The organism is Oceanibacterium hippocampi (assembly GCF_900172325.1).
GTDB classification, from domain to species: domain Bacteria; phylum Pseudomonadota; class Alphaproteobacteria; order Sneathiellales; family Sneathiellaceae; genus Oceanibacterium; species Oceanibacterium hippocampi.
In genome coordinates, this window is the sequence record NZ_FWFR01000001.1 from 168,993 (window position 1) to 282,144 (window position 113,152).

The 113,152-nt window shown below is 65.6% G+C and carries 111 protein-coding genes and 2 tRNA genes (2 of these 113 only partly in view); 42 read left to right on the top strand and 71 right to left on the bottom strand.

Going from position 1 to position 113,152, the window contains the following annotated elements; genetic code table 11:
• The 3 genes from OCH7691_RS00730 to OCH7691_RS00740 form a co-directional block, all read left to right on the top strand.
• Positions 1-5: the 3' end of an invasion associated locus B family protein gene (locus OCH7691_RS00730; RefSeq protein ID WP_085881517.1), read on the top strand. It extends 547 nt beyond the left edge of the window; only the last 5 of its 552 coding nucleotides appear in the window; its start codon lies beyond the left edge, outside the window; it ends in the stop codon at positions 3-5.
• Between the two features lie 28 nt (positions 6-33).
• Positions 34-1,185 (top strand): dual-specificity RNA methyltransferase RlmN, encoded by a 1,152-nt coding sequence (gene rlmN, locus OCH7691_RS00735; protein WP_085881518.1) that lies wholly within the window; start codon positions 34-36, stop codon positions 1,183-1,185.
• 118 nt (positions 1,186-1,303) lie between these two features.
• Positions 1,304-2,512, top strand: coding sequence for an argininosuccinate synthase (locus OCH7691_RS00740; protein ID WP_085881519.1), 1,209 nt, complete (start codon positions 1,304-1,306; stop codon positions 2,510-2,512).
• 33 nt (positions 2,513-2,545) lie between these two features.
• Here the strand turns inward: OCH7691_RS00740 and OCH7691_RS00745 are convergent, their stop codons facing one another.
• Genes OCH7691_RS00745 through OCH7691_RS00760 form a run of 4 tightly spaced genes read right to left on the bottom strand, consistent with a single transcriptional unit; the run spans position 2,546 to position 4,664 of the window.
• A complete protein-coding gene (locus OCH7691_RS00745) occupies positions 2,546-3,049 on the bottom strand; it encodes a hypothetical protein (RefSeq protein WP_085881520.1) in 504 nt (167 codons plus the stop codon).
• A 54-nt stretch (positions 3,050-3,103) separates the two neighbouring features.
• Positions 3,104-4,009 carry a bifunctional methylenetetrahydrofolate dehydrogenase/methenyltetrahydrofolate cyclohydrolase FolD gene (folD, locus tag OCH7691_RS00750; protein ID WP_085881521.1) on the bottom strand — a complete coding sequence of 302 codons (906 nt, stop codon included), beginning with the start codon at positions 4,007-4,009 and terminating at the stop codon, positions 3,104-3,106.
• A gap of 51 nt (positions 4,010-4,060) precedes the next feature.
• Positions 4,061-4,393, bottom strand: coding sequence for a DUF167 family protein (locus OCH7691_RS00755; protein WP_139839469.1), 333 nt, complete (start codon positions 4,391-4,393; stop codon positions 4,061-4,063).
• Entirely contained in the window at positions 4,386-4,664 is a 279-nt protein-coding gene (locus OCH7691_RS00760; protein ID WP_085881522.1) for a YggT family protein, read from the bottom strand. Before OCH7691_RS00760 ends, OCH7691_RS00755 begins: the two co-directional genes overlap by 8 nt.
• A 160-nt stretch (positions 4,665-4,824) precedes the next feature.
• On the opposite strand from OCH7691_RS00760, the gene OCH7691_RS00765 reads away from it, so the two are divergent.
• From OCH7691_RS00765 to OCH7691_RS00780, 4 genes are all read left to right on the top strand, one after another.
• A tRNA-Ala gene (locus OCH7691_RS00765) sits at positions 4,825-4,900 on the top strand.
• A gap of 232 nt (positions 4,901-5,132) precedes the next feature.
• Complete coding sequence (locus tag OCH7691_RS00770; protein ID WP_085881523.1) at positions 5,133-5,603, top strand: hypothetical protein; 471 nt, start codon at positions 5,133-5,135, stop codon at positions 5,601-5,603.
• Positions 5,604-5,890: 287 nt separating this feature from the next.
• Positions 5,891-6,055 (top strand): hypothetical protein, encoded by a 165-nt coding sequence (locus OCH7691_RS23145; protein ID WP_176244878.1) that lies wholly within the window; start codon positions 5,891-5,893, stop codon positions 6,053-6,055.
• Positions 6,056-6,186: 131 nt separating this feature from the next.
• Entirely contained in the window at positions 6,187-6,540 is a 354-nt protein-coding gene (locus tag OCH7691_RS00780) for a DOPA 4,5-dioxygenase family protein (protein WP_085881525.1), read from the top strand.
• 136 nt (positions 6,541-6,676) lie between these two features.
• Here the strand turns inward: OCH7691_RS00780 and OCH7691_RS00785 are convergent, their stop codons facing one another.
• Both OCH7691_RS00785 and OCH7691_RS00790 read right to left on the bottom strand, forming a co-directional pair.
• Positions 6,677-7,003, bottom strand: a complete 327-nt coding sequence (locus OCH7691_RS00785) for a GcrA family cell cycle regulator (RefSeq protein ID WP_085881526.1) — start codon at positions 7,001-7,003, stop codon at positions 6,677-6,679.
• Positions 7,004-7,190: 187 nt separating this feature from the next.
• Positions 7,191-8,444: a PQQ-dependent sugar dehydrogenase gene (locus OCH7691_RS00790; protein WP_176244879.1), complete on the bottom strand. Its 1,254-nt coding sequence runs from the start codon at positions 8,442-8,444 to the stop codon at positions 7,191-7,193.
• A gap of 213 nt (positions 8,445-8,657) precedes the next feature.
• Here OCH7691_RS00790 and OCH7691_RS00795 point away from each other — a divergent pair, with 213 nt between their 5' ends.
• The 3 genes from OCH7691_RS00795 to OCH7691_RS00805 are packed head-to-tail and all read left to right on the top strand — an operon-like array spanning position 8,658 to position 11,242.
• The gene (locus OCH7691_RS00795; RefSeq protein ID WP_085881528.1) at positions 8,658-9,647 is read left to right on the top strand and encodes a zinc-dependent alcohol dehydrogenase family protein; all 990 of its coding nucleotides are present in this window, start codon (positions 8,658-8,660) and stop codon (positions 9,645-9,647) included.
• 26 nt (positions 9,648-9,673) lie between these two features.
• Positions 9,674-10,435: an SDR family oxidoreductase gene (locus tag OCH7691_RS00800; protein ID WP_085881529.1), complete on the top strand. Its 762-nt coding sequence runs from the start codon at positions 9,674-9,676 to the stop codon at positions 10,433-10,435.
• Positions 10,436-10,480: 45 nt separating this feature from the next.
• Positions 10,481-11,242 (top strand): glutamine amidotransferase-related protein, encoded by a 762-nt coding sequence (locus OCH7691_RS00805; protein ID WP_085881530.1) that lies wholly within the window; start codon positions 10,481-10,483, stop codon positions 11,240-11,242.
• A 6-nt stretch (positions 11,243-11,248) separates the two neighbouring features.
• On the opposite strand, the gene OCH7691_RS00810 is transcribed toward OCH7691_RS00805, so the two are convergent.
• The 3 genes from OCH7691_RS00810 to OCH7691_RS22815 form a co-directional block, all read right to left on the bottom strand.
• On the bottom strand, positions 11,249-12,436 hold the full coding sequence (locus tag OCH7691_RS00810) for a CaiB/BaiF CoA transferase family protein (protein WP_085881531.1): 1,188 nt from the start codon (positions 12,434-12,436) through the stop codon (positions 11,249-11,251).
• A 147-nt stretch (positions 12,437-12,583) separates the two neighbouring features.
• Positions 12,584-13,897 (bottom strand): FecR family protein, encoded by a 1,314-nt coding sequence (locus tag OCH7691_RS00815; RefSeq protein ID WP_176244880.1) that lies wholly within the window; start codon positions 13,895-13,897, stop codon positions 12,584-12,586.
• A 10-nt stretch (positions 13,898-13,907) separates the two neighbouring features.
• Positions 13,908-15,188, bottom strand: coding sequence for a tetratricopeptide repeat protein (locus OCH7691_RS22815; protein WP_139839470.1), 1,281 nt, complete (start codon positions 15,186-15,188; stop codon positions 13,908-13,910).
• Positions 15,189-15,479: 291 nt separating this feature from the next.
• Between OCH7691_RS22815 and OCH7691_RS00820 the strand changes: the two genes are divergently transcribed.
• Complete coding sequence (locus OCH7691_RS00820; protein ID WP_085881533.1) at positions 15,480-17,672, top strand: two-component system sensor histidine kinase NtrB; 2,193 nt, start codon at positions 15,480-15,482, stop codon at positions 17,670-17,672.
• 52 nt (positions 17,673-17,724) lie between these two features.
• On the opposite strand, the gene OCH7691_RS00825 is transcribed toward OCH7691_RS00820, so the two are convergent.
• The 3 genes from OCH7691_RS00825 to OCH7691_RS00835 all read right to left on the bottom strand — a co-directional run bounded on the left by OCH7691_RS00825 (position 17,725) and on the right by OCH7691_RS00835 (position 21,481).
• Positions 17,725-19,143 carry a hypothetical protein gene (locus OCH7691_RS00825; protein WP_139839471.1) on the bottom strand — a complete coding sequence of 473 codons (1,419 nt, stop codon included), beginning with the start codon at positions 19,141-19,143 and terminating at the stop codon, positions 17,725-17,727.
• A 150-nt stretch (positions 19,144-19,293) separates the two neighbouring features.
• Positions 19,294-20,679 (bottom strand): hypothetical protein, encoded by a 1,386-nt coding sequence (locus OCH7691_RS00830; RefSeq protein ID WP_139839472.1) that lies wholly within the window; start codon positions 20,677-20,679, stop codon positions 19,294-19,296.
• Positions 20,680-20,761: 82 nt separating this feature from the next.
• The gene (locus OCH7691_RS00835) at positions 20,762-21,481 is read right to left on the bottom strand and encodes a DNA-3-methyladenine glycosylase I (RefSeq protein WP_217807729.1); all 720 of its coding nucleotides are present in this window, start codon (positions 21,479-21,481) and stop codon (positions 20,762-20,764) included.
• Positions 21,482-21,670: 189 nt separating this feature from the next.
• Here OCH7691_RS00835 and OCH7691_RS00840 point away from each other — a divergent pair, with 189 nt between their 5' ends.
• A complete protein-coding gene (locus tag OCH7691_RS00840; protein WP_085881537.1) occupies positions 21,671-22,315 on the top strand; it encodes an MBL fold metallo-hydrolase in 645 nt (214 codons plus the stop codon).
• A 7-nt stretch (positions 22,316-22,322) separates the two neighbouring features.
• Here OCH7691_RS00840 and OCH7691_RS00845 read toward each other — a convergent pair whose 3' ends face one another.
• The 3 genes from OCH7691_RS00845 to OCH7691_RS00855 form a co-directional block, all read right to left on the bottom strand.
• Positions 22,323-23,681 carry an MBL fold metallo-hydrolase RNA specificity domain-containing protein gene (locus OCH7691_RS00845; protein ID WP_085883422.1) on the bottom strand — a complete coding sequence of 453 codons (1,359 nt, stop codon included), beginning with the start codon at positions 23,679-23,681 and terminating at the stop codon, positions 22,323-22,325.
• Between the two features lie 26 nt (positions 23,682-23,707).
• Positions 23,708-24,334: a LysE family translocator gene (locus OCH7691_RS00850; RefSeq protein WP_085881538.1), complete on the bottom strand. Its 627-nt coding sequence runs from the start codon at positions 24,332-24,334 to the stop codon at positions 23,708-23,710.
• Between the two features lie 199 nt (positions 24,335-24,533).
• Positions 24,534-24,740, bottom strand: a complete 207-nt coding sequence (locus tag OCH7691_RS00855) for a cold-shock protein (protein WP_085881539.1) — start codon at positions 24,738-24,740, stop codon at positions 24,534-24,536.
• Positions 24,741-25,364: 624 nt separating this feature from the next.
• Here OCH7691_RS00855 and gdhA point away from each other — a divergent pair.
• Entirely contained in the window at positions 25,365-26,720 is a 1,356-nt protein-coding gene (gene gdhA / locus OCH7691_RS00860) for an NADP-specific glutamate dehydrogenase (protein ID WP_085881540.1), read from the top strand.
• Between the two features lie 68 nt (positions 26,721-26,788).
• Here gdhA and OCH7691_RS00865 read toward each other — a convergent pair whose 3' ends face one another.
• Positions 26,789-28,711, bottom strand: a complete 1,923-nt coding sequence (locus OCH7691_RS00865) for a flavin-containing monooxygenase (RefSeq protein ID WP_085881541.1) — start codon at positions 28,709-28,711, stop codon at positions 26,789-26,791.
• Positions 28,712-28,864: 153 nt separating this feature from the next.
• Here OCH7691_RS00865 and OCH7691_RS00870 point away from each other — a divergent pair, with 153 nt between their 5' ends.
• Entirely contained in the window at positions 28,865-30,418 is a 1,554-nt protein-coding gene (locus tag OCH7691_RS00870; RefSeq protein WP_085881542.1) for a long-chain-fatty-acid--CoA ligase, read from the top strand.
• Positions 30,419-30,469: 51 nt separating this feature from the next.
• Here the strand turns inward: OCH7691_RS00870 and OCH7691_RS00875 are convergent, their stop codons facing one another.
• From OCH7691_RS00875 to OCH7691_RS00920, 10 genes are all read right to left on the bottom strand, one after another.
• The gene (locus OCH7691_RS00875) at positions 30,470-31,111 is read right to left on the bottom strand and encodes a hypothetical protein (RefSeq protein WP_139839473.1); all 642 of its coding nucleotides are present in this window, start codon (positions 31,109-31,111) and stop codon (positions 30,470-30,472) included.
• A 171-nt stretch (positions 31,112-31,282) separates the two neighbouring features.
• On the bottom strand, positions 31,283-33,103 hold the full coding sequence (locus tag OCH7691_RS00880) for an acyclic terpene utilization AtuA family protein (protein WP_085881544.1): 1,821 nt from the start codon (positions 33,101-33,103) through the stop codon (positions 31,283-31,285).
• Between the two features lie 18 nt (positions 33,104-33,121).
• The gene (locus OCH7691_RS00885; protein WP_085881545.1) at positions 33,122-33,922 is read right to left on the bottom strand and encodes an enoyl-CoA hydratase/isomerase family protein; all 801 of its coding nucleotides are present in this window, start codon (positions 33,920-33,922) and stop codon (positions 33,122-33,124) included.
• A 50-nt stretch (positions 33,923-33,972) separates the two neighbouring features.
• Positions 33,973-34,725 carry an SDR family NAD(P)-dependent oxidoreductase gene (locus tag OCH7691_RS00890; protein WP_085881546.1) on the bottom strand — a complete coding sequence of 251 codons (753 nt, stop codon included), beginning with the start codon at positions 34,723-34,725 and terminating at the stop codon, positions 33,973-33,975.
• Positions 34,722-35,459, bottom strand: coding sequence for an SDR family NAD(P)-dependent oxidoreductase (locus OCH7691_RS00895; RefSeq protein ID WP_085881547.1), 738 nt, complete (start codon positions 35,457-35,459; stop codon positions 34,722-34,724). The genes OCH7691_RS00890 and OCH7691_RS00895 overlap by 4 nt, the downstream gene beginning before the upstream one ends.
• Before the next feature lie 26 nt (positions 35,460-35,485).
• Positions 35,486-36,247: a VOC family protein gene (locus tag OCH7691_RS00900; protein ID WP_176244882.1), complete on the bottom strand. Its 762-nt coding sequence runs from the start codon at positions 36,245-36,247 to the stop codon at positions 35,486-35,488.
• 96 nt (positions 36,248-36,343) lie between these two features.
• A complete protein-coding gene (locus OCH7691_RS00905) occupies positions 36,344-36,700 on the bottom strand; it encodes a TraR/DksA family transcriptional regulator (RefSeq protein ID WP_085881549.1) in 357 nt (118 codons plus the stop codon).
• A 47-nt stretch (positions 36,701-36,747) separates the two neighbouring features.
• Positions 36,748-37,983 carry a hypothetical protein gene (locus tag OCH7691_RS00910; RefSeq protein WP_085881550.1) on the bottom strand — a complete coding sequence of 412 codons (1,236 nt, stop codon included), beginning with the start codon at positions 37,981-37,983 and terminating at the stop codon, positions 36,748-36,750.
• A gap of 125 nt (positions 37,984-38,108) precedes the next feature.
• Complete coding sequence (locus OCH7691_RS00915; RefSeq protein WP_085881551.1) at positions 38,109-38,531, bottom strand: CopD family protein; 423 nt, start codon at positions 38,529-38,531, stop codon at positions 38,109-38,111.
• A gap of 18 nt (positions 38,532-38,549) precedes the next feature.
• Entirely contained in the window at positions 38,550-39,743 is a 1,194-nt protein-coding gene (locus tag OCH7691_RS00920) for a potassium/proton antiporter (RefSeq protein ID WP_085881552.1), read from the bottom strand.
• Between the two features lie 124 nt (positions 39,744-39,867).
• Here OCH7691_RS00920 and OCH7691_RS22820 point away from each other — a divergent pair, with 124 nt between their 5' ends.
• Positions 39,868-40,092 (top strand): hypothetical protein, encoded by a 225-nt coding sequence (locus OCH7691_RS22820; protein WP_139839474.1) that lies wholly within the window; start codon positions 39,868-39,870, stop codon positions 40,090-40,092.
• A gap of 109 nt (positions 40,093-40,201) precedes the next feature.
• Here the strand turns inward: OCH7691_RS22820 and OCH7691_RS00925 are convergent, their stop codons facing one another.
• Entirely contained in the window at positions 40,202-40,648 is a 447-nt protein-coding gene (locus OCH7691_RS00925; protein ID WP_085881553.1) for a MarR family winged helix-turn-helix transcriptional regulator, read from the bottom strand.
• A gap of 140 nt (positions 40,649-40,788) precedes the next feature.
• Between OCH7691_RS00925 and OCH7691_RS00930 the strand changes: the two genes are divergently transcribed.
• From OCH7691_RS00930 to OCH7691_RS00940, 3 genes are all read left to right on the top strand, one after another.
• Positions 40,789-41,445 carry a glutathione S-transferase family protein gene (locus OCH7691_RS00930; RefSeq protein ID WP_085881554.1) on the top strand — a complete coding sequence of 219 codons (657 nt, stop codon included), beginning with the start codon at positions 40,789-40,791 and terminating at the stop codon, positions 41,443-41,445.
• A 220-nt stretch (positions 41,446-41,665) separates the two neighbouring features.
• A complete protein-coding gene (locus OCH7691_RS00935; RefSeq protein ID WP_085881555.1) occupies positions 41,666-42,238 on the top strand; it encodes a TRAP transporter small permease subunit in 573 nt (190 codons plus the stop codon).
• Complete coding sequence (locus OCH7691_RS00940; RefSeq protein ID WP_085881556.1) at positions 42,238-43,629, top strand: TRAP transporter large permease; 1,392 nt, start codon at positions 42,238-42,240, stop codon at positions 43,627-43,629. The genes OCH7691_RS00935 and OCH7691_RS00940 overlap by 1 nt, the downstream gene beginning before the upstream one ends.
• A 70-nt stretch (positions 43,630-43,699) precedes the next feature.
• Here the strand turns inward: OCH7691_RS00940 and OCH7691_RS00945 are convergent, their stop codons facing one another.
• The 13 genes from OCH7691_RS00945 to OCH7691_RS01005 all read right to left on the bottom strand — a co-directional run bounded on the left by OCH7691_RS00945 (position 43,700) and on the right by OCH7691_RS01005 (position 56,545).
• A complete protein-coding gene (locus OCH7691_RS00945; RefSeq protein WP_085881557.1) occupies positions 43,700-44,794 on the bottom strand; it encodes a TRAP transporter substrate-binding protein in 1,095 nt (364 codons plus the stop codon).
• 356 nt (positions 44,795-45,150) lie between these two features.
• A complete protein-coding gene (locus tag OCH7691_RS00950) occupies positions 45,151-46,392 on the bottom strand; it encodes an NAD(P)/FAD-dependent oxidoreductase (RefSeq protein WP_176244883.1) in 1,242 nt (413 codons plus the stop codon).
• Positions 46,393-46,465: 73 nt separating this feature from the next.
• On the bottom strand, positions 46,466-46,771 hold the full coding sequence (locus OCH7691_RS00955) for a non-heme iron oxygenase ferredoxin subunit (protein ID WP_085883423.1): 306 nt from the start codon (positions 46,769-46,771) through the stop codon (positions 46,466-46,468).
• 94 nt (positions 46,772-46,865) lie between these two features.
• Positions 46,866-47,786 carry a 4-hydroxy-tetrahydrodipicolinate synthase gene (gene dapA, locus OCH7691_RS00960; protein WP_085881559.1) on the bottom strand — a complete coding sequence of 307 codons (921 nt, stop codon included), beginning with the start codon at positions 47,784-47,786 and terminating at the stop codon, positions 46,866-46,868.
• Between the two features lie 121 nt (positions 47,787-47,907).
• Positions 47,908-48,390 (bottom strand): carboxymuconolactone decarboxylase family protein, encoded by a 483-nt coding sequence (locus tag OCH7691_RS00965; RefSeq protein ID WP_176244884.1) that lies wholly within the window; start codon positions 48,388-48,390, stop codon positions 47,908-47,910.
• A 114-nt stretch (positions 48,391-48,504) separates the two neighbouring features.
• Positions 48,505-49,803 (bottom strand): TRAP transporter large permease, encoded by a 1,299-nt coding sequence (locus OCH7691_RS00970; RefSeq protein WP_085881561.1) that lies wholly within the window; start codon positions 49,801-49,803, stop codon positions 48,505-48,507.
• A 3-nt stretch (positions 49,804-49,806) separates the two neighbouring features.
• On the bottom strand, positions 49,807-50,313 hold the full coding sequence (locus tag OCH7691_RS00975; RefSeq protein ID WP_085881562.1) for a TRAP transporter small permease: 507 nt from the start codon (positions 50,311-50,313) through the stop codon (positions 49,807-49,809).
• An 82-nt stretch (positions 50,314-50,395) separates the two neighbouring features.
• Positions 50,396-51,565, bottom strand: a complete 1,170-nt coding sequence (locus OCH7691_RS00980; protein WP_139839475.1) for a TRAP transporter substrate-binding protein — start codon at positions 51,563-51,565, stop codon at positions 50,396-50,398.
• Between the two features lie 127 nt (positions 51,566-51,692).
• Positions 51,693-52,931: an aromatic ring-hydroxylating dioxygenase subunit alpha gene (locus OCH7691_RS00985; RefSeq protein WP_085881564.1), complete on the bottom strand. Its 1,239-nt coding sequence runs from the start codon at positions 52,929-52,931 to the stop codon at positions 51,693-51,695.
• A gap of 47 nt (positions 52,932-52,978) precedes the next feature.
• Complete coding sequence (locus OCH7691_RS00990) at positions 52,979-53,503, bottom strand: aromatic-ring-hydroxylating dioxygenase subunit beta (protein ID WP_085883424.1); 525 nt, start codon at positions 53,501-53,503, stop codon at positions 52,979-52,981.
• A gap of 21 nt (positions 53,504-53,524) precedes the next feature.
• Positions 53,525-54,628: a cupin domain-containing protein gene (locus tag OCH7691_RS00995; RefSeq protein WP_085881565.1), complete on the bottom strand. Its 1,104-nt coding sequence runs from the start codon at positions 54,626-54,628 to the stop codon at positions 53,525-53,527.
• Between the two features lie 23 nt (positions 54,629-54,651).
• Positions 54,652-55,671 carry an ornithine cyclodeaminase family protein gene (locus OCH7691_RS01000; protein ID WP_085881566.1) on the bottom strand — a complete coding sequence of 340 codons (1,020 nt, stop codon included), beginning with the start codon at positions 55,669-55,671 and terminating at the stop codon, positions 54,652-54,654.
• Positions 55,672-55,723: 52 nt separating this feature from the next.
• The gene (locus OCH7691_RS01005; protein WP_085881567.1) at positions 55,724-56,545 is read right to left on the bottom strand and encodes a fumarylacetoacetate hydrolase family protein; all 822 of its coding nucleotides are present in this window, start codon (positions 56,543-56,545) and stop codon (positions 55,724-55,726) included.
• A gap of 132 nt (positions 56,546-56,677) precedes the next feature.
• Here OCH7691_RS01005 and OCH7691_RS01010 point away from each other — a divergent pair, with 132 nt between their 5' ends.
• The gene (locus tag OCH7691_RS01010) at positions 56,678-57,598 is read left to right on the top strand and encodes a LysR family transcriptional regulator (RefSeq protein WP_085881568.1); all 921 of its coding nucleotides are present in this window, start codon (positions 56,678-56,680) and stop codon (positions 57,596-57,598) included.
• A gap of 70 nt (positions 57,599-57,668) precedes the next feature.
• On the opposite strand, the gene OCH7691_RS01015 is transcribed toward OCH7691_RS01010, so the two are convergent.
• Positions 57,669-58,361: a DUF899 domain-containing protein gene (locus OCH7691_RS01015; protein WP_085881569.1), complete on the bottom strand. Its 693-nt coding sequence runs from the start codon at positions 58,359-58,361 to the stop codon at positions 57,669-57,671.
• A 2-nt stretch (positions 58,362-58,363) separates the two neighbouring features.
• A complete protein-coding gene (locus OCH7691_RS01020; protein WP_085881570.1) occupies positions 58,364-58,666 on the bottom strand; it encodes a hypothetical protein in 303 nt (100 codons plus the stop codon).
• Positions 58,667-58,772: 106 nt separating this feature from the next.
• Here OCH7691_RS01020 and OCH7691_RS01025 point away from each other — a divergent pair, with 106 nt between their 5' ends.
• Positions 58,773-59,993, top strand: coding sequence for a helix-turn-helix domain-containing protein (locus OCH7691_RS01025; protein ID WP_085881571.1), 1,221 nt, complete (start codon positions 58,773-58,775; stop codon positions 59,991-59,993).
• Between the two features lie 9 nt (positions 59,994-60,002).
• Complete coding sequence (locus OCH7691_RS01030) at positions 60,003-60,656, top strand: Vgb family protein (RefSeq protein ID WP_085881572.1); 654 nt, start codon at positions 60,003-60,005, stop codon at positions 60,654-60,656.
• A 42-nt stretch (positions 60,657-60,698) separates the two neighbouring features.
• Here the strand turns inward: OCH7691_RS01030 and OCH7691_RS01035 are convergent, their stop codons facing one another.
• The 4 genes from OCH7691_RS01035 to OCH7691_RS01050 all read right to left on the bottom strand — a co-directional run bounded on the left by OCH7691_RS01035 (position 60,699) and on the right by OCH7691_RS01050 (position 63,609).
• Entirely contained in the window at positions 60,699-61,529 is an 831-nt protein-coding gene (locus tag OCH7691_RS01035; RefSeq protein ID WP_085881573.1) for a protein NO VEIN domain-containing protein, read from the bottom strand.
• A gap of 86 nt (positions 61,530-61,615) precedes the next feature.
• Entirely contained in the window at positions 61,616-62,128 is a 513-nt protein-coding gene (locus tag OCH7691_RS01040; protein ID WP_085881574.1) for a P-loop nucleotide/nucleoside kinase family protein, read from the bottom strand.
• Positions 62,129-62,197: 69 nt separating this feature from the next.
• Positions 62,198-63,298: a hypothetical protein gene (locus OCH7691_RS01045; protein WP_139839476.1), complete on the bottom strand. Its 1,101-nt coding sequence runs from the start codon at positions 63,296-63,298 to the stop codon at positions 62,198-62,200.
• 222 nt (positions 63,299-63,520) lie between these two features.
• Positions 63,521-63,609 (bottom strand) — tRNA-Ser (locus tag OCH7691_RS01050).
• Positions 63,610-63,802: 193 nt separating this feature from the next.
• Between OCH7691_RS01050 and rplU the strand changes: the two genes are divergently transcribed.
• The 14 genes from rplU (at position 63,803) to OCH7691_RS01120 (ending at position 77,802) form a co-directional block, all read left to right on the top strand.
• Positions 63,803-64,216, top strand: a complete 414-nt coding sequence (rplU, locus tag OCH7691_RS01055) for a 50S ribosomal protein L21 (RefSeq protein ID WP_085881576.1) — start codon at positions 63,803-63,805, stop codon at positions 64,214-64,216.
• A gap of 6 nt (positions 64,217-64,222) precedes the next feature.
• Positions 64,223-64,480: a 50S ribosomal protein L27 gene (gene rpmA / locus OCH7691_RS01060; RefSeq protein WP_085881577.1), complete on the top strand. Its 258-nt coding sequence runs from the start codon at positions 64,223-64,225 to the stop codon at positions 64,478-64,480.
• A 90-nt stretch (positions 64,481-64,570) separates the two neighbouring features.
• Positions 64,571-65,683 carry a GTPase ObgE gene (obgE, locus tag OCH7691_RS01065; protein WP_085881578.1) on the top strand — a complete coding sequence of 371 codons (1,113 nt, stop codon included), beginning with the start codon at positions 64,571-64,573 and terminating at the stop codon, positions 65,681-65,683.
• Positions 65,680-66,795, top strand: coding sequence for a glutamate 5-kinase (gene proB, locus OCH7691_RS01070; protein ID WP_139839477.1), 1,116 nt, complete (start codon positions 65,680-65,682; stop codon positions 66,793-66,795). The genes obgE and proB overlap by 4 nt, the downstream gene beginning before the upstream one ends.
• Before the next feature lie 67 nt (positions 66,796-66,862).
• Positions 66,863-68,104, top strand: a complete 1,242-nt coding sequence (locus tag OCH7691_RS01075; RefSeq protein ID WP_370853098.1) for a glutamate-5-semialdehyde dehydrogenase — start codon at positions 66,863-66,865, stop codon at positions 68,102-68,104.
• 22 nt (positions 68,105-68,126) lie between these two features.
• Positions 68,127-68,822 carry a nicotinate-nucleotide adenylyltransferase gene (locus OCH7691_RS01080; protein ID WP_370853096.1) on the top strand — a complete coding sequence of 232 codons (696 nt, stop codon included), beginning with the start codon at positions 68,127-68,129 and terminating at the stop codon, positions 68,820-68,822.
• Positions 68,823-68,835: 13 nt separating this feature from the next.
• The gene (rsfS, locus tag OCH7691_RS01085) at positions 68,836-69,234 is read left to right on the top strand and encodes a ribosome silencing factor (RefSeq protein ID WP_176245003.1); all 399 of its coding nucleotides are present in this window, start codon (positions 68,836-68,838) and stop codon (positions 69,232-69,234) included.
• A gap of 46 nt (positions 69,235-69,280) precedes the next feature.
• Complete coding sequence (locus OCH7691_RS01090; RefSeq protein ID WP_085881581.1) at positions 69,281-69,742, top strand: 23S rRNA (pseudouridine(1915)-N(3))-methyltransferase RlmH; 462 nt, start codon at positions 69,281-69,283, stop codon at positions 69,740-69,742.
• A gap of 58 nt (positions 69,743-69,800) precedes the next feature.
• The gene (gene gpmI, locus OCH7691_RS01095) at positions 69,801-71,411 is read left to right on the top strand and encodes a 2,3-bisphosphoglycerate-independent phosphoglycerate mutase (protein WP_085881582.1); all 1,611 of its coding nucleotides are present in this window, start codon (positions 69,801-69,803) and stop codon (positions 71,409-71,411) included.
• A 112-nt stretch (positions 71,412-71,523) separates the two neighbouring features.
• Positions 71,524-72,732, top strand: coding sequence for a murein hydrolase activator EnvC family protein (locus OCH7691_RS01100; protein WP_176244885.1), 1,209 nt, complete (start codon positions 71,524-71,526; stop codon positions 72,730-72,732).
• On the top strand, positions 72,732-74,027 hold the full coding sequence (locus tag OCH7691_RS01105) for a S41 family peptidase (RefSeq protein ID WP_085881584.1): 1,296 nt from the start codon (positions 72,732-72,734) through the stop codon (positions 74,025-74,027). Before OCH7691_RS01100 ends, OCH7691_RS01105 begins: the two co-directional genes overlap by 1 nt.
• Positions 74,028-74,058: 31 nt before the next feature.
• Positions 74,059-75,552: a divergent polysaccharide deacetylase family protein gene (locus OCH7691_RS23710; protein ID WP_085881585.1), complete on the top strand. Its 1,494-nt coding sequence runs from the start codon at positions 74,059-74,061 to the stop codon at positions 75,550-75,552.
• A gap of 4 nt (positions 75,553-75,556) precedes the next feature.
• Positions 75,557-76,072: an RNA pyrophosphohydrolase gene (locus OCH7691_RS01115; RefSeq protein WP_085881586.1), complete on the top strand. Its 516-nt coding sequence runs from the start codon at positions 75,557-75,559 to the stop codon at positions 76,070-76,072.
• 275 nt (positions 76,073-76,347) lie between these two features.
• The gene (locus OCH7691_RS01120) at positions 76,348-77,802 is read left to right on the top strand and encodes a class I SAM-dependent methyltransferase (RefSeq protein WP_085881587.1); all 1,455 of its coding nucleotides are present in this window, start codon (positions 76,348-76,350) and stop codon (positions 77,800-77,802) included.
• Between the two features lie 9 nt (positions 77,803-77,811).
• On the opposite strand, the gene OCH7691_RS01125 is transcribed toward OCH7691_RS01120, so the two are convergent.
• Positions 77,812-79,260, bottom strand: coding sequence for a sensor histidine kinase (locus tag OCH7691_RS01125; protein WP_085881588.1), 1,449 nt, complete (start codon positions 79,258-79,260; stop codon positions 77,812-77,814).
• A gap of 138 nt (positions 79,261-79,398) precedes the next feature.
• Between OCH7691_RS01125 and OCH7691_RS01130 the strand changes: the two genes are divergently transcribed.
• Positions 79,399-80,157 (top strand): alpha/beta hydrolase, encoded by a 759-nt coding sequence (locus OCH7691_RS01130; RefSeq protein ID WP_085881589.1) that lies wholly within the window; start codon positions 79,399-79,401, stop codon positions 80,155-80,157.
• 15 nt (positions 80,158-80,172) lie between these two features.
• Here the strand turns inward: OCH7691_RS01130 and OCH7691_RS01135 are convergent, their stop codons facing one another.
• From OCH7691_RS01135 to OCH7691_RS01175, 9 genes are all read right to left on the bottom strand, one after another.
• Positions 80,173-80,994 carry a ferritin-like domain-containing protein gene (locus tag OCH7691_RS01135; RefSeq protein WP_085881590.1) on the bottom strand — a complete coding sequence of 274 codons (822 nt, stop codon included), beginning with the start codon at positions 80,992-80,994 and terminating at the stop codon, positions 80,173-80,175.
• 130 nt (positions 80,995-81,124) lie between these two features.
• The gene (atpC, locus tag OCH7691_RS01140) at positions 81,125-81,529 is read right to left on the bottom strand and encodes an ATP synthase F1 subunit epsilon (RefSeq protein WP_085881591.1); all 405 of its coding nucleotides are present in this window, start codon (positions 81,527-81,529) and stop codon (positions 81,125-81,127) included.
• 27 nt (positions 81,530-81,556) lie between these two features.
• A complete protein-coding gene (atpD, locus tag OCH7691_RS01145) occupies positions 81,557-82,978 on the bottom strand; it encodes a F0F1 ATP synthase subunit beta (protein ID WP_085881592.1) in 1,422 nt (473 codons plus the stop codon).
• A 54-nt stretch (positions 82,979-83,032) separates the two neighbouring features.
• Positions 83,033-83,920, bottom strand: coding sequence for a F0F1 ATP synthase subunit gamma (locus OCH7691_RS01150; protein ID WP_085881593.1), 888 nt, complete (start codon positions 83,918-83,920; stop codon positions 83,033-83,035).
• Between the two features lie 38 nt (positions 83,921-83,958).
• Complete coding sequence (gene atpA / locus OCH7691_RS01155; RefSeq protein WP_085881594.1) at positions 83,959-85,488, bottom strand: F0F1 ATP synthase subunit alpha; 1,530 nt, start codon at positions 85,486-85,488, stop codon at positions 83,959-83,961.
• The gene (locus OCH7691_RS01160) at positions 85,488-86,048 is read right to left on the bottom strand and encodes a F0F1 ATP synthase subunit delta (protein ID WP_085881595.1); all 561 of its coding nucleotides are present in this window, start codon (positions 86,046-86,048) and stop codon (positions 85,488-85,490) included. Before OCH7691_RS01160 ends, atpA begins: the two co-directional genes overlap by 1 nt.
• 240 nt (positions 86,049-86,288) lie before the next feature.
• Complete coding sequence (locus tag OCH7691_RS01165) at positions 86,289-88,496, bottom strand: primosomal protein N' (RefSeq protein WP_085881596.1); 2,208 nt, start codon at positions 88,494-88,496, stop codon at positions 86,289-86,291.
• Between the two features lie 59 nt (positions 88,497-88,555).
• Positions 88,556-89,200, bottom strand: a complete 645-nt coding sequence (locus OCH7691_RS01170; protein WP_085881597.1) for an alanyl-tRNA editing protein — start codon at positions 89,198-89,200, stop codon at positions 88,556-88,558.
• Positions 89,201-89,279: 79 nt separating this feature from the next.
• Entirely contained in the window at positions 89,280-89,714 is a 435-nt protein-coding gene (locus OCH7691_RS01175; RefSeq protein WP_139839479.1) for a hypothetical protein, read from the bottom strand.
• Between the two features lie 171 nt (positions 89,715-89,885).
• Between OCH7691_RS01175 and fsa the strand changes: the two genes are divergently transcribed.
• From fsa to OCH7691_RS01190, 3 genes are read left to right on the top strand one after another with little or no spacing between them, the layout of a single operon-like run.
• Positions 89,886-90,554, top strand: coding sequence for a fructose-6-phosphate aldolase (gene fsa, locus OCH7691_RS01180; protein ID WP_085881599.1), 669 nt, complete (start codon positions 89,886-89,888; stop codon positions 90,552-90,554).
• A complete protein-coding gene (locus OCH7691_RS01185; protein WP_085881600.1) occupies positions 90,551-91,279 on the top strand; it encodes a DUF484 family protein in 729 nt (242 codons plus the stop codon). Before fsa ends, OCH7691_RS01185 begins: the two co-directional genes overlap by 4 nt.
• Positions 91,255-92,205: a tyrosine recombinase XerC gene (locus OCH7691_RS01190; protein WP_085881601.1), complete on the top strand. Its 951-nt coding sequence runs from the start codon at positions 91,255-91,257 to the stop codon at positions 92,203-92,205. Before OCH7691_RS01185 ends, OCH7691_RS01190 begins: the two co-directional genes overlap by 25 nt.
• Here OCH7691_RS01190 and OCH7691_RS01195 read toward each other — a convergent pair.
• The 7 genes from OCH7691_RS01195 to mdh form a co-directional block, all read right to left on the bottom strand.
• Complete coding sequence (locus OCH7691_RS01195) at positions 92,202-93,401, bottom strand: MFS transporter (protein WP_085881602.1); 1,200 nt, start codon at positions 93,399-93,401, stop codon at positions 92,202-92,204. The two genes, OCH7691_RS01190 and OCH7691_RS01195, sit on opposite strands and share 4 nt — an antisense overlap.
• 56 nt (positions 93,402-93,457) lie before the next feature.
• Positions 93,458-94,861 carry a dihydrolipoyl dehydrogenase gene (lpdA, locus tag OCH7691_RS01200; protein WP_085881603.1) on the bottom strand — a complete coding sequence of 468 codons (1,404 nt, stop codon included), beginning with the start codon at positions 94,859-94,861 and terminating at the stop codon, positions 93,458-93,460.
• A 28-nt stretch (positions 94,862-94,889) separates the two neighbouring features.
• The gene (gene odhB, locus OCH7691_RS01205; RefSeq protein WP_085881604.1) at positions 94,890-96,143 is read right to left on the bottom strand and encodes a 2-oxoglutarate dehydrogenase complex dihydrolipoyllysine-residue succinyltransferase; all 1,254 of its coding nucleotides are present in this window, start codon (positions 96,141-96,143) and stop codon (positions 94,890-94,892) included.
• A gap of 1 nt (position 96,144) precedes the next feature.
• Entirely contained in the window at positions 96,145-99,039 is a 2,895-nt protein-coding gene (locus tag OCH7691_RS01210) for a 2-oxoglutarate dehydrogenase E1 component (protein WP_085881605.1), read from the bottom strand.
• Positions 99,040-99,106: 67 nt separating this feature from the next.
• Positions 99,107-99,982 carry a succinate--CoA ligase subunit alpha gene (gene sucD / locus OCH7691_RS01215; RefSeq protein ID WP_085881606.1) on the bottom strand — a complete coding sequence of 292 codons (876 nt, stop codon included), beginning with the start codon at positions 99,980-99,982 and terminating at the stop codon, positions 99,107-99,109.
• The gene (sucC, locus tag OCH7691_RS01220) at positions 99,982-101,157 is read right to left on the bottom strand and encodes an ADP-forming succinate--CoA ligase subunit beta (protein WP_085881607.1); all 1,176 of its coding nucleotides are present in this window, start codon (positions 101,155-101,157) and stop codon (positions 99,982-99,984) included. The genes sucD and sucC overlap by 1 nt, the downstream gene beginning before the upstream one ends.
• Positions 101,158-101,323: 166 nt before the next feature.
• Positions 101,324-102,289 carry a malate dehydrogenase gene (gene mdh, locus OCH7691_RS01225; protein WP_085881608.1) on the bottom strand — a complete coding sequence of 322 codons (966 nt, stop codon included), beginning with the start codon at positions 102,287-102,289 and terminating at the stop codon, positions 101,324-101,326.
• 307 nt (positions 102,290-102,596) lie between these two features.
• Between mdh and OCH7691_RS01230 the strand changes: the two genes are divergently transcribed.
• Together OCH7691_RS01230 and zapE are read left to right on the top strand one after the other, a co-directional pair.
• Positions 102,597-104,090 (top strand): CoA-acylating methylmalonate-semialdehyde dehydrogenase, encoded by a 1,494-nt coding sequence (locus OCH7691_RS01230; protein ID WP_085881609.1) that lies wholly within the window; start codon positions 102,597-102,599, stop codon positions 104,088-104,090.
• A 90-nt stretch (positions 104,091-104,180) separates the two neighbouring features.
• Complete coding sequence (gene zapE, locus OCH7691_RS01235; protein WP_085881610.1) at positions 104,181-105,344, top strand: cell division protein ZapE; 1,164 nt, start codon at positions 104,181-104,183, stop codon at positions 105,342-105,344.
• A gap of 9 nt (positions 105,345-105,353) precedes the next feature.
• On the opposite strand, the gene OCH7691_RS01240 is transcribed toward zapE, so the two are convergent.
• The 7 genes from OCH7691_RS01240 to OCH7691_RS01270 form a co-directional block, all read right to left on the bottom strand.
• The gene (locus OCH7691_RS01240) at positions 105,354-105,980 is read right to left on the bottom strand and encodes an FMN-binding negative transcriptional regulator (protein ID WP_085881611.1); all 627 of its coding nucleotides are present in this window, start codon (positions 105,978-105,980) and stop codon (positions 105,354-105,356) included.
• A 74-nt stretch (positions 105,981-106,054) separates the two neighbouring features.
• Positions 106,055-106,834, bottom strand: coding sequence for a succinate dehydrogenase iron-sulfur subunit (locus OCH7691_RS01245; RefSeq protein WP_085881612.1), 780 nt, complete (start codon positions 106,832-106,834; stop codon positions 106,055-106,057).
• A gap of 16 nt (positions 106,835-106,850) precedes the next feature.
• Positions 106,851-108,641, bottom strand: coding sequence for a succinate dehydrogenase flavoprotein subunit (gene sdhA, locus OCH7691_RS01250; protein WP_085881613.1), 1,791 nt, complete (start codon positions 108,639-108,641; stop codon positions 106,851-106,853).
• A gap of 5 nt (positions 108,642-108,646) precedes the next feature.
• On the bottom strand, positions 108,647-109,027 hold the full coding sequence (gene sdhD / locus OCH7691_RS01255) for a succinate dehydrogenase, hydrophobic membrane anchor protein (RefSeq protein ID WP_085881614.1): 381 nt from the start codon (positions 109,025-109,027) through the stop codon (positions 108,647-108,649).
• 3 nt (positions 109,028-109,030) lie between these two features.
• Positions 109,031-109,420, bottom strand: a complete 390-nt coding sequence (gene sdhC / locus OCH7691_RS01260) for a succinate dehydrogenase, cytochrome b556 subunit (RefSeq protein ID WP_085881615.1) — start codon at positions 109,418-109,420, stop codon at positions 109,031-109,033.
• A gap of 117 nt (positions 109,421-109,537) precedes the next feature.
• Positions 109,538-110,596: a MaoC family dehydratase gene (locus tag OCH7691_RS01265; RefSeq protein ID WP_085881616.1), complete on the bottom strand. Its 1,059-nt coding sequence runs from the start codon at positions 110,594-110,596 to the stop codon at positions 109,538-109,540.
• 1 nt (position 110,597) lies between these two features.
• Entirely contained in the window at positions 110,598-111,482 is an 885-nt protein-coding gene (locus tag OCH7691_RS01270; RefSeq protein ID WP_085881617.1) for an HpcH/HpaI aldolase/citrate lyase family protein, read from the bottom strand.
• Between the two features lie 113 nt (positions 111,483-111,595).
• Here OCH7691_RS01270 and pdxY point away from each other — a divergent pair, with 113 nt between their 5' ends.
• Positions 111,596-112,447 carry a pyridoxal kinase gene (gene pdxY / locus OCH7691_RS01275; protein WP_176244886.1) on the top strand — a complete coding sequence of 284 codons (852 nt, stop codon included), beginning with the start codon at positions 111,596-111,598 and terminating at the stop codon, positions 112,445-112,447.
• 4 nt (positions 112,448-112,451) lie between these two features.
• Here the strand turns inward: pdxY and OCH7691_RS01280 are convergent, their stop codons facing one another.
• Positions 112,452-113,152, bottom strand: the 3' portion of a protein-coding gene (locus OCH7691_RS01280) for an aspartate-semialdehyde dehydrogenase (RefSeq protein WP_085881619.1). The gene runs 322 nt beyond the window's last position; only the last 701 of its 1,023 coding nucleotides appear in the window; its start codon lies beyond the right edge, outside the window — the gene reads right to left on this strand; its stop codon occupies positions 112,452-112,454.

A 113,152-nucleotide genomic window follows, 5' to 3' on the forward strand; every position in this document is an offset into this window, starting at 1 on the left:
GCTAGGCGGCAGCCGTTTGGAAAGGCCAGGCACATGACCATCGTGCCGGAATACCGTGCAACTGGGCGCGTCGAGCGCCCCGTCGACGGGAAGATTAATCTCGTCGGCCTGACCCGGGAGGAGATCGCCGAGGCGCTGGTCGCAATCGGTGAACCCGCCCGCGCGACCCGCATGCGCGCGAACCAGCTCTGGCACTGGATCTATTTCCGGGGCGTGCGGGACTTCGCGCTCATGAGCACGATCTCGAAGACCCTGCAGGCGCGGCTTGCCGAGCATTTCGTCGTTGCCCGGCCCGAAATCACCTCGGCGCAGCTTTCCAGCGACGGCACGCGGAAATGGCTTGTCCGGTTTCCCGACCGCCAGGAAGTCGAATGCGTCCATATCCCGGAGGAGGATCGCGGCGCCCTCTGCGTCTCGAGCCAGGTCGGCTGCACGCTGACCTGCACCTTCTGCCATACCGGCACCCAGAAGCTGGTGCGCAACCTGACGCCGGCCGAGATCGTCTCGCAGATGATGGTCGCCCGCGACGCGATCGGCGAATGGCCGTCGCCGACCGGCGAGCGCATGATCTCCAACATCGTGATGATGGGGATGGGCGAGCCGCTGCTCAATTACGAGAATGTCGCCAAGGCGCTGAAGATCGTCATGGACGGCGAGGGTATCGCGCTCTCGAAGCGGCGAATCACGCTCTCGACGTCCGGTGTCGTGCCGATGATCGAACGCTGCGGCGCCGAGCTCGGCGTCAACCTGGCGATTTCGCTGCACGCGGTGAACGACGAGCTTCGCGATGTCCTGGTGCCGATCAACAGGCGCTATCCGATCAAGGAACTGCTGCAGGCCTGCCGCGACTACCCGGCCGCCAACAACGCCCGGCGGATCACCTTCGAGTATGTCATGCTGCGCGACGTCAACGACAGCCCGGCGGACGCCCGCGCGCTCGTCCGCCTGCTCGACGGCCTGCCGGCCAAGGTCAACCTGATCCCGTTCAATCCGTGGCCCGGCGCCCCGTACGATACCTCGACCCACGCCGCCACCAAGCGCTTCGCCGATATCGTCCTCGACGCCGGTTACTCCTCGCCGGTCCGGGTGCCGCGCGGCCGCGACATCATGGCCGCCTGTGGCCAGCTCAAGTCGGCGAGCGAGAAGGAACGGGTGAGCAAACGACTGGCGCTCGCCGAAGGCTGACCCCCGAACCGCCGAGAATCGCGGCCATCTCGGCAATTGCACCCGAGGCCGCTTGCCCTATACTCCGCGCCCGTCTCCGGCGTCATCCGGATGGGAAAGCTGAACGAAAGCCTGTTTCATGAGCGCTCAGATCAAGAAAGTCGTGCTCGCCTATTCCGGCGGCCTGGACACCTCCGTCATCCTGAAGTGGCTTCGCCAGACCTATGACTGCGAAGTCGTCACCTTCACCGCCGACCTCGGCCAGGGCGAGGAGATCGAACCGGCCCGCGCCAAGGCCGAGATGCTGGGCGTGAAGGAGATCTTCATCGAGGATCTGCGCGAGGAGTTCGTCCGCGATTTCGTCTTCCCGATGTTCCGCGCCAACGCCCTCTACGAGGGGGTCTACCTGCTCGGCACCTCGATCGCCCGGCCGCTGATTTCCAAGCGCCAGATCGAGATCGCCAGGGCGGTCGGCGCGGACGCCGTCGCCCATGGCGCGACCGGAAAGGGCAACGACCAGGTCCGCTTCGAACTCAGCTACTATGCGCTCAATCCGGACATCAAGGTGATCGCGCCCTGGCGGGAGTGGGACCTGAATTCCCGCACCAAGCTGATCCGCTTCGCCGAGGAGCACCAGATCCCGATCCCCCGCGACAAGCGTGGCGAGGCACCGTTCTCGGTCGACGCCAACCTTCTGCACATCTCGGCCGAGGGCAAGGCGCTCGAGGATCCCTGGGAGGAGGCCGGCGAGTACGTCTATTCGCGCACCGTGGCGCCGGAGGACGCGCCGGACAAGCCGCGCTATGTCGAGATCGATTTCGAGAAGGGTGACCCGGTCGCCGTCGACGGCGAGCGGCTGAGCCCGGCGGCGCTGCTCACCCGGCTCAACGAGCTCGGCGGGGCGAACGGCATCGGCCGGCTCGACCTGGTGGAGAACCGCTTCGTCGGCATGAAGAGCCGCGGTATCTACGAGACCCCGGGCGGCACGGTACTGATCGCTGCCCATCGCGGGATCGAGAGCATCACGCTGGACCGCGGCGCTATGCATCTGAAGGATGAACTGATGCCGCGCTACGCGGAGCTGATCTATTTCGGCTTCTGGTTCTCGCCCGAGCGCGAGATGCTGCAGGCGCTGATCGACAAGAGCCAGGAGAATGTCACCGGCACGGTCCGGCTCAAGCTCTACAAGGGCTCGGTCAGCGTCGTCGGCCGCAAGAGCCCGCAATCGCTCTATTCGCTCGACCATGTGACGTTCGAGGAAGACACCGTCTACGATCAGCGCGACGCGGCCGGCTTCATCAAGCTGAACGCGCTCCGCCTGCGCCTGCTCAACCGCCAGCGCGGCTGATCGGCAGCACCGGCACATCCGCGCGGCGCCGGTTCAGGGATCGGCGTTGCCGGACGGCTTTCGTCCCCGGACGAGACGGCGATAGGCGCTGACGAAGCCGCCAACGTCGCCGGCGCCTGCCCGCGTGTTGTAATGGAGTTTCCAGTAATGGCCCAGCGCCTCGGCGTCGTCCGCCGCCGGCAGCGGCTCGGCGACGCGGAAGTAGTGCACCCGGCACATCGCGGTCGCGTAGGCGAGGTTCCAGATCAGCTGCAGATGGCGTTCCGGTGACGGGCCCTCGCCGACAAGGAAGCCCCGGACCATCGAGCGGAGCCTCGAGCGATAGGCGAGAAAGCGGTCCCAGATATCGCGCTCGGTCGTCGGCTCCATCTGGTAGAGGCCGAGTGCCGGCCCGCCGTTCAGCTGCCGGAGATAGCGAAAGCGACTTTCGACCGCAGCGGTGCCAAGCAGGAGATTCTGCGCGGCCGGGCTGTTGAGGCCAAGCGCGGTCAGCACCGGGACAACGACACTGCTGCGAAACTGGTCGACATCAAGCATCCGTTTGCCCTCTCTCGAGACGTCCGGATAAATGCCCGCCCGCGCGGGACGTCGTCAGACCTCCGGCGGAGCCAAGCCGGCCTGCCGGCATGCGGCGGTTACCGTGTTGACGAGCAGGCAGGCGATCGTCATCAGGCCGACGCCGCCCGGCACCGGCGTGATCGCGCCGGCGACCTTCGCCGCCTCGGCGAAACAGACATCGCCGACCAGGCGGTTCTTGCCGTTCTCGCCCGGGATCCGGTTGATACCGACATCGATCACGGTCGCACCCGGCTTCACCCAGTCGCCTCGGACCATCTCCGGGCGGCCGACCGCGACCACCAGGATATCGGCACGCCGGCATTCCTCGGCAAGCTCCCGGGTGCGCGAGTGGGCCACCGTGACCGTGCAGTTCTCGGCCAGAAGGAGCTGGGCCATCGGCTTGCCGACGAGCAGCGAGCGGCCGAGCACCAGTGCCCGCTTGCCGGTGAGGTCGCCGAGCCGGTCCTTCAGCAGCATGAGGCAGCCGAGCGGCGTGCAGGGCACCATGCCGTCCTCGCCGGCGACGAGACGGCCGGCATTGACGACGCTCAGCCCGTCGACATCCTTGACCGGATCGATGCAGGCCAGCACCCGCTGCTCGTCGATATGGCCGGGCAGCGGCATCTGCACGAGGATGCCATGTATGCCCGGATCGGCATTCAGTGTCTCGACAGCGGCGATCAGGTCCGCCTCTGGCGTGTCCGCCGGCAGGCGGATCTCTTCCGACCGCATGCCAGCCTCGCGCGTCAGTTTACCCTTGTTGCGGACATAGACCTGGCTGGCCGGGTCCTCGCCGACCAGCACGACGGCCAGGCCGGGGGTCAGGCCCTGCGGCTTGAGGGCCGCGACCTGCGCGGCGACGCGCGCCCTGATGCCGGCGGCGAACGCCTTGCAGTCGATGACGTTGTCCGCCGGGGCGGTTGCTTTCGCTTCGCTCATATCGCTCGGTTCCGCTTCGTTCTGTCGGCCCACTCGGGCTCCCGCCGGGGCTCAGTCGCCCTGGGCGCGGAGCCAGTCTCTCAGCCGCGGGGCGAGCGTGGCGGGCTCGCCGGCGACATGAAGTGTCTTGTTTCGGTCCCTGGCGCCGGCAACCAGTGTGATCTCGCCTTGCGGCATCCGCCACTGGCGCGCGAGAAAGCGGATCAGCGCCGCGTTCGCCTTGCCCTTTTCGGGCACCGCCTTGACCCGCAGCTTCAGCCGTCGCCCGCCCTCGCCGTCATCGACGATGCCGTCGACCGCGTCGCGACCGCCCTTCGGTATCAGCCGGATCGCGAGCCCGATACCGTCAGGCAGCGTGAAAAACGGCCCCTTCGCGTCAGACAAGATACTCGAACATGAGATTGCGCACGAAGATCAACCCGAGGATCAGGATGATCGGTGAGATGTCGATGCCGCCCAGGTTGGGAAGGATGCCCCGGATCGGCCGCAGCACCGGTTCGGTCACGCGATAGAGGAAATCGCCGATCACGTAGACGATCCGGTTCTGGGTGTTGACCACGTTGAAAGCGACCAGCCAGCTGAGGATCGCGGACCCGATCAGCATCCAGATATAGATCGTGATAATCGTGTCCACGAGCTGGAGAAAAGCAATCATCGGCCACCCCGTCCTGTCGAATTCGGCCTAGATGTAGTCGTCCACCGGCCGAAGGGCAAGCACCGGATCGCCGCGCCGGACGGCCGGAAAGCCGCTTGACAGGCAGCGACGCCGATCCCTATATGATCGCCGCACGGCCCGCCTCAACGGGTCGTCCTGTGGGGCCGTAGCTCAGTTGGGAGAGCGCGACGTTCGCAATGTCGAGGTCAGGGGTTCGATTCCCCTCGGCTCCACCAATTTCCCCCTTCCCGGATCCTGATGCCGCGCAGACGGATTTCCGTACGCCGGATCCCGTCCGGCCGGATGCCGTGACGTTGCTGCCGGTATTCCGCGTGGCCAGGCCGGTCAGCGTCATTCCATGCCGAATCCCTGATTTTCTGACGTCAATTTGATGGAACTTGAGCATTTGAAGTAACCTGCCGCCACCCCACGTCTTCTCCTCGCGCCATTCAGGGAGGAGAAGACACGGTGGGGCTATCCAGTTTCGATTTCGCCGGCACGGGCGCATACAGGTACCTGCTCGTCCTGCTGGCGGCGGGCGGGATCGGTGAAGTCGTCCTCGAACTGCTCTCCTGGTGGGTCGCCCCGACCGTTCTCGGAATGGCCATGCGCCCGGACATCCTGGTCAGCGCGCTCGCCCACGTCCAGTTCGGGCTGGAGATCCCGGTGAAGCTCGCGGTAAGCATCCACTTGGCGCTCGGACTGCTCGGCTTTCCCCTGCTCTTCGCGCTCGTCAGAGCCGTTTCTGGCGCCCGCTCGAGCGTGGCGCCCGCGCTCGTCACCGGCGTCGCCCTATGGGCGATCGCCCAGGCAATCCTGGCGCCGCTCGCGGGGCGCCCCTTCATGCTCGGCTTCGGTCCCTATACTTGGGCGTCCCTGGTCGTTCACGTGGTCTACATGCTTGTCGTCGCACGCACGGTGGACGTCCTGAGACGATAAGCCGGCCCGGGTGTGACGGCCCTCACGGTCCGGTTCGCAGGGCCTTTCGCGTTGGCAATCCGTCCCTATCTATGGGCCTGTGACGGATGGGAACCGGAAGACGGTCGCGAACGACCGCCGGAACCGGAACGCCCGAGGACAATGGGCCGGTCGGTCACGTCCGAATCACCAAGGATTCACGGGCCGTGGCGACAATGGTCGGCGATGTCCGCCAGAACCCCAACCGGGGGAGGCGGATAGCCCGCCACCAGGGTCGCGAATGCGCCGAAGAGAAGGAGACGCGAACGATGTCGATCAGTAATGACCTCCGCACCCTGCTCCTTGCCATCGCGCTGGCGGCCGTCGCCGCCTTCACGATCTTCGATGAAAGCGCCGATTACAGGCTGCCCAAGGGCGAAGCCGTCAGCCTCGACAGGCCCGCGGCCGCCGTCGCGCCGTCACCGAACGCCTGATCGTCGGTCGCGGACCCACCGATATCGATTGTTGCCCCCGCGGCACCGCTCCGTCGCCGCCGATCCGCTTGCCAAGAGCCGTGCCGATGGCCGATGGTCAGGATCGGAGCGACACTGACGCGGGGCGCGGAATGCGCGACATTGGCGAGATCACGGGCTATCACGCCCATATCTATTACGAAGCGGAGACGCGGGCGGGCGCTGCCGCCCTGCGGCGCGCCATCATCGAAGCCTTCCCGGTCGCGCTCGGTCGCTGGCGCGAAAGCCCGGTCGGGCCGCATGCGCGCGCGATGTACCAGGTTGCCTTCACGCCGGACCTGTTTCACCGCTTCGTCCCATGGCTGATGCTGAACCGGGGCCCGCTGGCGATCCTGGTGCATCCGGAAACCGGCGACGATGTGGCCGATCACAGCAACAATGCCCTCTGGCTCGGCGAGAAGCTGCCTGTCGACCTGAATTTCCTGCGGCGCGTCGCCAACGGCTGAGCATCGCCCGGTCGATGACTTGCCCGTCTGGCCGTGAAATCCTCGCCGGAAACGCGAACGGGCCGGTATGGCATGTCGCCACCCGACCCGTCTTCATCTGTTGCCGGCCGCCATCCGACGGCCCTCGCCGGCCCGTTCAGGCCGCGGCGCTGTCCCGGTTCTGGTAAGCCAGATTGCAGTGATGCACGCAATAGGGCTTTCCTGCCGCCGCCTCCTTGTTGCAGAAGCGGAAGTCCGGTTCACCGGGATGGCCGATCGGCCACTGACAGGGCCGCTTTGCCGACGGCTCCGCCCGAACCGACGCAGGCTTGGCCTCACCCTTGGCTGACAGGTTCAGCCGGTTGGCCTTTCCGATCACCGCGTTACGGGTCACGCCGCCCAGCGCTTCGGCGATATCCGCCGCTGTCTTGCCGTTTCCCCAAAGCTCTTTCAGCAGTTCGACGCGTTCCTCGGTCCAAGTCATTCCCGTGCCCAAATCCCAGCTTGCAGTTCAATATCCAGTACGGCGGCGCCCATACCGCGCAAGATATACGCCGCACACCACGTTTTCACAGTTCGTCCCCGAAGCTTTGTATACTCCGCCAAACGGCGTAAAAGCTCAACCTGAAATCAAGCCCGCGACACCTTTGGAGAGGCCCCCGGGCCAGTGGTCACTCGCCGCGCCAGGCGATCCGCCAGACCGTCCCACCGGTGTCGTCAGCCACCAGAAGCGCACCGTCCGCGGCCACGGCGAGCCCCGCCGGGCGCCCCCAGACGCGCGCCCGGTCGCCGTCGCCGAGTCGGAATCCCAACGCGAAATCAACGTAATGTCCGAGCGGGCGGCCGTCCCGGAACGGCACCCTGACGATCTTGTAGCCGGTCGGTCGGGCGGCATTCCACGACCCGCGCAGCGCCACGAAGGCATCGCCGCGATAGTCGGGTGGAAACAGGCTGCCATCGTAGAACGCGAGGCCGATCGGCGCCGAATGGGCCTGGAAAAGAACGTCAGGGCGAACCGTCGCCGCGACCTTCTCCGGCGCACGATCGCCGTAGTCCGGATCGGGAATGCCGCCGGCATAGGCATAGGGCCAGCCGAAGAACTCGTCCTGCCGGATACGCGTCAGGAAGTCGGGCACGAGATCGTCGCCATAGCCGTCACGTTCGTTCACGACGACATAGACGTCGCCGGTGTCGGGGTGGCGGGCGATCCCGACCGGATTGCGCAAACCGTCGGCGAATGTCCGCTGACCGTCGCCGCCCGCATCGAAATGCTGGACGCTGGCGCGAACCGGGTCCTCCTCGCCGACATTGCCGCGACTGCCGACGGTGACGAGAAAGCCACCGCCGTCCGCGTCGAACAGGAGATTCCGCGTCCAGTGGCCGCGTCCATCGCCGAGCGCGCCGTCGCCGGTCACCGGCTCAGGCGAGCCTGACACCGCGTCGTCGCCCGGCGCATAGCGCATCCGCACGATCCGCCGCGGCTCGCCGACATAGAGCCAGCCGTCGCGCCACGCCATGCCATGCGGGCGATCCAGCCCGTCCGCGATGATCCGGCGAACCTCGGCCTTGCCGTCACCATCGCCGTCACGAAGCAGCGTGATCCGCGACGCCTTCGGTTCCGAGACGAGCACGTCGCCGTTGTCGAGAACCAGGAACCAGCGCGGATGCTCCAGCCGATCGGCGAAGATCGACGCCGTGAAGCCTGCCGGAACCGTGAGCCCGGCGAAAGTCGGGCGGGCGACCCGCGCCGGCGAATTGGCGACGCTCTCGCTCGCGAACGGCGCCGGCAGTTGCTCGGGCAGGATCAGATGCCGGACGCCAACCGCCTCGACCTGGTCGTCTGCCGCCACCGCGAGGCCCGGCACGGTCCAGGAAACCGTTGCCAGCGCCAGCAGCGCGAAGATCCCCGGCCATCGTCTGTCCATCGCTGCCTCTCCTTCCGCTTTCTGCCATGCCTGGTCCCTGCCCGGATCGGCAACAGGCATGAGCAATAGATGGAGGCCGGCGGCGCCCTGTAAACCGCTCGCGCTGAATTCACGGCAACACCGGGCAGCGTCCTTGCCCTCGGGAGCGCGGTCGTTAGACTGTCGCCGCCGCGCCGAACGGCGGCGGCGCACTCCAGCAACGGGCGGACCCTGATGAAAGCGGTACAATTCTCGAAGATCGGCGCACCGGAAGAGGTCTGCGACATTGTCGAGCTCGATGAGCCCCCCGCACCGGGCAAGGGCGAGGTTCTGCTCGAGGTTCTCTACAGCCCGATCAATCCGGCCGATCTTCTCCTGCTGTCAGGTCGTTACGGTTCGTCGTTGCCGAAACTGCCGCTGATCGCGGGTGGCGAAGGGCTCTGCCGGGTCGCCGCGCTCGGCCCCGGCGTCGACAGCTTCGCCGTCGGCGACCTGACGCTGTTTCCCGGTCGCGGTGCCTGGCGCGAGCGGATCGTCGCGCCCGCCGCCGCCCTGGTCCATCTCCCGGGAGACGGCGACCCGGCACAGCTCGCGATGCTGCGGGTCAATCCGGCAACGGCCTATCTGATGCTCAAGCAGTTCGTCGAGCTGACGCCGGGCGACTGGGTCATCCAGAACGCCGCCAATTCCGGGGTCGGCCACGCGACGATCACGCTCGCCCGCGAAATGGGCGTGCGTACGCTCAACGTGGTCCGCCGCGACGACGTCGAGGCGGAGCTTGGCGCCCTTGGCGCCGACGCCGTCCTGGTCGACGGCCCCGATCTCGCCGAACGCGTTGCCGCGATCGTCGGCGACGGCAAGGTGAAGCTCGCCCTGGACGCGGTCGGCGGGGAAGCGACCGAACGCCTGGCAAGCGCGCTTTCCGACGGCGGCACGGTGGTCAATTACGGGCTGCTCTCGGGCGAGAATTGCCAGCTTTCGAGCCGGAACGTGGTGTTCCGGAATATCGCGCTGCGCGGCTTCTGGCTCGCCCCCTGGTTCGGCACCGCCTCGGCCGACGAGATCAGCACGCTTTATATCGAACTGGCCCGTTACGTCGCCGCCGGCACGATCCATGTGCCGGTCGAGAAGATCTATCCGTTCGAGGAACTCGGCGACGCGCTTCGCCATGCCGGTCGGCCGGGACGGGGCGGCAAGATCCTGCTCCGTTTCGCTGCCGCCTGAAAACAGTAACAGGGAGAACGATCGACATGGGACGGGTCGCAGGAAAGATTGCGCTGGTCACCGGCGCCGCCGGGGGGCTTGGCGCGGCAATATCACGAATGCTGGCGGCCGAAGGCGCCAAGGTCGTGCTGACCGACATCGATCGCGCCGGGGCAGAGCGTGTCGCCGCCGGGATCGGCCCCGACAATTGCCTGGCTCTTGGTCACGACGTGACGAGCGAGGACGACTGGAAGGCCGTACTCGAGGCAACGAAAGAGCATTTCGGCGGCTTGAGCATTCTCGTCAACAACGCCGGGATCGGCGGCGGCGGCGATATCGAGGCGGTCGAGTTCGAAACCTGGAAGCGGGTTCACGCCATCGATCTCGACAGCGTCTTCTGGGGCTGCAAGCTCTCGCTCGCCTACATGCGCGACAACGCCCCCGGATCGATCGTCAACATCTCATCGATCGCCGGCATCATCGCCGGCCACAACATGGCGTCCTACAATTCCGCCAAGGCCGCCGTCCGTCACCTGAGCAAGTCGGTGGCCCTGCACTGCGCCCGGCAACGCTACGAGATCCGCTGCAACTCGGTCCATCCGACCTTCATCAAGACGCCGATTCTCAACCGTTACGTCGAGAAATTTGGCCGCGACGAGGCCTATGGAAAACTTGCCCGCCAGGTGCCCATGGGACGGATCGGCGACCCTGACGACGTGGCCTACGCGGTGCTCTACCTGGCCTCCGACGAGTCGAAATTCGTCACCGGCGCCGAGCTCGTCATCGATGGCGGCATCAGTGCAATGTGAGCCGACGCTTGCCGGAATGCGGACGGCTTCTTATCCTCGGCGCCCATGATTCCAGCAAAGTCGTCGCCGAAGATCCTGCTGATCGTGCACCAGCGCTACTCCGACCCGGGTCGCGTCGGTCTCAGGCTGCGCACCCATGGCATGGACCTTGAGATCCGCCGGCCGGCCTGCGGCGATTCCCTTCCCGACAGCATGGACGACTACGCGGGCGCCGTGGTCTTCGGCGGCCCGATGAGCGCCAACGACGACCATGAAGCCTTCATCCGCGACGAACTTGCCTGGATCCCCCGGGCGGTCGAGAGCGGCAAGCCGTTTCTCGGCATCTGCCTCGGGGCCCAGCTCCTGGCGCGCACGCTCGGCGCAACGGTCACGCCGCATGCCGACGAGATGGCCGAGATCGGCTATTTCCCGATTTGCCCGACCGCAGCCGGCCGGGATCTGTTCGAACCCGGCTTCCACGTCTTCCAGTGGCATGTCGAGGGTTTCGGCGTCCCCGATTCCGCGGAGCTTCTGGCGACCGGCGACATCTTTCGCAACCAGGCCTTCCGCTATGGCCGGAACGCCTACGGCCTGCAGTTCCATCCTGAAGTGACCGAGGCGATGAACCGGCGCTGGACCATCAAGGGCGCCGCCCGGCTCAGCAACAGGGGCGCGCAGAGCGCCGAGGAACAACTCGCCGGCCGGGCCCGCCACGACAATCGCATGTCGCGATGGCTCGACCGCTTCATCGTGCACTGGCTCGATCAGGAGCAGGCCCCGGTAAAGGTGGCCTCCGCGGAACAGCCGGCCCTGGTCGCGGGCGACTGAGCGCCCCTAGACCGCGCCGGCAGCGCGCAGCGCGCCGATTTCGTCCGCCGAGTAACCCAGTTCACCGAGAATCTCGTCGGTATGCTGTCCGAGCGTCGGGGCGGCGCGCTGGACGGCGCCCGGCGTTTCCGAAAGCCGGATCGGAACCGGCGCGACCGGAACCGGCTTCTCGATCCCCGGATAACGGCAGGTTTCGAACATGCCGACCGCGTTCACATGGGGATCGTCGATGAGCTGCTGCGTCGTGTAGACCGGGCCGGCGGGAATGCGAGCGGCGTCGAGCTCGGCCAGGGCCTCGGCGGTCGTCCGGGTCGCGCACCATTCGGCGGTGCGCGCGCTCAGGATGTCGCCATTGTCGCCGCGCGCCTGGTCGTCCTTGAAGCGCGGGTCGTCGAGCCAACGCTCCGCATCGCCCATGAGACGCGCCCAGCGCTTGAAGAGCTGATTGCCCACGCATTGCACGAGGATCGCCCCGTCGCGCGTCGGGAAGGCGTCGGTCGGGCCGGCATTCTGGCCGCGGTTGCCGGAACCGACCCGGTTCACGCCGGTCAGGGCCTGCTCGATCAGGTAGGCGCTGTTGAAATTGACCGCGGTGCCGAGGAGCGACGCCTCGACCTGCTGGCCGCGGCCGCTCTTCTGGCGCTCCATCAGGGCGGCCAGCGTCGCGAAGGCAGAGAGGCTTGCCGTACCGTAATCGACCCAGGGCGTCATGGTCTTGCGGGGCTCGCCCGGGGTTCCGGCAAGATGCATCGCGCCGGACATCGCCTGGCCGATGCCGTCGAAGCCGACGCGTTCGCTGTAGGGACCGCTGTGCCCGAAGGCCGAGGCGGTGGTCAGGATGATATCCGCCTTGATCGCCCGAAGGCTCTCGTAGTCCAGCCCCATCGCCTTCAGCGTCGCCTGCGGCAGGTTGGCGACCACGACGTCGGCGGTGGCGACGAGGCGCCGCACCACGTCCTTGCCTTCCGGTTTCATCGGGTCGAGGGTCAGGCCGCGCTTGTTGCGGCCGATCTGCAGATACATCGCGCCGACGCCGTCGTCAGCCACCGGCAGAAGATAGCGGTCCTCGCTGCCGTCGAGCTTCTCGACGCGGATCACCTCGGCGCCGAAATCGCCGAGCAGGGTCGCGCAGTAAGGGCCGGCGATATAGCGGCCGAAATCCAGCACGCGAATGCCGTCGAGAATACCGGGCACCAAATCCCTCCCACTTGTCTACCAGACGAGCATCCAGGCCGCGCGTCGGCGGGACAGGCTACTCCCTTGCGAATTTCCTGAAGACTAGAGCAGTGGAATGCCCAGTACCAGCGTGACCCCGTCACATCGGGTCACCAGCGCCGCAAGTCACGGTTGGTTGATCTCTCCGTTGCCGAGGAAGGCGCCGACACCGAAATAGTCCTGTCCCCTGCTGATCTCGAAAGAGCCCGTGGGAATGAGTTCCTGCGTCGTCTCGATGAACTGGTTAAGGAAAACGCCGCTCGCCTCCCCGGTCATCGGCGGCGAGGAAATGAGCGCGGTCGAGGTGAAGGACGTTTTCGTCAAGTCGTCGCCGGCGACATCGAACGAGAAGTTCATGCCGTCGAAATCGGCGATATCGAGCGCACCGAGATTGGTGCCGAAATTGTAGGTCAGGTTGAACGTCGAGCCCGAGGTCTGCCGGAACGACTGGCCATCTATGACATATCCTTCGACCGCGCCGGCATAGGTCGCAACGCCGCCGAAATTGCCGAGATCGGTCGGGACGCCGACCTCAACGGCAAGATCGGAAATCTCCTGCAGCAGGCCGTTGTAGGCCACGGCGAGATTGGGATCGAAGATGAAGTCGTCGTCCGGGCTGGAGATCGGTTCGAATGCCGTATTCTGGGCGGCATTGTCGACTTCGCTCTCGTCATCGAGGACAAGCGTCTCCGTCGGGCCGGAGTCGTTGTCCTGGTTCGGATTCACGCCATTCGGGCCGATCGCCGAATTGAAAGCGGCAATCGCGTTGACGAGTTCCGGATCGACCACGAGCAGGCGGACATTCTCGAGCAGCGACGGCGATGCCTCGAGCCCGCCCTGCCAGTCGGCAAGGCGTTCCGGCGGCAGTCGACGGATCGCGGAAATCTGCCCGTCGACGATCTCGACGTAGAAGCCCGGCCGGGTAATCCGCTGGATGCTGTTGCCCACTCGGACGATCATCTCGCGGCCATAGAGGAAGGCGGCACGTACCGTCGCCCCCGCCTCGATGATGCCGACCCCGCCGCGAATACCGATGGTCGCGCTACCGACGTTGAGCGTGACCGGGTTCGCCTTGCTGATCCGGCCGCCCACGAAACGGAACAGGCCCTTGGTCGCCGAGAGCGCGAGATCGCCGGTCTTGGCCTCCGGGTCGTAGACGTAGCGATCCAGCAGGAGATCGGAATTCGGGCCGATGGTGAGCGATGAGCCGTCATTGAAGAGCAACTGGGTGCGTCCCAGTCCGCCGGTCTCCACCCGCTCCTCCTGGACCATCCGCGTGCCCGTCTCAAGCAGCCGGGGCGCCTTGGAAGGTGGCGTACCCTGGGCGTCGGGTTGCACGGCGGTGGAGACGCCGATCGATCCGTCCTCTCCGGCCGCCAGCGCACCGGTCGCAGAGGAAAGCAGCAGTAACGCGACAAGCGGCAGGGCGGTCATGCGCATCGGGTATTCCTCAAAAGCGATACATCGCGCCGAGCGTAAGCGCGATATTGCTGAATTCGTAATTGGGCAGCGACGAGTCGATATCGCGGACAGAAGCGCTGCCGATGGCGTTCCAGCTCTCGGCGAACGGGACCACGAGGGTTGCCGCCAGCCGGGTCTCGCGGTCCACCCGCTTGACGTTCGGGTCGACGACGGGGTCGGGTGAATCATAGTGGGTAACGAACAGCCCGCCCGAGACCATTACCGTCCAGGGCGCGGGCGTCAGGGCGAACTCGGGCCGGAAATTGTGGGTCGTGGAGAGCGTGAAGCCATGCGTGCGGCTCTCCTCGTGATCGACGTCGGCACCCTCGAAGATGAACAGGGCCGAACCCGAAACCCGGGTATCCGGGCCGACCCGGTGATGGACGTCCATCTTGGCCGTCCATTCCTCGCCGTCCTGGTCGCTGTTGCTGGTCCGGTTGGCGCCGTCCGAATACTGCCGGGAACGGACCATGCCGGTGAAGCCCATCTGGAAGAGCGGGGTCACCGTCGCGTCGAGGCCGACACCGCCGCCGAACATGGTGGAATATTCATGATCGTCGAGCCGGATGTGCCCCGCCGTCACGAACGGCCGGACCGAGAGACCCACGAGGTCGCCGGCGGGCAGCGGAATGCGCGGGCCGGTGTCGGCATCGAGCAGGATCAGGTTCAGCTGATCCTCCTGGTCCTGCAGCGTCCCGTAGGCGGTCAGGTTGCTTTCGAGCGTGACACCGTTCTGGGCCTCGAAATCGTAGACATGGCCGAGATTGAGAATGCCGAAGAGGTTGGTGTCGTCCTGTTCGCTGAATTCGTCATCCAGTCGCGCATTCAATCCGAAAAGCCGGACGTCTCGCGATTCCGGACCGGCATTCGCATTGGTCTGGTATCGCAGGCCGACAATGGCCGATCCGTCGAAACGGTTGCTCGCGAGGCGCTTGTCGATGGCCGCGAGATAGCCCTGGACGCGAGCCGCCAGCGGTCCCGGCAGGCGATCGTCCTCGGCAATCTCGAGCAGGTATCCCTTCGCCGCGACGTAGGATCCGAGCCGGAAATAGAGCACGCCGAGTTCAAGGCGGACCTGGGGAAGATCCGGATTGAGCAGCAGCATCCGCTCGAGCGTGCCGATCGCGCCTTCGAAATCGTCGACCGCGATCGCCGCCCGGGCATGGGCGAAAGCCTTCTCGAGGTCGGCGGGATCGGCCAGCATGGCCTCGAAACTGGATTGGTAGAGCGCCTCGGCGGCGGCATCCGGTTCGGCCGCCACCGACGACATGGCAGTACCGAGAAGTAATCCAGCAGCAAAAAGCACTCGGTAAAAATACGGAACGCGCACGCCGGGCCCCCCAGGGTCGTGATCGGATCGCCGCACGGGTGCATACGATCCTGCTCAGGGGAGCATTAACATTATGTGTTTTCGATGGAAACGCCAAAATGCGCGTTTGGTTGGGAGGTCGACCCGGCAACGGAGGGTTAACTGTTCAGTGATTATCGTGCAGATTGCCGACACGAGACTGAAGCGTAAAGAGTGCCAGTGCGAGACGACCCAGGATCCACGGACAAGCCCATGCCGGCCGAACAGGACGTTGCAACCGGGCGAGGCGTCGAGCGTCGTCGATGGAAGCCGATCGGCATCAGGACGGTCCTGTTCAGCATCATGCTGGCCAGTGTCGTTTCAACCTGTCTCGGCATCGTCGGCTTCCTCGGCATTGTCCTCTACCAGGTCGGAGTCGCACGGGTCGACCAGATCCTCGAGGATCGCCAGCTCACGCAGAACAAGATCCTGCAGGCGCACCTTCATAACGCCACGACGGTTCTCCAGGGGATGTACCGCGGGATGGCAACCGAACCGGTCGTCATCGACTTGGAGGGGCACCCGTCCTGGTCCAGCCTGTTCGCCGACTGGTCAGGCACGTTGCGGAAAAGCGGCGTTGCCTTCATCAGGCTCGTTGACGGCGACGGCCGGGACCGCGGCGGGTTTGGCACCCGCCCTGTCCTGCCGCCGATACCGATCCTGCCGGACAGGGTCGGGATCGCGAACGGCGTCTGGTCGCCGGCCTTCGACCAATCGACGTCGGAGGTGTACGCGGTCTTCCGCGCCCGCATCACCGACCACGGCGTTGGCGGCAGCACCGATTCATCGCTGCTGACGATGACCATGGGTCTGCCGATCGACAAGTCCCTGCTCCGCGAGATTGCCGACGCGCTTCGGGCGGAATCGGTGATGGTCGTCTTTGCCGGACAGGCCGGCGCGCGCATCGGGCCGGATATCCCCGACTTCCAGCAGGTGGAACGGACGACGACTCTCGACTGGGGCGACCGCAGTCTCACGGCGCGGCTTTCCGTCAAGGGCATTCCCGGTCTTGCCGGGATCGACACCATCACCGTGATACCGGCCTTCGCCCTCAGGGTGCTGCTGGACAAGGGGGCGGTCGTGGTCCTGCTGCCCTTCATCTTCCTGTCGGGCTTCGGGATCGTCGGATTCCTGCTGTTGCGTCGCTTCGTCACACTTCCGGCCAAGCATCTGCGCGAATTCGCCCGGGCGATCGTCCGGAGCGGTTCCGGCGAAGTCTACAAGCCGGGCCCGGTCGTCGAGTTCAACGACGTCGGCCGGGCGCTTTCGGACACCGTTCGCGCCCTGGCGGAAAGCGAGCAGCGCTTTCGCGATTTCGCGGCGGCAGCGTCCGACTGGTTGTGGGAAGCCGACGAGGGCGGCCGTTTCACCTATGTTTCGCGCAACGCCCAGCCGATCTTCGGCACTGCGGCAAGGGGCGCACTCGGCCGCACGATGTTCGAGATCGCCGTCGACGATCAGGATACCGCCGAATGGCAGCGATACCGCGAGCGCCTGCGCCAGCGCCGGTCCTTTCGCGATCTCGTCTTCCAGTATGATTCCGGCGACGGACGGGTCCATCACATCCGGGCCAGCGGCCGACCGGTCCATGACCGGAACGGCAACTTCCGCGGCTATCGCGGCACCGGCTCGGATGTTACGGAGGAGACCGAAAGCAAGCGGCGCGCGGAAGCCGCCGAGAAGGCCCTGCGTGAATCCCGCGAGATCGAGACCCTGGGCGCGCTGACCGGCGGCGTCGCGCACGACTACAACAACATGCTCGGGGTCATCATCGGCAACCTGGAACTGCTGCAGGACGAACGCCCCGACAACGAGGAGATTCAGGCCGCCATCGAACCGGCACTCAGGGCCGCCAATCGCGCAACCGAGATGACCCAACGCCTGCTCGCCTTCGGTCGGCGGCAGAATCTGGCACCGCAGCGCATCGATATCGCGTCCGCCCTGCGCGAGGTCGAGCCGCTGCTGCGCCAGGGCCTCGGCGCTCGCCACGACCTGTCCATCGAGACCGAACCCGACCTTTGGCCCTGCCGGATCGACCCGAACCAGTTCGAACACATGCTGGTCGGGCTGGTCGTGAACGGCCGCGATGCCATGCCGCTCGGCGGCACCCTGCTGATCCGGGCCGCGAACCGCGGATCGATGCGGCACGAGGCGGACGGGACGACGGAGCCCGACGAGGGCGATTTCGTCTGCCTCAGCATCGCTGACAGTGGTCGCGGCATTCCGCAGGACGAGATCGAGCGGATCTTCGAGCCCTATTTCACCACCAAGGGCCGATCCGGCCATCGCGGCCTGGGACTGTCCATGGTGCACGGCTTCGTCAAGCAGTCGGGCGGGCATCTGACCGTGGAGAGCGAGGTCGGGCGCGGCAGTCGCTTCGACATCTACCTGCCCCGGGCAGCCTGACGCCGGGCACGAGGCCCGGCGCCTGACGTTTCGAGACCCGCCCTGTGAGTGATCAGCCCGGGTTGCGCGTCGCCCTGGCGGCCAAGGGAAATTGTGTGATCAGCGTGTCGATGCGGCTCTTCAATCGTGTTGTGAGACCGACCTTGTCGGCAGCATAGACGGTATCGTTGAGATCATCGGCGGCGACATCAGGTATCACGGCGTCGCGGTTGCATTGCCAGCCGGCACCGGCCGACTTCTTCGCATAGTATTTGCGCGCCATCACCCTGAGAGGATCGTCGAAGATTCTTTTGTAATTGCCGTTCTGAATTTTCACAGCCGCACGCTCTCGCGTGTAGTCTGCAGTCAGAATCGGGATATACGGGTCGAGATTACCGAGATACGCGCCGCCGCTCGGCGGTGATAAAGAGTCGCTTCCCCAAACGAAGCGAACCGACCAGTCGTTCGTTGGGTCATTCATCGCGGCCAGCCATTCCGTGGTATCGGGTTCGTTTCCAACATCCACCACGTTCGTCAGGAACTTGGCGACATAGTCCCATGAAATGTCGAACGCGACATGCTTCAAGTCCTGGTCCGCAATGATTTTCTTCAATCGATCGAGATGCTTCGCAACCACCGCCTTCGAACGCGTCTGCGGTGTGAAGCGGCCGACGCCCGTGTGCGCCCAGATCACGCCAGGCGTCTGGTAATCCGCAAAATACTGTTTCGTCTTCGCGAGAAAGTTGTAGGTCGCGTCGAAATATGCGGCTGTGTTGACCGCATTGCTGTCAAGGAAGTCGTACATGTCGCTGTGCAGGATCACGACGAGCCCAAGTGCCGCGGCGGATCGGAACACCTGGTCGAGCGCACCGTCGTCGAAGCTCGGCCGTGCGCCGGCAACCTTTGTCGAGACGACTTCCTTGTGCACGGTGAATTCGCCAATGCCACGGAAGACGCCGGGATAGACCGCCATCATCCGCATCATGTGGTCCACCGCATGGACGTCGGCCGGGTTGAAGCCGGTAATCATCGGGTCCCAGAATGAGATGCCATTTGGCCCCGCCGTCAGACCAGTCGTATCCGAGCAATAGGCGGCGGCGATCAACGGATCGACACCGGAATAGTAATAAAGCTCAGGATGGGTATCGAGATAGTAGAACGGATGTCCAGCGCCGACGTTCGGATCAATATTCGTGGCAGTCCATGTAATGTTCGTCCCCTTGGCCGGCATTCCCGATAGCGCGGACGGGTCCCAGCGCTGCTGCAGCGGGATACCGAAAAGTGTGGAGCGCGAAATACGGTAGGAAGTGCCATTGATGACTTTCCCGGCCTTCATCGCCTCTCTGAGCGGGCGGATCAGCATCCCGCGATCCTGATTGTAATTCAGATAGTGAAAGTGGCTGTCGTAAAGGCTCTGTTGAGCGTTCGCCGATAGCGCTGGTGTTAGTAGAAAGATCAGGCCCGCAAGCGCCGCAGCGGGGAATTGTTTCATGGCATCCTCCTGTTACCGGAAGCACGGCGCCGCCGCCGCACAGGAAAACGCTATCCATGATTGAATTATTCCGCAAAACTACATTCTTTGGTATGCGGCGAAGACGCCGCCCGAAGGCGGCGTCGATATCGCAATCGGCGGCAGTCTGTTCTATTTCACCTGCACGGCGCGCACGGCCCGAGGATACAACCCGATGACCTCGTCGACGTCTTTTTCGATCGCTTTCAGCAGTTCCTGGCGCTCTTCCTTCGGGTACAGGTCGTCATATCCCTTGAACCAGTCATCGCTGGGGGGCGGTACTACAGTGTCACGTTTGCAATTCCACTTCGTTGCCCCCGTTCTATGGGCGAAATATCCGCGCGCATAGCGCCGCAGCGGGTCGTCGAAGATCATCGCGTAATTGTCTCGCTGCATCAGACGCGCGGGCGCCTGCGTGTACGGCACCCGAAAGATGGCGTCATAATCCTTGATGACGTCCGTGTATTTCTGTTGGTTGGTAGGAGAAAGCGAGTCGCTGCCCCAGACGAAGCGCTTTCCGCGGTTCGCGTTATCATAAAGATTGGCCCAGCCGGCGGGATTGCCGCGGATGAACCGGGCGACGAAATCCCAGGCGATATCGAATCCGACATGGTTGTAGAGGGGATCGTCCAGGATCCGTTGCAAACGGTCGAAATGGGCAAGCTGGATAGTCCGGTCCTTGGGTGCGAATCGGCCGATCCCGGTATGCGCCCAGAGCAGTCCCGGCGTTTTGTAGTTCTTGAAATAGTGACCGACATCCTTCAGCAGCAGCTTGGTCTCGTCGTAATAGGCCGCGTCCTCCGGTCCCTCGTCGAGCAGCGAATACATGTCGGAATGAAGGATCACGACCAGCCCCAGCCGGGAAGCGACATGGATGATCTCGTGCAGTGCCTCGTTGTCGAAGCTCGGCGTCGCGCCGGCAATCTTGGTCGCCACCGCCTCCTTGTGGATGGTGAATTCGCCGATGGCCCGGAAGATCCCGGGATAGACCGTCATCATGCGGACGATATGGTCGGCGCCATGCACGTCGGCCGGGTTGAAGCCGGTAATCGACGGATCCCAGAACGGCGCGCCGTCGCGCGCGGTCAGCCCCTCGACATCATCGCAATAGGCTTCCGCGATCAGCGGATCGACGCCGCTGTAATAATAGAGCTCGGAATGGGTCGGCAGGTAATAGACGGGCTCGTCATCGGGAATGGAAGGCGCACCCCAGGTGAAGCTGCCGTCCCCGTGACCGGCGTCGCGGGCGAGCAGGGCCGAGGGGTCCCAGCGCTGCTGCAGGGGGATCCCGAACAGGGTCGAACGGGTGACTGAATAGTCCGTTCGCGAATCTCCCTGAACGCCATGCGTCATCACACCCCGGACCGTGGCGATCGGCATCCCGAGATCCTGGTTGTAGTTCAGGTAATGGAAATGCGAATCATGCAGCGCCTCCTGCGCGGCGGCCGGTTCGGCCGCCCACAATCCGCCGGCGGCAAACGCCGCCGCCATGACAAGTCCCCTGAAGCAGCGCGTCATTCGATCCCTCCCTTGGCCAGGCCGGCGCCATGCCGGCGGTCAATGCCCGCATAACTAGCAGTGATAATTTTTATTCTCCAATTTACATACATTGGCACGCGCAGCCCTCGGGCCCCGGCGGCGCGACGGAGCGCAGCAGGATCGCCTCGACCTGGCAGAGCGGGCGGCCGCTGTCCGCGGCCCAGGCGTTGAAGAGCGCCTGCAGGATGTCCTGCGACGGCCGGGCCGGCCGGTCGCCCCCGTCGATTTCGACGACGGACCAGTAACGAAGGGCGTCCGCGAGGTCCGGCGTCGGCACGAAACCGTCCTTGCCGATCCGTCGCAGCAGCAACGCAGCGGAAGCGACCCCGAGAAAGCGGAACTCGGCGGCGAGCCGGTGCCACAGCCCGGTGATGTCGCGGACCGGCCATTCGGCGACGGCCAGCGCCAGGCCGCCGCGCGCGCGAAGGCGGATCAGGGCCCGCGCGTTGCGCTGCACGGCACGGATCTTCTTCGCATGCCGGATCAGCTTCTCGTCGGCGGCAAGCGCGTCCAGCCGCGCACCGTCGAAGGCGGCGACCGCGTCCGGGTCGAAGCCCTCGAACGCCGCCTCGAAATCGGGCCATTTCCGCGCCACGACCTCGATACTCTGGCCGCTTTCGAAGGTCGCGCGGGAAATCAGCGCGAGCCAGCGCCGTTCCGCGACCTCGCGCAGCGCGGCGGCCGGCCGCGGATCGGGCAGGGTCGCCGCGAGCCGCAACCTGCCGCCGGCGCGACAGGCCGCCTCGGCCCGGATCCTCCGAAAGGCGAGGCGGCCAGGCACCGGTTCAGGCGCGGGGTTGCCGGAAATGCGGGGTTCGACCATATGGCAGGGACGATTGGCGGCACGGTTCCGTGAACCCGCCCGCCCGGGTCGGCGGCCCGCGGGCTTGTCGCGCCCCGCCGCTTCGCCGATAATCGCGCGCCGCGACCGGCCCCGCCCGTTCCGCTACCGAGGTTTCGAGAGTTTGTCATGAGCCAGCCGCTGCAAGCGACGGTCATTCCCGTCACGCCGTTCCAGCAGAATTCGACGCTGTTCTGGTGCACCGCGACAAAGCGGGGCGCCGTGGTCGATCCGGGCGGCGATCTCGACCGCATCATGGCGGCGGTCGAGCAGCATGGCGTGACGCTCGAGAAGATCCTGGTCACGCATGGCCATATCGACCATGCGGGCGGCGTCGCCGAGCTTGCCGAGACCAAGAACCTGCCGATCGAGGGGCCGCAGAAGGAAGACAGTTTCTGGATCGACCAGCTGGAGGAACAGGGTCAGCGCTTCGGTTTCGCCGGCGCCCGCGTCTTCACGCCCGATCGCTGGCTGAACGACGGCGACCGGGTGACGGTGGGCGAGCTCGAACTGTCGGCGATCCACTGTCCCGGGCACACGCCCGGCCATATCGTCTTCTACTATGCCCCGATGCGGCTTGCGATCGTCGGCGACGTACTGTTCCAGGGATCGATCGGCCGCACCGATTTCCCGCGCGGCGATCACGCTGCGCTGCTGTCCTCGATCAAGGACAAGCTCTGGCCGCTTGGCAACGATGTCACCTTCATTCCCGGCCACGGGCCGCTGTCGACCTTCGGGGACGAGCGGCGCAGCAACCCCTTCGTGCACGATTGACAGGCCGTCAGTCGAGCCGGACGCTGTCGCGGTATTCCGGCACGACGGCGTTCCAGCCGAGCTCCTCCTTGATCCGGTGGCGCAGGGCATCCGCCGCCGCCGGCTCACCGTGGGTGACGAAGGTCATCGCCGGCGCCGTCTCGAAGCCGCCCAGCCAGGCCATCAGCCCGTCGCTGTCGGCATGTGACGAGAGCATCTCGAGATTGTGGACCTCGGCTCTGATCGGCACGTAGCCGCCATGGATCTTTACGCTCTCCGCGCCGGCGACGATCGCCGCGCCGCGCGTGCCGCCCGCCTGGAACCCGGCGAAGACAAGCGCGTTTCGCTCATCGCCGGCGAGATGCTTCAGGTGATGCAGGACCCGCCCGCCGGTCGCCATGCCGCTCGCCGAGATGATGATCTTCGGCATCCGGTTGCCGTTGAGCGCGATAGATTCTTCCGCCGTGCGAACATAGCGCGCCACCGCGCAGACGGCGCGGGCCTCGGCAGCGCTCAGCCGGTGCTCGGCCGAATGGTGGCGGAACAACTCGCTTGCGTCGATGCTCATGGGGCTGTCGAGGAAGACCGGAATATCGGGGATCGCGCCCCGCGCCTTCAGCCGCTCGAGATGATAGAGCAGGCTCTGCGCCCGCCCGACGGCGAAGGACGGGATCAGCACCGTCCCGCCGCGGCTGGCCACCCGGACGATGATCTCGCGCAGCGTCTCCTGGGGATCGCCGTCGAGGTGGCGGCGGTCGCCGTAGGTCGATTCGACGACCAGGTAGTCGGCCGCCCGGATCGTCGTCGGCGGCACCATGATCGGATCGGCGCGACGTCCGAGATCGCCGCTGAAGACGATTGTCCGGCCGTCGACTTCAAGTTCGACGATCGCGGCGCCGAGGATATGGCCGGCCGGGCGCAGCCGGAACCGGATCCGTCGGGAGATCCGGCGCCAGTGATCGAATGGCACCGGCAGCAGCCGCTCAAGGGCAACCTCGGCATCGCGCCGGGTGTAGAGCGGTTTGGCCGGCTTGTGCCGGGAGAACCCGTGCCGGTTGGCGAACTCAGCGTCCTTTTCCTGCAGGAATCCGCTGTCCGGCAGCAGGATCGCGGCCAGGTCGCAGGTCGCGTCGGTGGCATGGACCGCGCCCCGGAAGCCATCGCGGACGAAGGCCGGCAGATAGCCGCTGTGATCGATATGGGCGTGCGTGAGAATGACCGCATCGACCTTGGCCGGGGCGAAGGGAAGCGGCGCCCGATTCCGAAGGCGGAGTTGCTTGAAGCCCTGGAACAGCCCGCAATCGACGAGCACGCGCTGGCGCCCGACCTCGATCAGGTATTTCGACCCGGTGACGGTGCCGACGGCGCCATGAAAGCCGAGCGTCAGGGAACTGGCGGCTGCGCGCGCCGCGCTCACCGGGCCTGCCTGAGCGCCACGGTGACGATGCCCGCGCCGATTAGCGCCGTGCCGCCCAGGCGATTGAAGATCCTGATCGCCCGCGGCGTGCCGAGAAAGCGGCGGGCACCGCCGGCGGCCATCGCGTAGGCAGCCGCGTTGAGCGTCGCCAGCCCGACGAAGGTCGCCGCGATGATCGCGGCCTGCGGCACCGGCGGCGCCGACGGGCTCATGAACTGCGGCAGGAAGGCGATGAAGAAGGCGATGCTCTTCGGGTTCGTCGCGGTCACCGCATAGGCGTGCCAGAGCATTGCCCGGCCGCTTTTCCGCGATGTCGCCGGATCTCCCGCCGGGCTTTCCGGGCGGGCCCGCCAGAGCCGGACGCCGAGATAGACCAGATAGGCGGCACCGACGATTTTCAGCAACGTGAAGAGGCTGGCAGAGGCGGCGAGCAGCGCGCCGAGCCCGGCGAGCGCCAGACTGATCGATGTCAGGTCGCCGAGCGCCACACCGCTGACCGTGTGCAGCGCCGCCCGTCGCCCCTGACCCAGCGCATAGGCAACGACGAGCAATATCGTCGGGCCGGGAATCAGCAGGACGATCTCGGTCGCGACGACGAAGGCAATCCAGGTTTCGAGCGGCATCGGCGTCCCCCCGGCTCAAGTTGGCACAACCCCGAGCCTAGCGCCGACGCGAGCCACGCGCGAGGCGTGAAATCGACCGTAGTGACGCGCGAACGAAAAAGGCGGCCCCCTGGGGGGCCGCCTTCATCGCGGTATCGAGACCGTTCGGTCAGATCGCCTGTGCCGGCCGCCTGCGCAAGGCGCGGGCGGCCGAGGGCAATCAGACGGTCTTGAGATTGGTCGCGGCTTCCTTGCCGTTGCGGCCCGTCTCCAGCTCGTAGCGGACCTTCTGGCCCTCATCGAGGCTGGAAAGACCGGCCTGCTCGACGGCCGAGATATGCACGAACACATCCTTCGAACCATCTTCCGGCGTGATGAAGCCATAGCCTTTGACGGCGTTGAACCACTTGACGGTTCCAGTATCCATAGTGTGTCTCTTTTTCGATCAATGTCAGGCCCCTCCGCCACCGACGGAGGGGTGTCTTTGCGCTGAATTCCTGGGGGCATGAGGCTTGGTCGCGATGACGAAGCGGAAGACGCCGGGTCTTCAAAGCTGACCGCGTATGTAGTGAGCCACAGCAAAAGGGCAATCGAAAAATCGAATATGCCTGCATTTCAGGCGGCGCTATGGCTGTGGCGCCACAGTCCGCGTCCGGCCCGCCCGGGTCCGGCGAGGCCGGTTGGCGACCGGACGGACGGCCTTCGATCAGGGATCCCGGACACGCCTGTTCCGCCTTCCGTCATGTGACGGCGGCCGCATCTTTAATCGCAATTCTCGCATTTAGCAGGACGTAAAGGAATGCTCGGGTTAAATTGGTTCGGTCGCGTCCGCCGCTTCTGACGCCCGATCGGTCTATGGAGAAACGGCCCCGGTCGACAAGGCGACGGCGGCATCCTGAACAGGGTCCCTGGCAGGGGGCGAACTGAAATACGCAGCAAGGGAGCAACATCTCCCCCCTCCGTCGCCGGGTCCGCGATCCGGGGGCAAACAACCATAAGCCACTATCCGCAAACGATCCCGAAAACGGGACGAATCAGCGAGGAGAGAAAAATGGCGGTTTCCGATCACGTCGATATTGATCAATTCATGGCAGGCCTGAAACGGCGCAACCCGGGCGAGACCGAGTTTCATCAGGCGGTCTACGAAGTGGCCATGAATGTCTATGACTATATTCAGGACAAGGAAAAGTATCATCAATGGCAGATCCTGCGGCGGATCGCCGAGCCCGACCGGATCATCATCTTCCGGGTCTGCTGGGAGGACGATAACGGCAATATCCGCGTCAATCGCGGCTACCGCGTCCAGAACAACAATTCGATCGGCCCCTACAAGGGCGGGATCCGCTTCCATCCGAGCGTCAATCTCAGCATCCTCAAGTTCCTGGCCTTCGAGCAGACCTTCAAGAACAGCCTGACCGGTCTGCCGATGGGCGGCGGCAAGGGCGGCTCGGACTTCAACCCGAAGGGCAAGTCCGACAACGAGGTCATGCGTTTCTGCCAGGCCTTCATGAGCGAGCTGTATCGCCATATCGGCGAGGACACCGACGTTCCGGCCGGCGACATCGGCGTGGGTGCCCGCGAGATCGGCTACATGTTCGGCCAGTACAAGCGTCTCAAGAACAGCTTCGTCGGCGTGCTCACCGGAAAGGGCATGGAGTTCGGCGGCAGCCCGATCCGCACCGAGGCGACGGGCTACGGCACGGTCTATTTCATGCAGGACATGCTGGCCCACCAGAAGAACGCGATCGAGGGCAAGACCTGTCTCGTATCCGGCTCGGGCAATGTCGCGACCTATGCGACCGAGAAGCTGACCCAGCTTGGCGGCAAGGTGGTGACGCTCTCCGATTCGACCGGCTTCATCTACGACAAGGAGGGCATCGACAAGGACAAGCTTGCCTTCATCGTCGATCTGAAGGGTCGGCGCCGGGGCCGCATCGAGGAAGCGGCGAAGGAATTCGGCTGCGAGTTCCATGCCGGGAAACGGCCCTGGAGCGTGCCTTGCGATCTGGCCTTCCCCTGCGCGACGCAGAACGAGATCAGCACCAAGGAAGCCCACACGCTGATCGAGAACGGCTGCCAGGGCGTGTCGGAAGGCGCCAACATGCCGACCGAGCAGGAGGGCATCCACGCCTTCACCGCGGCCAAGATCCTGTTCGCGCCGAGCAAGGCGGCCAATGCCGGCGGCGTCGCCGTTTCCGGCCTCGAGATGAGCCAGAACTCGGCCCGGATCACCTGGAAGGAAGCGGAACTGCAACAGCTGCTCCGCGACATCATGCAGGGCATCCACGATCAGTGCCTGCAGTATGGCAAGTCGAAGGACAGCGACTATGTCGACTATGTGAAGGGCGCGAATATCGCCGGCTTCACCAAGGTCGCCGATGCCATGATCGCCTACGGCGTGCTCTGACGCCCGATCGCGACCATCGACGGAGGGCCGCGCCGGCAACGGCGCGGCCCTTTCCGTTCCGGGTGGCTTCAGGCAATGAGGAAATCGTCGAAGTCGGGCTCGGCGGTCATCTCCCAGTAATCGACCAGCCGCCAGGGCGAGTTGGTGATGATCCGTCCCCCGCTGTTCTTGTACCAGTTCCCCATGCCGGGATGAGCCCAGGCCATCCGGGCATTGGCTGCATCGACGCGGTCGTTGTAGGCGTCATGCACTTCAGTCCGGCATTCCAGGCTCCGGTACCCCTTCTCCAGCAACTCGCGCAGGCAGCGCAGCACGTAGCGGACCTGGCATTCGCTGTGGAAGATGATGCCGCCGCCATGCGCCAGGTTGGTATTCGGCCCGTAGATCATGAACAGGTTCGGATAACCCGGCGCGGTGATCCCGAGATAGGCGCGCGGATCCTCCGCGCCCCATTCGTCGCGGAGCCGACGGCCGCCGCGGCCTGTGATCTCCAGCGGCGCAAGCATCCGCCCGGCCTCGAAACCGGTCGCGAAGACGATCGCCTCGACCGCATGACGGCTGCCGTCACGCGTGACGATGGCGCCAGCCTCGAGCCGGTCGATCCCTTCCGTCACCAGTTCGACATTCGGGTGCTTCAGCATCTTGTACCAGTGATTGTCGATCAGGATCCGCTTGTCATAGGGCGGGTAGTCGGGCGTCACCTTGGCCAGCAGTTCCCGGTCGTCGCCGATCTCGCGCGCGATATGGCGCAACAGCCCCCGGCGATGGCGCTCGTTCAGGGCGTTGAGCGAGCGCTCCGGATGCGGCCAGGCCGGATCCATCGTGAGCGCCTGGTGGAGGCCGTCGGCGAAGGCCCAGAAAAGCTGGAATCGATACCAGGCCGCGTACCAGGGCAGATGCCTGAGCGCCCATTTCTTGCCCGGGCCGACCGCGCGATGATAGTTCGGATTCGGCACCACCCAATGGGGCGAACGCTGAAAGATCGTCAGATGGCCGACCTTCTGGGCGAGCGCCGGTCCGGCCTGCATGCCGCTCGCCCCGGTGCCGATCATGGCGACACGCCGCCCTTCGAGATCGGCGTCCGCCGGCCAGCGCGCCGTGTGGAAGGCCGGCCCAGCGAACGTATCGAGGCCGTTCAGCGCCGGCACCTTCGGCCGGTTGAGTTGGCCGACCGCGGTGATCAGCGCGTTGGCCGAAAGCACTTCCCGCGCGCCGTCGGCTGCGCGGATCGCGATCCGCCAGAGGCCCGCGGCCTCGTCGTACCGCGCCACCGTCGCCTCGGTCCGGAAGCGGATCAGCCGGTCCAGACCGAAGCGGCCTGCGCAGCGCTCGAAATAGGCGAACAGTTCGTCGCGCCGTGAGAAGAAGTCCGGCCAGTCGTGATTGGGCGCGAACGAATAGGAATAGAAATGGTTCGGCGTGTCGACACCGCAGCCCGGGTAGCGGTTCTCGTACCAGGTGCCGCCGACCCGGTCGTTCTTCTCGACGATCGTGAAGCGGATCCCGGCTTCCTGGAGGCGCACGGCGGCGCACAGACCCGACATTCCGGCACCGACGATGACCACGTGAAAATCGCCGAGCGCCGCCGGGTCAGGCTGCTTGCGCCAGCAGATGCCACGCGGATCCGGTTCGAGGAAACCCAGGTCCTCGCGCATCATCGGCACATACTCGTCGGCCACGGCCTCGCCGACCCCGACACTCATCATCTTCTGCAGGAGCGTCGCGTCCGGCGGCGGCCGGAACGGGCGGCCGCTCGCCGCATGATCCGTCAGCACCGCCGCGAGGCGGCCGCGGATCCCGGCCTTGCCGTCCTCGGGGATCGATTCGGAATAATCCCACGGCCCCTTGATGTAACCGCCGAATCGGTCGAGCAGCGCCGCATCGCCGGTCAGCTGGACAAGGACCATCAGCAATGTCGTGATATCGGCTTCGGCCAGAGCCGCCTCGAGCCGCTCCCCCTTGGCCGCGATCGCCGCGAAATCGAAGCCCATGCCACACCGCTGTCCGAATGCACGTTTGGTCAAGTCTGCTGGCAAATCGAACGGTGGGCAAGCCCGCCACACTTGCAGTCCGGGCACCGCTCCGGAAAGATGGCGGCAACGAAAGATCCGGACGAACACGGACAAGGGGGAGGAACCGGGATCATGCTGACCGGCGACATGCTGCGGCGCTCGGCCGCGCGCTTTCCTGACAAGACCGCCGTCATCTGGGGCGAGAGCCGGCTGCGCTATCGGGACTTCGACACGGCCGCGAACCGGTTGGCCCATGCCCTCCTCGACCTCGGACTCGCGAAAGGCGCCAAGGTCGCGATTCTCTCACGGAACCGGACCGAGTACGCGATCGCCTTCTTCGGCAGCGCCCGGGCGGGCACCGTGCTGGTCAATGTCTCGGTGCTCTACGCGCCGGCCGAGTTGGCCTACGTGCTCGACAAGGCGGATGCGGAGGTCCTGATCTTCGAGGACCTGTTCGCCGAGAAGGTCGCCGAGGTTCGCGACGCGCTACCCGGGATCCGCCACTATGTCGTGCTCGGCGACAGCCGATCCGGACGCCTCGCGGGCGGCGCCCGCAGTTTCGACGACCTGCTGAAAGGCCGCCCGGGCGACGAGCCGAAGATCGCGATCGACGAACGCGACCCGTTCTGCATGACCTATACCGGCGGCACGACTGGCCGGCCCAAGGGCGTTCTGGTAAGCCATCGCGCCCGCGCGGTCACCGCGCACACGGTCGTCGTCGAGGAGCGGCTGGAAAGCCGCGACGTGGTGGCGATCGTCACGCCGATGTTCCATGTCGCGGCACTCAACATCATGTTCCAGCCGGCAATCCTGGTCGGCGCCACCGTCAGCCTGCTCGCGAAATGGGACGTCGCGGATTTCCGCCGACTCGTCGCGCGCGACCGGGTGACGGCCGCCTTCATGGTCCCGACCCAGGCGACGATGCTGGTGCAGGCAGCCGAATTCGATGCCGCCGAACTCGCAAGCTGGCGCAAGCTCTCTTTCGCCGGGGCGCCGATGCCGGATTGGGTGCAACGTGCCCTGATGGAAAAGCTGCCCGGGCTCCGCCTGACCCAGATCTACGGTCAGTCGGAGATGGGGGTGATCGCCGCCCTGCCCCACTGGCGGCTTCCCGAGAAGCTCGGCAGTGTCGGCCGCATGCCCTTCAACGCCGACATCGCCTGCGTCGATCCGGACGGGCGGCCCGTACCGCCTGGCGAGATCGGTGAACTGGTCTCGCGCGGCGACAACCTGATGATCGAATATTACGGAGAGCCGGAGCAGACCGCAGCCTTCTTCCGTCACGGCGACGGATGGGGCTGGTCGGGCGACCTCGGGACCATCGACGCGGATGGCTTCGTCACGCTGATCGATCGCTCCAAGGAGATGATCATCTCCGGCGGCGAGAATATCTATCCGAAGGAAATCGAGAACGCGCTCTACGAACATCCGTCGGTCGCCGAATGCGCCGTCTTCGGCATTCCGGACGACCATTTCGGCGAGGTCCCCGCCGCCCATGTCGCGCTGAAAAGCGGCGCCGGCACGAGCGTCGGCGAACTCGAAGCCCATTGCACAAGCCGGCTGGCGCGCTTCAAGCGGCCGCGCCTGATCGTCTTCGTCGAGACCTTCCCGAAGACCGCGATCGGCAAGATCCAGAAGACCGTGATCCGGGATGCCTACTGGCAGGGTCGCGACCGGGAAATATGAAGGGCGCCACGAGGGCGCCCTTCACAATCAGACCGAAACCGGGGCCGGCTATCAGGCCGCGCGGCGCCTCAATGCGAGGCCGAGACCGGCGAGCGCGAAGCCGAAGACCAGAGCCGACATCGGCTCCGGCACGTCGACGGTCACGCTGGCGACCCGGAAACCGCTTTCCGGATTGCCGGTCGAGACGACGAGCCACGGCGCGCCGGCAAGATCCACGGCCTGGCTCTGCGGGTTGACCGCGCTCGACCCGACGAGCGTGCCCAGGAAGGTGAAGGCGCCGGAGAAATCGGCCGCCTGCTGCGCCCAGAAATCGGCCTCTTCACCGTTGTTGAGCTGCCAGATATCGACCGAGACGACCTTGCCGAGATCGGTGAAGAAGGACAGCCATTCGGCGGTCGGCGGCAGCCCGCCCGGATTGTTGATCTGCGTGCTGCCGTTGCCTTCCGCGCCGAGGCCGTTGGCATTGGTACGGATGTCGACCGAGTTGACCGTGGTCAGGAAGTCCGGTGTGGCGAAAGCCTCGACCGTGAGGTTTGCCCCACCCTGGCTGTAGGTGAAGGAATGCTGGTTCTGACCCTGGTTCCCGAACGGGCCCGAACTGGTGAAATCGAAGGTGACGAGCGCGGCATGCGCCGTGCCTACCATCGCCATCGTCGCCAACGCACCGACCAGAAGTCCGCGTAATGCCTTCATGTTCGCCTCCTTGTTATTGTAAGGGTGCGCGGCGCCAACCGCAGCGTTCCCCCGTGCCGACTCGGACGCAAGAAACAAGCCAAATTCGACTTAGTTAATATTAATGATTAAACCGGCAGTTTGGAATCGTTCGAACGGGATCTGTCAAGAAATCCGACGAATCGACCCCGATCACACGGCGCTGGCGCGGTCCCGTTCGAGGGTGTAACGCGCCGGCCAGTCGGCCGGAACGGACACCGGGATATCGAGCAGCATCTGCGCCAATCCCTTGCCCAGCGGGTCGTTACGCAACGAGGCCATGCCACCGCCGCCGAGTGCGCCCTGCATCAGGAAATTGAGGCCGTGTACGCCCGGCACGTCGAAACGTTCCACGTCGCCGGCCACCAGGTGGGCGAAATAGGCGGCGACCCGCGCCGCGGTCAGTTCGCGTTTCAGCAGCGGCAGGAACTCCGGGCGCCGGGCAATGACCCCGATATTGGCGCTGTCGCCCTTGTCGCCACTCCGCGCCCAGGCCAGCGCGATCAGCGGCACCGTCACCGTCGGCCCTTTCCCGGCTGCGCGGGGCGTCACGACGGGGATGTCCGCCGGTCGCGCCATCGCGGACCCGCCCGCGACCGGGAGTGCGACCGGATACCCGCCACCGTCCATTGTCACCGTGACCGCAATCGTCGCCTTGTCGAGCAGGAAGGAGAAGAGCCGGACGACCGGCTGCACCTTCGGCCGGCCGCCGCCTGCGCCGGTCGTGCCCGGCGACCACGAGGTTCCGGCCGGGGCGATCTCGCGTACGAACAGCTCGAGCGCCTGTCTGTCGTCATGGGTGACGGCAAGCCACATCACGCATTCCCGGGCGTCGCGGGCCCGGCTGTGCGGGCCGTACGCCGCCTCGCCGCCCAGGATCTCGACATGGCTGGCGCTGTAGTCGCCGAGATTGAGCGTGCGGAACAGCGCCCGCGTCCGGTCGAGGATCGCCGTTGCCGTGCGCTCCGCCTTGCGGACCGCGTCGATGCCGAGAATGGTGAGTTGCGCCGTCGCGCGATATCCGTCCAGGTAAGTTGCGGAGACCTTGTAGGTCGCGGTCGGGGGCAAGCCCCGCGCGCCGGCGACCAGCACCCGGTCGGCGCCCGCCTGTTCCATCGTCACGGCACGGAAATCGCAGACCACGTCGGGCAGGATATAGGCGCCCGGATCTCCGACCTCGTAGAGCATCTGCTCGGCGACGACCGCGGGCGTGACGAGCCCCCCGGTACCGGCCGGCTTGGTGACCACGAAGCGGCCGTCGGCCCGGCATTCGGCGATCGGATAGCCGATATCCTCCCAGCCTTCGACCTGCTCCCAGTCGGTGTGCAACCCGCCGGTCGCCTGACAGCCGCATTCAAGAATATGACCGGCCAGGCTGCCTGCCGCCAGGCGGTCGTAGTCATCTGCCGCCCAGCCGAACTCGTGGATCAGCGCACCGAGGGTCAGCGCACTGTCGACGGACCGCCCGGTAATCACGACCTGCGCACCCTCCGCCAGGGCCCGGGCGACCGGCAGCGCCCCCAGATAGGCATTCGCGCTGATCACCGCATCGGGCAGCGGCGCGCCGGTGGCCATCTCGGCAATCCCGTCGCGAAGCTCGGGCAGCAGCGGCATGACGTCGTCGCCCTCGACCACGGCGATCCTCAAATCGACGCCGAGCTCGCGCGCAAGCGCCGCCAGTGCCGCGCCGCAGGCCCGCGGATTGACCCCGCCGGCATTGCTAAGGACGCGGATCCCGGCCGACGCCACCTCGCGCAGCACCGAGCGCATGGCAACGTTGACGAAATCGACCGCGTAACCCTGGTCCGGCGACTTCGCGCGCATGCGGGCGAGGATCGACATGGTGAGCTCGGCGAGATAGTCGAAGACGAGATAATCGACCTCGCCGCGGCGGACGAGCTGCGGCGCGCCGACGGCGCTGTCGCCCCAGAAGCCCGAGGCCCCACCGATCCGGACGATCCGCTCCGCCGTCATCGCGCGCGCACCCTCCCGTCAGCCCCCTGTCGCCTTTGGCCAGACGAAGCGCGCCGGCTCCTTGGCGACGAAGCGGCGCACGGCCTCCCGGTGGGCTTCCGATTCCATGCAGATGCCCTGACCGGACGCTTCCATCTCGAGGATCTGCCGGAGGTCGGAGGAGAAACTCTGATTGAGGATTCCCTTCGCCACGCCGATCGCCACCGGCGAGGCATGGAGGAAGCGCCCGGCGAGCGCCCGCGCCGCCTCTGCCAGATCCTCAGCGGGAACGATGTCGTAGACGAGACCGAGATCCTTCGCCTCTTCCGCGCCGATTTCCCGGGCAGAGAAGATCAGTTCCTTCGCCTTCTGCATGCCGACGATACGCGGCAGGGAATAGAAGCCCGCGAAATCCGGCACCAGGCCGACCCTGCCGAAGGACTGGCAGAACCGGGCACGCGGGGTGGCGAGCACGAAGTCGGCCATCAGCGCGAGGTTGAACCCGGCACCGTAGGCGACCCCGTCCACGGCGGCGATCACCGGCTTGTCGATGGTCATGAAGCGAACGATCCAGTCGATGCCGCCGCGCAGCCGTCGCCGTCCGTCATTGGCAGAGCGCTTGTCCTGCATCGACTTCAGATCGCCCCCGGAACAGAAGTCGCCGCCCGCCCCGGTGAAGACGATTGCCCGGATGTCGGTGTCGGTGTCGAGCCGGTCGACGGCGTCGCGAAGCTCGCCCCGCATCACCAGGTCGAGGGCGTTCTTCGCCTTCGGCCGGTCGAGGGTCAGCGTGGCGATGCCGTCGGCGATCTCCAGGCGGATGGTTTCATAGGCGGGCATTCAACACTCCCATTGCACGATGGCCGGCACATCCGGCCAGACTAGCCTGTTCAGGTTCGAAGCGTCAGGCCCCCGTCGACGACAAGGCCGTGACCGGTCACGAAGGCCGAATCGTCGGACGCGAGGAAAAGCGCCGCCCGGGCGATATCCTCGGGCGCGCCGAGCCGGCGGAGTGCCGCCTTCTTTGCCCAGATCGCCGCGATGTCGGGCTGAGAGAGGGTTGTCTCCGTCATCCCGGTCAGGATCGCCCCGGGTTCGATGTGATTGACGGTGATTCCGTACTTGCCGAGATCGAGGGCGAGCGCCCGGGTCATGCCGGCGACGCCGGATTTGGACGCGCAATAGGCGACGAGGCCGTAATCGGTCATCCGCGCCATGACCGACGCGGTATTGATGATGCGTGGCGCGCTGGATTGCCTGAGCGCATCGATCGCCGCACGGGCAAGGCGGAACTGGGCGGAGAGATTGACCGCCAGCGTCTCGTCCCAGTCCGCATCGGTAAGTTCGGCCGCCATCGCGTGCCGCGAGATACCGGCGTTGTTGAACAGGATATCGAGGCCGCCGAAGCGCGTTTCGGCCATGCCCACGATCGCTTCTGCCGCGCCGGGTGCGGCAACATCCATCGGAAAGCCGAGGATGCCGTCCTCGGCTTCCGGAAGCGGTGCGCCGGGCCGGTCGACGGCCAGCACCATTGCCCCCTCTGCGGCGAACAGCCGGGCCGATGCGAGCCCGATCCCGGACGCGGCGCCGGTCACGATCGTCCGCCGCCCGGCCAGTCGGCCGCTCGACCCGGTTCCGCTCACAGGACCAGTCCGCCGTCGACGGAGATCGTCTGGCCGACGACGTAGCCGGCCATCGGCGAGGCAAGGAAGAGCGCGACATGGCCCATGTCCGCCGGCGTGCCCAGCCGACCAACGGGAATCTGCCGCAACGTCTGTTCCAGCCGCCTCGGGTTCCCGGTCGTCACCCTGGTGAGCTTGGTATCGACGAAACCGGGTGCGATGCCGTTCACCCGGATGCCGTCGCCGGCCCAGGCCTGGCCGAGGGTGCGTGTCAGCCCGTAGGCGCCGGTTTTCGAGGCGTTGTAGGCCGGGTTGCCGCGCGTTGCATGAAAAGCGGCGGTCGAACTGACAATGATCAGCGAGCCCCGCGCGGCGGCGAGCAGATCGTGGAACGCGGCGGCGCAAGCCATCAGGCTGTTGAGATTGACCTCGACAACCTTGCGAAAGCCCTCGATAGCGAATTCCGCCCGGTCGTAAAGAACGGTGCCCTGCGAGAGCACGAGGATGTCGAGCCGGGAAAAACCGCGCGCCGCGGCCGCGACCGCATCGGCGTCGGAGACGTCGACCCGATCATAGGCGAGACCCTCGAGGTCGGCACCCTCCTCGCCCGCATAGTCGGCCGCGGACGGCCGGGTTCCCCAGACATGAACATCGGCGCCAGCGGTCCGGAAAGCCAGCGCGATGCCGTTGCCGATGCCGCTGGACCCGCCCACGACGAGCGCCGTCCTGCCAGTGAAGTCGAGACGCATATCCATCGGCCTCTCCCCCTGTCGGGTCGCACTCAGATCAGGGTAACGGTGACCCCGGCGAGGCGCATCTGGTTGTCGCCGGTCCGCAGCCCCCTGGCCTCGGCCGCCGCGAGGATCGCGTTGCGGTCCTGCGGCAGGATATCGACACCGGTGATGCCGTGACAGCTCTCATCCTGGGCTTCGACGAACCGGACCGTGATATTGTCGAAGGCGATAGCCGGCGCACCGTTTGCCGAACGGCCGAGCGGACGTTCGAAGACGTCCGACCAGCGCGCGCCGAGCGCGCCCGGATCCTCGGCCCGGATCTCGACTGCGGCGAGCGCCTGAACGCGCTCGGTCGCGACATGCTGGCGCCACGCCGGACCCGCCCACTTCCAGTCGGCCAGTTCCTTGTGCCAGTCACCGGCGTGGGACATCGAATCGATGGAGACGATGGCCCCCGGCAGATCCTGAGGGTGGTAATGGGTGGCGACACAATCCGGCTCGTCATGGCACCAGACGGCCCGCAGCCCCTTCGCCAGCAAACGTTCGCGCACGGCGGCCGCATCGTCGCACTGGAACAGCAGCATGTAGCCGCCGGCACCGCCCCGCCGCTCCAGGTAACGGCCGGCGGTCGTTCCCTCCTTCGTTGGTGAAACGACTTCAAGGAAGTTTCCATTGACCGGCAGCAGGGCATTCTCGAGCCCGAACTCCGCGACGCCGGGGTCCCTGAAACAGATGTCGAGGCCGAGCACGTCCCGCAATTCGTCCACCGCCGGCTGCAGTGCGCCCGCGACGAACACTACTTGTCTCATTCGCATGGATCCCCCCAAACGCTCGTTTGCCTGAAACCCTACTTGCGGGCATGAACCTCTAGCAAGTGTCGGAAATGGGTCAGGCGGTGCCGAACGTCACAATTCCGCACGGGCGACGGAATTCGCGCAATCGACACATAGCGGCGTTGCCGGGTCGAGGCGAAGCCGGGCGGCGGCGATTTCCTCGCCGCAGCGCTGGCAGTACCCGTATTCGTCCTCGCCCATGCGGGCCAGCGCCGCCTCGATCCTGTGACGCTCGTTCCGCCGCCGTTCCTCCGTTGCCTGGGCCATGGCCTGCCCCTGCAGGGCGTCCATGCGCGACAGGCGTCCGACTTTCGACTGGTCGAGCTCGACGGCAGCACGCGACGACGAGGACGACGCACTGAGGCCCTCCAGCTCGGCCCGACGGGCGAGCAGCAGGCGACGATATTCCTCGATTGCCTTCGCATCCATGACGGCATTCTAACCCGCGAACGCGGCAGCTGCCAAAGATTGTACGCTCAGCGGTTGAGACGATGGCGCAGGAAATCCCGGATCCACTCAAGCTTGCGGTTGTCGAACTGGCTGCCGATCAGCGCCATCCGCTCACCGTCGCCCTCGATCAGCAGCCGAGGATGAACGGTGCCGCCGCCCCTGTCCCGGGACCGGTGGGCGGTATAGCTGTCGACCCGGATCCTGCGGACAGAACCGAGCGCCATCTCCCGTACCGGATGGGCCGGCTCAGCGTCGGCAGCGCCCGCGACTCGTTGAAACTGTTCCAGCGTCGCCTCGGCGAGCGCCGACCGTTTCATGTCCGGGACGATCACGCGGACCGTCTCGCCGTCGATCTCGATCCCCCGATCGGACTGGTCGTCACGCCGGTTGAGCAGCGCGCCGACCCCGAACACCAGCAGCATCAGGGCAAGTATCGCGCCGAAGATGTAGGGGGCGACCTCCGGCTCGATATTCCAGACGATCCAGCCGAAGGTCGCCGGCACCCCGAAGATCATCAGGAAGCGCGATACCGCCACGGCCAGCCCGCCGCCGACCGTAATCCGCGTGACCCCGCCCCGATCGCGCAGCCGAATGCCGGCGGGCGGGCGCCCGGGATCGGACGCGGGCGCCGGCACGGCCCCGCCGTCGCCCGTGCGCGGATCGCTGTCGGCGCCGGTCGCAATCAGATCGCCGCTGTCCGGCAACAACGCCGGCAAGCCGAAGCGGTCGGCAAAGGCCTGGTGGATGTCCGACGGCGGCGAGACATCCTCGCTCACATGGAGCGGCAGGGTCCGCGCCGGATCGTCGTGCAGCAACTCGATCACCTGGTAGGTCTTCGTGCTCGGGATGTTGCCGACTCCCTGGTCACGGACATGGGCCTCGCGGAGCAGGACGCCGCGATAGTTGGCGATCCGCTCCTGCCAAGCATTGTTGCGGAACAGGCTGCGCGTCCGGACATGGACGCTGTCGCCAGTCATCGTCATCTGCATCGTGAAGCGGCTCTGTATCAGCCCCAGGACAAGATTGACGAGGGCGAAAAAGCCGAACCCTCCCATGACCAGCGTCAGGATGTCACCATCACCGAAGAAATGGATGACCGTCGCCGCGATCGCCAGCACGACCGTCCCGACGATCAGGCGGAGTTGGATCTCGCCCCGGGACGGCGTGAAATCGAGCGAGATGATCGAGGCGGCCGGATCGAGTGCCGGCTTCATGGCAATCCAGTCACCGGGATCGAACAGCCGCCGCAGCGGGTTGGTCATGATACGGCCTCCGGATCCTTCATGCTCAGTCGTTGCAATGACCGCGTGGCGCAGAACGACGGAAGATTATGGGAAACGGATGCAAATCGGAAGCGTCCGGCAGCCGGCCGGTCCGCAAGCCAGCCCTAGAACGGCTTGGTCACCGCGAGCAGAACGACCAGCAGCACCGCCGCAAGGGCGAGCGGCGCCGAGATGCGGAGCGGCCCCGATACGCTTCCCTCCGGCTTGCCGGCCAGCCGGCGCAGATTGCCTGCCTGCATGCCATGCAGTGTCGAGACTCCGATGACGATGGCAACCTTGACCCAGAGCCAGGGCGATGTGAGCCAGTCCGACCAGACTGCCATCGTGATGCCGAGCAGCCAGACGAGTCCCATCGCAGGCGAGGTAACCCGGCGGTCCCAACGGGCGACACCGGAAAGCATCGCCGCGCGGCCGTCACCCGGAACGGCCGTGGCGAGCCTGAGCGCGATGCCGTTCGCGACCATGCCGCCGATCCAGGTGATGACGGCCGCGATATGGATCGCCTTGACGAGAAAATAGAGCGACATGGCAATATCTCCGATGGCTCAGGAGCCGTCTTTCGAGGCGATGCCGAGCCAACGCGCGGACGGGGCGACCGTCCAGCCCTGGAAGACCAGGGAAGCGGCAACGATGACGAAGACGATATTGAAGAATTCCACGGTGATCGGTCCGGGCGTGATCACCGGGACGATGGCGAGGAAGATCGGCACGGCGCCGCGCAACCCGACCCAGCTCAGATAAAGCTGTTCGCGCATCGGAAAGCGGAACGGTACAACACAGGTCATCACGGCAAGCGGACGCGCCACGAGCATCAGGACGACCGAAACGGCGAGAGCCTGTGGCAGCATGTCGACAAGCGCGCTTGGCGTCACCAGCAGGCCGAGCATGAGGAAGAGCGCGATCTGGCTGAGCCATTGCAGGCCCTCGCAGAAATTTCGCACCCGCCCGATCGGCGTCTTCAGGCGCGCCGCGAGCACCAGTCCGCAGAGGTAGATCGCCAGGAAGCCGCTGCCGCCCATGACGGCTGTCAGGGCATAGAGGCTGAGCGCGCCGGCGAGCGCCATCGGCGGATAGAGCCCGTCGGGGAGCGTGAGATTGTCGAGCAGATAGGTGAGCGCCCAGCCGCCGGCCAGCCCGGCGACGGTACCGAGCCCGATCTGCAGGACGAGCAGCGGCAGGAAGCCGCCGAGCGCGCCGAGCGAGAAGCCTTCGCCCAGGTTGACGAGAGAGGTCAGCGCGATGGTCAGGAAGATCGCCATCGGATCGTTGAGGCCGGATTCGAGGACCAGCGTGTTCTGCAGGCGCGGCGGCAGGCCGATGCGGCCCTGCTGGATCAGCAGGAAGGTCGCGGCCGCGTCGGTCGATCCGACCACCGCGCCCAGCAGCAGGCCCTGCTCCAGCGGCATGTCCAGAATGAAACTCGCGGCAACGCCGACGATGCCGGCGGTCCCTATCACACCAAGGGTCGCGAGCAGGAGCGACGGTATCCGGGCCCCCCGCAGCTTCCGGATATCGGTTTCGAGTCCGCCCGCGAACAGGATCACGGCAAGCGCGATGCTCCCCAACGCATAGGCGGCGGAAAAATCGTCGAAGCGTACCTGGCCCGGACCATCCTCGCCGACCAGCATGCCGCCCAGCAACACGAGCAGAAGTATCGGCGCCCCAAGTTTCCGGGACACGGGGATAAGAAGAAATCCCATGAAAATGAGGAGACAGACGAATAGTAGGACCTGCTCCATCTCAGCCCGCAGATACAGTCATGGAATCCCCTGTCGTCATCGTATCCGGTCTGGTGCTAGCTTCGTCGCAAGTCCCTGTCGAAGCGCCTGTCCCGGATCACATCGACGGAACCCGTAACGAACCATGCTGCGCTCTGCGGAGATCACCTCACTGAAGGAAAATATGATCGAGTTCAGCAGAATTCAAAGGCATATCGCCGACTGTAAGGCTGAAGAATCCAAGACGGGTAAAAATCGGGGCAATCCGGCTGTCGAGTTTCCCGAGGTCGAAAATGGAAAATACAAAACGACAAATTCTTTTGGAAAAATTTTATCAGAAACAGATAATGATGAGTTCGAAGCGCGATGACTTGCCGAAATATACCCTGGACATATCTCTACCTCACCGTCATGTCGATTTGGCCGCAGGCGTAACACGGGCAACCCTGTTTTCCCAGACACGGCACTCCGCCCCCCGGTCAACCTGAAACGCCCGATTTCGCCTTCCACAGGAGCCGCGCAAGACATTCGAGTTCTTCCCCCGAGAAGACCGTTTCGAATTGCCTGGCAAGCTCGGCGCCATAGATCGGCCACATCGATCGTCGCGCCCGTCGCCCGGCGGGGGTGATCCGGACCAGCAGGCCGCGGCCGTCTTCCGCACAGTTTCGCTTCTCGATCAGGCCGGCGGCGGCGATACGGTCGAGAAGGCGGGACATTCCGTACTGGGGCAGCAGCAGCCGCTCCTTCAACGCGAAGGGACGAATACCGTCCGCTCCGGCCCTCTCGATTTCCAGCAGTGCATCGTACCAGGCAAGCGGCGGCAACCCCGCCGCCTTCAATGCCCCCTCGACCCGTTCGAGCAGGACACGGCTCGCCGTCTGCAGCGCCGTCCAGGCGGCAATCGTTTCAGGGCGCGGGACGGTCATGGTCTCCGGATAGCAGAAAGATGCACTTGCATCAAGATTGACATGCCGCGCGCGGCTTCCATATCGAGATGATGTCGATGCAATTGCATTCACCTTGGCGCTGGCTTCCGCGTTGCCGCGCCGACAAACGGAGACGATCCATGACCCTGGAACTGATGAGTCATCATCTCTGCCCCTACGTACAGCGCGCGGTGATCGCCCTCACCGAAAAGGGGGTGCAGTTCGAGCGGACCTACATCGACCTCGCGAACAAGCCCGCCTGGTTCCGCGATGTGTCACCCCTCGGCAAGACGCCGGTGCTGCTGGTCGACGGCACCCCGATCTTCGAATCGGCCGTGATCCTCGAGTATCTCGAGGAAACTCAACCCAATCGGCTCCACCCCGCCGATCCGCTCGATCGGGCGCGCCACCGGGCATGGATCGAATTCGGTTCGACCGTGCTTAACGACATTGCCGGATTCTATTCGGCCAGGGACGAGGGCGCCTTCCGCGCCAGGACTGACGGGCTGACGGAAAAGTTCGCCCGGCTCGAAGACGAGTTGGATGACGACCCCTGGTTCGCCGGCACGACCTTCAGTCTCGTCGACGCGGTCTTCGGACCGGTCTTCCGCTATTTCGACACCTTCGAGACAATCGGCGACTTCGGCATTCTCGCCAACAGGCCCCGGATCGGGCGCTGGCGCCGGGCGCTCGCCGCGCGTCCGTCGATCGCCGGCGCGGTCACCACCGACTATCCCGAACGGCTTCGGGACTTCCTCGTCCGACGAGGTTCCCATCTCAGCGCGCTCATGACCTGACCTCGCCGGCCGCGTCTCGCAACGATTTGTGCTGACAAGGCCGAGATCATGATTTTTACTCCGGCGCCATCCGGCTGGCCGGAAGGCTGCGGAATGTGTTGCGAGTAACGTTTGCGCGATGTCGCAAACCCGCCCCGACACGGGGCGGTTGCCGTAGGGGGTTGCAATACGCGGCGATCCGTTAGAAAGCTGCACGCGGAAAAGAAGGGGGAGGGGAAGCATGCGGGCCGTCGCAAGCTGCATTCAGTTCATCAGCCTGATCAATCTCGGGATCGGAAAGCTGTTTTCGTGGTTGTCGCTCGGTATCGTCGCGGTTTGCTTTACCGTGGTGGTGCAGCGCTATGTCTTCGCGACCAGCTATGTCTGGATGCAGGATCTCTATATCTGGCTGAATGGCGCGATGTTCACTGCTGTGGCCGGATTCGCATTGCTGCGGGACGATCACGTCCGGGTCGACATTTTCTATCGGCCCGCGAGCATCCGGCGCAAGGCGGTGGTCGATCTCATCGGCGTCTGCGCCTTCCTGCTGCCCTTCACCTGGATCGTCTACAGCTACTCCATGCCGTTTGTCCGCCGCGCCTGGACCTACTTCGAGGCGTCGGCGAACGTGGGCGGCATGCCGGGGCTTTTCATCCTCAAGTCCTTCATCATCGGCTTCGCCGCCCTGCTGGCACTTCAGGGTGTCGCCATGGCCCTGCGCTCGATCCTCATACTGGCGGGACGATCCGACCTGGTGCCACCGCGCATGCAGTATTCCGCGCCCGAGAAACCCGAAGCGGGAGCGGTACTCTGATGGAAGCGGCAGTGATCGGAGAGTTGCTTTCGGGACTGATGTTCTTCGGTATCATCGGTTTTCTGCTGCTGGGCTTCCCCGTGGCCTTCACGCTGGCCGGTGTATCGCTGATGTTCGGCCTGGTCGGCCTGGCTTTCGGGGTCTTCGACCTGTCCAATTTCGGCTCCCTGCCCAACCGCTACATCGGCTTCATGACCAACGAGGTACTGGTCGCGGTGCCGCTGTTCATCTTCATGGGCGTGATGCTGGAACGCTCCAACATCGCGGAGCAGTTGCTGCTGACCATGGGCAAGCTGTTCGGCAACCTGCGGGGCGGACTCGGCTTCTCGGTCATCATCGTCGGCGCGCTGCTGGCCGCCTCGACCGGGGTCGTCGGGGCGACCGTCGTGACCATGGGGCTGATCTCGCTGCCGGCCATGTTGCGTGCCGGCTACGACCCACGCCTCGCGACCGGGGTGATCTGCGCCAGCGGCACGCTGGGGCAGATCGTGCCGCCGTCCACGGTCCTGATCTTCATGGGCGACATGCTGTCGGGGATCAATTCCCAGGTGCAGATGGCCAAGGGCAATTTCGCGCCGGTGCCGGTGTCGGTCGGGGACCTGTTCGCCGGGGCCCTGCTGCCCGGAATGCTGCTTGTCGGGCTTTATCTAGCGTATACGGCCTTCAAGGCGACGATCAACCCGGAATCATGTCCCGCGGTGCCGGCGCCGCCGGAGGACGAGGGCAATCTCTTCCGCGAGGTCCTGACCGCGCTGGTCCCGCCGCTGCTGCTGATCCTCGCCGTACTGGGCTCCATTCTGGGCGGCATCGCGACCCCGACCGAGGCCGCATCGGTCGGCGCGATCGGCGCCATGATCCTCGCAGCCCTGCGCTGGCGCCTGTCCTTCGAGGTGCTGCGGGAAACGGTCGTGTCGACGGCGACCATCACCAGCATGGTCTTCGTCATCCTGCTCGGCGCCTCGGTCTTCTCGGTGGTCTTCCGCCTGATGGGCGGCGACAACCTGGTGCACGAGTTCCTCGGCAACCTGCCCGGCGGTCAGGTCGCGGCGGTCGCCGTCGTGATGGCGATCATGTTCGTTCTCGGGTTCATCCTGGACACCTTCGAGATCATCTTCATCGTCATCCCGATCACCGCGCCGATCCTGTTGGCCCTCGACGTCGATCCGGTCTGGCTGGGCGTGATCGTGGGTGTGAACCTGCAGACCTCGTTCCTCACGCCACCTTTCGGTTTCGCGCTGTTCTACCTGCGCGGCGTGGCCCCGGCGGAGCTGCCGACCTCGGCGATCTACAAGGGCATCCTGCCCTTCGTCGCGCTGCAGATCGTCGCCATCGCGACGCTGTTCATCTTTCCGGGCATCGTTACCTGGCTGCCGCGGGTGGTGGCGGGCTAGGAAACCCGCCACCGGCAGAACGAAAAAGCCCGGGCCAAGGCCCGGGCTTCGCCATTCCCTGCCTTGAGGGTCAGATGTCGAAATACTTCTCACGCGCCTGAACGAAGGCGCCGTCGGTATCGCGCGAACGCGTCCGCACGATATTGAGCGACTCGACGAAGCTCTCGGCAGTCTTCTTGACCAGCGCGTCGCCGGAATCGCGGAGGCTGGTCATCACCTCCTTCGCGGCGTCGGCACCGGCCTTCAGGATCTCCTCCGGGAACTGCCGCACGTTGACGCCGTGATCGTTCACGAGCGTCTTGAGCGCGCGCGGGTCGTTGGCATAGAAGTCGGAAGCGACCTGATCGTACTCCGCCTGCGCGACGTCCCTGATGAGCGCCTGGAGATCGGCCGGCAGTTCCTGATACTTCTTCTTGTCGACGACCAGCTCGGTTGCCAGGCCCGGCTCCACGAAGCTCGGGAAATAGTAGTTCTTGGCCACCTGGTAGAAGCCGAGCGCCAGGTCGTTGTAGGGCCCGACGAACTCGGCCGCGTCGAGCGTGCCCGACTGCAGGGCCTGGAAGATCTCGCCGGCCGCCAGGTTGGTGACGGTCGCGCCGAGCTTCTCCCATACGCGGCCGCCGAGGCCGGGCGTGCGGAATCGCAGGCCCTTGACGCTGTCGACGCCGGTCAGCTCGTTGCGGAACCAGCCGCCGGCCTGCGTGCCGGTATCGCCGGACAGAAAGCCCTGAACGCCGAACTGGTCGTAGATCTCGTCCCAGATTTCCTGGCCGCCCATGTAGCGGACCCAGGCGGTCAGCTCGCGCGAGGTCATGCCATAGGGCACGCCGGTGAAGAAGGAGAGCGCCGGGGATTTGTTCTGCCAGTAATAGGCGGCGCCGTGGCTCATCTCGGCCGTACCGTCGATCACCGCGTCCAGCGACTGCAGCGGCGGCACCAGTTCGCCGGCGGAATAGACCTGAACCGTCAGGCGGCCACCGGAGGCGGCGGTGATGCGGTCAGCCAGACGCTGCGCGCCGACGCCGAGGCCGGGGAAGTTCTTGGGCCAGGTGGTGACCATGCGCCAGGTGACGTTGCCCTTGGCAATGGCAGGCGCCGCCAGGGTAGCGGCTGCGGCGCCAACGCCGAGTGCACCGGACTTGACAATAAAGGAACGGCGATCCACTGGTGGTCTCCTTTGTCTGATTGTTTTTGCCAGGGTCAGAACGACCCCTTTGCTTGCGAGCGTTTCAGCCCAACGGAATAGATGCAAATATTCCCGACTGTTTCCACCACAAACGAAAGGCGGAACGTGGTCGCGCCGCAGTTTCGCGGCGGGCTGAAAATGCGCGCACATGTGTCCTCACGGGCGCTTTCCGGCGCTTGCGAAATTGTCTCGGCGATGGCGGCATAGCAGTCCACTACCCAGCGCAAAGATCGCGCTTTCCCGGCATGCCGGGAAACGCAAAGCATCTTCGCGGAGAGTGCGAAAATCAGGCTGTTCGCGAGATTGAAACGGTTACAAAGCAGCCGGGCAGGCGCTCAGTCCGGCTTCCCGTTCGCCGCCGCCTCTTTCGCGAGCCGTTTCAGCGGTGTGTCCGGATCAGCAAGGGCTCTCGGATCCACGATGGCGCGCAGCTCGATCAATTGCTTCAGGGGCCGACGTTCGCGACCGGCATTGAACAGGGCCGCCATCGCGATCCGCCCCTCGCTAAGGCCCAAAGTCAGGAAGCTGCCGCTTTCCGGATCGCAACGTACCAGGACACGCTCGACGGGTTGCTTCAGACCGAGCAATTGCAGATTGAGGTCGTACTGATCGGTCCAGAACCAAGGCACGCCGCCATAACCTTCCGGGGCGCCGAGGATCGCCTTCGCGGCCGCCTGCGGGGCCAGTTCCGCGTTCTCCCACGATTCCAGGCGTACCGGTCGGCCAAGCCACGCATCATCGAAGCGCGCGCAGTCGCCGACCGCATAGACATCGTCCGCCACCCGGCAGTGACTGTCGGTCAGGATCCCGCCCACACCTGCCGTGTCGCAGGACAGTCCAGCCGCCTGCGCCAGTTCGACATTGGGGATGCCGCCAACGCCGACCACGGCCACATCCGCGGGCAGACAGCTGCCATCCGCCAGTCGCACGGCGCGGAGGCGACCAATCCGGCCCTCGAACGCGACGACACGCGCGCCAAGCCGGATGTCGACGCCACGATGCCGGTGCCGACGGGCAAGATGGTCGGCAACATGCGACGACACGGCGCGCTCCAGAAGCTGGGTCTGCGTTTCCAGAACGGTGACCCGACAGCCCCTGGCAACCGCGCTGGCGGCAACCTCGAGGCCGATGAAACCGCCCCCCACCAGCACAACATCTCCGCCGGAACCCAGCAGGTGCTCAAGACGCCTTGCGTCGCGGGCGGTACGCAGGGAAAGCACGCCTTCCAGCCCGGTGCCGGGGCAATCGACCGTTCGCGCCCGGCATCCGGTTGCCAGAACCAGGATGTCGAAATTCTCGGCGCTCCCTCCCCCGCTGACAATTCTGCGAGCGCCGATTTCCAGCGTCTCGACCCGCGCCGACGTGCGCAGTTCGATCGCGTTGTCGGCATACCATTCCGGCCCGTATATGCGGCCGTTCTCCGGGCTGGTCGATCCGGCCAGCACGTCCTTCGACAGTGGCGGGCGCTCATAGGGAGGATCGGGCTCGTCGCCCAGCAGCAATATGCGGTCCTGCCAGCCCTGCTTGCGCAAGGCGGCCGCCGTGCGGGCGCCGGCTTGCCCGGCCCCGACGATCACGGCGCTTCGAGTGGCCATGCTACCCATGGACCGGACGGACCGGCCCGGTATCGCCGCGCAAGTGGCCGGTCATCTAGATTTCGACCAGCAGGTCGTCACCCTCGATCCTGACCGTGAAGGTGCGAACGTCGTCCTCGACGGGGCCGCTTTCGGCCTTGCCCGTACGGATGTCGAAGATCCCCTGATGCAGGGGGCACTCGATCTTCCCGTCCTCCACATATCCGTCGGAAAGAAGGGCGAAGGCATGGGTGCAGATATTGTGGGTGGCGAAAAACTCCCCGTCCACGTTGTAGACGGCCAGCGGCACGCCCTCGACTTCCACGCCCATCACCTCCCCGTCGGAGAGATCCGACTTCGTACCAATCTTGCACCAGGGCATCATCACCTCGATTTCTTCGCCATTTCGTTCAATCTACATACTGCAACCTACTGCCGACCGCCGCCGGCCGACATCGCAAGCTGCACGCCCGGGCCTATTCGGCGGCATTCTCCCGCAGCAGCCCCGCGCGCTGCAGGACGGTGTCGAGACGCTGCTCGAGGTCAGACGCGGCCGGCATCATCGGCAGGCGGTGCGTGTTCAGGGGCAACAGGCCGAGCTTTCGCATCATGCTCTTGACGGGGATCGGGTTGGTATCGAAGAAGACCGCCTTGTTCAGTTCCCACAGCCGGTAGTGAAGCGCGCGGCCCCGCGCCAGGTCGCCCGCGGCAACCGACTCGTAGAGATCCGCCACCGCCTCTGGCCAGACATTGGCGACCGCGTTCATCATGCCGGCCGCACCGAGACACAGCATGGGAAAACTCAGTTCCTCCAGCCCGACGAAAATCCGGAATTCCTCGCCGAAGGTCTGCAACATCTCGCTGACGAGAGCCAGGTCGTTCACCGCATGCTTAATGCCGACAAAGTCGTCCGACGCGGCGGTAACGTCCTTCAGCGTGTCGAGCGTTACCGCGACCGCTGTCCGGCCGGGAATGTGATAGATCATCCAGGGCTTGTCGGTACGCTTGGAGAGTTCCGTGTAGTAGGCCGTCAGCCCGCGCTGCGGCGGCCGGATATAGTAGGGCGTGACGATCAGCAGCGCGTCGGCACCGGCTTTGGTCGCATGCTCGGTCAGTTCGGCCGACTCGACAAAGCTCTGCGATCCGGTCGCGGCGACCACCGGAACGCGTCCCGCGGCGGCATCGATGCCGACGTCGACCAGCCTGTTCCGTTCGTCGACGGTTAGGGTCGAGGGTTCCGCACTGGTTCCGTTGATGACGATGCCGTGTGTCCCGGCCTGGATCTGCGAATCGACCAGACGCGCATAGGCGTCGTAATCGACCGCGCCGTCGGCGCCGAACGGGGTGACCAGTGGCGGGTAGCTGCCCCGCAGGAAATCGTTGGAAAGGCTACGCATCTTGCATCCCCCTGTGGGCTGAATTCAGTTGACGAACATGCCCCTGCGCCACCACCCGGCTCCGTCCCTGCCGACCGTCGATGGATTGGCAAGGGCTCATCGCGGGCCGGGCCGCGCCGGTTCAGGCCTCTGCGTCGAATATCGACGGGACCGGCAGTTTCATTGCGAAGGCGTTGTTGAGAGTAGCGATCAGCGAGAAGCGCGTGATCTGCAGCATCGCCGCCACGGTCTTCTCCTCATCCAGACACGCGCGGACAGCGCGCAGTTCGGCATCAACGTCGACGCCGCGACGTTCGACGACTGCAAGGGCGAGATTCCGCAACGCCTTGTCCTCGTCCGTCAGCAGGTCTTCATCCGCGTCGGCGCGACCGGTGAGGGCGGCAATCCATGCCTTGTCGAGTCCCAGCCGCACGGACAGCCGTTCGTGCTGGATGCGTTCGTAATCGCCGCCGAGCGCGGCGCACACGGTCAGCGCGAGGAGCTCGTTCTGCCGATCCGACAGCGGCGCCTTCACGGCCGCCGTGAACTTCATGAAGGTCGTTATCGATTCGGGCACGTGGCCGGCGACCTGGAAGAACTCCCCGAAATAGCCGAGCCGCTCCACGGTCGGCCGAAGGAAATCCTGCAGTTCCCGGTCGCATTGTTCCAGCTCCAGCCGCCGGATACCGTCAGACATGAGAAACCTCGCTTGGTCGTCCTGTTGGGGCGTTGGCCGGGCTCAGAGCAAGCTCGGCAGGAAGGTGATGAGCCTGGGGACTGCCCAGAGCAGCGTCATCGCGATGAGGAAGATCAGCACGACCGGCCACGCGCTGCGAAAGACAACCGCTGTCGACAACAGGTCGGTCGACCCTTTCAGGGCAAAGAGCGCATAGCCGAACGGCGGGGTAATGCCGCCCACGGTGATGTTCAGCAGAAAGATCGTCCAGAACCAGACCGGGTCGAAACCGAGGATCGGAAGCAGCGGCGCGTATACCGGAATGACCACCAGCATCAGCGCGATCTGGTCGACGAACATGCAGAGAATGAACGGCGCCAGCATCATCAGCAGGAACATGACGCTCGGATCGAGCGAGGTGGCCGTCACCGCCTCGATGACGCCGCGCGTCGCCCCCGTGTAGGCGAGCAGCTGCGTGAACATCTTCGAGCTTGCCATGATCACGAGAATCATGGCGCTGATCCCGGCCGCGCTGACAAGTGAATCGCGGATCATCGCAAAGTTGAGACAGCGGTTGAAGGCCGCCGCCAGCACGGCCGCGCCGACGCCGGTCGCCGCCGCTTCGGTCGGCGTGGCGATGCCCATCAGGATGAAGCCCATGACCGAGAAGATGATCAGGGTGAAGGGCAGGATCTGCAGAACGGCGCGGCCCTTCTCGCCCAGGCTCGACGGATCGACGCGGTCGTCGTAGCGTTCGCGACGCAGGCTGAGGCGGCCATAGACATAGGCAATGAACATGAGGGCGAGCAGGATGCCGGGGATGATCCCCGCGACCAGCAGTGCCGCGATCGAGGTGTCCGACAGCGTGCCGATGATGATGACCAGAATGCTGGGCGGAATGATCGGCGCCAGCGAGCAGCCTCCCAGGATGAGCCCCGATGACATCGTCTTGTCGTAGCCGCGGCTGACCATGATCGGCAGCACCGAGCGGCCCATCATCGCGGCGACCGCCATGCCGGCCCCCGACAGCGCGCCGAGCAGCACCGAGAGATTGATGACGACCAGGTACTGGCGCCCGCGAACCCGCCCGGTGAGCTTGTCGACCGCGTTGAAAAGCACGTCCATCGTGCCGGAGCGGAACAGGATTTCGCCGAGCAGGATGAACAGCGGGATTGTCACCAGCGGGACACTGGTCGTGGTCTCGAAGATCGAATTCGCGAACATGCCGAACCCGCGGGTCCCGATCAGGACCCAGGTGCCGACGATATTGATCAGGAAGAACGCGACAAATACCGGGACCCCGAACATGAAAAGCGCGAACAGGGCAGCGAAACCGACCGGCAGAACAAGGGTCCAGTCCATCGCTCAGCCCACCTGCTGTTCGGGACCGCGTCCCATCGCCTGGCTCACAAGATGGCGCAGAAAATAGAGGGCGGTGCTGGCGAAGCCGTAGGTGATGAAGACCGATATCCACCATTTCGGGATCGGATTGGCGGCGAGCGTCATGAGGCCGCGATCGAACTGGCGGAAATTCTCGTTGAGGCTGATCCATGCACCGATCAGGCACACCAGGAAGCTGATGCAATAGACGAACAGCCGCGAGAGCCGGCGGCTCCGGGGCCCGAGCGATTCCTGCAGGAACTCGATCGCGATATGGCTGTGCGTCCGGGCCAGGCGGGGAACCAGCAGGAAGGTGCCGACGCACAGCATGTAGGCACTCAGATCGCTGGCCCATGTCGTCGGGCTGTTGAAGAAATAGCGCGACGTGACCTCGAAGATGTAGCCGAGTGCGATTGCGCCAAGCGCCGCGGCACCGAGCAGCGTGCCCCATTCCGTCAGCGTGTCATGCGCCCGCAGAACCGCTCTGATCATGTTCCCATCGCCCCCGGTGAGGTGCACGTGACGATCGAGGGGCAGCCCGTTGCGGGTTGCCCCTCGACACGGATTTCCCGCCTCATTCGGCAGGGGCGAACAGGAGGTCGTTCGCGGCGGCGATCTTGTACAGCTCGGCTGTCAGGTCCGGATCACGCTTGCCCGCGATGGCCCAGTAGCCCTCGGATTGCGCCTTGATCTCGCGAGCGGCGACATCGGGGGCAAAATCGATGCGCTTCATGCCCAGTTCGACCAGCTTCTTTTCCTCTTCCGCTTCCCAGACATCGAACCGCTGGCGCACATCCAGTTCGAGCTGCTTGCCCTGCTCGGCGAGGATCGCCTGTTCATCGGCGGACAACGCGTTCCAGGTATCGAGGTTGATCAGGATCGGGTGCGTCGTATTGCCGATCGCCGGCCGGGTGAAACCCTTCGCGACCTCGTACCACTTGAAGGCCACGGCACCCAGCACCGGCCAGTTGGCGCCGTCGACCACGCCCCGTTCCAGTGACGTGTAGATCTCGCCGCCGGGCAACACGACCGGCGAACCGCCCAGCGCCTTGATGGTCGAATGGATCGGCGGTGTCCCGCGGATCTTCATGCCGTCGAAGTCACCCGCCGGCGACAGGCCTTCGCGCATGAGAAAATGGATGCCGCCGCTTGCCGGAAGGGATAGCAGCTTGAGGCCAAGCGTCTGATAATGCTTGTCGACGAACTCGAAAACGCCGGCGCTGCGCCGCCGAGCCGGATCGTTGACCATGGCATCGACGGCGATGTTCATCGTCGTCGCGCCGGCATGGTAGGCCGTGTGCGTGAACAGCATGTCGAAAACACCGGCCTGAACGGGTTCGAGCTGCTCGAACGGCGGAACCGTTTCCGGACCGGCCACGCGGAAGGTTATCTTGCCGTTGGAGGCTTTCGTGACCAGGTCGACATAGGCTTCGGCCATGCCTTCGGTGCCACGGTAGTTCGAGTTCCAGCTTGTGAGGAAGCTGAGCTCGGTTGCCTGCGCCGGCGCCCCCGCGAGCATCGCCACGCCCACCGCCGCCAGAATTGTGTTCACATATTTCATCTCGTTTCCTCCGATGCGGTCCTGTGCTTCAGGAACATTTTCTGGGTGCGTCGGCCAGCCGCCATGGCGGCTTGCGCGATGCTCCATCGTCATGCCTTGTCGTCGCCCTCGTTTACGTCCGTCACAGCGGGCGTTTATATCGTTGCCGCGGAAGAGATCAGCGGACTCCCCGCGCCGGAACACTGAATATTCGTCTGACCGAAAATCGAAGTATTATTTCCAGGGTCGAAATCTAGTGAACAATCTTCGATAAGACGACAGAAACAACTACACGCCAACGTTGCCTCTCTATTTCAGAGGCCGACTTCCATCAATAGCCCATTTCCTTGCGGTAGAACTTGTAGAAGCCCCGTATCATTACTTCCGTCACCATGTGGTCCTGCGGTTCCGTTTCCTTGCCACCCATTTCGAGGACTGCCGCCGCATTGCCGGCCGTCGACGCGCCGAACTGGCATTGGGCAAGCACTTCGCTGTCGTCCACGGAGACGAAGCCGGAAGGCCCCATGAGGTTGGCATGTCGCAGTCTCAGCCGGCGGAGTTCGGGGGTGTCGTCGGCATAGCCGAAGAAGTGCCAGGAAATTTCCGTCTGCCCCGGCCCTTTCGGAATGATGTGCCGCATGGCGAGGGTGTTGGCCTGTTGCTGCAGCACGACGCTCGGGAACAGCGTTATGCCGGCCACCTCCCTGTCTGCGAATTCCGGCGCCGGCGTCACGCTGTCCTTGTCGTTCATCTCGAGGCTGTCGGCGAAGCGCGCCATTTCCTTGGTTGCGCCGGTCGTCTTCTTGCCTTCGTTGCGCGACACCATCACCCCGTGCCGGCCGTCCCCGTCACACGATGAATGGGATTTCGAATCCGCCCGCCAGAGGCCGAAGGTGATGAAGAACGCGTGCAGCAGGGTGGCGTGGTACGGGTCCTTCAGATTCTCGAAGTACATCTTCCAATTGCAGGGAATGATCTGCCGGCTGTAACCGAGGAGCTCCAGTTCGCGCCCGGGGAAAAGACGGTCGACATAGTGGAGCGCGTCTGGCCCGCAATAGCTTTCGAAGTCAGGAACATCCGGATCGTAGCTCGCCCAGATCACACCGCCGCGCTCGTGAACCTTCAGCTTGCGGAGGCCATGCCGGGAATTGTCGAAGTCACGCGGCATACCCCCCTTGCCGAGCGCCCCGCGTTTCAGCGGCACGCCGGTCAGGTTGCCCTTCAGGTCGTAGCTCCACTGGTGATAAGGGCAGATCAGGTCCTTCGCGGTACCGCGATCCTGCCAGCAGACCAGCGCCCCCTTGTGCGCGCACCGGTTCTCCAGGACGTTCGCGACGCCGTCCTTGTCCCGCGTCACGACGACCTGGCGGGTGCCGACCCAGCTGCGCTTGAAGTCCCCCGGGTTCGGGATTTCGCAGGACAGCCCGACGAAGCACCAGGACGCCCCCCAGAACAGACGCTCCATCTCGCGGTCGAAAACGTCCTGGTCGGTGTAGACCCAGTACGGGATCCGGGTGAAACCTTCCGCCGGCCAGCGGCGCTCGGCGGATTTGTCTACAAGCGAACTCATGGCTTATCGCCTCCTGCTCTCGGTCGCATGCGGGCGCGACGACGGCATCACAACGGCCAGACCAGCGTGTTGATGACGCGGTAATTGTCGTAAACCGCGCAATGCTCCCGGAACCGAAAGCCGCTGTCGTCCCGGACGACCCTGTCGATGTAGCGGCCCACGCTGAAGACCACCGGGTCACGGTTCGACAGCGCCTCGGTGACCAGGTAGTTGGCCTGCACGAGGATCGTTCCATCGGCTTCCGTTCCGCGAAGTCGCACGCCGCTGACAAAATGGCGCTGCGAGCGGGGTTCGAAGACGGCGGTCTCCCGGATCGCCTGGACCCGGTCTTTCAGCATCGCCATCCCGTCGCAGTACATCGTGGCGAGCGGCAGAGACAGATCCCAGTTTTCCCGGGAGATCGCCTTGTAGACAGCGTCGTCGGTGAAGAATTCGAGCCACGTCTCCAGCTCGTTCTCATCGATCGCGAGCGTGTATTCCTCATAGAAATCCCGGAGATCCCGGCGCAAATCCCGCAACTCCCGGCTCTCGGACTGCCGCCCGCGATAGACCCTCGTCACGTTCTCCTTCATGACCCGTCCCCCCACCGTCGGTCAGCGCGCCGCCGCCAGTTCGGCCCGGTTGGTCTGGGCGCCGTACTGGGAACCGAGATTGACGATCGGTGCCTTCAGGGTCTCCTGCCAGATGAGGGAGTCGGCCGCGATATGCATCGGGTGGTCCTGGACGGTCAGGGCGTAGAAACCCTGGTCCCGGGATGCGTGGTTATGCACTGCCCAGCCTGGCGCGGACAGCATCAGATCACCCGCCTCCCAGACGAACTTGCGACCTGCGACGGTGCTGCGACCGTTGCCCGCGAAGTAGTAGTTGATCGCGGCAGAGGCATGGCGATGCGGCTGGTCCACGGTGTTCGGCGGATATTTCGCGATGGTGGCGAAGAAACTGTGCGTCGTGCCATTGCGGCCGAGTGTCGCCGGGTTGTAGAGCAGGTAGAGCCGCCGGCCGGTATAATCCTTGCCGAGTTCCGCGACCCGGCTCAGCCGGCTTTCGACCTCCTGCCACGGAAACAGCAGCGGCGGGTTCGGAACGACGTCGGGGTCAATCAGAAACTCGTAACCCCGCAGCCGCGCGCCATCGCTGCCGATCGGGATGTCGTCGGCGGAATCGCGGGCCCGCTTGCCGGCCGCATCGTTCCCCGGCGCTGCCGCATCCGGAATCTGGACGCTCGGCTCGTCTTCCACATAGTGGACTTCCAGCAGTTCCAGCAGCGGCGCGTTGGAATAGGAAAAGAAGACCTGCAGGTCCGGGCCGTCGTTGCGATAGCGATAGGTTGCCAGGCCCGGCGTGGTCCAGAGATCGTACCGGCCGAAGGCGATGTCGCGATCGCCGATCCGTGCCTTGCCGCTACCGGCAATACACATGGTGACCTGCGAGGAGTTGTGACGGATTGGCGCCGTTTCCTCGCCGGGCTTGAGGACGTTGATCGTCACGTCGATTCCCGGCGCCAGCCCCTGCCCGACCCGCGCCATGGGGTGAACGACCTTCGAGGCGCGCCGCCCATGGGCCGGCCGGTCGATATCGGCCAGGCGCTCGATCTCGCGGTCGATCTCGGCCCTGGGGACGACGAGCGCAGGCCATTCCTCGTTTTCGCGACGTTCGCCATTGCTGACATCGACGAAATTTGCCTTCAATTCAGTCATCGGAATTGCTCCTGTCCTGCGGGCTACTGCGCCGCCTGCGTACCGGTCGCCCGCCGCCACTGCGGGGCAACCCGGACCGGCGATGGAATCTTCAGGCCGAGCCGCTGCTTGACGGCCCGCTCATACGCGGCCTTGGCGATGCAGAGATCCGAGATGCCCATGCCCATCGCCTTGAAGATCGAGAGATCGGCCGTGGCCGGCCGCGTCAGCCCCTCGACAATCGCCGCGCTCAACGTGCGCACCTTCTGCCAGTCGCCGGGCCCCTTTTCGAAGCGATCGATGAATTCGCTGGATGCCAGTTTGGCATTCGGCAGGTTGTCGACGATCACCAGATCGGCGCGATCGAAGACGTCCTGCGTGAATTCGGCCTTTTGCGGAAGAATGGCGCCGACGGCATTCAGATGGGTGCCGCGGGCCAGCATGTCCGCGGTCAGGAACGGGTCGCTCGACCGGGTGATCGTGGTGACGATCGGCTGATCGGCGACGCAGGCCTCGACCGAGCCTGCTTCCTCGATCGCGAAGGGGAATGCCTCACGCGCCCTGGCAACGAAGGCCTGGCGCTTCTCCGCCGTCGGCGAGAACACCTTCAGGCATTTCAGCGGACGGACCGCGTTCACCGCGGCGACCTGCGTTATCGCCTGCGCCCCGGTCCCGATCAGCGCCATGGTATCGGCATCTTCGGCGGCCATTCTCCTCGTCGCGACACCGCTTATTCCCGAGGTGCGGAGCTGGCCGAGCACGGCGGCCTCCATCGCCGCCAGCAACCGACCGTTGTCGGCGTCGAACAGGTTGAAGACCGCTGTCGCGCCCCGCTTCGTGTTCGCCCAGGTCTTGAAGCCGACGTAACCGTCCTTCGGGAACATCGAACCCAGCGCATGCATCGAGCTGCCGTCGCCCCAGACGCCAAGCGCCTTGGGCACGTTGTAGGCACGCTCCCTGGCCTCGAGCGCCAGCCCTGTTTCCAACGCTTCGATCGCGTCGTCGAGGTCCACGAGTTCAGCGATCTCGGCCTCGTTCAGCCAGATGAGGTTGTCGTTCGACACGCGCTCTGCTCCTGTCCTGTTTGTCTTCTTTCCGGGACCGTCGGTGACCGGATTATTCTGCGATGATGGGATTGCTGAGGGTTCCGACGCCCTCGATCTGGACTTCGAAAACGTCGCCCGGCTTCATGAATACCGGCGGTTTCCGCGTGAAGCCGACGCCCGATGGCGTCCCGGTCACGATGACATCGCCGGGCAGGAGTTCCGCCCATGTCGAGACGTAGGCAATGAGTTGCGGGATCGAGAAGATCATGTCGGCCGTCGTTTCACGCTGCATGACCTCGCCGTTCAAACGGCTTTCGAGCATCAGGGCGTGTGGATCGGCGATCTCGTCGGCGGTCGTCAACCACGGGCCGAAGGCGCCGCTGGCAGAAAAGTTCTTTCCGGCCGTCGCCTGGGTTCCATGCTTCTGGAAGTCGCGTACGGAATTCTCCGCGAAACAGGCATAGCCCGCGACGTGGTCCATCGCCCGTGCTTCAGTAATATTGCGTCCGGCCCGGCCGACGATCACGGCCAGTTCACCCTCGAAGTCGAATTCGGGACTGGCATTCGGTGCGACAACCGGAACGCCGTGGCCGACCTGCGAGCCGTTGAACCGGCAGAATATCGAGGGACGCGACGGCAACGCCATGCCGGCCTCTTCCGCATGCTTGCGGTAGTTGAGGCCGATACAGAGTATCTTGTCCGCAGTCGGGATTGGCGGCAGGAATTCGATCTCGTCCAGCGGCATGGCCGCGCCGCTCGGCTGCGTCGGAATGCCATGGCCGAGGGCGGTCCTGAGGTCGGGAATGTCGGCTGTCTCGAGCGGGATCGCCGTTTGATCCTCGATCCGGGCGAACCCGGTTCGGCCGTTGCCGCGATAACTGGCCAGTCGCATGGCCTTCCTCCTGTTGCCGCCTTGAGTACAGCGTTTTCGACTGTTGTTTCGTCGTTGTTGACCGAGCCTAGCCAACCGCTACAATTTCGGAAATAGCTAAGTTAGAAATTTAATTTTCTCGTTTTGGAAAAAATGAACCTGTTCGAAGCGATGCGGATTTTCAGCGCTGTCGTCGAGGCGGGCAGCCTTTCGGAGGCTGGCCGGCGCCTGAACATTTCGACGTCGACCATCAGCAAGACACTGACGGCGCTGGAGGAGCGGGTGAAGGTGACGCTGATAAGCCGGACCACCCGCCAGCTTTCCGTCACCGAGATCGGCCAGAGCTTCTATCGCCGTTGTTCGCAGATCCTCGAGGACGTCGAATCCGCCGAATCCGCGCTATCCGAATGGACCGCGGCGCCGCGGGGATCGCTGCGCGTCACCGCCCCGACCGTGCTGTCGCTGTGGCACATATCGTCCCGCCTCGCCCGCTTCGCGGAACTCTATCCGCATATCCGCCTCGACATCGTGCTGAGCAACGAGAACTTCGACCTGATCCATGAAGGGATCGACGTCGGCATCCGGATCGCGGCCGAACCGGATCCGGCATTGACCGCCATCATGCTGACAGAGACGAGGCGAGCATTCTGTGCGTCGCCCGACTATCTCGCGAGGAAGGGTATTCCGACCACGCCTCAGGAGCTGCAGAGCCACAACTGCCTGATAGCCACCGGCCAGACTCAGAACCGATGGCCCTACAGGGAGCATGGCCGGACCCGGCACGTGCTGGTTCAGGGCAATTTCGTCGCCAACAATCCGGACGTCATTCGAAACGCGGCGATCCGCGGCCTGGGGGTCGCCATGCTGCCAACCTGGCTGATCAACGGCGACTTGCGCAGCGGCACGCTGCAACCGGTTCTTGCGGGGTACGAACCGTCGCCGAACGGCCTTTATATCGTGACCCCCACACGCCGCTTCCTGCCCATGAAAACGCGCTGCTTCATCGAGTTCATGCAGGCAGAATTCGACGGACTGCCGCCATGGGAACGGCCGGACGAACAACCCGGTTCCTGACGCCGAACGCGGCGTCGTCAGCGACGACGGCTCTCGGAAGACGGGCTCCCGAAAGCCGCCGCCGGCGTCCTCAATACTCGTCGTGCAGCTTCAGCCAACTCATCGTACCGCCGGTCTCGTTGCGGCCCTTGGGCACGAGGTCGAGCCAGTTGAACGCCCCCATCAGCAACTCGTTGCCCCGATGATAGGTCGAGTAGCAGTGGAAGATCGCGCCGTCCTCGTCCTTCGCGAAAATGCTCGTCCCGAACATGTCCTCGCTGTTCCGGATCACCGTGCCGTAGTTGTAGATGGCCCGGCCGGCGGCGATGTCCTCCCTGTTGAACGACACGCCGAAATCGTAGTTGAAGTCGCTGTCGCCCGCCGAGACCCAAGGGAAGGTCCAACCCATGCGCCTCCTAACCGCCTCGATCCGCTCGATCGGCGCCCGCGCGACGGCGGCGAAGGCGAGATCGGCTTGCTCGAAATGCCGGCGCGCGGCGTCGACATGGTCGGCGATGAACGAGCATCCTTCGCAGATATGCTCCGAGCCCGGCGACAGCATGAAATGATAGACGGCGAGCTGGCTGTGGTTGCCAAACAGGTCACCCAGCGTGCGTACGCCGTCCGGGCCCTTGAAGACATAGGACTTCTCGACCCTGACCCAGGGCAGTTGACGGCGCTCGGCGCGCAATTCATCGAGGGCGTGGGTCATCGCCCGCTCCCTGGCAAGAAGCGTCTTGCGGGCGATGAGCCATTCTTCCCGGGAAACGACGGGATGGGGCATGATCAGTCTCCTTCTTTACGGGCAATGGGGGATTGGGTGCGGTCAATCGTACGCAGGTGGCCGGAAACGAGATTCAGCCAGGGCGACAGGTGGAAAAGGCTCATGAGCAGATACATCCAGGTCATGCCGCCGATTGGCGGAAACCCGGAAGTCGGAGCGCAAAGCGGCATGCCGGACGCCTCACTGGCGGAGAACCACGCCATCATCAAGAAGGTCGGCGAGGCCGCCAGAGTCAGCCAGTCGCCCGGGCGGCCCTGATGCAGACGTTGCGCCTTTCTTGTCCCGGCGGCGATGCATATCGTCATTTTCCGGCTCCCGATCGAAGTTGCCTTGTTCCGGCCACTGCCGAAACCAGCACAGAGGTAAGGCCGGAGAAGCGAGGACGAGAGTGACAATTGTGACGGGATTTCGGTGGACTCGCTGATCACGGCCGCGGCCCGCGCGCTTGCCGCCGGCGATCCCCTGGCGGCATTGAAGCAGGTCGCGCTTCGCAACGATGCGCCGGCGCTGGCCTTGCGGGGCATCGCGATGGCGCAGCTCGGCGACTTGGCCCGCGCCCGTGACCTGCTGCGCCGAGCGGCGCGAACTTTCGGTCCCGAGGAACCGTTGGCCCGTGCGCGCTGCGCCGTCGCCGAGGCCGAGATCGCACTTGTCTCGCGCGACCTGGGCCAGCCCTTGCAGGCGCTGGGCACGGCACGGGCGACGCTCGAGACATCCGGCGACCTGGCGAATGCGGCGCATGCCGCCTATCTCATGGCCCGGCATCGTCTCCTGATCGGGCAACTCGACGCGGCCGAACAGATGCTCGCCGGGATCGATCTCGGGGCGCTGCCGCCCGCATCACGGGCGGGACACGCGCTGGTCGCTGCCGGCATCGCAATGCGGCGCGTCCGGTCGGCGCCGGCGCGCGCGGCGCTCGGGCAGGCGCGACGCGCGGCGAATGTTGCCGGAATTCCGGCACAGATGGCCGAGGTCGAGCGGGCCGAACGCCTGTTGAACGCGCCCGCCGGCCGCCTGATCGCCGACGGGCGGGAGCGGCAGGCCAGGCTCGATGAGGTCGAGGCCCTGTTCCAATCGCCGACCATGATCGTCGATGCCTGCCGCCATGTGGTGCGCGCCGGCCCGACGCTGATTCCGCTTTCCGGCCGCCCGGTTCTCTTCGCGCTGGCGCGAACGCTCGCCGAGGCCTGGCCCGGCGACGTGTCACGCGAAGCGCTACTCGCGCGCGCCTTCCGTGCCCGCCAGGCCGACGAATCCCATCGTGCGCGGCTCCGCGTCGAGATTGGCCGGCTTCGCAAGGCGCTCCAGCCGCTTGCCGACCTGACCGCGACGCGGCGCGGCTTCCTGCTGGGACCCCATGGCCGGTCTGCGATAGCCGTACTGGCGCCGCCGGTCGAGGGCAATCACGCGGAGATACTCGCGCTGCTCGCCGACGGCGAGGCCTGGTCGAGCTCGGCGCTGGCGCAGGCACTCGGCGTCAGCCCGCGCACCGTCCTGCGCGCGCTCGACGCCCTGGCGCGGGCCGACAAGGTCGAATCCTTCGGCCGGGGCCGCGCCTGCCGCTGGACGATGCCGAGCGTGCCCGGTTTCCCGACAAGCTTGTTACTCCCCGCGCCGCCGCCAAACGGCTAGGATGCCGACATGAAACGCGAAACCGCCGAGATCATCCGCGAATACGGCCCCTTTGCCGGGACAGGGGGCGTGAACGGGGTCAGCTACGACGGCCGGCAGGTCTGGATGGCCACCGGCGAGCGGCTGGACGCACTCGATCCGGAAAGCGGCGAGATCCGGCGCTCGCTCGACGTCGCCGCCGATGCCGGCACCGCCTTCGATGGAACGCATCTCTACCAGATCGCCGAAGCGGTGATCCGCAAGATCGATCCCGAGACCGGCGCTGTTCTAAGCACGATCCCGGCCCCCGACGGCGACGGGGATTCAGGGCTCGCCTGGGCGGAAGGATCGCTCTGGGTCGGGCAGTATCGGGGCCGCAGGATCCACCAGATCGACCCGGAAACCGGGGCGGTGCTCCGCACGATCGAATCCGACCGGTTCGTCACCGGTGTGACCTGGGTCGACGGCGAACTCTGGCACGGCACCTGGGAGGAGGAGCATAGCGATCTGCGGCGCATCGATCCGGTGACGGGCGCGGTGCTGGAACGCCTCGACATGCCCGCCGGAACCGCCGTCTCGGGGCTCGAGTCGGACGGCGGCGAGCGTTTCTACTGCGGCGGCGGGAACAGCGGCAAGCTCCGCGTCATCCGTCGGCCGGGCCGCGCCGGCTCCGGTCAGCGCTAGGTAATCAAAAGGTGTCGTTGCGCCCGAACGGTCCGGATCGATTCAATTGAAACTCGCCTGGAAAGTCGTCGGGGTCAGCGAGACATGAGCATCGAGCGGCGGGCGCAACTCGAATGCCTTCGGCTCACGCGTGAAATTCCACAGCCTGAGCAGACACCAGTGCTCCCGGCGCGCCTCGGCCACGGCAAGCTCATTGCGCGTGATGTGAAAAGGCGTGCGCTCCCAGCCATTGGTCGTCTTCACCTCGATGAGCCGTGGCTGGCCGTCCCGCGCGAAACTCGCGATGTCGTAACCGGCCCCGTCGCCGTCTTCCACTGAAACCCAACGGACGCGCCTGGCCAGATCGTTGCGACCTTGCAGCTTCAGTGTCGCCCGCTCATGGCCAAACACTAGTTCTTCCCCCGCCTTGCCCAGAATTCGGTTGCGCTCATCCCGCTCGGCTGCATTGAACCTTCGCGCGACAGCGAGCATCTGCTCGAGTTCTTGCGGTGGAGGCTGATTGCTCAGTGTTGGCGGCGGACCGATCCAGAGCGGCGCAGGGTCGTGAAACGCATTCGTCGGGCCAATGGACAGCCGGGCTCGCCATTCCGAATTGCGGTCAAGCCAGCGCTCGACCGCGTCGGCGAGCGCCATTTGAAAATTGAACGCCGGTTTGTAGCCGAGGATCCAATCCTCGCCGAGTGCCTTCAAGACCGCGCTGATGTTCTGGTGCTTGTATTCGACCGACCCAGTCGACCGGCCAATGCTGTCTCGGAGGACCCGATTATGCTCGGACTTGTTGTAGGGCCGGCCAGCAAGGTCATCGGCCAGCATCGCGAAATAATCCGCGACGATCAGGTCGTTCTCCTCGTCTGTCCATGGTCGGGTCGGCATCGCGCCAGGCTAGCCGCGCAAGAATCCCTTGTCATCAATCGCGCTTGCGGAAAAGCCGTTTGCCAAGACCGCCCCTATTGATGCCCTCAGGTCCGCGACGCGATGTAGTCGGTAATCCTGGCGATGCAGTCCGCGATCGGGAGTTCGGTAGTGTCCAGCGTCAACCGGTCGCCCATCCATGGCTCGAAACGGCGCCCCTGGACCGCATCCCAGTCGGGCAGCGAGAGCCCCGCGATATCGCTCTTGCGGCTTTCGACGCGCCGGCGGTGCTCGCCGGCATCGGAACAGACCACTTCCACATTGACCAGCCTTGCGCCGGCTTCCGCGGCAATGGCCGCCCACAAGGCCCTCGTTTCCCGGACGGGATTGACCGTGTCGGCGACGACATCCAGGCCGATCGTCAGATTGTCCCGGGCGACGGCCGCCGCGGCGCGGTAGCCTGCATCCTCGGCCGGGTGGATTATAAGGACACTTGCCTTGAGGGCGGCCTCGACGGCGTCCACCCGCACATAAACGGCCTGGATCCGTTCGGACAGCGCCCGGGCGATCGTCGACTTCCCGACGCCGGGCAGGCCGGAGAAGGCGATCAGCGACGGCATCAGATAGGGCCTGTTCCACGGAAGTTTTCAGCCGAGGCCGCGCGAAAGCGCTTCAACTGGAAATGGATATTAGGCAATAGCTAGCAAGCGCGAGAGCCAGCCTTCCACCTGCGACGCACGGGCGCGATCTGCCAACAGTTCGACCTTGAACGCCGGGTAACCCTTGAGATTGGATGTCGTCATCGACCCGACGATGCCCACCAGCCCATCCAGCAGCCCCTGACGCGTTGTCTCGTCCTGGAATGCCGGACGTTGGTACAGCCAACGAAAAGTCAGCGACACCTGCCTGCCCTCCGCCCAAAGGTGGAGCGGATAGAAAGTCTTGCCTGAGGTGGGCCTGAACGCAGCGAATATCGATCCCTGCCGGGACGCGACGCCGGCTTCGCCGCCAAGCTTCTCCACCATCGCGATATAGGCACGAGCGCCCGCGAGCGCTTCTTCGCCCGCCGGCGCGATATGCTTCAACAGCCATTCCTCGCGCGAGATCGGCTCGGGCGACGAAGGCGCGCGCTTGATGGCCGCCGTCCGCTCGGTCTCGCCGATCACCCGGGGGCTGAGCGTGGTTTCGCCACCCTCGCCGGCGAACCAGCGGAGCTCGACTGCGCGAACATCGGCACGCATCTGGTCATTGAGGAACTCGACGACGCGCGCGAGTTCGCGCGGGATTTCATCGGCAACAAATACCAATTTGATCCGACCTGCCTTGAAGTTCGCGTCCACCTGATTCCAGAACGCACTGGTTTCCTGCTCGCCGACGAATTCTTCGAGAGTCGATTCGGGGTCCAGGCCGGCGTCCTCGGCCGTCGCCGTGAAACTGTCCGCGATACGCCCAGCCTGCCAGTAGGCAGTTGAGTTCGCTGCATAGTCCAGCATCTGACCGACAACCTCGCGCCGTAGGCGGCTGTCGGCAGCCCGCTTCAATTCGACCAGCACAGGCACAGCTTCGCGTGTGACGAACAGGTGATCGAGAGACCAGCGGCCGCCGCCATCTTCACTGTCAGCGATCGACTGCTCGCGGCGGATCAGAAGCAGATCGCCATCGCCATCAGATATGAGCTCGGGGTACCGGGCAACGAGCGTCTGCATTCGGTCCTCGCTCTCCGGCGCGGATGGCATCATCCGCCTCAGGCTGCCGTCCTTCTCGACCATATAGATATGATCTCGGCTCATCGCCCCCTCCCCGACCTGCTCTACCCCGCCGCGCGCAAGTCTCATGATCAGCGCAACGTTATCGGGAAAGGGGTCCGCCGACAAACCGCAGAGTTGCCTCGCCTACCAATGACGCAGTTTGCCGGACCCGGCGAAGAGCTGAACGGCGCATAGCGAAGCCGCGGAAGCTCACCGGGAATCAGAGCGTCAGGCCATATCGAGGGGAATAGCGGGGGAGGATAGTGGCGGAGAGGGTGGGATTCGAACCCACGGTACCCATAAGGTACAACGGTTTTCGAGACCGTCCCGTTCGACCACTCCGGCACCTCTCCGCGACCTGCGGCTTGTAGCCGAAGGTACCCCTTGGCCGCAAGCCCGGATTCGCCCGTTTGCTCCCGCTCGCGGGCCATGCTTTGGCGGTTGACAGCGTACCGCCCATGACTATAGTTCGGCGCTTCTGTTCGGGCGCTTCCCTCGAAGCGGCCCCGCAGGCCTGTCTTTTATACCGACACGAATAGGTCGACGATGTACGCAGTCATCCGGACCGGCGGCAAGCAATACCGGGTCGCCGAGAATGACGTGATCCGCGTGGAGCGCCTTACCGGCGATGCGGGCGAAGAAGTTTCGCTCGGAGACGTCCTGGCAATCGGCGGCGACGATGGCGCGCTGACGATCGGCAGCCCCACCGTTGGCGGTGCCTCGGTTTCGGCAACCGTGCTGGAGCAGGCCCGCGCCGACAAGATCACCGTCTTCAAGAAGAAGCGGCGGCAGAACTACCGTCGCAAGAAGGGCCACCGTCAGGACCTGACGGTGCTCCGGATCACCGGGATTTCGGCTGCCGGCCAGAAGGCGGCCAAGAAAGCCGCCAAGCCGAAAGCCGAGGCGAAGGCGGCACCGGCCGCGGAGCCCGCGGCCGAGTCCAAGGCGAGCGAGGAGTAACAAACCATGGCGCACAAGAAGGCAGGCGGCAGCTCCCGCAACGGTCGCGATTCGGCGGGCCGGCGGCTGGGCGTCAAGAAATACGGCGGCGAGGCCGTCATCCCCGGCAACATCATCATCCGCCAGCGCGGAACGAAGTGGCATCCGGGTGACAATGTCGGTCTCGGCAAGGATCACACCATTTTCGCACTGGTCCCCGGTCAGGTCGCCTTCCGCAAGTCGCGCGGCGGACGGACCTTTGTCTCGGTGGTGCCGGCAGCGTAACGCGGACCCCTATCCGGGCGACGGATCGAAGGGGAATGGGCAACCATTCCCCTTTTTTCGTGCCCCGGGGCGAGCGTCGGAACAGGCATCATGAAATTTCTCGATCAGGCCAAGATCTACATCTCCTCCGGCAACGGCGGGCCCGGCTCCATGAGCTTCCGGCGGGAGAAGTACATTCCGCGCGGCGGACCCGACGGCGGTGACGGCGGACGCGGCGGCGACGTCGTGGCCGAATGCGTCGACGGCCTGAATACACTGATCGACTTCCGCTATCGCCAGCATTTCCGCGCCAAGAGCGGCACGCATGGCATGGGCCGGAACCGCTCCGGCTCGAGCGCCGATACGCTCGTCATCCGCTGCCCGGTCGGCACCCAGATCCTCGACGAGGACGGTGAGAACGTTATCGCCGACCTGACCGAGCCGGGCCAGCGCATCCTGCTCGCCAAGGGCGGCGACGGCGGCTTCGGCAACGCTCATTTCAAGAGCTCGACCAACCAGGCCCCGCGGCGGGCCGATCCGGGCTGGCCGGGCGAGGAGCGCTGGGTCTGGCTGCGCCTCAAGCTGATCGCCGATGCCGGTCTCGTCGGCCTGCCGAATGCCGGCAAGTCGACGATGCTCGCGGCCTCCAGCCGGGCCAAGCCGAAGATCGCCGACTATCCCTTCACCACGCTGCATCCGCAACTCGGCGTGGTCGGTGTGGACGACCGCGAATTCGTGCTGGCCGACATCCCGGGGCTGATAGAGGGCGCGCACGAAGGGCACGGCCTCGGCGACCGCTTTCTCGGCCATGTCGAACGCTGTGGCGTTCTGCTGCATCTCGTCGATGCGACGGCGGAGGATGTCGCCGGATCGTACGAGACGATTCGCGGCGAACTCGAAGCCTATGGCCACGGCCTCGCGGAGAAGGCGGAAATCGTCGCGCTCAACAAGATCGACGCGCTGGACGACGAGGCGATCGCCGAGAAACGGGCGGAACTCGCGGCGGTGGCCGGACGCGAGCCGGCCCTGCTGTCTGCGGCGACCGGCAAGGGCGTTACCGAGATCCACCGGGCACTCCTGAAGATCATCGACGCCGCGCGCGGAACCGTTCCTGTGAACGAGGACAACGACATCGCCGACATTCCGGGCGCCCGTTTCGACGACGCACCCGGCGACGCCGACGACGCCGCCGCCGGACCGGAGGCGGAGGACTGGCGGCCATGAGCGGTCGGCTGGCCAAGGCCCGGCGAATCGTCATCAAGATCGGATCGGCCCTGCTAGTCGATTCCGGAAGCGGCCAGCTGCGCCGGAAGTGGCTTGGCGGCCTCGCCCAGGACATCGCCGCGCTCAAGGCCGACGGCAAGGAAGTGCTGATCGTCTCCTCCGGCGCGATCGCGCTCGGCCGGCGCACGATCGGCCGCACCGGCCCGCGCCTCAAGCTGGAAGAGAAACAGGCGGCGGCGGCAATCGGCCAGATCAAGCTCGCCCATGCCTACGAGGAAGCCCTGGCGGCGCACGACATCAACGTCGCCCAGGCCCTGCTGACACTTGGCGACACCGAGGAACGGCGGCGCTACCTGAATGCCCGCAGCACCTTCATGACGCTGCTTCGTTTCGGTGTCGTACCGGTTATAAACGAGAACGACACGGTGGCGACCAGCGAGATCCGCTACGGCGACAACGACCGGCTTGCCGCCCGCGTCGCGCAAATGGTGAGCGCCGACTGCCTGGTGCTGCTGTCCGACGTCGAGGGTCTTTTCGAGTCCGATCCGACCGTCGATCCGGACGCCCGTATCGTGCCGGAGATCCATGTGATCGATGCCGCCGTCATGGCCATGGCCGGGGTCGCCCGCTCGGACGCCGGGACCGGCGGCATGGTCACCAAGCTCAAGGCCGCCGAGATCGCCATCGACAACGGCTGCAACATGCTGATCGCCCAGGGCAACCGGGAACGGCCGCTGCGGGCGATCATCGAGGGCGCCCGCTGCAGCTGGTTCCTCGCCCACAAGTCGCCGCGCGCTGCCCGCAAGCAATGGATCGCCTCGGCCCTCAAGCCGGCCGGCGCGATCGTCATCGACGACGGCGCCGTGACCGCGCTGGCCAGCGGCAAGAGCCTTCTGCCCGCCGGCGTCGTCTCGGTCAGCGGCGATTTCCAGCGCGGCGATCCGGTCGCGGTGCTGACCCTCCAGGGACGGGAACTCGGGCGCGGCCTGTCCGCCTATTCGCGCGATGACGCGGCCCGAATCGCCGGCCACAAAAGCCGTGAAATCGAGACTTTGCTCGGCTACTCTGGCCGCACCGAGCTGATCCACCGCGATGATCTGGCCCTGGTATGACGGGAGTGAACAGGTGAACCCCGCGATCGCTGCAAGCCCGCTTCGGGACGACGATATCGACGCCCTAATGACCGGCATCGGGCGCGCCGCGCGCACCGCCGCGACCGCTCTCGGCCGCGCCGGCCGCGCCGAGAAGGACGCCGCCCTGCACGCCGCCGCCCGGTCGCTGCGGAATTCGGTACCGGCAATCCGCGCCGCCAACGAGATGGACATGTCGGCCGGCCGCGCGCGTCAACTCACGCCCGCGCTGCTCGACCGCCTGATGCTCGACGAGAAGCGCATCGAGGCGATGGCGAAAGGGCTCGAGGATATCGCGGCCCTGCCCGACCCGGTCGGCCGGATCCTGGCCGAATGGACACGACCGAACGGGCTCCGCATCGCCCGGAAATCGACCCCGCTCGGCGTCATCGGCATCATCTACGAGTCGCGCCCGAACGTGACCGCCGACGCGGGCGCCCTCTGCCTCAAGTCCGGCAACGCGGCGATCCTGCGCGGCGGCTCCGAAAGCTATCATTCGAGCCGGGCGATCTGGGACTGCCTTCAGGCCGGGCTCGAGGAGGCCGGGCTGCCGCGCGAGGCGATCCAGATGGTGCCGACGACCGATCGCGCGGCGGTCGGCAAGCTGCTCGCCATGACCGATTACGTCGACGTCATCGTGCCGCGCGGCGGCCGTTCGCTGATCGAACGCGTGCAGGCCGATGCCCGCGTGCCGGTCTTCGCCCATCTCGAGGGGCTGGTGCACATGTATCTGGATCGCGCCGCCGATCCGGCGATGGCGACCGAGCTTGTCGTCAATGCCAAGATGCGGCGGCCGGGGATCTGCGGCGCGCTCGAAACCCTGCTGGTCCATCGGGACTGCCTGACGACCATACTGCCCGGCATCCTCGAGAAACTGCTCGCGGCCGGCTGCGAGATCCGCGGCGATGATACCGTGCGGGCCCTCGACAACCGGGTCGTTCCGGCCACGGAATTAGACTGGCGCACCGAGTATCTGGACGCGATCCTGTCAGTCAAGGCGGTGGCGGACCTGGACGAGGCGACCGATTTCATCGAGGCGCACGGATCCCACCACACCGAATCGATCGTGACCGACGATCAGGTCGCCGCCGACGCCTTTCTCGATCGGGTCGACAGTGCCATCGTCATGCACAATGCCTCAACCCAGTTCGCCGACGGCGGCGAGTTCGGCATGGGCGCGGAGATCGGCATTTCGACAGGCCGGATGCACGCCCGCGGGCCGGTCGGGCTTGAACAGCTCACGAGCTTCAAATACGTCATCCGCGGCAGCGGCCAGGCACGCCCATCCTGATCGGCGGCCAACACGGGGCCTGGTGACCAATTTGCGTATCGGACTCCTCGGCGGCTCCTTCAATCCGGCCCATGACGGTCACAGGCTGATCTCGCTCATGGCGCTGCGGCGGCTCGGCCTGGACCAGGTCTGGTGGCTGGTTTCGCCGCAGAATCCGCTGAAACCGGTCGCCGGCATGGCGCCTTTCCGGACCCGCGTCGCCGGCGCCCGCCTCGTCGCCCGTCATCCCCGGATCAAGGTCAGCGACCTGGAAAGCCGGTTTCCGTCGCGCTACACGGCCGATGTCCTGCCGGCGATCGCGCGCAGCCATCGCCAGCATCGCTTCGTCTGGCTGATGGGCGCCGACAACCTGATCCAGATCCGCCACTGGCAGCGCTGGACCGAGATCTTCGAGGCCATGCCGATTGCCGTCTTCAACCGGCCGGGCTATGCCTACCGCGCGCTGGCCGGCCTCGCGGCGAAGCGTTTCGCCCGCGCCCGCCTGACGCCAAGCGGCTCGACCGCCGCCGCAAGGCGGCTGGTCAACTGCCGCCCGCCGGCCTGGCTGTTCCTGCCGGAACCACACTGCACGCTCTCGGCGACCGGCCTTCGCAACGGCGAAATCATGGCGGCAACAGCCACCGAACGGCCATCGAAGCGCGCACGGACGGTTGCGGCAAATGGCGCCAATCACCACGTGGCGCTTGATGAAGGGGCCGGTCTTCGCCATGTTGATTAGCAGACGGTCGATTATGACCTCATTGACAGGAGTGTACCCAATACCCACCGCGAACACGCAGCAAGCCACGGTCCGGGAACTTCACGGGCTGGTTCTGGCTTCTCTGGAGGACGACAAGGCAGAAGATGTCGTCTCCATCGATCTCTCGGGCAAGACGTCCTTTGCCGACTACATGGTCATTGCAAGCGGTCGTTCCAGCCGACAGGTAGGCGCCATCGCCGATCACCTGTCCCGCCGCGTCAAGGAAGCGGGCGCCGGCAAGCCGGTCCTCGAGGGCCAGTCGAACTGCGACTGGGTGCTCGTCGATCTGGGCGACGTGATCGTCCATATCTTCCGGCCCGAGGTCCGCAATTTCTATGCGCTGGAAAAGATGTGGGGCGCGGACCTGCCGGCCGAACAGGCGGCCGTCTGAGCCAGGCGCCTTTCGTTCGCCCGGTTACGATCGCCGCCGACAGGCTATGAAGCTGACCATCCTGAGCATCGGCCGGGCCCGCAAGGGTCCGGTGCCGGAACTCTTCGAAACCTATCGCCGTCGGCTGCCCTGGCCGATGGAGATACGCGAGTTCGAGGTGAAACGCGCCATGCCCGAGGCCCGGCGCGGCGAGGCCGAAGGCGCGCTGCTGCTCGATGCGGTTCCGGCCGGCGCCCATGTGGCGGCGCTCGACGGTCGCGGCACCGCCTACGAAAGCGAGGATTTCGCCCGCTGGATCCGCAAGGTCGAAACGGTCGAGCAACGGGATATCGCCTTCCTGATCGGCGGCGCGAGCGGGCATGGCGAGGCGCTGCGCGACCGCGCCGACAGCCTGCTCTCGCTCGGCCCGCCGACCTGGCCACATCTGCTGGTCCGCGTGCTGCTGGCGGAACAGATCTACCGGGCGAGCAGCATTCTCTCCGGTCATCCCTATCACAAGGGTGACTGACGCCACAAAAGCGCCAAACCTTGCACAAAAATTTACCGGCCTGGAGTATAACCGCGCCATGTCCGACAAGATTCACAGCCCCGCCACGCCCCATTCGCGACGACCCGTCGTGCTCTGCATCCTGGATGGCTGGGGTGCCCGCGAGGACAGCCCCGACAACGCCATCGCGATGGCCGCGACGCCGAACTGGGACAGGCTGATCGGCAACGCCCCGCACAGCCTGCTCGACACCTCCGGCGAGGCGGTCGGCCTGCCGGCCGGCCAGATGGGCAATTCCGAAGTCGGGCACATGAATATCGGCGGCGGCCGGGTGGTGATGCAGGACCTGCCGCGGATCGACAAGGCGGTCGCGGACGGCTCTCTCGCCGGCATGCCGGCGCTTCGGCAACTGATCGCGACATTGCGCGAAAGCGGCGGCGCCTGCCACATGATGGGCCTGGTCTCGCCGGGCGGCGTACATGCGCACCAGGATCACATGCTGGCCCTTGCCGGCTGCCTCGACGCGGCCGGAATCCCGGTCCGCATCCATGCCTTTCTCGACGGCCGCGACACGCCGCCCAGAAGCGCCATGGAATATCTGCAGCGGTTCGAGACCGGGCTCGCCGCCCTGAAGGATTCCAGGATCGCGACTGTCGCCGGACGCTACTATGCGATGGACCGTGACAAGCGCTGGGAACGCGTCTCGCGCGCCTACGAAACGATGGTCGATGCCGCGGGCGAACGCCAGGACAGCGCCGGCGCGATGATCGAGGCGTCCTATCGGGCGGACGTCGGCGACGAGTTCGTCGAGCCGGCGCCAATCGGCGACTATGCCGGCATGCGCGACGGCGACGGCCTCCTGATGGCGAATTTCCGCGCCGACCGGGCCCGCGAGATCCTCACCGCCCTGCTCGACCCCGCCTTCGACGGCTTCCGCCCGTCCCGCCGTGTCGCCTTTGCGGCAACCCTTGGGCTGGTTGCCTATTCGGATGCCCTCGATCCCTTCATCGCGCCGCTGTTCCCGTCGGTCGCCGTCGAGAATGCACTCGGCGAGGTGGTCTCCCGGGCCGGCCGACGCCAGCTTCGCATCGCCGAGACCGAGAAATATGCCCACGTCACCTTCTTCCTCAATGGTGGCGAGGAACGGGTCTTCGACGGCGAGGACCGGATACTGGTACCGAGCCCGAAGGTCGCGACATACGATCTGCAGCCGGAAATGTCGGCCCCGGAAGTCACCGACAGGCTGGTCGAGGCGATCGACAGCGGGCGTTATGACCTGATCGTCGTCAACTATGCCAATCCGGACATGGTCGGTCACACCGGCAAGCTCGACGCCGCCGTCCGGGCCGTCGAATGCATCGACGGCATTCTGGGCCGGTTGCACGACGCCGTCGCTCGCGCCGGCGGCGCGCTCCTGGTCACCGCCGACCACGGCAATATCGAGCAGATGAGCGCCGCGGAAGGTGGTGCGCCACATACCGCGCACACCACCAACCGCGTGCCTTTCGTGCTCGCCGACGCGGCCGGCGAAAGCTGGACGCTCGAAGACGGGCGGCTCGCCGACATCGCGCCCACCATTCTTGCCCTGATGGGCCTGAAGGCGCCGGCGGAGATGACAGGCCATTCCCTGGCGAGCCCCGCCGCGCGGCCGGCCCGGGCCGCCGAGCTCCGTCGCAACGCCGGTGCCTGAGCGCGGCGCTATCATCCTGCCGATGGCCCTGACCATCGGCCTCGTGATGGGCGTCGGTTCGCTGTTGACCGCAACTCCGGCGTTCGCCGATGCGACCGACGATCTCCGCCAGGTGCGCGAGGCGATCAGCGAGGGCGAGAGCCGGGATGCGGCACTGAAGGCGCGGGCCGAGGAGATCCGCCGCGAACTCGACGACCTGCGTCGCCAGTCGGTTGCCGCCGTGGCCAGCGCCCGGGAGGCCGATGCGCGGCTCGACCTGCTGGAACGCGAGCTGGAGGCGATCGCCAGCGTGGAGGCGGAAACGATCCGCGACCTCGGCGCCCGCGAACAGCAGGCGGCAAGCACCGTCGCGGCGATGATCCGGCTCCGCCGCAGGCCGCCCGAGAGCATGATCGCCCATCCGCAATCACTCGCCGACAGCTTCCGCTCGAGCCGCCTGATGGCAGCGATTTTCCCGGTGATACGCGACGACGCGACCGCCCTGTCCGAGCAGCTCGACAGCCTGCGGGAGCTTCGCGAGCAGCGCATCACCACGTTCGAGCGCCAGCGCGCGGCACGCGATGCGCTGGCCGCCGAACAGGCCCAGGTGAATCGCTTGGTGGCGCTCAAATCGGGCCTTGAGGCCGAACTCGCCCGCCAGCGCGGCGAAACCCGGGGCCGTCTTGCGAGCCTCGCCGAGAAGGCGGAGAACCTGCAGGACCTGATCGCCCGGCTCGAAGCCGAAGCGCGCGAGCGCGAAATCGCCCGCAAGAAGGCCGAGGCGCTTGCGATGGCGCGACAGGCGGCACGCCCGGTGCCGCGGACCGGGCCCGGGGACGACGCCGGCCAGGCCGCCCGGGATGAGGCGCCGCTCGCCCCGCGCGCCGCACGGCCCTTGCCCTCGGCGCCGCAGTCCGCCGCTTTCGCCACGGTCCGGGGCCGATTGCCGTTGCCGGTTCCGGGGCGGATCGTCCGGATGTTCGGCCGCCCGACGGTCGGCGGCGAAAGCCCGCTCGCCTCGGACAAGGGAATCGGCGTCGCTGCCCGCCCGTCGGCGATCGTCGCCGCGCCGTACGATGGCGAAATCGTGTTTGCCGGACCGTTCCGGAAATACGGGCTGCTCTTGATCATTGCCCACGGCGATGGATATCATAGCTTGATTGCAGGGATATCCCGCATAGACGGCACCGTCGGACAGCGGTTATTGGCAGGGGAGCCTGTGGCTCAGATGGCGTCCGACACGGCGACGCAGCCTATCCTGTATTTCGAATTGCGCCGTAATGGCGCCCCTATCAACCCGCTGCCCTGGTTGGCGGCAAGGGAAAATGAGGTCAGCGGCTGATGCGTAAATTCCTACTTGCCGGGACGGTCGCGACCGTCACCGTGGCCGTGGCAGGCGTAGCCTGGCTCGGCGCGCCGGAGAAGAGCGTCGCGGCCAGTTCCGAGACATATCGCCAGCTCAATCTGTTCGGTGACGTATTCGAGCGCATCCGCAAGGATTACGTGGAGGAAGTCGACGACTCCGCCCTGATCGAGGCGGCGATCAACGGCATGCTGTCCTCGCTGGACCCGCATTCGAGCTACCTCAACGCCAAGAACTACGACAACATGAAGGTGCAGACGCGCGGCACCTTCGGTGGGCTCGGGATCGAGGTCACGATGGAGAACGGCCTCGTCAAGGTGGTGACGCCGATCGACGATACCCCGGCGGCAATCGCCGGGGTCGAGCCGGGCGATCTCATTACCCATCTCGACGGCGAACCGGTGCTTGGCCTGACGCTCGGCGAGGCGGTCGAGAAGATGCGGGGGCCGATCGATTCTCCGATCCTCCTGACCATCGCCCGCAAGGGACAGGAGAAGCCGCTGGAGATCAAGGTCACGCGGGCCCTGATCACCGTCCAGTCGGTGCGCAGCCGGATGATCGACGACATCGTCTATGTCCGCGTCTCCAGCTTCTCGGAACAGACCGAGATCGGCATCAAGCGGGCGCTCGACAAGGCGCGCCAGTCGAGCAACCGGCTCCGCGGCCTGGTTCTCGATCTGCGCAACAACCCGGGCGGTCTGCTCGACCAGGCCGTCGCGGTCAGCGATCTCTTCCTCGAACGCGGCGAGATCGTCTCCACCCGAGGCCGGCGGCCAGACGATTCGCAACGCTACAATGCCCATGCGGGCGACGCCATGAACGCGCTCCCGATCATCGTCCTGATCAATGGCGGCTCGGCGAGTGCGTCGGAGATCGTCGCCGGCGCCCTGCAGGACCATGGCCGGGCCATCGTCATGGGGACCCAGAGCTTCGGCAAGGGTTCGGTTCAGACCATCGTTCCGCTGCAGGCGAACGGCGCCATGCGCCTGACCACGGCGCGTTACTACACGCCGTCGGGAACCTCGATCCAGGCCAAGGGCATTACTCCGGACATTGACGTCCAGCAGGCCCGTCTGGAAGTCATCGAGAATGGCAGCGCCCGCACCGAAGCCAGCCTGCGCAACCACCTGACGACGGGCAACGAGGAGGCAACTGACGATTCGGAAGACCCGAACGAGGCGAAGGCCGGCGGCGTCGAGGATTACCAGCTGCAGCGCGCCGTCGATCTTCTGAAGGGCATTTCGCTTTACGCGAAACGGGAAACGACGAACTAGTCCGGCTAGATCCGGTTGCATCGAACGCCCGGTGGCACGATCAGAAAAACGGTCAGTCGCTAGCAAGAACAGTCGGGAAGATCCGGTACAGGGTCGCTCGCTCGCGCTCCCGCTCGCTTTCCTCGCACTCGTCGTCGCACTCGGCGGGCTCGCCGGCTGGCTGACCGCCACCTATGATTCCGATGCGGAGGCGCTGAAGAGCGGCGAAGCCGCCATCGCCTCCATCGCCGTCCTCGAGGGCGCGACCGACGTGCCTGCCGAGGCGGCACCCGTTCCCGAACCCGATCCGGTATCCGGTTCGTCGCCCGCCGGACGCGGCGAGGAAGCGACCCAGCCTCCGCCGGGCGATCCCGACCGGCCAGCCGCCACCGAGATGCCGGCACCGGCGCCGCCGGCCGCAAGCCCCGGCCAGCCGCAGGAGGCAGCCGCCGATCACGGCCCGGAACGGACCGCCGGGCCCGCACCTGCCCCGGGGCCCGTCCAGACACCGGCGCCGACATCGCCAACGACACCGCCGCCGGCATTGCCAGCGACACCTGCCCCCGACCAGGTCGCGGCCCTGCCTCCGGAACAGACGGCGCCCAGCCGCGAGGTTCCGGCCGCTGCCGGCCCGCCGCCTTCGACGGCACCGAGCGCCGAGCGGGAAACGACGCTGGCCGCGCTCCCGCCGCAGAACAGTGTCACCGCGCGCCCGCCGCCACCTGACGATGTCGGGGCTCTCGGCGGGCCGGTTCCCGATCCGGAGCTCGTCTTCCATACCGACTTCGGGCCCCTGCCGATCATCGGCGCGGACGGCCGCCAGTCCTGGCAGGTCTACGCCCGGCCCTTCGAGGACCCGCATCAGCGACCGCGGATCGCCATCGTGGTGAGCGACATGGGGCTCAGCCAGAGCGCCACCAACACTGCCATCCAGCAGCTGCCGGGAACGATCACGCTCGCCTTCGCCCCGTTCGCGAAGAACCTGCAGGAATGGATCCTGGCAGCCCGTGCGGCCGGGCACGAAACACTGCTGCAGATTCCGATGGAGCCGTACGACTATCCCGACAACGATCCCGGGCCCTATACGCTGCTCACCAATCTCACCCCCGGCGACAATATCCAGCGGCTTGAGTATCTGCTCAGCCGGGCATCCGGCTATGCCGGCATCACCAGCTTCATGGGTGCCCGGTTCACCAGTTCGGAAGACGATATGCGACCGGTAATCAAGGCCCTGCACGATCGGGGCCTGATGCTGCTCGACAGCCGTGCCTCGCGGTTCAGCGTTGCCGGTCGGGTTGCCACCGAGATCGGCGCCCATCGCGCACTGAACAACCGCTTCATCGATTCGGAACCGAACCGAACGGCGATTGACGGGCGACTTCACGACCTGGAACGGATCGCGGCCGCCGAGGGCAGTGCGATCGGGATCGCGCTCGGCTACCCAGTAACGATCGAGCGACTGGCCGAATGGGCCGCCACGCTGAACGAGAAGGGGCTCGTGCTGGCGCCGGTTTCGGCGCTCGTCGACAGGCAGGAAGTCGAATAGGAACATGACCGGAAACAGCCATCCCGTGGACCTCAGTCACCTGCCGTATCGCCCTTGCGTCGCAGTCATGCTGCTCAACCAAGCCGGCCAGGTTTTCGTTGCCCAGCGGATCGACCAGACGGCCGAGGCCTGGCAGATGCCCCAGGGCGGTATCGACGCCGGCGAAACGCCCCGTCAGGCCCTCTTTCGTGAACTGGAAGAGGAAATCGGCACCTGCAACGCCGAGATCCTTGCCGAGAGCGCCGGCTGGTACGACTACGACCTGCCGGCGGAGATCGCGGCCAGGGTCTGGCAGGGACGCTACCGGGGGCAGCGCCAGAAATGGTTCGCCATGCGCTTTCTCGGCACCGATTCGGAGATCCGGCTGGATACGCCCCATCCGGAGTTTCGCGAATGGTGCTGGCTCGACATCGCCGAGGCCATTGATCGCGGCGTTTCGTTCAAGCGTGACATATATGCCCGGGTCGCGCAGGAGTTCCAACATCTGGTGCGAACGGAACCGGAACCCACCGCCATTTAGGCGTTACCCGCGACAATAGGTTACCGCTTGTTCGCGCATCGCGACGGCTGTCCGGGTCGTACGCGAGAGCCTTTGATTGCGCGCTACGCGGGAAATGGTTGTCTTGTCTTTATTTCTTAATTTAGTTTGTTAAGACTTTGTTAACCGTAACAAACTGCGCTGACGATTCTGGGCAGGAGTGGACGGTGCCAGGGGAGGGGAAGACCGCTGGCTTGGCATCGCGTCGGTCGGCACTCGCCGGACTTCGGGCGAGCACCTTAGGGGGCTTTCGAGTCATGAAGCACTATGAGGATCTCGTTGGCGGAAAGGGCCGCCAGATCTTTTATCGTGCCGAACGTTATCGGGCCGATGATCTACTGAAGGAACTCCCGGCGCTCGTCAGGGTCGACGACGACGCGTTCGCGATACACGACCTGTCGATGAGCGGCATCAGTTTCGTGACCCGCTCCGCCCAGGACTGGATCGATGGCATCGGTCGGCAGATCCCGCTCAACCTGATGCTGGGGGACGTTCCTGTTTTCGAGGGCCAGGGCAAGGTGTGCCGGGTCGAGCCGACCCAAGGCGGCAGCAAGGTCGCGTTACAGCTGACCAGCGGCTATCTCGACGTCCGTGACCTGATCGCGCGCCATGACGCGCTGTCCGTCGACCTGCATATCGGGCGCGGCATCGAGAACCAGATTCATCTGGTGCACCCCGAGTATCGCCGGATCTGCGCCGACGGGCTCTACGCGCTGCGCCAGTGCCGCGAGGTGCTGGACCGTTTCGATCGCCTGCACCAGGGAAACGAGCTTCGCGACAATGCCCGTCTGGACGACATCGCCCACCATTGCGAGACCCGGCTTTTCCCGGAATGGTGGGCGCTGAACCGTCAGGCCCAGGAGATTCTTCGCACGGTGCGCAATGATCCCGAACGGCTGCGCGCCACCAAGAGCTTTACCGAGCATGTCCTGACGCCGGAACTCAATCTCGGGGCAATCTGGAACCGTTCCTACACCAAGCCGCTCGGCTATCCGGGCGACTTCCAGGTCATGAACTACGTCTACAGCCGGCGGCCGGAAGGCGAAACGGCGACCGCCCGCCTCTATCACAAGCTCGGGCTCGAGATCGGCGAGTTCGTCGCCACGCGCATGATCATGATGCAGCGGACGATCGGTGCGGCGATTGCCCGGGGCCGGCCCGATGGCGGCCCGGTCCGCATTGCCAGCCTCGGCTGCGGCCCGGCCCAGGAGGCAGCCAATTACCTCCGTCTCAAGGAACTGCCGAATCCGGTCGACCTGACCCTGATCGACCAGGATCACGATGCGCTCGGCCATGCCTACGAGGCGATCTACCCGCAGGTCATGCGGCACGGCAATCGCGCCGCCGTGCATTGCCTGCATGCCTCCTTCAGCGAACTACTGACTGCCGGGCGGCTGTTTCGCAAGATCCCGCCGCAGGACCTGATCTACTCGGTCGGACTGGTCGACTATCTTAGCCAGAAGCGCGCCTGCAAGCTGGTCGCCGCGCTTTACGAGCATCTGACGCCCGGCGGCACGATCGTCATCGGCAACATGAAGGACGGCCCCGAGGCGGTCGAATGGCCGCTCGAATTCGTCGCCGACTGGAGCCTGATCTACCGGACCGAGGACGACATGCGAGACATGGCCCGCCTCGTCGAGCCGGCCGAGATCCGCGTAAAGGCCGATCCGACCGATAGGGTCTACATGCTCTACGTGACCAAGCCGGAATAGATCCCGCGGCTAGTTGCTGACGGCCGATGGGAGATCGATCTCGGCGTTCTGCGGACAGACGGTTCGATCTGCCGGGAAGCGGGCGACGACCGTCGTGCCAACCCCCAGCTCACTCTCTATCGTCAGGGAGCCTCCGTGCAACTCGAGGATGTTCTTGGTCAGCGGAAGGCCGAGGCCGGTTCCCTCATGGGCACGATTGAGAGCGCTTTCGACCTGAACGAAGGGCGCGATGACCTTCGGGATATCATCCTTGGCAATGCCGATGCCAGTGTCATTGAAGCAGAGATAGATCGCGCCGTCGCCGGACAGGCCCGCCTCGACGGTCACGACGCCGCCCCGCGGCGTGAACTTCACCGCGTTGGAAAGCAGGTTCAGGATGACCTGGGTCAGCAGGCGCCGATCGCAGCGCAACGCCGGCAGGTCGTTCGGAACCTCGAAAGCGACCCGAACCCCGCCCTGGGCGGCCTTGTCGCGGATGATCCGGAGTCCCTGGTTCAGCATGTCGCAGACGTCGATATCCTCTTCCTCGAGCGTCAGCTTCCCTGCTTCCGCCTTCGATAGGTCAAGGATGTCGTTGATGATGTCGAGCAGGTGGGTGCCGCTGACATGAACGTCGGTGGCATAGTCGCGATAGCGTGGCGCGCCGAGGGGGCCGAACAGCTCCTTCGACAGGATTTCCGAGAAGCCGATGATCGCGTTGAGCGGGGTACGCAGCTCATGGCTCATGACGGCGAGGAATTCCGACTTCGCGTGATTGGCCGCCTCGGCCTTCTCGCGAAGGTCTTCCGACCGCTTCTTTTCCTCGCTCAGCAGGGAATTGATGTAGAAGTCGCGGCGCAGTGCCAGTTCCTGGAAGTAGCTCGAATAGATGCCGAGCGCGAGTGTCGACAGGAGGAAGGCATTGTTGCTGAGCAGCGTCAGATGCGGGATCGGGTTGACGATGATCGCGCCGTACTCGTAACAGGCGACGAGCGTGATCGAGGTCGCCGCCGCGTGCCAGAAGCGGAGCGGCAACAGGTTGCAGCAGTAGATCAGGACCGGAATCAGCCCGGCGTAGTAGTAGGAGGCACCGATTTCGCCGGCCGCCATGGTCATGTAGACGATCGAGAAGCCGGTCGCGAACATGCAGATCGCCATGACCCACTGCGCCTGGCGGGCAAAGGCGCTGGAATAGGTCGCAAGCATCGAGATCATGAAGACCGGACAAACCACGCCGTATCGGCTGATCCAGGCGGCGGTCAGGATCTCGGGAACGACGAAGAGATCGAGGATGCCGAACATGGCGTAGATCAGCATCCCGACGAAGAGAGAGAGGCGGACCAGGAACATCGACTGGCGAATGTTTTGCGCCTCGAATCGCTCCTCAAGCTCGTGATCGTCGAACCGTAGCGTCCAGCGATTGATCGGCGGCGACTCCCCCCGCTCGATGCTCGCCGATGTTGGCGGATCGATCAGCATTCAGCCTTTCGCACCCTCTCCGCACCCGATCGGGCGCCATTCTCCCGGTGCCCTCGGTTTTCTGCGGAAATATTAGATTCAGACTGGTAAACAGGTGGTTAATTTTTGCTCTTGTTGCGTGTAACAGCGAGCCCCGCGATGACCAATACTGCTGTAATGATTCATGGCGCGTTCTGCGGCGCCTGGTGTCTTGCGGATTTTGCGGGAAACTTCAACCGACGTGGCTGGCGCTGCATCGTTCCGGACCTCCCCAAACACGGGGAAGGAACGGGAGAGGACGAGCTCGCCCGCCTGAGCCTGGCCGACTACCGACGCGCCATGATCGACCTCGTCGGCTCCCTCGACACACCGCCGGTCATCGTCGGTCATTCGATGGGCGGCCTGATCGCCCAGCAGGTCGCCGCCACGGTACCGGTCCGGGGGCTGGTGCTGCTCGCCCCCGCCTCCCCCTGGGGCGTGGCGCCCACCTCCGAGCACGAGATTGCCGCCGCCAAGGGACTTCTCACGGCCGGCGCGTTCTGGGAACGGGGCTTGAGTCCGGTATTCGAGATTGCCGCGGGCAATTCACTGGACCGGATCCCCGCGCATCGGCAACGGGAACTGTTTGATCGTTTCGGCCCGGAGTCCGGTCAGGCGCTTTTCGAGAGCATGTTGTGGCCACTCGATCTGGCGCGCGCCTCGGCACTTGACCCCGAGGCCGTCCGCTGCCCGACCCTATGGTTCGCCGGCGCGGACGACAAGGTCACGGCCGCCGCGACGATCCAGGCTTCTGCCGATCGTTACGAGCGCGACATACAGGTCAAAGTTCTGCCCGGGCACAGCCATTTCCTGATCGCGGAACCCGGATGGGAACGGATCGCCGACCAAGCCGAGAGATGGGCCGCGGCGCTGCCCTGATGCGGGCTGATCCGGTCAGGCTGCGATCCGGGCCTCGAGCCGCCGGTTCCGCCAGCAGACACCCTGCCAGACCAGCTTGGCAAGCAGCCGGCTGAGCCGCCCCTGCGGGGCGACGTCACAGGCCTTGAGGATCATGGCGACCGCGCGGGCGACATGCCCGTAACGATAGACCCGGCCGGAATAGAGCATGTGCAGGCGGGAATTGCGCTCGCGGTCGTAGGCCGCGTCGGCGTCATTGGCGCTGTAATAGGCATAGGCGATCTCGTCGTCGCCGCTTTCGCGCACGCGAGTAAAGGCAACCCACAACCGCCTGGCCAGGTTCAGCGGCTCGCGTTCACGATAGCGCTTGTAGAACCGGTAGAAGAGTTGGTAGTGGCGGAATTCATCGCCTGCAATGCGGTGGCACAGATCCTTCAGAACCGGCTCGTCTGTGGCATCGCGAATGGCGCTGTAGAAGGACGAGGTCCCGCATTCGACGACACAGCGCGCGATCAGTTCGGCCGACCGGCTGCCCCGGACCGACGTCTCGCTGTCGAGCGCGATCCTGAAACCGTCACGGAAACGGCGCAGACTGTCCTCGAAATTGAAGGATGGATCGGCAAGTTCGGCCCACCGGCCGAGCGCGCGGCCGTGCTGTTCCTCTTCCTCGCCCCAGTTTCGCGCCGCGTCACGAAACGCGACGTCGTCCCGGAAGACAGTGTCAAGATAGCGCACGTAATCGGACGAGTTGACCTCGACCAGGGCCGCTGCCTTGACGATCGACAGGACGTCATTGTCTATCTTGCCGGCATCGAACCGATCCCAGGGAATCGTCTCGAGTGTCCAGTGCTTATCCATAGCCTGTGTATACTATAAAGAAAAACGGCACGCATCATCTGCCGCGACACCCGAACAGGGCAGCGCGGCCAGGCGGCCCGGCACCGGCAGCAAGAAAAGCCGGCCCCGCTCCGGGACCGGGGTGATTCGCCTAGTGAACGCGTGTTTCGTAGATGAGTTCCAGCACGTCGACGCGCTCCTGGGCCTTGCGGACCAGTTCGTCCTCGCTCATGTCGGCGGCGGCGGCCTTAGCCTCCTTGATAAGGTCGAGCATGCGGTTCTCGTCGAGCTCACTGGCCGGGAAGGCCCGCTCGGCAAGGATCACCAGGCGATCGGCGACCACCTGGGCGAAACCGCCATCAACGAAGATCTCGGTCTCGACCCGGTCACCGGAATAGACCTCGATCACACCCGGCCGCAGGGTGGAGATCAGCGGCGCATGGCTCGGAAGCACCGCGAAATCGCCTTCAACGCCGGGGACGACGACCATGTCGTAATCCCCGGAGAGAAGAATCCGTTCCGGCGAAACGAGTTCGAAGGTCAGCCTGTCGGCCATTGCAAGCTCCTGTCAGACGGAATGGGCTCAGGCCGCTTCGGCCGCCATCCGTTTGCCCTTCTCGACCGCGTCCTCGATGGTGCCGACCATGTAGAAGGCATTCTCGGGCAGGTGATCGTGCTTGCCGGCACAAATCTCCTCGAAGCCCTTGATGGTGTCTTCGAGGCTGACGAATACGCCCGGGAAACCCGTGAAGACTTCGGCGACGTGGAACGGCTGGCTGAGGAAGCGCTGAATTTTCCGAGCCCGCGACACGGTCAGCTTGTCCTCTTCCGACAGCTCGTCCATGCCCAGGATCGCGATGATGTCCTGCAGCGACTTGTAGGTCTGCAGGATCTCCTGCACCTGGCGGGCAATGTTGTAGTGACGCTCGCCGACGACGCGCGGGTCGAGCATGCGCGAGGTCGAATCGAGCGGGTCCACGGCCGGATAGATGCCGAGTTCCGCGATCGAGCGCGACAGCACCGTCGTCGCGTCCAGATGCGAGAAGGAGGTCGCCGGCGCCGGATCGGTCAAGTCGTCGGCAGGCACGTAGATCGCCTGCACCGACGTGATCGAACCCTTGTTCGTCGTGGTGATCCGCTCCTGCAGCGCACCCATGTCGGTGGCCAGCGTCGGCTGGTAGCCCACGGCCGAGGGAATACGGCCGAGCAGCGCGGACACTTCCGAACCGGCCTGGGTGAAGCGGAAGATGTTGTCGACGAAGAAGAGCACGTCCTGGCCTTCCTCATCGCGGAAATACTCGGCGAGCGTCAGACCCGACAGGCCGACGCGGGCACGGGCTCCCGGCGGCTCGTTCATCTGGCCATAGACCAGCGCCACCTTGGATTCGCCCTCGAGGTCGATAACCCCCGATTCGATCATCTCGTGATAGAGGTCGTTGCCCTCGCGGGTCCGCTCGCCGACACCGGCGAACACCGACACGCCGCCGTGGCCCTTCGCAACGTTGTTGATCAGTTCCTGGATGAGCACCGTCTTGCCGACGCCGGCGCCGCCGAACAGGCCAATCTTGCCGCCGCGCGCATACGGCGCGAGCATGTCGACGACCTTGATGCCGGTGACCAGGATCTGCGCTTCCGTCGACTGGTCGACGAAGGCCGGCGCCGGAGCATGGATCGGCGCGCGGCGCTTGGTCTTCACTGGACCGCGCTCGTCAACCGGATCGCCAACCACGTTCAGAATGCGGCCGAGCGTCTCCGGGCCAACGGGGACGCTGATCGCGTCGCCGGTATCGGTCACTTCCTGACCGCGGACCAGACCCTCAGTGGTGTCCATGGCGATCGTGCGCACGGTCTTCTCGCCGAGATGCTGCGCCACTTCCAGCACAAGCCTGCCGCCGTCCCTCTCGCAATGGAGCGCGTTCAGGATTGCCGGCAGAGCCCCTTCAAATTGCACGTCGACGACCGCGCCCATGACCTGCGTGATCTTCCCGACAATGTTCGTAGCCATCGCTATGCTCCTAAGCGCTAACGCGTTCTTTTATGACGTTGCGTCCGACCCTGGCTAAACCGCCTCGGCGCCGGAAATAATCTCTGTCAGTTCCGTGGTGATCGCCGCCTGACGCTCGCGGTTGTACCGGAGGGTCAGCTTGTCGATCATATCGCCCGCGTTCCGGGTCGCATTGTCCATTGCCGTCATCCGGGCGCCCTGCTCGGATGCCGCATTCTCAAGCAACGCCTTGAAGACCTGTACCGACAGATTGCGCGGCAGCAGGTCCGCCAGAATCTCTTCCTCGTCCGGCTCGAACTCGAAGGCGGCACCGTCGAGCGCGGCTTCCAGCGATTCGCCGTTCTCCGGCAACTCGACCGGGATCAGCCGTTGCGGCGTCACCACCTGGGAAAGCACCGAATGGAAGGCATTGTAATAGATCGTGCAGACGTCGAATTCGCCGGCCTCGAACAGCTTCATGACGGTCATCGCGACTTCGTGCGCCTGCTCGAAGCCGATATTGCGGACGGAGCCGAAGTCGGTCCGCTCGATCACCAGATTGCCATGGTTACGACGAACGACGTCATATCCCTTCTTGCCCACGCAGAAGATCTTGACCGTCTTTCCCTCGGCCTGAAGCGCGTCGACACGACGCAACGCGGCCCGGACGATGGACGAGTTGAAGGCACCGCAAAGGCCGCGTTCGGCCGTCGCAATCACCAGCAGATGCGTCTGATCCCCGCCGGTACCGGCAAGCAGCCGGGGCGCGTCGTCACGCCCGACCATGCCGGCGCCGAGAGCGCCCATCATCTGCCCCATCATTTCGGCATAGGGCCGCCCGCGCTCCGCCGCTTCCTGGGCGCGGCGCAGCTTCGAGGCGGCGACCATCTTCATCGCCTTGGTGATCTTCTGCGTCGACTTGACGCTGTTGATCCGGACTTTGAGCGCCTTGAGATTGGCCATGGACTGGGCCTTCTATTCGAACTAGCGAGCCGGCGGACTTAGCCGAAAGTACGGGCGAATTCACCGACGATCTTCTCGATCTTCTGATCGAGTTCGTCGGAGAGTGCCTGCTTTTCCCGAATCTCGGCAAACACGTCTTCATGCTTGCTGTGCATCTCGTCGAGCAGGGCCGCTTCGAAACGGGTCACCTCGCGGACGGCGATCTTGTCCAGATGGCCGCGAACGCCGGCAAAGATCGAGACGACCTGCTCTTCCATCGCCAGCGGCGAATACTGGTTCTGCTTCAGCAGCTCGGTCAGACGGGCGCCACGGGCCAGCAGCCGCTGGGTCGAGGCGTCCAGATCGGAGCCGAACTGGGCAAAGGCGGCCATCTCGCGATACTGCGCGAGCTCGAGCTTGATCTTGCCGGCAACCTGGCGCATTGCCTTGGTCTGCGCGGCGGAACCCACGCGGGAAACCGACAGGCCGACGTTAATGGCCGGGCGGATGCCCTGGTAGAAAAGCTCGGTCTCGAGGAAGATCTGGCCGTCGGTGATCGAGATCACGTTGGTCGGGATATAGGCCGAAACGTCACCGGCCTGGGTCTCGATGACCGGCAGCGCCGTCAGCGATCCGGAACCGCTTTCCTCGTTCATCTTCGCGGCCCGTTCGAGCAGGCGCGAATGCAGATAGAACACGTCGCCCGGATAGGCCTCACGTCCCGGCGGGCGGCGAAGCAGCAGCGACAGCTGACGGTAGGACACGGCCTGCTTCGACAGATCGTCGTAGATGATGACCGCGTGCATACCGTTGTCGCGGAAGTACTCGCCCATCACGCAGCCGACGAACGGCGCCAGATACTGCAGCGGGGCCGGCTCGGAAGCGGTCGCCGCGACGACGATGGTATAATCCATCGCGCCCTGATCCTGCAGCGTCTTCACGACCTGCGCGACCGTCGAGCGCTTCTGGCCGATGGCAACGTAAATGCAGTAGAGCTTCTTCGACTCGTCGTCGCCCGCGTTGATGCCCTTCTGGTTGATGATCGTGTCGATGGCGACGGCCGTCTTGCCGGTCTGCCGATCGCCGATGATCAGTTCGCGCTGGCCGCGCCCGATCGGCACCAGCGCGTCGAGCGCCTTCAGGCCGGTCTGCACCGGCTCGTGCACCGACTTGCGGGGAATGATGCCCGGCGCCTTGACGTCTGCCCGGCGACGCTCGGCGCCCTCGATCGGACCCTTGCCGTCGATCGGGTTGCCGAGACCGTCGACGACGCGGCCAAGCAGGCCCTTGCCGACCGGCGCATCGACGATGGCGCCCGTGCGCTTGACGATGTCGCCTTCCTTGATGGCGCTGTCGTTGCCGAGAATGACGACGCCGACATTGTCGGTTTCGAGGTTGAGTGCCAGCCCTTTCACGCCGCCCGGAAACTCGACCATTTCACCGGCCTGGACCTTGTCGAGGCCGTAAACGCGAGCGATGCCGTCACCGACCGACAGCACCTGCCCGACTTCCGAGACTTCGGCCTCGGCGTCGAAATTGGCAATCTGCTGTTTCAGGATCTGGGAAATCTCTGCGGCGCGAATGTCCATCACGCAATCCCTTTCATCGCGTACTTGAGATTCTGGAGTTTCGTGCGGACGGATGCGTCCACCATGCGCGAGCCGACCTGAACGATCAGCCCGCCGATCAAACTTTCATCGACGCTCGCCTCGACATTGACGTCGCGGCCCATGGCCCCGGCGAGCTGCTTCTTCAGCGCCTCGAGCTGGGTCTTGGTAAGCGCCTTCGCCGAAGTCACCGACGCCGCGATCTCGCCCCGGTGGGCGGCCAGCAGGCGGCGATAGCCTTCGATCATTTCGGAGAGGACGAAGAGGCGGCGGTTGCGCGCCACGACACCGATGAACTTGCGCACCGTGTCGCCGGTACCGAGCGCTTCCAGGACCGCCAGCATGGCCGCGGACTGGGCCTCTCGGCTGACCAGCGGGCTGCGCACCAGACGCCTGAGGTCCTCGCTCTCGGCGAGCGCGGCCTTGACGGTGGCGAGATCACCCGCAACGTCGTCCAACGCCTTCGCCTCGTTGGCGAGTTCAAATAATGCTGTCGCGTAGCGACCGGCAATGCCGCCCACGATTGACGATTCGGCCGTCAAGTATCCGACCTCCAGACCCGGTAAGGAGAAAGCGCGTAGCGCTTTGGTTTCCCACACAAAACCCTCCCGGCAAGGCACGTCTGAAGCGGCCTCGGCAGGAAGGCATCGGGGTTCTAGCACAGGCATCCCCGGTGCGCAACCGGACTCGGACGCGGTTTCGCGGGTCATTCGCGATGGCCGTTGAAGGGCCCGCCCGACGACGCTTCGGGGCAGCGAAATCCCGGCTTTCCAGGGCTCGCCTCACATGAAGGAATAGGGATCGATATCGACCTGCAAGCGGACATTGGCCGGAACCTGCACGCGCGAAAGCCAGCGCCGCGTAACCGTCTGCACATTGACGTCGCGCCCGGCTCGCAGCAGCAGGCGAAAACGGTGCCGGCCACGCAGCAGCGCCAGTGGCGCAGGCGCCGGCCCGAAGACCTGGCAGCCCGCCTCCCGCGGCGCCTTGCGCGCAAGGTCGCGGGCGACCCCGCCGGCGGCCGCGCCCTCGCCCGCCGACACGATGATCGCCACCAGTCGGCTGAAGGGCGGCATGCCCGCCGCCTGGCGTCCTTCCATCTCGCTTTCGATGAAGCGGCCCGGATCGCCGGCGCCAAGGGCGGCGATGACCGGATGCTCGGGCATCCAGGTCTGCAGGATGACGCGGCCCGGCCGCTCGGCCCGGCCAGCCCGGCCGGCGACCTGGGATATGAGCTGGTAGGTCCGCTCCCCGGCGCGAAGATCGCCGCCTTTCAGGCCGAGATCGGCATCGACAACGCCGACCAGGGTCAGGTACGGAAAATGGTGCCCCTTGGCCACGATCTGGGTGCCGATCAGGAGATCAATCTCGCGCCGCTCGACCGACGCCACCATCTCCGCAACCGCTTTCGGGCCACGCAGCGTGTCACTGGCCATCATCGCCAGCCGCGCCTCCGGGAAGCGCGCCGCCGCTTCCTCGGCCAGCCGCTCGATGCCGGGGCCGCAGGCCTTGAAGCTCTCATCCGCCTCGCATTCAGGGCATTGCTTCGGGAGGCCGCCTGAAAAGCCGCAGTGATGGCATTGCAGGCGCCCGATCAGCCGGTGTTCGACCAGCCAGGCGGAACAGTTCGGGCATTCCAGGCGGTGGCCGCAGGCGCCGCAGAGGGTCAGCGGCGCATAACCGCGCCGGTTCAGGAACAGCATTGCCTGTTCACCGGCGGCGAGCGTTTCCTCGAGCGCGGCGACCAGCGGCGGGCTCAGCCATTCCTGGCGCCCCGGCGGGGTCTTCCGCAGGTCGACCAGGGCAACGTCCGGCAACTCCGCGACACCGTGACGGCTCGGCATGTGGAGATGGCAATAGCGTCCGGATCGCGCGTTGGCGAGCGTCTCCAGCGCCGGCGTCGCGGTCGCCAGAACCGCCGGGCAGTCGTTGAGCCGGGCCCGCACGACCGCCATGTCGCGGGCATTGTAGGCGACGCCGTCCTCCTGCTTGTAGGCGGCGTCATGTTCCTCGTCGACGACGATCAGGCCGAGCGCCCGGAAGGGCAGGAACAGCGCCGAGCGGGCGCCGACCAGCACCCGGACGCGGCCGTCGGCGATGCCGCGCCAGACCCGGCGCCGTTCGCCGCGGGTCAGTTCCGAATGCCAGGCGGCGGGCGCCGCTCCGAATCGCGCCTCGAAGCGGTCGAGCCACTGCGCGGTGAGGGCGATCTCCGGCAACATCACCAGAACCTGGCGCCCGGCCTCCAGCGCCGCCGCGATCGCTTCGAAATAGACCTCGGTCTTGCCCGAGCCCGTGACCCCTTCGAGCAGCGTGACGGCAAACCTGCCGGCCTCGACCTGGCCGACCAGAGCACCAGCGGCGGCATCCTGCGCTTCCGAGAGCGTCGGTCCCGGGTGATCGCCGCGCGGCTCGGCGAACGGCGCTTCGGCGGCAAGCTGCACCGTCTCGAAACTGCCCGCCGATGCGAGGCCGTTAGCGACGCCCGCCCCGACGCCAGCCAGTTCCGCGATTTCCGAGGCGGTCCGCGCCAGTCCGTCGGCCATCAGTTCGAGCACGCGCGACCGGGGACCGGTCATCCGTTCGGGCGGCGGCCCGGCCAGCCGATAGGCCTTGCGGCCGGCTGCCGGCTCCAGCGCCTCGGGAACCGGGAAACACATGCGCAGCACCGCGCCGGGCGGGCTCAGCGTGTAGCCCGCGACCCAGTCGACCAGCCGGCGCAGTTCGTCCCGCATCGGCGCACTGTCAATCCGGGCCGCGACCGGACGCAGCTTGGCCGACGCCACCTCGCCCGACGCCGGTCCCCAGACCACGCCCATGACCTCGCGCTTGCCGAGCGGCGCCATCACGATGTCGCCCGGAGCGAGATCGAGATCGTCCGGCACCAGATAGTCGTAGGCACCGGCGAGCGGCAGCGGCAACAGCACGCTGACGCTGTCTCGCGACGCGGTGGACCGGGTTCCGGGATTATCGAAGGGCAGTTCGACCATGCCCCCGTTTAGCGCGCCGGACCGGCCGTCCCAAGGATAAAGCGTGGACCGGAAAGCCTTCAGTCGTCAGCAAGGCGAATGACGATCCGTTCCTTGCCCTTGCCGATATTGTCGCGCTTGCAGGCGATCCGACCGACCTCGCCGGTCCGCTTCAGATGCGTGCCGCCACACGGCACGGCCGCGAATCCGGGGATGCGCCAGAAGCGGCGCTCGGCCGCCTCGTCGCTGAAGGCGCTCTCGATCGCAAGGTCGTCGGCGACGATCGCATTCGCCGCCTCCTCCAGTGCGGGCAGCGCCGGTCCGATCGACCGGTCGAGGCGGAAATCGATCCGCGCCTTCTCGGCGGCGATATGGGCGCCGATCTTCTCGATCGGGGCGAGGTCGCGATAGACCAGCTCGAGGACGATCTCGGCGGCGAAATGCAGGCGCATCAAGCGCCGCCGCCGCTCCCCGTCGATGGCGATGGTCACGTTCATGCCCGGGGCAAGGCCATGACCCTCGGCCAGGCTGTAGACGATTTCTCGGCCGACCTTCCGGGCCTCGCGGACCGCGACCCCGCCGATCGTGCCCCGGTCGCTCTCCTGCCCGCCCGATTCGGCATAGAAGATGGTCCGGTCGAGCGTGACGTCCGCGCCGTCGACCAGAACGACGCGGGCCGTCGCTTCGGTGAGATAGGGATCGATCCAGAAAAGCTTTTCCGTCATGACAGTTCGCAGGCTCGCCGCTGCCGCATCCCGGCCGCGCCTCACTTTATCTCGCGCCGCCGGGGCGGCAAGCGGCGAATCAGGTGCGGCCGCTCGCGGGAAGCTGGCCAAGCCCGCGTGTCTGCAGGACCGCGTAGACAAGAACAGCAAGTGCGACCGCGACAACGGCGATGGCGCCCAGGCCCGTAAATTGCTCCCCGGCCAGGACGAGTAGCAGGACGCTGCCGGCGACCCAGCCGAAATCGGCGGCGATGATCGCCTTGATGGCGGCGCGCCAGTGCAGCTTGCGGCGCGCGACATAGAGGACATCGGCGGCGAACAGCAGCAGCCCGACGCCGACAATCCGCAGCCACCCGGCGGCATCGAGACCGAGCAGCGTGAACGGGGCGGCGAAAAAGAGCGATGCGAGCGTCCCGGCGAAAGTCACCAGGGCAAGACCGCAGAGCGCCGACGACAGGGCGTTGACGGCAAGGACAGCGGCAAGCGGTGAAGTGGATTTCGATCCGACGGACATCTGTGCCTCCGGTTGCTGGTGTATGATGAGCGGATGTTCGACCCTGCCGACGGCCGTCGACAATTACCCGCCAGGTAGGGGAAACTGGCCGGTGAGGCCGGGGTTAACTCCTTGCCCGCTCAGCCCCTTGCGTTTATTGAGAGGCGCGACGCAGCAGTACGGAAAGCCGCCATGAAGTTCTTCGTCGATACCGCCGATGTAGCCGAGATTCGCGAGCTGGCGGATGCCGGTCTCGTCGATGGCGTGACCACCAACCCCTCGCTGGTTGCCAAGAGCGGCCGCGACTTCTTCGAGGTCGTGCAGGAGATCTGCGGCATCGTCGAGGGTCCGGTCAGCGCGGAAGTAACCGCGACGGACGCGGACACGATGCTGAAGGAGGGCCGGAAGCTCGCCGAACTGGCCGACAATATCGCCGTCAAGGTGCCGCTCACCCGGGACGGGCTGAAGGTCTGCAAGGCGCTCAGCGAAGCCGGCACGATGGTCAACGTGACGCTATGCTTCTCGCCGGCCCAGGCGCTGCTCGCCGCCAAGGCGGGCGCCACCTTCATCTCGCCCTTCGTCGGCCGGCTGGACGATATCGGCCAGGACGGCATGGGCCTGATCGGCGAGATTATCGAGATCTACGACAACTACCCCGAACTCACCACCGAGGTGCTGGTCGCCTCGATTCGCCATCCGGGCCACATCATCGAGGCGGCCAAGCTCGGCGCCGATGTCTGCACGGTGCCGCCGGCGGTGATCTGGAAGCTGTTCGACCACCCGCTCACCGACAAGGGCCTCGCGGCCTTCCTTGCCGACTGGGAAAAGACCGGCCAGTCGATCCTGGAGCGGAAGCCGTGAAGCAGGGCGACCGCCCCGCCGACGACCCCGACGGTGACACCCCGCGCGAGCTCGCGCCGGAAGAGGTCGCCGACTGGCTGACCCGCCATCCGAACTTCCTGGTCGAGAATCCGGATCTGCTCGCGATCCTGACGCCGCCGGAGCATCGCCGGGGCGAGGCGGTTCTCGACATGCAGCGTTTCATGCTGGAGAAGCTGCGTAGCGAGCTCGACATCATGCGCTCGACCCAGGGCGAGCTGATCGCCACGACGCGCTCGAACATGTCGAGCCAGACCCAGATCCATGCCGCCGTGCTTGGCCTGCTGTCGGCCGGCGATCTCGAGCACCTGATCCACACCATGACCCAGGACTTCACGGAGATCCTGGATGTCGATGCGGTTTCGCTTTGCGTCGAGACCAATTCGCGATCGCCGCTGGCCACCGTCGACGGGGTCACCCGCCTGCCGCGCGGCACGATCGAGGACCTGATGGGCGAGGACCGACGCATCCTGCTCCGCGACAACACCGGGCCGGACCGGATGCTGTTCGGACCGGCCGCCGATCTCGTCCGCTCGGACGCGCTGGTCCGTCTGGTCCTGCCGAACCGGGCCGGCGAGGGCATGATCGCGATCGGCAGCCGGACGCCGGCCCGCTTCCATCCCGGACAGGGCTCGGAGTTACTGGCCTTCCTCGCCCGGGTCGTCGAGGATTCGATCAGATTGTGGCTGGAACGAAACGAGGACTAGGCCTCGCGGCCGCCCCGGATCTCGCCGCGGCGGTGCGCGCCTGGCAGGACTGGATCGCCGACGAACGGGCGCTCAGCGCCAACACGATCGAAGCCTACAGCCGCGACTTCCGGCGGTTTCTCACCTTCCTCACCGATCACCTGGGAAACGAACCCGACATCGCGGCGCTCGCCGCCCTCCGGCCGGGCGATTTCCGCGCCTTCCTGGCGCGCTGCCGGTCGGAGGGGCTGGAGGCACGCGGCCGGGCCCGGGCGCTCTCGGCACTGAAAAGCTTCTTCCGCCGGCAGGCCCGCCTCGGAATACTGAACAACCCGGCCCTCGATGCGGTCGGCGCGCCGCGTCTCCCCGTCTCGCTGCCGCGCGCGCTGGCGCCCGAGGCGGCCCGCGCGACACTTGCCAGCGCCAGCGAACTGGCGCCGCAGAACTGGGTCGGCCTGCGCAATATCGCGATCCTCACCCTGCTATACGGCGCCGGGCTGCGAATCGGCGAGGCGCTCGCGCTGGATCGCCGGCGGGCGCCTTTCGGCGGCACGCTGATTGTCCGCGGCAAGGGTGACAAGGAACGCATGGTCCCGATCCTGCCGATCATCGAGGAAGCGGTCGCCGCCTATCTCGCCGCCTGTCCGTTCGCCCTCGGACCGGAGGATCCGCTCTTCGTCGGCGTCCGCGGCAAGCGGCTGAACGCCCGGATCGTGCAGGGGTTGATGGTCGAGTTGCGTGGCCTGCTCGGCCTGCCGCCCGGGGCCACGCCGCACGCGCTCCGCCATTCCTTCGCGACCCATCTTCTGGCGGGCGGCGCCGATCTGCGCAGCATCCAGGAATTGCTCGGCCATGCCTCGCTGTCGACCACGCAGCGCTATACCGATGTCGACGAGGCGGCCTTGCTCCGGGCCTATGACTCGGCGCATCCGCGCGCCCGGAACTAGTCGTCGGCGCGACGCCCCAGAAGCCAGAGGACGAGCGGCCCGAGGGCGACGCCGAGCGCCAGGGTCGCGAAGCAGAGTCCCCAGCCGAGCGTGCTCTGCTTGCCGCCGCCCAGGTCCAGCATGACGCCGGAGATCAGCGGTCCGATCATCGCGAAGCCGAAGCCGATGAACGAATGCATCGCCATGGTGACGCCCTGTTCGCCCTTGCGCGCAGCGACCACGGCGCCGGCAGTCAGCGTCGCCGATTCACCGGTGACGAAGATCCCGTAGATCGTCGCAATGGTGGCGACCAGCAGGAAGGGCAGTCCGGCCGCGAAGCCGAAGACCGGCGCCAGCAAGGCCGAGCCCAGCATGATCCCGATCGCGACCCGTCGTCGGCCGTACTTGCGCGCCAGCTCGTTGCCGAGAATGCTCGCCGGCAGGCCCAGCATGACGACGAAGGTGGCCAGCGCGGTGACATCGAGCCAGCCGGGCGCCGCCGCCAGGCTCGCGGCGAAGGCCAGATAGGCGACCAGCCAGGCGCGGTAGCTCATCAGCTCGAAGCAATGCGCCGCGTAGGCGAGGATGAAGCTCATCGCCGGCCGGTTGGAAAGTACCGGCCGGGCATCCAGCACCTGGCGCAGCGGACGGCGCGGCGGCGCCGGTCGCGGCTTCAGGCAGAATGCCATGATCAGGAAGGCAAGTGGCGGCCCCGCGGCGGCGGCAAGGGCACCGACCTGCCAGCCGCCCATGGCTTCGAAGCTGCCGGTCAGCCAGAACGAGGCGCCGGTGCCGATCGAGAAGCTGGCGGTATAGAAGGCGACCGCCCGCGTACGGCTCGCTTCGGGCAGACGGTCGGTCAGGGCGCGAAGCCCGGTCATATAGGTTCCGGCGAGGCCGACACCGGAGACGAAGCGCCAGAAGGAGGCGCTCCAGAAGCCCTCGGCATGCCAGGCGAATCCGAGCGCGCCCGCGGTCGCGATCACCGCCCCGATCATGAAGATCCGGCGCGCATCGATCCGGTCGGTGAGGCTGACCAGTACCGGGACGGCAGCCATGTAGCCGCCGTAATAGAGGCCGTTGACCCAGCCGGCCTCGCTGCCGGTCAGATGCCAGAGATCGAAGAACGTCGGCAGCATCGCCGAGAAGGTCGCAAAGCCCGCAAGCGAGGCGACGAGCGCGGCCGCGACCGCGCCGATCATCACGCTGGCATTCATGCCCGTCGGCGCCCGTTCGTCACCGTTTCAGACCGCCGAGAGTGCCGACGGTCGGGTCACATCTGCCGCGACAGCTTGTCGACGTTGAGCGCCGCCTCGCGGACCGCCTCGTTGAGGGTCGGATGGGCGTGGCAGGTGCGCGCGATATCCTCGGCCGAAGCACCGAACTCCATGGCGAGAACCGCCTCGTGGATCATGTTGCCGGCTTCCGGGCCAATGATATGGACGCCCAGGACCCGGTCGGTGCGGGCATCGGCGAGGACCTTCACCATCCCCTCGGTATCGCCGTTCGCGCGCGCCCGGCTGTTGGCGCTGAACGGGAACTTGCCGACCTTGTAGTCTGTCCCGGCTTCCTTGAGCTGTTCTTCCGTCTTGCCGACGGTGGCGCATTCCGGCCAGGTGTAGACGACGCCCGGAATGACGTCGTAGTTCATGTGCGGCTTCTGTCCGGACAGCATCTCGGCCAGCACGACGCCCTCTTCCTCGGCCTTGTGGGCAAGCATCGGCCCGTCGATCACGTCGCCGATCGCGTAAACGCCCTCGGCGCTGGTCCGATAATGGTCGTCGACCTTGACCCGACCGCGATCGGTCAGGGCGATGCCGGCAGTCTCGAGCCCGAGACCTTCGACATAGGGCCGGCGGCCGATCGAGACGAGCACCACGTCCGCCTTCAGCGTCTCCGCCTCGCCGCCCTTGGCAGGCTCCAGGGTCAGCGTGACGCCGGCCCGCGCTGACTTGGCGGCGGTGACCTTCTTGCCGAGCCGGAACTCGATCCCCTGCTTCTTCAGGATGCGCTGCATCGTCTTGGCGATCTCGGCATCCATGCCCGGCAGGATGCGATCGAGGAATTCCACCACCGTGACCTTGGCGCCAAGCCGGCGCCACACGGTCCCCAGCTCGAGCCCGATATAGCCGGCGCCGATGACGACCAGTTCCTTCGGCACCTTCGGCAGCGCGAGGCCTCCGGTCGAGGAGACGATCTTCTTTTCGTCGATCTCGACACCGGGGAGCGGCATCACCTCGGAACCGGTCGAGAGCACGATATGCTTCGCCTTCAGGGTGCCGGCGTCCGGCCCCTCGATCTTGATCCGGCCGCCGCCGAGCAGCGTCCCCCTCCCCTTGATGTAGCTGACCTTGTTCTTCTTGAAGAGGAATTCGATGCCCTGGGTTAGGCCGTCGACGACCTTGTCCTTCCGCGCCAGCATCGTCTTCAGGTCGAGCTTCAGCCCGCTGACCGCGACGCCGTGCTCGGCCAGCGCATGCTCGGCCTCGGCATATTTCTCGGACGACTGCAGCAAGGCCTTGGAAGGGATGCACCCGACATTCAGGCAGGTCCCGCCGAGCGCTCCGCGCATTTCCACGCAGGCCGTCTTCAGGCCGAGCTGGCCGGCGCGGATGGCGCCGGTATAGCCTCCGGGACCGCCGCCGATGAAGACGACGTCGAATTCTTGATCGCTCATGGGTCAGTTCCCTTCAGGCGGCGCGCGTCTAGAGATCGAGCAGCAGGCGCCGCGGATCCTCGAGATTTTCCTTGATGCGGACAAGCGTGGTCACCGCTTCCCGGCCATCCACGATGCGATGGTCGTAGGAGAGCGCCAGATACATCATCGGGCGCACGACCACCTGGCCGTCGACGACCATCGGCCTCTGCTGCACCTTGTGCATGCCGAGAATGGCCGATTGCGGCGGATTGAGAATCGGCGTCGAGAGCAGCGAGCCGTAAACCCCGCCGTTGGAGATCGTGAAGGTCCCGCCCTGCAGGTCGTCAAGGCCGAGCTTCCCGTCACGGGCCTTCTTGCCGAGGGCGCCGATGGTCTGCTCGATCTCGGCGAAGCCGAGCTTGTCGGCATCGCGGAGCACCGGCACCACCAGGCCCGACGGGGTGCCGACGGCGACGCCGATATTGTAGTAGTTCTTGTAGACGATCTCGTCGCCCTCGATCTCCGCATTGACCGCCGGCAGCTCCTTCAGCGCCGCGATCGAGGCCTTGACGAAGAACGACATGAAGCCGAGACGAACACCGTGCTTCTTCTCGAAGCTCTCGCGGTATTCGTTGCGCACCTCCATCATCGAGGTCATGTCGACCTCGTTGAAGGTGGTCAGCATGGCAGCGGTGTTCTGGGCTTCCTTCAGCCGCTCGGCGATCCGCTGACGGAGCCGGCTCATCCGCACGCGCTCCTCCCGATCGGCATCGGGGCGCGGGCCGGCCGGCTTGGCCGGGGCCTTCGCCGCCGGCGCCGGAGCGGCGGACGGGGCCGGCTTCTCCATATGGGCGATGACATCGCCCTTGGTGACCCGGCCGTCCTTGCCCGTTCCTTCGATCGCCGCGGCGTCCAGCCCCTTCTCGGCGATCAGCTTCGCTGCCGCGGGCATCACGGCGGCGCCGTCGGCCGGTGCCGTCGGTGCCTCGCTCGCGGCCTTCGGCGCATCCTGGCTCGCCGCCTTCGCCGCCGGTGAGGATTCCTTCGCCTTTGCGGTCCGGGCGGCGGCCGGGGCGGCCTTGCCGCTCTTGTCGATCGAGCCGATCAGCGCGCCGACCTCGACCGTCTCGCCCTCCGCGGCGACGATCTCGGTCAGCGTGCCTGCCTCGGCCGCATTCACCTCGACAGTGACCTTGTCGGTCTCCAGCTCGACCAGCGGCTCGTCACGGGCGACGGCCTCGCCGACCTTCTTAAACCATTGTCCGATTGTCGCCTCGGTCACCGATTCGCCGAGCGTCGGGACACGGATTTCGACGGTCATGTCAGTTCTTCCCCTTCGGCCCCTCGAGGGCTTCGCTAATCAGTGCGTTCTGTTCCGCATTGTGCTGTTTCAGGAGGCCGGTCGCGGTCGAGGCGGAAGCGGCCCGTCCGGCATAGCGAGCGCGCTTGACATGCTTCATGCCGACATTGGCGAAGACCTGCTCGAGTTCCGGTTCGACGAAGAACCAGGCGCCCATGTTCTTCGGCTCCTCCTGGCACCAGACGACATCCTTGACGTGCTTCAGTTCCTCTAGCTCCTGCGCGAGCGCCTCGTGCGGGAACGGGTAGAGCTGCTCCAGGCGGAGGAAATAGACGTCGTCGAGACCCTTGGCATCGCGCGCCTCGCGCAGGTCGTAGTAGACCTTTCCGGAGCAGAGCACGAGCTTCTTCACGCCCTTCAGGCTGGTCGGGCGGTCGTTGTCGAAGAGCACCCGATGGAAGGACGAACCGGGGCCCATCTCCTCCAGCGTCGAGACACACATCTTGTGGCGAAGCAGCGACTTCGGCGCCATCACGACCAGCGGCTTGCGGAAGCGGCGGTGGATCTGTCGGCGCAGCGCATGGAAATAGTTCGCCGGCGTGGTGATGTTGCAGACCTGCATGTTGTCCTCGGCGCAGAGCTGCAGGAAGCGCTCGAGCCGGGCCGACGAATGTTCCGGTCCGTTGCCCTCGTAGCCGTGCGGGAGCAGCATCACGAGACCCGACATGCGAAGCCACTTGGCCTCACCGCTCGCCAGGAACTGGTCGATGATGACCTGGGCGCCGTTCGCGAAATCGCCGAACTGCGCCTCCCAGATCACGAGCGCCTTCGGATCGGCGAGGCTGTAACCATATTCGAACCCGAGCACCGCGGCCTCGGAGAGCATCGAATCGATGACCTCGAAATTGGCCTGCTCACCGCCGAGATTACTGAGCGGGATGAAGCGATCCTCGGTCTCCTGGTCGACCAGTACCGCGTGCCGCTGCGAGAAGGTCCCGCGCCCGGAATCTTGGCCCGACAGACGTACCGGGTAGCCTTCCTTCAGGATGGTCGCGAAGGCGAGTGCCTCGCCGGTCGCCCAGTCGATCCCCTCGCCGGCCTCGATGGTCTTCAGCTTGTTGCGGAGAATGCGGCTGAGTGTCCGGTGCAGGTTGAAATTCTCCGGCACCTTGCAGAGTGCCTGGCCAAGCTCTCGCAACGTGTCGACAGAGACCGCCGTCTTGCCCCGGCGCGGCCCGGTTTCCGCACGCTCGAAGTCCGACCAGCGGCCGTCGAACCAGTCCGCTTTGTTCGGCTTGTAGCTGTTGCCGGCCTCGAACTGCTCTTCGAGGAAGGTCTGGAACTCGGCCGTCCAGCGCTCGGGATCGTCCGGCTGGATGACACCTTCGTCGATCAGCTTCTTCGCGTAGATCTCGCAGGTCGTCGGATGTTCGGCGATCCTCCGGTACATCAGCGGCTGCGTGAACATCGGCTCGTCACCTTCGTTGTGACCGTGCCGGCGATAGCAGAACATGTCGATCACGACGTCCGACTGGAATTCCTGGCGGAACTCGACGGCGATCTTGGCGACATGGCAGACCGCTTCCGGATCGTCGCCGTTGACGTGCAGGATCGGCGCCTGGACCATCTTCGCAACGTCCGACGGATACGGCGAGGAGCGCGAGTATTTCGGCGCCGTCGTGAAGCCGATCTGGTTGTTGACGATGAAATGGATCGTGCCCGAGGTCCGGTAGCCCTTGAGCTGGGACAGCCCGAAGCATTCCGCGACCATGCCCTGACCGGCGAACGCCGCGTCGCCATGGATCAGCAGCGGCACCACCATATGCCCGACATGCTGGCCGATCAGCGCCTGCTTGGCGCGGACCTTGCCGATCACGACCGGGTTGACCGCTTCCAGGTGGGACGGGTTGGCGGTCAGCGAGAGATGGACATTGTTGCCGTCGAAGCTGCGGTCCGAGGAGGCGCCGAGGTGATACTTCACGTCGCCCGAACCCTCGACATCCTCCGGATGCGCGGGATTGCCCTGGAATTCCGAGAAGACCGCACGGAACGGCTTCGCCATGACGTTGGTCAGCACGTTGAGCCGGCCGCGGTGCGGCATGCCGAGCACGATCTCGCTGACGCCGAGCTGGCCGGCCCGCTTGATGATCCCCTCGAGCGCCGGGATCAGCGCTTCGCCGCCGTCGAGGCCGAAGCGCTTGGCGCCGGTGTACTTGACGCCCATGAAATGCTCGAGGCCTTCGGACTCGATGATCTTGCGGAGGATCGCGACCTTGCCTTCCGGCGTGAACTTGACCTCCTTGTCGGCACCCTCGATGCGTTCCTGGATCCAGGCCTTCTGTTCCGGATGCTGGATATGCATGAACTCGACGCCGATATTGCCGGCATAAGTTTGCCGGACGATCTCGACGATCTGGCGCATGGTCGCGGTTTCGAGGCCGAGGACATAGTCGATATAGATCTCGCGATCCATATCGGCTTCCTCGAAGCCGTAGGTCTTGGGGTCGAGTTCGGGATGATCGACGCCGACCTCGATCCCGAGCGGGTCGAGATTGGCCATCAGATGGCCGCGCACCCGGTAGGAGCGGATCAGCATCAGCGCCCGCAGCGTGTCGATCGCCGCGGCCCGGGCATTCTGGACCGGAACCCCCTTCTTCTCGGCGCGGATGGCGGCCTTCATCGCCGCCTCGCCGAGAATGCCCTGCTCGTCGTCCAGCCCGACACCGTTACGGGGCGCCCAGGGGGCACCCCGCAATTCGCGTTCAACGGTGATCGCCTCGTCGCCGAGTTGCTGGAAGAACTGCCGCCAACTCGGATCGACCGAGGCCGGATCCTTCAGAAAACGGCCGTGCAGTTCTTCGATGAAGCCGCTGTTGGCACCATACAGAAACGAGGTCACGTTGGATTCCCTGGTCATGCCGGTGTCGCGGCGGCTCTACGCCGCCCGCCTCTTGAATGCCCCATGCTATGGCATTACGGGGCGATCAACGTTGCAAAACCCTTACCAGCGTCGAACCAAGCGCGGACGGGGAATCGGCAACCTCGATTCCCGCACTGCGCATTGCCTCCATCTTGTCTTCGGCACCGCCCTTGCCACCGGAGATGATCGCCCCGGCATGGCCCATGCGACGCCCTGGAGGGGCGGTGACGCCGGCGATGAAGCCGACGACGGGTTTCTTGATCTTCGACTGCTTGATGAACTCGGCCGCCTCTTCTTCCGCGCTGCCGCCGATTTCACCGATCATGATGATCGATTCGGTTTCATCGTCGCCCAGGAACAGTTCCAGGCAGTCGATGAAATTGGTGCCGTTCAGCGGATCGCCGCCGATCCCGATGCAGGTCGTCTGACCGAGCCCGGCCGCCGTCGTCTGGGCGACCGCCTCGTAGGTCAGGGTGCCCGACCGCGAGACGATGCCGACCGTGCCGCGGCGATGGATATGGCCCGGCATGATGCCGATCTTGCATTCGTCGGGGGTGATCACGCCCGGGCAGTTCGGACCGATCAGCCGGGTGCTGGAACCGCTGAGCTTGCGCTTGACCCGCATCATGTCGAGCACCGGAATGCCTTCGGTGATGCAGACCGCGAGCTCGATCCCCGCATCCTCGGCCTCGAGGATCGCGTCGGCCGCGAATGGCGGCGGGACGTAGATCACGCTCGCCGTCGCGCCGGTCTTCTCGACCGCCTCCGCGACCGTATCGAAGACCGGCAGATCGAGATGGGTGGTTCCGCCCTTGCCCGGCGTCACGCCGCCGACCATGCGGGTCCCGTAGGCGATCGCCTGTTCGGAATGAAAGGTGCCCTGGGCGCCGGTGAAGCCCTGACAAATCACTTTGGTCTGGGCGTTGACGAGAACGGCCATCAGGCGGCCTCCTTGACGGCTTTGACGACTTTTTCCGCGGCGCTGCCAAGATCGTCCGCGGACAGGATTGGAAGGCCCGATTCGGCCATGATCTTCTTGCCGAGCGCCACGTTGGTGCCTTCGAGGCGAACGACGAGCGGCACCGAGAGCTTCACTTCGCGGGCCGCGGCGACGACGCCTTCGGCAATCACGTCGCAGCGCATGATGCCGCCGAAGATATTCACCAGGATGCCCTCGACGTTGGGATCCGAGAGAATGATCTTGAAGGCTTCCGTCACCTTCTCCTTGGTCGCCCCGCCGCCGACATCGAGGAAGTTGGCCGGCGCGCCGCCGTTCAGCTTGATGATGTCCATCGTCGCCATGGCGAGACCGGCGCCGTTGACCATGCAGCCGATATTGCCGTCGAGCTTGATGTAGTTGAGATCGAACTCGGCCGCCCGGCGCTCTGCCGGATCCTCTTCGTCGGGATCGCGCAGTTCCTGCAGATCCTTGTGCCGGTACAGCGCGTTGTCGTCGAAATTCATCTTGGCATCGAGCGCGATGACCTCGCCGGCGCCGGTGACGACCAGCGGGTTGATTTCCACCAGGCTCGCGTCGGTATCGGTGAAGGCCCTGTAGAGCGCCAGGATGAACTTCACCGCGGCACCGACCTGCTTGCCCTCGAGGCCGAGGCCGAGGCCGAAGGCGATGCGACGGGCGTGGAACGGCTGAATGCCGATCGCCGGGTCGATCCGCACCTTGATGATCTTCTCCGGCGTCTTCGCCGCGACTTCCTCGATCTCCATCCCGCCTTCGGTGGAGGCCATGATGGTCACGCCGCCGAAATCGCGGTCGACGACCGCGCCGAGATAAAGCTCGCGGGCGATGTCGGAGCCTTCCTCCACATAGATCCGGTTCACCTTGCGACCCTGCGGGCCGGTCTGGTGGGTTACCAGGTTCATGCCGAGAATGGCCTTGGCCGCCGCCATCGCGTCGTCCGCCGACTTGGTGACCTTGACGCCGCCGCCCTTGCCGCGCCCGCCGGCATGGATCTGCGCCTTGACGACCCAGACCGGTCCGGCGAGGCCGTCGACGACCTTGCGTGCTTCCTCGAGTGAATAGGCAACGCCGCCCTTGGGTACGGGTACGCCGTATTTTGCTAGCAGGGCTTTCGCCTGATGTTCGTGAATATTCATCTGTGTCCGGTCGTTGCAGGGAGGACGTGGCGTCGATGCTGCCGGCTCCCGAACCGAGCGTCCCGTGCGACGCCGCTCCGAATGTCGGCGGCACCTGGCGTGCCGCCTCCGACTTATAGCATCAGGGAAACGGCACGCAACCGCCTAGCCGCGTGCCGCGCCGCGATCACTTGCCAAGCGAGGGATCGATCTCCTTGCAGGCGGCGATCAGTCCGCGCACCGCGCCGACCGACTTGTCGAACATCGCGCGCTCGTCCGCGGTCATGTCGATTTCGACGACGCGCTCGATGCCGCCGGCACCGATGACCGTCGGCACGCCGACATAAATATTCTCGAGACCGTACTGGCCATCCAGATGGGCGGCGCAGGGCAGCACCCGCTTCTTGTCCTTGAGATAGGCCTCGGCCATCTGGATCGCCGACGCCGCCGGCGCATAGAAGGCGGAACCGGTCTTCAGCAGGCCGACGATCTCGGCGCCGCCGTCGCGGGTCCGCTGGACGATGGCGTCGATATTCTCCTGGGTGGTCCAGCCCATCTTCACGAGATCGGGAACCGGGATGCCGGCAACCGTCGAATAGCGCGTCAGCGGCACCATCGTGTCGCCGTGGCCGCCCAGCACGAAGGCCGTCACATCCTCGACCGAGACGTCAAACTCGTCGGCCAGGAAGTGGCGGAAGCGGGCGGAGTCGAGAACCCCGGCCATGCCGACGACCTTGTTGTGCGGCAGGCCGCAGATCTCGCGCAGCACCCAGACCATGGCGTCGAGCGGATTGGTGATGCAGATGACGAAGGCGTCCGGGGCATGTTCCTTGATGCCCGCGCCAACCGACTGCATGACCTTGATGTTGATGCCGAGCAGATCGTCGCGGCTCATGCCCGGCTTGCGGGCGACACCGGCGGTGACGATGCAGACATCCGCGCCGGCGATCGCCGAATAGTCGTTGGCGCCGGTCATCCGCGCGTCGAAATCGTCGACCGGGCCCGACTGCGCGATGTCGAGCGACTTGCCTTGCGGGAGGCCTTCGACGATGTCGAACAGCACGATGTCGCCCAGTTCTTTCAGAGCGGCCAGATGAGCCAACGTGCCGCCGATGTTTCCGCCGCCGATCAAGGCGATTTTCTTGCGCGCCATTATTCTTCTCCGCAAAGTGAATGTCGGGCCTGCGCGGCGGCTCGTACCGCAGCACGGGGTCGAGGGGGATGTAGCCCTTTTCCCCGCGTCGGGCAAGGCGGCGCACCGCGACGCACAAAGAGTTTAGCGATTTCGCGAAAATCTGACCGATTGGTCAAAGAATTCGCTAGCGTTCGGTGCGGATGCTTGCACTCGCCGGCTTCGGCGCGCTAAGTACCGCAGCAACGGGCGACGATGGCGACACCTGAAGCCCGGCGAGACGGGCCGCGCCACCTGCGCGGGAGGAAACCTGAAGGAGTAGGCCAGAATGAACGAAATCCACCACTTCATCGGCGGCAAGAAGGTGACCGGCAAGTCCGGCCGCTTCGGTCCGGTTTACAACCCTTCGACCGGCGAGCAGTCGTCCAAGGTCGCCCTCGCGAGCGCCGCCGAGACGGCTGCTGCGATCGCCGATTCCGAGGCCGCCTTCCGCGGTTGGGCAGCGACGCCGGCGATCACGCGGGCCCGCGTGATGTTCAAGTTCAAGGCGCTTTGCGAAGCGAATATCGAAGAACTCGCGACGATGGTCGCGAACGAACATGGCAAGGTGCTCTCCGACGCGCGCGGCTCGGTGATCCGCGGCCTCGAGGTCGTCGAGTTCGCCTGCGGCATCCCGCATCTCCTGAAGGGCGAGTTCTCGGACAATGTCTCCGCCGGCATCGACATGTATTCGATGCGCAAGCCGCTCGGCGTCTGTGCCGGCATCACCCCGTTCAACTTCCCGGCCATGGTGCCGATGTGGATGTTCGCGGTCTCGATCGCCTGCGGCAACACCTTCGTCCTGAAGCCGTCGGAGAAGGATCCGTCGCTTGCCATCCGCATGGCCGAGCTGATGCTCGAGGCGGGCGCGCCGGCCGGTGTGCTCAACGTCGTCAACGGCGACAAGGAAGCAGTCGACGTCCTGCTCTCCGACCCGCTCGTCAAGGCGGTCAGCTTCGTCGGCTCCACGCCGATCGCGCGCTATGTCTATGCGACCGCGGCTGCCAACGGCAAGCGCGTCCAGGCCATGGGCGGCGCCAAGAACCACATGATCGTGATGCCGGACGCCGATCTCGACAAGGCCGTCGACGCGCTGATGGGCGCCGGCTACGGCTCGGCCGGCGAACGCTGCATGGCGGTATCCGTCGCGGTCGCCGTCGGCGGCGTCGGTGACGAGCTGGTTGAACGCCTCAAGCCGCGCATCGAGAGCCTCAAGGTCGGCCCGTCGCTGTCCGCCGATTCCGACATGGGCCCGCTGGTCACCCGCGAGCATATGGAGAAGGTCCGCGGCTATATCGATCTCGGCGTCAAGGAAGGCGCGAAGCTCGCAGTCGATGGTCGCGATCTCCGCCTGCAGGGCTACGAGAACGGCTTCTTCCTCGGCGGCAGCCTGTTCGACGAGGTCAAGACGGACATGCGGATCTACAAGGAAGAGATCTTCGGGCCGGTGCTCTCGGTCGTTCGCTCGAACAGCTTCGACGAGGCGCTCGCCATGGCGACCGACCACGAGTTCGGCAACGGCGTCGCGATCTTCACCCGTGACGGCGATGCGGCCCGAGCCTTCGCCGACAATGTCGAGGTCGGGATGGTCGGCGTCAACGTGCCGATCCCGGTTCCGCTCGCCTTCCACTCCTTCGGCGGCTGGAAAGCCTCCGCCTTCGGCGATCACAACCAGCATGGCCCGGACGGCGTGCGCTTCTATACCAAGCTGAAGACCGTCACCTCGCGCTGGCCCACGGGCATCCGCGCCGGCGCGGAATTCATCATGCCGACGCACAAGTAAGCCGCCGGCTGACGTTGAGGCAGATGCAGGGTGGCGCCTCCGGAGGGCGCCACCCTTTTTTGTGAGCCGGACCGGATCGCCAGGACCAACATGAACGACGCATCCGCAGAACAGGCCGCCGCCGAGGGACCTCTGGCCGCCTACCGGGCGCTCCGGCGGGCCGGCGAGCTGGCCCACGACCCGGTGCAGGAACTGGCCGTCGAGAAGCTGCAGACCCTGCACAAGCGGCTAGTCGGCTACGATCCGACCTTCAAGCCGCACTGGACCGATTTCTTCCGCGGGCGCGGCAACCCGAACGACCGGGCGTCGCCGCCGCAGGGCCTCTACATGTTCGGCGGCGTCGGGCGCGGCAAGTCGATGCTGATGGACCTGTTCTACCGGACCGCGCCGGTCGAGAAGAAGCGGCGTGTGCATTTCCACGCCTTCATGCAGGAGATCCACGCCACAATTCACCGCTGGCGCCAGGCCCGGGACGAACGCGCCTCGGACCCGATGCCACCGCTGGCCGAGGGGATTGCCGCCGGGGCCTGGCTGCTCTGCTTCGACGAGATGCAGGTAACGGACGTCGCTGACGCGATGCTGCTCGGCCGCTTATTCCAGTATCTGTTCAACCATGGCGTCGTGGTTGTCTTCACCTCCAACCGGCCGCCTGACGACCTCTACAAAGGTGGCCTGAACCGGGAGCTGTTCCTGCCGTTCATCGCCATGATCAAGGAAGAGCTTGACGTCCTTCACCTCGACGGTGGCACCGACTACCGGCTCGAACGGCTGAGCCACGGGCGGGTCTATTTCCAGCCGCTTGGCGAGGAGGCCGACCGGTCACTCGAAGAGGTCTTCAACGGCCTGATCGAGGGCGCCGAGCTCGTCTCCGAGGAACTGACTGTGCAGGGCCGGACGATCGTGACGCCCCTTACCGCCCGCCATGTCGCGCGCTTCCGCTTCGAGGAATTGTGCGCGAGGCCGCTCGGCGCCGCCGACTATCTGGCGCTCGCCGAACGCTATCACTCGATCGTTCTCACCGGCATTCCCAAGCTCGGGCCGGAGAAGCGGAACGAGGCCAAGCGCTTCGTGACCCTGATCGACGTGCTCTACGAGAACCGTGTCAACCTGATCGCGAGCGCCGACGCGCCGCCCGCGGCTCTCTACCCCGAAGGCGATGGCAGCTTCGAATTCGGCCGCACCGCCTCGCGGCTGATGGAGATGCAGTCGGAGGATTACCTGATCGCCCCGCACGGCGGCCAGAACGGCGGCTGAGGCCGGATCCTATGCTCCATCCCGTCGCATCCAGGCGGCGGTGTCTCGTTCCGCCTCGATGTCGCTTTCGGCGAGCGCGGCGGCGACCCGCGCCTGATCCTCGGCCGACTTGTTCTGGCTGAGCTTGGCCTTGCCCTCCAGCCGCTCGACGGGCAGCGCGAAGGCCGTGATGCCGCGCATCATGCCCTCGTTGAAGCGATCGGAATTCCGCGCCATCGACCAGGCCTCCGACCCCTCGCCCTCGTAAGTCGCGACCAGCAGGTCCTGTTGCGCATGCACGGTGTCCGCGTCCGCAACGGGGGCGAGCTGGCCATGGGCATGGACGGCGAGGTAATTCCAGGTCGGCACCGACTCCTTCGCCGCATACCAGCGCGGCGAGACATAGGCATGCGGGCCGCTGATGATGACGAGTGCCCGGGCGCCGGCGGCAATTGCCGTGCTGTGCGGATTGCCACGCGCAACATGGCCGTAGAATGTGCCCTCGGCGCCGGCCGCGGCGTCATAGAGCAGCGGCAGATGGGTGGCAAGCGGCGTGCCATCGGCCTCGGTCGTGATCAGAAGGCCGAAGCCGTGCGCCGGCAGCAGCCGGCTGAGCAGCGCCCTGCCGTCCGCGGCGAAATGCGGCGGGATATACATCGTGCGTCCTCGTCAAAAAAAAGAGGCCGCCTCGATATCTGGCGGCCTCCTGATGCAGCAATTCCGGGCCTTGATCAGCCCTGTCGTTCCACCATCATCTTCTTGATCTCGGCGATGGCCTTCGCCGGGTTCAGGCCCTTCGGGCAGGTTTTCGTGCAATTCATGATCGTGTGGCAGCGATAGAGCCGGAACGGATCCTCGAGCGCGTCGAGCCGTTCGCCGGTTGCCTCGTCGCGGCTGTCGATCAGCCAGCGATAGGCCTGCAGCAGGATGGCGGGCCCGAGGAACCGATCGGAGTTCCACCAGTAACTCGGGCATGAGGTCGAGCAGCAGGCGCAGAGGATGCATTCGTAGAGGCCGTCGATCTTCGCGCGGTCCTCCCGGCTCTGCAGCCGCTCCTGGTCCGGCGGCGCCGGGGTCTCCGTCTGCATCCACGGCTGGATGGAGGCATATTGCGCGTAGAAGTTGGTGAGGTCGGGGACCAGATCCTTGACCACCGGCTGATGCGGCAGCGGATAGATCTTCACGTCGCCCTTGACCTCGTCGATCCCCTTCGTGCAGGCGAGCGTGTTGGTCCCGTCGATATTCATCGCGCAGGAACCGCAGATCCCCTCCCGGCAGGAGCGCCGGAAGGTCAGGGTCGGGTCGACCTCGTTCTTGATCTTGATGAGCGCGTCGAGAACCATCGGGCCGCATTCGTCGAGATCGATCTCGTAGCTGTCGACGCGCGGATTGGCGCCCGAATCCGGGTCCCAGCGATAGACCCGGAAGGTCCGTGAGTTCTTTGCGCCCTCGGCCTTGAAGCTCTTGCCCTCGGTAACCTTGGAATTACTGGGCAGGGTGAATTCAGCCATTTTCTTTGCCTCCGCCTCAGTAAACCCGCGCCTTCGGCGGGAAATATTGGACCTCGTCGCTCATGGTGTAGTCGTGCACCGGCCGGTACTCGATCTTCACCTTCCCCGCGTCGTCGATGTAGATGAGCGAGTGCTTCATCCAGTTCTCGTCGTCGCGGTCCGGGAAGTCCTCGCGGGCATGCGCGCCGCGGCTTTCCTTCCGGTTCTCGGCGGCATGCATCGACACCACCGCCTGGCGGATCATGTTGTCGAGTTCGAGCGATTCGACGAGGTCGGAGTTCCACACCATCGAGCGATCGCTGACCTTGATCGACGGCATCTCCTCCCAGACCTTGCCGATCAGGTCCTTGCCCTCCTCCAGCGTCTCGCCGGTGCGGAAGACGGCGCAGTTGTTCTGCATCGTCTGCTGCATGTGGTCACGGATCTCGGCCGTGGGCAGGTCGCCGTCAGCGTGGCGCAAGCGGTCGAAGCGATCGAGCGCCTGATCGAGCGCCGAGGCCGGCAGGTCCTTGTGCGGCGCGCCGGGGCGCATGAGTTCGGCCCCGCGGTTGGCCGCGGCCCGGCCGAAGACCACGAGGTCGATCAGCGAGTTGGAACCGAGCCGGTTGGCGCCGTGAACCGAGACGCAGGCCGCCTCGCCCACCGCCATCAGGCCCGGAACGACGGCGTCGGTATCGCCGTCGCGCGGGGCAATGACCTCGCCGTGATAGTTGGTCGGGATGCCGCCCATGTTGTAATGCACCGTCGGCAGCACCGGGATCGGCTGCTTGGTGACGTCGACGCCGGCGAAGATCTTCGCCGATTCCGAGATGCCGGGCAGCCGCTCATGCAGGATCGCCGGATCCAGATGGTCGAGATGCAGGTAGATATGGTCCTTCTTCGGACCGACGCCCCGGCCTTCGCGGATCTCCAGGGTCATCGCCCGGCTGACCACGTCGCGGCTTGCCAGGTCCTTGGCGCTCGGCGCGTAACGCTCCATGAAGCGCTCGCCCTCGCTGTTCAGGAGATAACCGCCCTCGCCGCGCGAACCCTCGGTGATCAGGCAGCCCGAGCCGTAGATGCCGGTCGGATGGAACTGGGTGAATTCCATGTCCTGGAGTGGCAGTCCGGCGCGCAGCACCATGCCGCCGCCGTCGCCGGTACAGGTGTGCGCCGAGGTGCAGGAGAAGAAGCAGCGGCCGTAGCCACCCGTGGCGAGCACGACCATGTGACTGCGGAACAGATGGAGCGATCCGTCGTCGAGGCACCAGGCGAGCACGCCGCGGCAGGCCCCCTCGTCATCCATGATGAGGTCGAGGGCGATATACTCGATATAGAAGGTCGATTCGTGCTTCAGCGACTGGCCGTACAGCGTGTGCAGCATGGCGTGACCGGTGCGGTCCGCCGCCGCGCAGGTGCGCTGCGCCTGGCCCTCGCCGAAATTGGTCGTCATGCCGCCGAAGGCGCGCTGGTAGATCTTGCCTTCCGGCGTGCGGCTGAAGGGGACGCCGAAATGCTCGAGCTCGAGCACCGCGGCCGGCGCCTCGCGGCACATGTACTCGATCGCATCCTGGTCGCCGAGCCAGTCCGACCCCTTGACGGTGTCGTACATGTGCCAGCGCCAGTTGTCCTCGCCCATGTTGCCGAGCGAGGCCGAGATGCCGCCCTGGGCGGCGACGGTGTGGCTTCGCGTCGGGAAGACCTTCGTCACGCAGGCCGTCTTGAGGCCGGCCTGGGCCATGCCCATGGTCGCGCGAAGGCCGGCGCCGCCGGCGCCGACGACCACGACGTCGTACTTGTGCTCATGAATCGGATAGCTTGCGGGCATCGTTCTTATCCTCCGAAACCGAGCTTCAGCACCGCCCACATCGAGGCGACGCCGACAATGACAACGGCAAATTTCACAAGGGTCAGCATGACCAGCTTGGCCGCCTCACCGTGGACGTAATCCTCGATCACGACCTGCAGGCCGAGGAGGAGATGGTAGAACAGGACCGCGACCAGGACCGCCGCGACGATCGTCGCGAACGGCGACGCCATGATCGAACGCGCCGCGTCATAGTCAGCGCCGGTCAGCGCGATCACCAGTCCGGCAAAGACGAGAACCAGCGGGATCAGCGCCACCGCGGTCAGTCGCTGATGCCACCAGTGATGGGTGCCCTCTTTCGCCGAACCGAGGCGACGGACCTTCTTCAGGGGTGCTACGAGGCTCATGTCTCAGCTCCCGACCGTGTAGGCGAGGCCGAAGGCAATCACCGTGAGTGCCACAGAGCAGATCAGGACCGCCATGCCCGATTTCGCCGCCGTCTCGAGCTCGAAGCCGCGCCCGGTGTCCCAGACCAGATGCCGGATCCCGTTGCAGAGATGATAGAAAAGCGCCCAGGTGAAGCCGAGCAGCACGAGTTGTCCGAACCACGAGCCCAGGAAGCCAGCCGCCGTGGCGTAGCTTTCAGGGCCCGTCGCCAGGGCAATCAACCACCAGGCCAGCAACAGGGTGCCGATGCCGAGGACAACCCCGGTCATGCGGTGAAGGATCGACAGGACGCTTGTGATCTGCGGCCTGTAGATCTGCAAATGTGGAGAGAGCGGTCGCTCGACGTTTGCCATTACGGCGCCTTTCTGCCAAGGGCACGAGGTCTTCTATTGGTTCGGTCGGATCAGGATGCATCCGGGTACGGTCAGCGTCAATGCCGGCCCCAACGGGACTGAGCTGAGGATTCGCACTTATCGTTGAACACGCGGCATCATAACCCAGTAATCCAGTTCAAGCACTATTTCAGCACGCCGCTTGCCGTCAGCGTCCCGGTCGGGGTAGTCGGTGCAGGCGTGATTCTTGGCGGCGCATGTGCGGATTCGGAGATATCCGGCCTTCGGTCCGGCCTCGGCCTTGTCGAGAATCTCCGACCAGGCATAGATCGTGTCGCCCGCGAAGGTCGGCGACGTATGGCTGCCGCCATTGATCGCGACGACAAAGCAGCCGTTGCCGAGCCCGTTGAAACTGAGGGCGCGCGCCAGGCTGATGATGTGCCCGCCGTAGATCAGCCGTCGTCCGAAGCGGCCCTTGCCCTCGACATGCTGATTGAAATGGACCCGCGACGTGTTCTGGTAGAGACGGGTGGCGAGCATGTGCTCCGCCTCCTCGATCGTCATGCCGTCGACATGGTCGATCCTCTCGCCCACGGAGTAGTCGTCGAACAGATGCGGCGAACCTGCCAGCAGGGTGTCGTATCCGTCCGGTTCGAAACCCGCCGGCATGACCAGTTCGGACGGGTCGAGCGCCGCCTTCAGGGTCGGCACGACGGGCGCCGGCGCCGGCGTCGCCTCGTCCCGTTTCCTCACCATCACCCAGCGGACATAGTCGAGCACCGCTTCGCCGGTCTCGTCGCGACCGATGGAGCGGACATAGACGACACCGGTCTTGCCGTTCGAATTCTCCTTCAGGCCGATCACTTCGGACCGCGTCGACAGGGTCGCGCCCGGGTAGACGGGTTTCAGGAACCGGCATTCCGCGTAGCCGAGATTGGCGACGGCGTTCAGCGAGACGTCGGGTACGGTCTTGCCGAACACGACATGGAAGACCAGCAGATCGTCGAGCGGCGTGTCCGGCAACCCGGTGGCGCGAGCAAAACTCGCGGCCGAGGTCAGCGGGAAGCGACTGCCGTAAAGCGCGGTATAGAGCGCCGCATCGCCGGTCGTGACGGTCCGGGGCGTGGCATGGACCAGCTCCTGGCCAAGCCGGAAATCCTCGAAGAAGTTGCCGGAGCTCGTTTTCGATCCGCTCACGTCAGGCCGCTCCCGATTCCAGGGCCTCGATCGCCGCCGCCATCTCGACGATGCGGCGGGCGTTCTCCACGTGCAGGTTCTCGACCAGCCGGCCGTTGACGACGACGACCGCCTTGCCGGCCGCGTCGGCGGCCGCGAAGGCGGTAATGATCTCCTTCGATTCCGCGATCTCGGCCGCGGTCGGGCCGAAGATCTCGTTCGCGCCCGCGACCTGGGACGGGTGGATCAGCGTCTTGCCGTCGAAGCCAAGTTCGAGGCCCTGGCGGCAGCTCTCGGCGAAACCCTCGCCGTTGGCGAGATCGAGATACACGCCGTCGAGAATGGCGAGGTCATGCGCCCGCGCGGCGAGCAGGCAGAGGCCGAGCGAGGTCAGCATCGGCAGCCGGGCCTGGGTATGGCGGGCGTGCAGATCCTTGGTGAGGTCGGAGGTGCCCATCACCAGGCACCCGAGCCGGGGCGTCGAGCCGGCGATCTCGGCGGCCTGCAGAATGCCGCGCGGGGTTTCCATCATGCACCAGATGGCGGTCGTGGCGGCCGCGCCATGGGCATCCATCAGGGCCTCGGCGGCCCGCACCTGCTGCCCGCTCTCGACCTTCGGCAACAGGATCGCATCGGCGCCGGCACCTGCCGCGGCGACAAGATCGTCCCGTCCCCAGGGCGTCTCCAGGCCGTTGACGCGTATGATCAGCTCACGGCCGCCATAGCCGCCCGACCTGACGTTGTCACAGACGATGCCGCGCGCCTCCGCCTTGGCGTCCGGCGCGACCGCGTCCTCCAGATCGAGAATGAGGGCGTCGGCCGGCAATGACTTGGCCTTCTCCTGCGCGCGCGCATTGGATCCCGGCATGTACAGTACGCTACGGCGCGGGCGCGCAGTCTGACGCATCTGATTCTCTCCAGTTATAGTGTTGTTTCGGAACGATCTTTTCCGTCGCTGGGGAGATTACATCCGGGCTAACCTCTGTGGCAAGCTCGGGCGCCGCAGCAAGGGAGAGAACCGTGGCGAACGTCCTATCCATCCAGTCCCAGGTCGTCTGGGGTCACGTCGGGAACTCGGCCGCCGCCTTCGCGCTGCAGCGCCTCGGGCACGAGGTCTGGCAGATCCCGACGGTGCTGCTGTCCCATCATCCGGGCCACGGCAATCCGGCCGGGCAGGCTTTCGACGCTGGCCTGATCGACCGGATGGTCGACAGCATCGCCGCCCAGGGCGTGCTCGCGGCCAGCGCCGGGATCATCTCCGGTTATGCCGCTACGGTCGCGAACGCTGAGGCGATCGGTCGCGCGGCGGCGCTGGCGCGGGCTGCCAACCCGTCGACGATATGGCTTTGCGATCCGGTCTTCGGCGACTTCGACACCGGGATCTATGTCGAGGCCGGACTGCCCGACTTCTACTGGAATCACCTGATGGCCGGGGCCGATATCGCGACGCCGAACCAGTTCGAGCTTGGCAGGATGACCGGGATTCACATCGACAGCCTGACGACGGCGCTACGTGCGATCGAATCGATCCGGGCGAAGGGACCGGCCGCTGTGGTCGCGACCTCGGTGCTGCTGCCGGAACTCGGCGAGGAGCGGATCGGCACGCTCGCGATCAACCGGGACGGCGCCTGGCTGGTCACGACACCGCGTCTCGACGCGCCGCAGAAGGGCACCGGCGACGTCTTCGCGGCACTGCTTCTCGGGCATCTGCTAAACGGACGGGAGATGGGGGACGCTCTCGCCGCCGCGGTCGGCAGCGTCTATCGCCTGCTCGGCGCGAGCGTTGCAGCGAACAGCCCGGAAATGCTACTAGTCGAGGCTCAGGCGGCGCTCGCCGAGCCGGCGTCGGTGACCCTTCGCCGGCTCGGCTGAGTCGTCAGGCCGCCTTCTTCAGGAAGCGGCGGCCAACCAGCTCGGCGATCTGAACCGCGTTCAGTGCCGCGCCCTTGCGCAGGTTGTCCGAGACCACCCAGATATTCAGGCCGTTCTCGATCGTCGGATCCTCGCGGATCCGGCTGACGAAGGTGGCGAACTCGCCGACACAGTCGACCGGCGTGATGTAGCCGCCATCCTCTCGCTTGTCATAGACCATGACGCCCGGCGCCTCGCGCAGGATCTCGCGCGCCTCGTCGGCGGAAATCGGGTTCTCGAACTCGATGTTCACCGCTTCGGCATGCCCGACGAAGGTCGGCACGCGGACGCAGGTCGATGTCAGCCTGATCTTGCGGTCGAGGATCTTCTTGGTCTCGGCCACCATCTTCCATTCCTCCTTCGTCGAGCCGTCATCCATGAAGACGTCGATATGGGGAATGACGTTGAAGGCGATCTGCTTGCTGAAGATCTCCGGCGTCGGCGGATCGTTGACGAATACGCCCTTGGTCTGGTTGAACAGCTCATCCATCGCCGCATGCCCCGCGCCCGAGGTCGACTGATAGGTCGAGACCACGACACGGCGGATCGTCGCATGATCGTGCAGCGGCTTCAGGGCAACGACGAGTTGCGCCGTCGAGCAGTTCGGGTTGGCGATGATGTTCCGCCGCGTATAGCCGGCCGCCGCGTCCGGATTGCATTCCGGCA

Coding starts and splice junctions, on each gene's coding strand:
- rlmN (WP_085881518.1), top strand. CDS start 34: ATGACCATCGTGCCGGAATACCGTGCAACTGGGCGCGTCGAGCGCCCC.
- OCH7691_RS00740 (WP_085881519.1), top strand. CDS start 1,304: ATGAGCGCTCAGATCAAGAAAGTCGTGCTCGCCTATTCCGGCGGCCTG.
- OCH7691_RS00745 (WP_085881520.1), bottom strand. CDS start 3,049: ATGCTTGATGTCGACCAGTTTCGCAGCAGTGTCGTTGTCCCGGTGCTG.
- folD (WP_085881521.1), bottom strand. CDS start 4,009: ATGAGCGAAGCGAAAGCAACCGCCCCGGCGGACAACGTCATCGACTGC.
- OCH7691_RS00760 (WP_085881522.1), bottom strand. CDS start 4,664: ATGATTGCTTTTCTCCAGCTCGTGGACACGATTATCACGATCTATATC.
- OCH7691_RS23145 (WP_176244878.1), top strand. CDS start 5,891: ATGTCGATCAGTAATGACCTCCGCACCCTGCTCCTTGCCATCGCGCTG.
- OCH7691_RS00780 (WP_085881525.1), top strand. CDS start 6,187: ATGCGCGACATTGGCGAGATCACGGGCTATCACGCCCATATCTATTAC.
- OCH7691_RS00785 (WP_085881526.1), bottom strand. CDS start 7,003: ATGACTTGGACCGAGGAACGCGTCGAACTGCTGAAAGAGCTTTGGGGA.
- OCH7691_RS00790 (WP_176244879.1), bottom strand. CDS start 8,444: ATGGACAGACGATGGCCGGGGATCTTCGCGCTGCTGGCGCTGGCAACG.
- OCH7691_RS00795 (WP_085881528.1), top strand. CDS start 8,658: ATGAAAGCGGTACAATTCTCGAAGATCGGCGCACCGGAAGAGGTCTGC.
- OCH7691_RS00800 (WP_085881529.1), top strand. CDS start 9,674: ATGGGACGGGTCGCAGGAAAGATTGCGCTGGTCACCGGCGCCGCCGGG.
- OCH7691_RS00805 (WP_085881530.1), top strand. CDS start 10,481: ATGATTCCAGCAAAGTCGTCGCCGAAGATCCTGCTGATCGTGCACCAG.
- OCH7691_RS00815 (WP_176244880.1), bottom strand. CDS start 13,897: ATGCGCATGACCGCCCTGCCGCTTGTCGCGTTACTGCTGCTTTCCTCT.
- OCH7691_RS22815 (WP_139839470.1), bottom strand. CDS start 15,188: ATGTCGTCGGTGGCGGCCGAACCGGATGCCGCCGCCGAGGCGCTCTAC.
- OCH7691_RS00820 (WP_085881533.1), top strand. CDS start 15,480: ATGCCGGCCGAACAGGACGTTGCAACCGGGCGAGGCGTCGAGCGTCGT.
- OCH7691_RS00825 (WP_139839471.1), bottom strand. CDS start 19,143: ATGAAACAATTCCCCGCTGCGGCGCTTGCGGGCCTGATCTTTCTACTA.
- OCH7691_RS00830 (WP_139839472.1), bottom strand. CDS start 20,679: ATGACGCGCTGCTTCAGGGGACTTGTCATGGCGGCGGCGTTTGCCGCC.
- OCH7691_RS00840 (WP_085881537.1), top strand. CDS start 21,671: ATGAGCCAGCCGCTGCAAGCGACGGTCATTCCCGTCACGCCGTTCCAG.
- OCH7691_RS00850 (WP_085881538.1), bottom strand. CDS start 24,334: ATGCCGCTCGAAACCTGGATTGCCTTCGTCGTCGCGACCGAGATCGTC.
- OCH7691_RS00855 (WP_085881539.1), bottom strand. CDS start 24,740: ATGGATACTGGAACCGTCAAGTGGTTCAACGCCGTCAAAGGCTATGGC.
- gdhA (WP_085881540.1), top strand. CDS start 25,365: ATGGCGGTTTCCGATCACGTCGATATTGATCAATTCATGGCAGGCCTG.
- OCH7691_RS00865 (WP_085881541.1), bottom strand. CDS start 28,711: ATGGGCTTCGATTTCGCGGCGATCGCGGCCAAGGGGGAGCGGCTCGAG.
- OCH7691_RS00870 (WP_085881542.1), top strand. CDS start 28,865: ATGCTGACCGGCGACATGCTGCGGCGCTCGGCCGCGCGCTTTCCTGAC.
- OCH7691_RS00875 (WP_139839473.1), bottom strand. CDS start 31,111: ATGAAGGCATTACGCGGACTTCTGGTCGGTGCGTTGGCGACGATGGCG.
- OCH7691_RS00880 (WP_085881544.1), bottom strand. CDS start 33,103: ATGACGGCGGAGCGGATCGTCCGGATCGGTGGGGCCTCGGGCTTCTGG.
- OCH7691_RS00885 (WP_085881545.1), bottom strand. CDS start 33,922: ATGCCCGCCTATGAAACCATCCGCCTGGAGATCGCCGACGGCATCGCC.
- OCH7691_RS00895 (WP_085881547.1), bottom strand. CDS start 35,459: ATGGATATGCGTCTCGACTTCACTGGCAGGACGGCGCTCGTCGTGGGC.
- OCH7691_RS00900 (WP_176244882.1), bottom strand. CDS start 36,247: ATGAGACAAGTAGTGTTCGTCGCGGGCGCACTGCAGCCGGCGGTGGAC.
- OCH7691_RS00905 (WP_085881549.1), bottom strand. CDS start 36,700: ATGGATGCGAAGGCAATCGAGGAATATCGTCGCCTGCTGCTCGCCCGT.
- OCH7691_RS00910 (WP_085881550.1), bottom strand. CDS start 37,983: ATGACCAACCCGCTGCGGCGGCTGTTCGATCCCGGTGACTGGATTGCC.
- OCH7691_RS00915 (WP_085881551.1), bottom strand. CDS start 38,531: ATGTCGCTCTATTTTCTCGTCAAGGCGATCCATATCGCGGCCGTCATC.
- OCH7691_RS00920 (WP_085881552.1), bottom strand. CDS start 39,743: ATGGAGCAGGTCCTACTATTCGTCTGTCTCCTCATTTTCATGGGATTT.
- OCH7691_RS22820 (WP_139839474.1), top strand. CDS start 39,868: ATGCTGCGCTCTGCGGAGATCACCTCACTGAAGGAAAATATGATCGAG.
- OCH7691_RS00925 (WP_085881553.1), bottom strand. CDS start 40,648: ATGACCGTCCCGCGCCCTGAAACGATTGCCGCCTGGACGGCGCTGCAG.
- OCH7691_RS00930 (WP_085881554.1), top strand. CDS start 40,789: ATGACCCTGGAACTGATGAGTCATCATCTCTGCCCCTACGTACAGCGC.
- OCH7691_RS00935 (WP_085881555.1), top strand. CDS start 41,666: ATGCGGGCCGTCGCAAGCTGCATTCAGTTCATCAGCCTGATCAATCTC.
- OCH7691_RS00940 (WP_085881556.1), top strand. CDS start 42,238: ATGGAAGCGGCAGTGATCGGAGAGTTGCTTTCGGGACTGATGTTCTTC.
- OCH7691_RS00955 (WP_085883423.1), bottom strand. CDS start 46,771: ATGCCCTGGTGCAAGATTGGTACGAAGTCGGATCTCTCCGACGGGGAG.
- dapA (WP_085881559.1), bottom strand. CDS start 47,786: ATGCGTAGCCTTTCCAACGATTTCCTGCGGGGCAGCTACCCGCCACTG.
- OCH7691_RS00970 (WP_085881561.1), bottom strand. CDS start 49,803: ATGGACTGGACCCTTGTTCTGCCGGTCGGTTTCGCTGCCCTGTTCGCG.
- OCH7691_RS00975 (WP_085881562.1), bottom strand. CDS start 50,313: ATGATCAGAGCGGTTCTGCGGGCGCATGACACGCTGACGGAATGGGGC.
- OCH7691_RS00985 (WP_085881564.1), bottom strand. CDS start 52,931: ATGAGTTCGCTTGTAGACAAATCCGCCGAGCGCCGCTGGCCGGCGGAA.
- OCH7691_RS00990 (WP_085883424.1), bottom strand. CDS start 53,503: ATGAAGGAGAACGTGACGAGGGTCTATCGCGGGCGGCAGTCCGAGAGC.
- OCH7691_RS00995 (WP_085881565.1), bottom strand. CDS start 54,628: ATGACTGAATTGAAGGCAAATTTCGTCGATGTCAGCAATGGCGAACGT.
- OCH7691_RS01005 (WP_085881567.1), bottom strand. CDS start 56,545: ATGCGACTGGCCAGTTATCGCGGCAACGGCCGAACCGGGTTCGCCCGG.
- OCH7691_RS01010 (WP_085881568.1), top strand. CDS start 56,678: ATGAACCTGTTCGAAGCGATGCGGATTTTCAGCGCTGTCGTCGAGGCG.
- OCH7691_RS01015 (WP_085881569.1), bottom strand. CDS start 58,361: ATGCCCCATCCCGTCGTTTCCCGGGAAGAATGGCTCATCGCCCGCAAG.
- OCH7691_RS01020 (WP_085881570.1), bottom strand. CDS start 58,666: ATGACGATATGCATCGCCGCCGGGACAAGAAAGGCGCAACGTCTGCAT.
- OCH7691_RS01030 (WP_085881572.1), top strand. CDS start 60,003: ATGAAACGCGAAACCGCCGAGATCATCCGCGAATACGGCCCCTTTGCC.
- OCH7691_RS01035 (WP_085881573.1), bottom strand. CDS start 61,529: ATGCCGACCCGACCATGGACAGACGAGGAGAACGACCTGATCGTCGCG.
- OCH7691_RS01040 (WP_085881574.1), bottom strand. CDS start 62,128: ATGCCGTCGCTGATCGCCTTCTCCGGCCTGCCCGGCGTCGGGAAGTCG.
- OCH7691_RS01045 (WP_139839476.1), bottom strand. CDS start 63,298: ATGAGCCGAGATCATATCTATATGGTCGAGAAGGACGGCAGCCTGAGG.
- rplU (WP_085881576.1), top strand. CDS start 63,803: ATGTACGCAGTCATCCGGACCGGCGGCAAGCAATACCGGGTCGCCGAG.
- rpmA (WP_085881577.1), top strand. CDS start 64,223: ATGGCGCACAAGAAGGCAGGCGGCAGCTCCCGCAACGGTCGCGATTCG.
- obgE (WP_085881578.1), top strand. CDS start 64,571: ATGAAATTTCTCGATCAGGCCAAGATCTACATCTCCTCCGGCAACGGC.
- proB (WP_139839477.1), top strand. CDS start 65,680: ATGAGCGGTCGGCTGGCCAAGGCCCGGCGAATCGTCATCAAGATCGGA.
- OCH7691_RS01075 (WP_370853098.1), top strand. CDS start 66,863: ATGACCGGCATCGGGCGCGCCGCGCGCACCGCCGCGACCGCTCTCGGC.
- rsfS (WP_176245003.1), top strand. CDS start 68,836: ATGACCTCATTGACAGGAGTGTACCCAATACCCACCGCGAACACGCAG.
- OCH7691_RS01090 (WP_085881581.1), top strand. CDS start 69,281: ATGAAGCTGACCATCCTGAGCATCGGCCGGGCCCGCAAGGGTCCGGTG.
- gpmI (WP_085881582.1), top strand. CDS start 69,801: ATGTCCGACAAGATTCACAGCCCCGCCACGCCCCATTCGCGACGACCC.
- OCH7691_RS01105 (WP_085881584.1), top strand. CDS start 72,732: ATGCGTAAATTCCTACTTGCCGGGACGGTCGCGACCGTCACCGTGGCC.
- OCH7691_RS01115 (WP_085881586.1), top strand. CDS start 75,557: ATGACCGGAAACAGCCATCCCGTGGACCTCAGTCACCTGCCGTATCGC.
- OCH7691_RS01120 (WP_085881587.1), top strand. CDS start 76,348: ATGAAGCACTATGAGGATCTCGTTGGCGGAAAGGGCCGCCAGATCTTT.
- OCH7691_RS01125 (WP_085881588.1), bottom strand. CDS start 79,260: ATGCTGATCGATCCGCCAACATCGGCGAGCATCGAGCGGGGGGAGTCG.
- OCH7691_RS01130 (WP_085881589.1), top strand. CDS start 79,399: ATGACCAATACTGCTGTAATGATTCATGGCGCGTTCTGCGGCGCCTGG.
- OCH7691_RS01135 (WP_085881590.1), bottom strand. CDS start 80,994: ATGGATAAGCACTGGACACTCGAGACGATTCCCTGGGATCGGTTCGAT.
- atpC (WP_085881591.1), bottom strand. CDS start 81,529: ATGGCCGACAGGCTGACCTTCGAACTCGTTTCGCCGGAACGGATTCTT.
- atpD (WP_085881592.1), bottom strand. CDS start 82,978: ATGGCTACGAACATTGTCGGGAAGATCACGCAGGTCATGGGCGCGGTC.
- OCH7691_RS01150 (WP_085881593.1), bottom strand. CDS start 83,920: ATGGCCAATCTCAAGGCGCTCAAAGTCCGGATCAACAGCGTCAAGTCG.
- atpA (WP_085881594.1), bottom strand. CDS start 85,488: ATGGACATTCGCGCCGCAGAGATTTCCCAGATCCTGAAACAGCAGATT.
- OCH7691_RS01165 (WP_085881596.1), bottom strand. CDS start 88,496: ATGGTCGAACTGCCCTTCGATAATCCCGGAACCCGGTCCACCGCGTCG.
- OCH7691_RS01170 (WP_085881597.1), bottom strand. CDS start 89,200: ATGACGGAAAAGCTTTTCTGGATCGATCCCTATCTCACCGAAGCGACG.
- OCH7691_RS01175 (WP_139839479.1), bottom strand. CDS start 89,714: ATGTCCGTCGGATCGAAATCCACTTCACCGCTTGCCGCTGTCCTTGCC.
- fsa (WP_085881599.1), top strand. CDS start 89,886: ATGAAGTTCTTCGTCGATACCGCCGATGTAGCCGAGATTCGCGAGCTG.
- OCH7691_RS01195 (WP_085881602.1), bottom strand. CDS start 93,401: ATGAATGCCAGCGTGATGATCGGCGCGGTCGCGGCCGCGCTCGTCGCC.
- lpdA (WP_085881603.1), bottom strand. CDS start 94,861: ATGAGCGATCAAGAATTCGACGTCGTCTTCATCGGCGGCGGTCCCGGA.
- odhB (WP_085881604.1), bottom strand. CDS start 96,143: ATGACCGTCGAAATCCGTGTCCCGACGCTCGGCGAATCGGTGACCGAG.
- OCH7691_RS01210 (WP_085881605.1), bottom strand. CDS start 99,039: ATGACCAGGGAATCCAACGTGACCTCGTTTCTGTATGGTGCCAACAGC.
- sucD (WP_085881606.1), bottom strand. CDS start 99,982: ATGGCCGTTCTCGTCAACGCCCAGACCAAAGTGATTTGTCAGGGCTTC.
- sucC (WP_085881607.1), bottom strand. CDS start 101,157: ATGAATATTCACGAACATCAGGCGAAAGCCCTGCTAGCAAAATACGGC.
- mdh (WP_085881608.1), bottom strand. CDS start 102,289: ATGGCGCGCAAGAAAATCGCCTTGATCGGCGGCGGAAACATCGGCGGC.
- OCH7691_RS01230 (WP_085881609.1), top strand. CDS start 102,597: ATGAACGAAATCCACCACTTCATCGGCGGCAAGAAGGTGACCGGCAAG.
- zapE (WP_085881610.1), top strand. CDS start 104,181: ATGAACGACGCATCCGCAGAACAGGCCGCCGCCGAGGGACCTCTGGCC.
- OCH7691_RS01240 (WP_085881611.1), bottom strand. CDS start 105,980: ATGTATATCCCGCCGCATTTCGCCGCGGACGGCAGGGCGCTGCTCAGC.
- OCH7691_RS01245 (WP_085881612.1), bottom strand. CDS start 106,834: ATGGCTGAATTCACCCTGCCCAGTAATTCCAAGGTTACCGAGGGCAAG.
- sdhA (WP_085881613.1), bottom strand. CDS start 108,641: ATGCCCGCAAGCTATCCGATTCATGAGCACAAGTACGACGTCGTGGTC.
- sdhD (WP_085881614.1), bottom strand. CDS start 109,027: ATGAGCCTCGTAGCACCCCTGAAGAAGGTCCGTCGCCTCGGTTCGGCG.
- sdhC (WP_085881615.1), bottom strand. CDS start 109,420: ATGGCAAACGTCGAGCGACCGCTCTCTCCACATTTGCAGATCTACAGG.
- OCH7691_RS01270 (WP_085881617.1), bottom strand. CDS start 111,482: ATGCGTCAGACTGCGCGCCCGCGCCGTAGCGTACTGTACATGCCGGGA.